The 115,343-nt window shown below is 73.3% G+C and carries 60 protein-coding genes, 1 tRNA gene, 77 pseudogenes and 2 riboswitches (2 of these 140 running past the window's edge); of the genes and pseudogenes, 96 read left to right on the forward strand and 42 right to left on the reverse strand.

What is annotated here, in order from left to right; genetic code table 11:
* Positions 1-63: riboswitch (TPP riboswitch) on the forward strand; it begins 52 nt to the left of the window's first position.
* The 11 genes and pseudogenes from UK94_RS00485 to UK94_RS00520 form a co-directional block, all read left to right on the forward strand.
* Entirely contained in the window at positions 58-987 is a 930-nt protein-coding gene (locus tag UK94_RS00485; RefSeq protein WP_083867037.1) for a thiazole synthase, read from the forward strand. It overlaps the preceding riboswitch by 6 nt.
* Positions 984-1,395: pseudogene (locus tag UK94_RS35470) on the forward strand (2-iminoacetate synthase ThiH); the annotation flags it as partial. The gene UK94_RS00485 and the pseudogene UK94_RS35470, both read left to right, overlap by 4 nt.
* 1 nt (position 1,396) lies before the next feature.
* Positions 1,397-2,180, forward strand: a pseudogene (locus UK94_RS00490) (2-iminoacetate synthase ThiH); the annotation flags it as partial.
* Positions 2,181-2,346: 166 nt separating this feature from the next.
* A pseudogene (locus tag UK94_RS35475) lies at positions 2,347-2,514 on the forward strand (gfo/Idh/MocA family oxidoreductase); the annotation flags it as partial.
* A 1-nt stretch (position 2,515) separates the two neighbouring features.
* Positions 2,516-3,993, forward strand: a pseudogene (locus tag UK94_RS00495) (Gfo/Idh/MocA family oxidoreductase); the annotation flags it as partial.
* A 205-nt stretch (positions 3,994-4,198) separates the two neighbouring features.
* Positions 4,199-4,438, forward strand: coding sequence for an Rv2175c family DNA-binding protein (locus tag UK94_RS00500; protein WP_011606186.1), 240 nt, complete (start codon positions 4,199-4,201; stop codon positions 4,436-4,438).
* 75 nt (positions 4,439-4,513) lie between these two features.
* A complete protein-coding gene (gene thiS / locus UK94_RS00505) occupies positions 4,514-4,777 on the forward strand; it encodes a sulfur carrier protein ThiS (RefSeq protein ID WP_055748254.1) in 264 nt (87 codons plus the stop codon).
* 1 nt (position 4,778) lies between these two features.
* Positions 4,779-5,498, forward strand: coding sequence for a thiamine phosphate synthase (locus UK94_RS00510; RefSeq protein WP_231861197.1), 720 nt, complete (start codon positions 4,779-4,781; stop codon positions 5,496-5,498).
* A gap of 10 nt (positions 5,499-5,508) precedes the next feature.
* Positions 5,509-5,916, forward strand: coding sequence for a lycopene cyclase domain-containing protein (locus UK94_RS00515; protein ID WP_011606183.1), 408 nt, complete (start codon positions 5,509-5,511; stop codon positions 5,914-5,916).
* Positions 5,913-5,957: hypothetical protein (locus UK94_RS72470; RefSeq protein WP_268761173.1), on the forward strand; the 45-nt coding region annotated here is incomplete at its 3' end. The genes UK94_RS00515 and UK94_RS72470, both read left to right, overlap by 4 nt.
* A gap of 1 nt (position 5,958) precedes the next feature.
* Positions 5,959-6,269: pseudogene (locus tag UK94_RS00520) on the forward strand (lycopene cyclase domain-containing protein); the annotation flags it as partial.
* Between the two features lie 1,516 nt (positions 6,270-7,785).
* On the opposite strand, the gene UK94_RS00530 reads toward UK94_RS00520, so the two are convergent.
* The 3 genes from UK94_RS00530 to UK94_RS00540 form a co-directional block, all read right to left on the reverse strand.
* The coding region (locus UK94_RS00530; RefSeq protein ID WP_235485996.1) for a hypothetical protein at positions 7,786-12,111 on the reverse strand (4,326 nt) is incomplete at its 5' end.
* 616 nt (positions 12,112-12,727) lie between these two features.
* Positions 12,728-13,723, reverse strand: coding sequence for a hypothetical protein (locus tag UK94_RS00535; protein WP_055748258.1), 996 nt, complete (start codon positions 13,721-13,723; stop codon positions 12,728-12,730).
* A complete protein-coding gene (locus UK94_RS00540; protein WP_011606177.1) occupies positions 13,720-15,309 on the reverse strand; it encodes a hypothetical protein in 1,590 nt (529 codons plus the stop codon). The genes UK94_RS00535 and UK94_RS00540 overlap by 4 nt, the downstream gene beginning before the upstream one ends.
* Positions 15,310-15,971: 662 nt before the next feature.
* Between UK94_RS00540 and UK94_RS35480 the strand changes: the two are divergent.
* The 8 genes and pseudogenes from UK94_RS35480 to UK94_RS00560 all read left to right on the forward strand — a co-directional run.
* Positions 15,972-16,406 (forward strand): annotated as a pseudogene (locus tag UK94_RS35480) (PaaI family thioesterase); the annotation flags it as partial.
* A gap of 9 nt (positions 16,407-16,415) precedes the next feature.
* The coding region (locus UK94_RS35485) for a hotdog domain-containing protein (protein WP_313949435.1) at positions 16,416-16,558 on the forward strand (143 nt) is incomplete at its 3' end.
* Position 16,559: 1 nt separating this feature from the next.
* Positions 16,560-16,767, forward strand: a pseudogene (locus tag UK94_RS72475) (PaaI family thioesterase); the annotation flags it as partial.
* Positions 16,768-17,038: 271 nt separating this feature from the next.
* On the forward strand, positions 17,039-17,331 hold a 293-nt coding region (locus UK94_RS35490), incomplete at its 3' end, for an MBL fold metallo-hydrolase (RefSeq protein ID WP_268761174.1).
* 13 nt (positions 17,332-17,344) lie between these two features.
* On the forward strand, positions 17,345-17,941 hold the full coding sequence (locus tag UK94_RS35495; protein WP_235486142.1) for an MBL fold metallo-hydrolase: 597 nt from the start codon (positions 17,345-17,347) through the stop codon (positions 17,939-17,941).
* Between the two features lie 182 nt (positions 17,942-18,123).
* The coding region (locus UK94_RS35500) for a TerD family protein (protein WP_235485998.1) at positions 18,124-18,475 on the forward strand (352 nt) is incomplete at its 3' end.
* A gap of 5 nt (positions 18,476-18,480) precedes the next feature.
* Positions 18,481-18,705 (forward strand): annotated as a pseudogene (locus tag UK94_RS35505) (TerD family protein); the annotation flags it as partial.
* Between the two features lie 135 nt (positions 18,706-18,840).
* Positions 18,841-19,344: a DUF1990 domain-containing protein gene (locus UK94_RS00560; protein ID WP_268761175.1), complete on the forward strand. Its 504-nt coding sequence runs from the start codon at positions 18,841-18,843 to the stop codon at positions 19,342-19,344.
* A gap of 113 nt (positions 19,345-19,457) precedes the next feature.
* Here the strand turns inward: UK94_RS00560 and UK94_RS00565 are convergent, their stop codons facing one another.
* Positions 19,458-19,775 carry a cytotoxic translational repressor of toxin-antitoxin stability system gene (locus UK94_RS00565; RefSeq protein ID WP_011606170.1) on the reverse strand — a complete coding sequence of 106 codons (318 nt, stop codon included), beginning with the start codon at positions 19,773-19,775 and terminating at the stop codon, positions 19,458-19,460.
* A gap of 136 nt (positions 19,776-19,911) precedes the next feature.
* Positions 19,912-20,589: pseudogene (locus UK94_RS00570) on the reverse strand (HAD family phosphatase); the annotation flags it as partial.
* 121 nt (positions 20,590-20,710) lie between these two features.
* On the opposite strand from UK94_RS00570, the gene UK94_RS00575 reads away from it, so the two are divergent.
* A complete protein-coding gene (locus tag UK94_RS00575; protein ID WP_041939626.1) occupies positions 20,711-21,133 on the forward strand; it encodes a CoA-binding protein in 423 nt (140 codons plus the stop codon).
* Between the two features lie 1,392 nt (positions 21,134-22,525).
* Here the strand turns inward: UK94_RS00575 and UK94_RS35515 are convergent.
* The 3 pseudogenes from UK94_RS35515 to UK94_RS35535 all read right to left on the reverse strand — a co-directional run.
* Positions 22,526-22,778, reverse strand: a pseudogene (locus UK94_RS35515) (hypothetical protein); the annotation flags it as partial.
* An 838-nt stretch (positions 22,779-23,616) separates the two neighbouring features.
* A pseudogene (locus tag UK94_RS35530) lies at positions 23,617-24,263 on the reverse strand (glycosyltransferase family 2 protein); the annotation flags it as partial.
* A 1-nt stretch (position 24,264) separates the two neighbouring features.
* Positions 24,265-24,804: pseudogene (locus tag UK94_RS35535) on the reverse strand (glycosyltransferase family 2 protein); the annotation flags it as partial.
* A 433-nt stretch (positions 24,805-25,237) separates the two neighbouring features.
* Here UK94_RS35535 and UK94_RS72480 point away from each other — a divergent pair.
* A partial coding sequence (locus UK94_RS72480) for a DUF5999 family protein (RefSeq protein WP_268761158.1) occupies positions 25,238-25,541 on the forward strand: 304 nt, incomplete at its 3' end.
* Between the two features lie 331 nt (positions 25,542-25,872).
* Entirely contained in the window at positions 25,873-27,381 is a 1,509-nt protein-coding gene (locus UK94_RS00595) for a bifunctional phosphatase PAP2/diacylglycerol kinase family protein (protein ID WP_011606164.1), read from the forward strand.
* A 77-nt stretch (positions 27,382-27,458) separates the two neighbouring features.
* Here the strand turns inward: UK94_RS00595 and UK94_RS00600 are convergent, their stop codons facing one another.
* The 9 genes and pseudogenes from UK94_RS00600 to UK94_RS35580 form a co-directional block, all read right to left on the reverse strand.
* The gene (locus tag UK94_RS00600; protein WP_011606163.1) at positions 27,459-28,295 is read right to left on the reverse strand and encodes a hypothetical protein; all 837 of its coding nucleotides are present in this window, start codon (positions 28,293-28,295) and stop codon (positions 27,459-27,461) included.
* A gap of 1,084 nt (positions 28,296-29,379) precedes the next feature.
* Positions 29,380-30,353: pseudogene (locus tag UK94_RS35545) on the reverse strand (pyruvate dehydrogenase (acetyl-transferring), homodimeric type); the annotation flags it as partial.
* Position 30,354: 1 nt separating this feature from the next.
* Positions 30,355-30,434, reverse strand: a pseudogene (locus UK94_RS35550) (hypothetical protein); the annotation flags it as partial.
* Position 30,435: 1 nt separating this feature from the next.
* Positions 30,436-30,973, reverse strand: a pseudogene (locus UK94_RS35555) (pyruvate dehydrogenase (acetyl-transferring), homodimeric type); the annotation flags it as partial.
* A 1-nt stretch (position 30,974) separates the two neighbouring features.
* Positions 30,975-31,139: pseudogene (locus tag UK94_RS35560) on the reverse strand (hypothetical protein); the annotation flags it as partial.
* A gap of 1 nt (position 31,140) precedes the next feature.
* Positions 31,141-31,192, reverse strand: a pseudogene (locus tag UK94_RS35565) (hypothetical protein); the annotation flags it as partial.
* 1 nt (position 31,193) lies between these two features.
* Positions 31,194-31,468 (reverse strand): annotated as a pseudogene (locus UK94_RS35570) (hypothetical protein); the annotation flags it as partial.
* A gap of 1 nt (position 31,469) precedes the next feature.
* Positions 31,470-31,879: pseudogene (locus UK94_RS35575) on the reverse strand (pyruvate dehydrogenase (acetyl-transferring), homodimeric type); the annotation flags it as partial.
* 1 nt (position 31,880) lies between these two features.
* A pseudogene (locus UK94_RS35580) lies at positions 31,881-32,118 on the reverse strand (hypothetical protein); the annotation flags it as partial.
* Positions 32,119-32,547: 429 nt separating this feature from the next.
* Here UK94_RS35580 and UK94_RS00620 point away from each other — a divergent pair.
* The 4 genes and pseudogenes from UK94_RS00620 to UK94_RS35600 form a co-directional block, all read left to right on the forward strand.
* Positions 32,548-32,831: YjbQ family protein (locus tag UK94_RS00620; protein WP_235486000.1), on the forward strand; the 284-nt coding region annotated here is incomplete at its 3' end.
* 1 nt (position 32,832) lies between these two features.
* Positions 32,833-32,952, forward strand: a pseudogene (locus UK94_RS35585) (YjbQ family protein); the annotation flags it as partial.
* A gap of 241 nt (positions 32,953-33,193) precedes the next feature.
* On the forward strand, positions 33,194-33,412 hold a 219-nt coding region (locus tag UK94_RS35590), incomplete at its 3' end, for a DUF3052 family protein (protein ID WP_235486003.1).
* A 26-nt stretch (positions 33,413-33,438) separates the two neighbouring features.
* A pseudogene (locus UK94_RS35600) lies at positions 33,439-33,631 on the forward strand (DUF3052 family protein); the annotation flags it as partial.
* A 161-nt stretch (positions 33,632-33,792) separates the two neighbouring features.
* On the opposite strand, the gene UK94_RS35605 reads toward UK94_RS35600, so the two are convergent.
* On the reverse strand, positions 33,793-34,179 hold the full coding sequence (locus UK94_RS35605; RefSeq protein WP_268761176.1) for a DUF4234 domain-containing protein: 387 nt from the start codon (positions 34,177-34,179) through the stop codon (positions 33,793-33,795).
* 867 nt (positions 34,180-35,046) lie between these two features.
* On the opposite strand from UK94_RS35605, the gene UK94_RS35610 reads away from it, so the two are divergent.
* From UK94_RS35610 to UK94_RS00645, 4 genes and pseudogenes are all read left to right on the forward strand, one after another.
* The coding region (locus UK94_RS35610; RefSeq protein WP_235486004.1) for a redoxin domain-containing protein at positions 35,047-35,241 on the forward strand (195 nt) is incomplete at its 3' end.
* Position 35,242: 1 nt separating this feature from the next.
* Positions 35,243-35,323: pseudogene (locus UK94_RS35615) on the forward strand (peroxiredoxin); the annotation flags it as partial.
* Between the two features lies 1 nt (position 35,324).
* Positions 35,325-35,505 (forward strand): annotated as a pseudogene (locus UK94_RS35620) (redoxin domain-containing protein); the annotation flags it as partial.
* A 183-nt stretch (positions 35,506-35,688) separates the two neighbouring features.
* Positions 35,689-35,760: transfer RNA gene (locus tag UK94_RS00645), tRNA-Val, on the forward strand.
* Between the two features lie 1,546 nt (positions 35,761-37,306).
* Here the strand turns inward: UK94_RS00645 and UK94_RS72485 are convergent.
* Both UK94_RS72485 and UK94_RS75660 read right to left on the reverse strand, forming a co-directional pair.
* Positions 37,307-37,692, reverse strand: a pseudogene (locus UK94_RS72485) (SAM-dependent methyltransferase); the annotation flags it as partial.
* A 1-nt stretch (position 37,693) separates the two neighbouring features.
* Positions 37,694-38,245 (reverse strand): annotated as a pseudogene (locus tag UK94_RS75660) (class I SAM-dependent methyltransferase); the annotation flags it as partial.
* A 1,828-nt stretch (positions 38,246-40,073) separates the two neighbouring features.
* Here UK94_RS75660 and UK94_RS00670 point away from each other — a divergent pair.
* The 8 genes and pseudogenes from UK94_RS00670 to UK94_RS35650 form a co-directional block, all read left to right on the forward strand.
* Positions 40,074-40,640, forward strand: coding sequence for a GNAT family N-acetyltransferase (locus tag UK94_RS00670; protein ID WP_011606151.1), 567 nt, complete (start codon positions 40,074-40,076; stop codon positions 40,638-40,640).
* A 203-nt stretch (positions 40,641-40,843) separates the two neighbouring features.
* Positions 40,844-41,748 (forward strand): annotated as a pseudogene (locus UK94_RS35630) (lamin tail domain-containing protein); the annotation flags it as partial.
* Positions 41,749-43,808: 2,060 nt separating this feature from the next.
* Positions 43,809-44,195: pseudogene (locus UK94_RS35635) on the forward strand (CocE/NonD family hydrolase C-terminal non-catalytic domain-containing protein); the annotation flags it as partial.
* Positions 44,196-44,425: 230 nt separating this feature from the next.
* Positions 44,426-44,523: pseudogene (locus UK94_RS72495) on the forward strand (ABC transporter ATP-binding protein); the annotation flags it as partial.
* Between the two features lies 1 nt (position 44,524).
* A pseudogene (locus UK94_RS35640) lies at positions 44,525-44,576 on the forward strand (hypothetical protein); the annotation flags it as partial.
* Position 44,577: 1 nt separating this feature from the next.
* Positions 44,578-45,100 (forward strand): annotated as a pseudogene (locus UK94_RS00685) (ATP-binding cassette domain-containing protein); the annotation flags it as partial.
* A 1-nt stretch (position 45,101) separates the two neighbouring features.
* Positions 45,102-45,922: pseudogene (locus tag UK94_RS00690) on the forward strand (ATP-binding cassette domain-containing protein); the annotation flags it as partial.
* A gap of 74 nt (positions 45,923-45,996) precedes the next feature.
* A partial coding sequence (locus tag UK94_RS35650) for a branched-chain amino acid ABC transporter permease (RefSeq protein ID WP_235486006.1) occupies positions 45,997-46,893 on the forward strand: 897 nt, incomplete at its 3' end.
* 2,494 nt (positions 46,894-49,387) lie between these two features.
* On the opposite strand, the gene UK94_RS00705 is transcribed toward UK94_RS35650, so the two are convergent.
* From UK94_RS00705 to UK94_RS00715, 3 genes are all read right to left on the reverse strand, one after another.
* Positions 49,388-50,560 (reverse strand): S8 family peptidase, encoded by a 1,173-nt coding sequence (locus tag UK94_RS00705; protein ID WP_041939617.1) that lies wholly within the window; start codon positions 50,558-50,560, stop codon positions 49,388-49,390.
* Positions 50,561-50,628: 68 nt separating this feature from the next.
* Positions 50,629-51,630 carry a hypothetical protein gene (locus UK94_RS00710; RefSeq protein WP_050997430.1) on the reverse strand — a complete coding sequence of 334 codons (1,002 nt, stop codon included), beginning with the start codon at positions 51,628-51,630 and terminating at the stop codon, positions 50,629-50,631.
* Between the two features lie 164 nt (positions 51,631-51,794).
* On the reverse strand, positions 51,795-52,340 hold the full coding sequence (locus tag UK94_RS00715) for a peptidase inhibitor family I36 protein (protein ID WP_041939616.1): 546 nt from the start codon (positions 52,338-52,340) through the stop codon (positions 51,795-51,797).
* 1,654 nt (positions 52,341-53,994) lie between these two features.
* Positions 53,995-54,076: riboswitch (cobalamin riboswitch) on the forward strand.
* 53 nt (positions 54,077-54,129) lie between these two features.
* Between UK94_RS00715 and UK94_RS00725 the strand changes: the two genes are divergently transcribed.
* The 6 genes and pseudogenes from UK94_RS00725 (at position 54,130) to prpB (ending at position 57,782) form a co-directional block, all read left to right on the forward strand.
* A complete protein-coding gene (locus UK94_RS00725; protein ID WP_041939614.1) occupies positions 54,130-54,360 on the forward strand; it encodes a CbtB-domain containing protein in 231 nt (76 codons plus the stop codon).
* Between the two features lie 14 nt (positions 54,361-54,374).
* Positions 54,375-54,499 (forward strand): CbtA family protein (locus tag UK94_RS35655; RefSeq protein WP_235486154.1); only part of this gene is annotated, 125 nt, incomplete at its 3' end.
* A 1-nt stretch (position 54,500) separates the two neighbouring features.
* Positions 54,501-55,280 (forward strand): annotated as a pseudogene (locus UK94_RS00730) (CbtA family protein); the annotation flags it as partial.
* 79 nt (positions 55,281-55,359) lie between these two features.
* Positions 55,360-55,874: MmgE/PrpD family protein (locus UK94_RS35660; RefSeq protein WP_235486009.1), on the forward strand; the 515-nt coding region annotated here is incomplete at its 3' end.
* Position 55,875: 1 nt separating this feature from the next.
* Positions 55,876-56,868, forward strand: a pseudogene (locus tag UK94_RS00735) (MmgE/PrpD family protein); the annotation flags it as partial.
* A complete protein-coding gene (gene prpB, locus UK94_RS00740; RefSeq protein WP_055748274.1) occupies positions 56,868-57,782 on the forward strand; it encodes a methylisocitrate lyase in 915 nt (304 codons plus the stop codon). The pseudogene UK94_RS00735 and the gene prpB, both read left to right, overlap by 1 nt.
* Before the next feature lie 31 nt (positions 57,783-57,813).
* Here prpB and UK94_RS00745 read toward each other — a convergent pair whose 3' ends face one another.
* A complete protein-coding gene (locus tag UK94_RS00745; protein WP_041940863.1) occupies positions 57,814-58,527 on the reverse strand; it encodes a VIT family protein in 714 nt (237 codons plus the stop codon).
* Between the two features lie 1,931 nt (positions 58,528-60,458).
* Between UK94_RS00745 and UK94_RS35665 the strand changes: the two genes are divergently transcribed.
* Positions 60,459-61,529, forward strand: a 1,071-nt coding sequence (locus UK94_RS35665; RefSeq protein ID WP_235486011.1) for a toll/interleukin-1 receptor domain-containing protein, incomplete at its 3' end; no start/stop codon positions are given.
* Positions 61,530-67,314: 5,785 nt separating this feature from the next.
* Here the strand turns inward: UK94_RS35665 and UK94_RS35670 are convergent.
* From UK94_RS35670 to UK94_RS72500, 6 genes and pseudogenes are all read right to left on the reverse strand, one after another.
* Positions 67,315-68,100 (reverse strand): FAD-binding oxidoreductase, encoded by a 786-nt coding sequence (locus UK94_RS35670; RefSeq protein WP_268761177.1) that lies wholly within the window; start codon positions 68,098-68,100, stop codon positions 67,315-67,317.
* 81 nt (positions 68,101-68,181) lie between these two features.
* Positions 68,182-68,379: pseudogene (locus tag UK94_RS35675) on the reverse strand (globin domain-containing protein); the annotation flags it as partial.
* Position 68,380: 1 nt separating this feature from the next.
* Positions 68,381-68,577, reverse strand: a pseudogene (locus UK94_RS35680) (hemin transporter); the annotation flags it as partial.
* A gap of 639 nt (positions 68,578-69,216) precedes the next feature.
* Positions 69,217-69,635 (reverse strand): annotated as a pseudogene (locus UK94_RS35685) (methyltransferase domain-containing protein); the annotation flags it as partial.
* A gap of 1 nt (position 69,636) precedes the next feature.
* Positions 69,637-69,757, reverse strand: a pseudogene (locus UK94_RS35690) (methyltransferase domain-containing protein); the annotation flags it as partial.
* Position 69,758: 1 nt separating this feature from the next.
* Positions 69,759-69,942: pseudogene (locus UK94_RS72500) on the reverse strand (hypothetical protein); the annotation flags it as partial.
* Between the two features lie 315 nt (positions 69,943-70,257).
* Here UK94_RS72500 and UK94_RS00775 point away from each other — a divergent pair.
* Both UK94_RS00775 and UK94_RS00785 read left to right on the forward strand, forming a co-directional pair.
* A complete protein-coding gene (locus UK94_RS00775; protein ID WP_231861189.1) occupies positions 70,258-71,730 on the forward strand; it encodes a hypothetical protein in 1,473 nt (490 codons plus the stop codon).
* A gap of 1,010 nt (positions 71,731-72,740) precedes the next feature.
* Positions 72,741-73,622 (forward strand): glucose 1-dehydrogenase, encoded by an 882-nt coding sequence (locus tag UK94_RS00785; protein WP_055748280.1) that lies wholly within the window; start codon positions 72,741-72,743, stop codon positions 73,620-73,622.
* 25 nt (positions 73,623-73,647) lie between these two features.
* Here UK94_RS00785 and UK94_RS00790 read toward each other — a convergent pair whose 3' ends face one another.
* The 10 genes and pseudogenes from UK94_RS00790 to UK94_RS35730 all read right to left on the reverse strand — a co-directional run.
* Positions 73,648-74,091 carry a carboxymuconolactone decarboxylase family protein gene (locus UK94_RS00790; protein WP_041939607.1) on the reverse strand — a complete coding sequence of 148 codons (444 nt, stop codon included), beginning with the start codon at positions 74,089-74,091 and terminating at the stop codon, positions 73,648-73,650.
* 134 nt (positions 74,092-74,225) lie between these two features.
* A pseudogene (locus tag UK94_RS35695) lies at positions 74,226-74,352 on the reverse strand (O-methyltransferase); the annotation flags it as partial.
* A 1-nt stretch (position 74,353) separates the two neighbouring features.
* Positions 74,354-74,583 (reverse strand): annotated as a pseudogene (locus UK94_RS35700) (class I SAM-dependent methyltransferase); the annotation flags it as partial.
* 1 nt (position 74,584) lies between these two features.
* Positions 74,585-74,903: pseudogene (locus tag UK94_RS35705) on the reverse strand (O-methyltransferase); the annotation flags it as partial.
* Positions 74,904-75,135: 232 nt separating this feature from the next.
* Positions 75,136-76,200: HAMP domain-containing sensor histidine kinase (locus tag UK94_RS35710; protein WP_235486013.1), on the reverse strand; the 1,065-nt coding region annotated here is incomplete at its 5' end.
* Between the two features lies 1 nt (position 76,201).
* Positions 76,202-76,356: pseudogene (locus UK94_RS35715) on the reverse strand (HAMP domain-containing protein); the annotation flags it as partial.
* Positions 76,357-76,868: 512 nt separating this feature from the next.
* On the reverse strand, positions 76,869-77,774 hold the full coding sequence (locus UK94_RS00805; RefSeq protein ID WP_235486015.1) for a response regulator transcription factor: 906 nt from the start codon (positions 77,772-77,774) through the stop codon (positions 76,869-76,871).
* 73 nt (positions 77,775-77,847) lie between these two features.
* Positions 77,848-78,597: pseudogene (locus tag UK94_RS35720) on the reverse strand (putative methyltransferase); the annotation flags it as partial.
* A 1-nt stretch (position 78,598) separates the two neighbouring features.
* Positions 78,599-79,188 (reverse strand): annotated as a pseudogene (locus UK94_RS35725) (bis-aminopropyl spermidine synthase family protein); the annotation flags it as partial.
* Position 79,189: 1 nt separating this feature from the next.
* Positions 79,190-79,362: pseudogene (locus tag UK94_RS35730) on the reverse strand (bis-aminopropyl spermidine synthase family protein); the annotation flags it as partial.
* Positions 79,363-79,832: 470 nt separating this feature from the next.
* Here UK94_RS35730 and UK94_RS35735 point away from each other — a divergent pair.
* The 5 genes and pseudogenes from UK94_RS35735 to hisH all read left to right on the forward strand — a co-directional run.
* Positions 79,833-80,338: histidinol dehydrogenase (locus UK94_RS35735; RefSeq protein ID WP_235486017.1), on the forward strand; the 506-nt coding region annotated here is incomplete at its 3' end.
* A gap of 1 nt (position 80,339) precedes the next feature.
* Positions 80,340-81,128, forward strand: a pseudogene (gene hisD, locus UK94_RS35740) (histidinol dehydrogenase); the annotation flags it as partial.
* Positions 81,125-82,333, forward strand: coding sequence for a histidinol-phosphate transaminase (locus UK94_RS00820; RefSeq protein ID WP_055748285.1), 1,209 nt, complete (start codon positions 81,125-81,127; stop codon positions 82,331-82,333). The pseudogene hisD and the gene UK94_RS00820, both read left to right, overlap by 4 nt.
* A gap of 179 nt (positions 82,334-82,512) precedes the next feature.
* The gene (gene hisB / locus UK94_RS00825) at positions 82,513-83,100 is read left to right on the forward strand and encodes an imidazoleglycerol-phosphate dehydratase HisB (protein WP_011606114.1); all 588 of its coding nucleotides are present in this window, start codon (positions 82,513-82,515) and stop codon (positions 83,098-83,100) included.
* The gene (gene hisH, locus UK94_RS00830) at positions 83,097-83,726 is read left to right on the forward strand and encodes an imidazole glycerol phosphate synthase subunit HisH (protein WP_055748286.1); all 630 of its coding nucleotides are present in this window, start codon (positions 83,097-83,099) and stop codon (positions 83,724-83,726) included. The genes hisB and hisH overlap by 4 nt, the downstream gene beginning before the upstream one ends.
* Before the next feature lie 1,211 nt (positions 83,727-84,937).
* On the opposite strand, the pseudogene UK94_RS00840 reads toward hisH, so the two are convergent.
* Positions 84,938-85,184: pseudogene (locus UK94_RS00840) on the reverse strand (GNAT family N-acetyltransferase); the annotation flags it as partial.
* Between the two features lie 2,408 nt (positions 85,185-87,592).
* Between UK94_RS00840 and priA the strand changes: the two are divergent.
* The 13 genes and pseudogenes from priA (at position 87,593) to UK94_RS00885 (ending at position 95,667) form a co-directional block, all read left to right on the forward strand.
* Entirely contained in the window at positions 87,593-88,321 is a 729-nt protein-coding gene (gene priA / locus UK94_RS00855) for a bifunctional 1-(5-phosphoribosyl)-5-((5-phosphoribosylamino)methylideneamino)imidazole-4-carboxamide isomerase/phosphoribosylanthranilate isomerase PriA (protein WP_055748289.1), read from the forward strand.
* The gene (hisF, locus tag UK94_RS00860; protein WP_011606090.1) at positions 88,318-89,082 is read left to right on the forward strand and encodes an imidazole glycerol phosphate synthase subunit HisF; all 765 of its coding nucleotides are present in this window, start codon (positions 88,318-88,320) and stop codon (positions 89,080-89,082) included. The genes priA and hisF overlap by 4 nt, the downstream gene beginning before the upstream one ends.
* A 52-nt stretch (positions 89,083-89,134) precedes the next feature.
* Positions 89,135-89,669: ABC transporter transmembrane domain-containing protein (locus UK94_RS35745; RefSeq protein ID WP_268761159.1), on the forward strand; the 535-nt coding region annotated here is incomplete at its 3' end.
* Position 89,670: 1 nt separating this feature from the next.
* Positions 89,671-89,728, forward strand: a pseudogene (locus tag UK94_RS35750) (hypothetical protein); the annotation flags it as partial.
* 1 nt (position 89,729) lies between these two features.
* Positions 89,730-91,114 (forward strand): annotated as a pseudogene (locus UK94_RS00865) (ABC transporter ATP-binding protein); the annotation flags it as partial.
* 123 nt (positions 91,115-91,237) lie between these two features.
* A pseudogene (locus tag UK94_RS35755) lies at positions 91,238-91,352 on the forward strand (hypothetical protein); the annotation flags it as partial.
* A 1-nt stretch (position 91,353) separates the two neighbouring features.
* A pseudogene (locus UK94_RS35760) lies at positions 91,354-91,585 on the forward strand (ABC transporter transmembrane domain-containing protein); the annotation flags it as partial.
* Positions 91,586-91,603: 18 nt separating this feature from the next.
* Positions 91,604-91,743: pseudogene (locus UK94_RS35770) on the forward strand (hypothetical protein); the annotation flags it as partial.
* A gap of 20 nt (positions 91,744-91,763) precedes the next feature.
* Positions 91,764-92,784: pseudogene (locus UK94_RS35780) on the forward strand (ABC transporter ATP-binding protein); the annotation flags it as partial.
* Between the two features lies 1 nt (position 92,785).
* Positions 92,786-93,093: pseudogene (locus tag UK94_RS35785) on the forward strand (ABC transporter ATP-binding protein); the annotation flags it as partial.
* The gene (gene hisI, locus UK94_RS00875; protein WP_055748291.1) at positions 93,090-93,488 is read left to right on the forward strand and encodes a phosphoribosyl-AMP cyclohydrolase; all 399 of its coding nucleotides are present in this window, start codon (positions 93,090-93,092) and stop codon (positions 93,486-93,488) included. The pseudogene UK94_RS35785 and the gene hisI, both read left to right, overlap by 4 nt.
* Positions 93,485-95,023 carry an anthranilate synthase component I gene (locus UK94_RS00880; protein WP_011606086.1) on the forward strand — a complete coding sequence of 513 codons (1,539 nt, stop codon included), beginning with the start codon at positions 93,485-93,487 and terminating at the stop codon, positions 95,021-95,023. The genes hisI and UK94_RS00880 overlap by 4 nt, the downstream gene beginning before the upstream one ends.
* A complete protein-coding gene (locus tag UK94_RS00885) occupies positions 95,020-95,667 on the forward strand; it encodes a Trp biosynthesis-associated membrane protein (RefSeq protein ID WP_011606085.1) in 648 nt (215 codons plus the stop codon). The genes UK94_RS00880 and UK94_RS00885 overlap by 4 nt, the downstream gene beginning before the upstream one ends.
* Here UK94_RS00885 and UK94_RS00890 read toward each other — a convergent pair whose 3' ends face one another.
* Complete coding sequence (locus UK94_RS00890; protein WP_055748292.1) at positions 95,668-96,033, reverse strand: hypothetical protein; 366 nt, start codon at positions 96,031-96,033, stop codon at positions 95,668-95,670.
* Between the two features lie 243 nt (positions 96,034-96,276).
* Here UK94_RS00890 and UK94_RS35790 point away from each other — a divergent pair.
* The 31 genes and pseudogenes from UK94_RS35790 to UK94_RS35910 all read left to right on the forward strand — a co-directional run.
* Positions 96,277-96,534 (forward strand): annotated as a pseudogene (locus UK94_RS35790) (indole-3-glycerol-phosphate synthase TrpC); the annotation flags it as partial.
* 1 nt (position 96,535) lies between these two features.
* Positions 96,536-97,080: pseudogene (locus UK94_RS00895) on the forward strand (indole-3-glycerol phosphate synthase TrpC); the annotation flags it as partial.
* Between the two features lie 155 nt (positions 97,081-97,235).
* Complete coding sequence (gene trpB, locus UK94_RS00900) at positions 97,236-98,462, forward strand: tryptophan synthase subunit beta (protein ID WP_157734080.1); 1,227 nt, start codon at positions 97,236-97,238, stop codon at positions 98,460-98,462.
* Positions 98,463-98,510: 48 nt separating this feature from the next.
* The coding region (trpA, locus tag UK94_RS00905; protein WP_235486019.1) for a tryptophan synthase subunit alpha at positions 98,511-99,221 on the forward strand (711 nt) is incomplete at its 3' end.
* A 1-nt stretch (position 99,222) separates the two neighbouring features.
* A pseudogene (locus UK94_RS35795) lies at positions 99,223-99,338 on the forward strand (tryptophan synthase subunit alpha); the annotation flags it as partial.
* 60 nt (positions 99,339-99,398) lie between these two features.
* The coding region (locus UK94_RS35800) for a prolipoprotein diacylglyceryl transferase (protein ID WP_235486021.1) at positions 99,399-99,695 on the forward strand (297 nt) is incomplete at its 3' end.
* 1 nt (position 99,696) lies between these two features.
* A pseudogene (locus UK94_RS00910) lies at positions 99,697-100,532 on the forward strand (prolipoprotein diacylglyceryl transferase); the annotation flags it as partial.
* A 267-nt stretch (positions 100,533-100,799) separates the two neighbouring features.
* Positions 100,800-100,923: hypothetical protein (locus UK94_RS35805; RefSeq protein WP_235486158.1), on the forward strand; the 124-nt coding region annotated here is incomplete at its 3' end.
* A gap of 1 nt (position 100,924) precedes the next feature.
* A pseudogene (locus UK94_RS35810) lies at positions 100,925-101,089 on the forward strand (hypothetical protein); the annotation flags it as partial.
* 1 nt (position 101,090) lies between these two features.
* Positions 101,091-101,766 (forward strand): annotated as a pseudogene (locus tag UK94_RS35815) (glutamate synthase subunit alpha); the annotation flags it as partial.
* Between the two features lies 1 nt (position 101,767).
* Positions 101,768-102,237: pseudogene (locus UK94_RS35820) on the forward strand (glutamate synthase subunit alpha); the annotation flags it as partial.
* A 1-nt stretch (position 102,238) separates the two neighbouring features.
* Positions 102,239-102,523 (forward strand): annotated as a pseudogene (locus UK94_RS35825) (glutamate synthase central domain-containing protein); the annotation flags it as partial.
* Position 102,524: 1 nt separating this feature from the next.
* Positions 102,525-103,840: pseudogene (locus tag UK94_RS35830) on the forward strand (glutamate synthase central domain-containing protein); the annotation flags it as partial.
* A 1-nt stretch (position 103,841) separates the two neighbouring features.
* Positions 103,842-104,448, forward strand: a pseudogene (locus UK94_RS35835) (glutamate synthase-related protein); the annotation flags it as partial.
* A gap of 1 nt (position 104,449) precedes the next feature.
* Positions 104,450-104,611 (forward strand): annotated as a pseudogene (locus UK94_RS35840) (hypothetical protein); the annotation flags it as partial.
* A 44-nt stretch (positions 104,612-104,655) separates the two neighbouring features.
* A pseudogene (locus tag UK94_RS35850) lies at positions 104,656-104,767 on the forward strand (hypothetical protein); the annotation flags it as partial.
* Position 104,768: 1 nt separating this feature from the next.
* Positions 104,769-105,395 (forward strand): annotated as a pseudogene (locus tag UK94_RS35855) (glutamate synthase subunit alpha); the annotation flags it as partial.
* Positions 105,396-105,484: 89 nt separating this feature from the next.
* A partial coding sequence (locus UK94_RS35860) for a hypothetical protein (RefSeq protein ID WP_235486160.1) occupies positions 105,485-105,572 on the forward strand: 88 nt, incomplete at its 3' end.
* Position 105,573: 1 nt separating this feature from the next.
* A pseudogene (locus UK94_RS00920) lies at positions 105,574-106,927 on the forward strand (glutamate synthase subunit beta); the annotation flags it as partial.
* Between the two features lie 203 nt (positions 106,928-107,130).
* Positions 107,131-107,727, forward strand: coding sequence for an adenylate kinase (locus UK94_RS00925; RefSeq protein ID WP_011606077.1), 597 nt, complete (start codon positions 107,131-107,133; stop codon positions 107,725-107,727).
* A gap of 73 nt (positions 107,728-107,800) precedes the next feature.
* Positions 107,801-108,105 (forward strand): annotated as a pseudogene (locus UK94_RS35865) (hypothetical protein); the annotation flags it as partial.
* A 1,070-nt stretch (positions 108,106-109,175) separates the two neighbouring features.
* Positions 109,176-109,771 (forward strand): annotated as a pseudogene (locus tag UK94_RS35875) (hypothetical protein); the annotation flags it as partial.
* A gap of 484 nt (positions 109,772-110,255) precedes the next feature.
* Positions 110,256-110,390 (forward strand): annotated as a pseudogene (locus tag UK94_RS75665) (Tellurite resistance TerB); the annotation flags it as partial.
* Position 110,391: 1 nt separating this feature from the next.
* A pseudogene (locus tag UK94_RS00935) lies at positions 110,392-110,711 on the forward strand (TerB family tellurite resistance protein); the annotation flags it as partial.
* Positions 110,712-110,929: 218 nt separating this feature from the next.
* On the forward strand, positions 110,930-111,614 hold a 685-nt coding region (locus UK94_RS00940; protein ID WP_235486023.1), incomplete at its 3' end, for a sulfite exporter TauE/SafE family protein.
* A 1-nt stretch (position 111,615) separates the two neighbouring features.
* A pseudogene (locus UK94_RS35890) lies at positions 111,616-111,820 on the forward strand (TSUP family transporter); the annotation flags it as partial.
* A gap of 448 nt (positions 111,821-112,268) precedes the next feature.
* Positions 112,269-113,117: a Trp biosynthesis-associated membrane protein gene (locus UK94_RS00945; RefSeq protein WP_055748301.1), complete on the forward strand. Its 849-nt coding sequence runs from the start codon at positions 112,269-112,271 to the stop codon at positions 113,115-113,117.
* A 367-nt stretch (positions 113,118-113,484) separates the two neighbouring features.
* Positions 113,485-113,596, forward strand: a 112-nt coding sequence (locus UK94_RS35895) for a hypothetical protein (protein WP_235486163.1), incomplete at its 3' end; no start/stop codon positions are given.
* 1 nt (position 113,597) lies between these two features.
* Positions 113,598-114,074: pseudogene (locus UK94_RS35900) on the forward strand (glycosyltransferase); the annotation flags it as partial.
* 1 nt (position 114,075) lies between these two features.
* Positions 114,076-114,136 (forward strand): annotated as a pseudogene (locus UK94_RS35905) (hypothetical protein); the annotation flags it as partial.
* Position 114,137: 1 nt separating this feature from the next.
* Positions 114,138-115,343 (forward strand): annotated as a pseudogene (locus tag UK94_RS35910) (glycosyltransferase family 2 protein); its annotated part runs 280 nt beyond the window's last position; the annotation flags it as partial.

Genomic DNA, 115,343 nt, shown 5'->3' on the forward strand with positions numbered 1-115,343 from the left:
CCGTCGGCGACCCGCATACCCGATCGCGGTCATGCGCGCGTGGGGAGGATGGTCATCGTGTCGCAGGCTCTGCCAGGTCCCGCTGTTCCCGCGTCGGAGTGGTCCCGCCCGCCCGGCCTCGCGTCGTCCGGCCTCGCGTCGTCCGGCGCCGTCGAGCCGGTCGAGGGCGACGAGCTCGTGATCGCCGGGCGTCCCTACCGCAGCCGACTGCTGGTCGGGACGGGCAAGTTCGCGGCGCACGAGGTGATGCGCGACAGCCTGCTCGCCTCCGGCGCCGAGATCGTGACAGTCGCGCTGCGCCGGGTCGACCTCGACCGCGCCGGCGAGGGCGACGTGCTCGACTTCGTCCCGCCGGGGATGACGCTGCTGCCCAACACCTCCGGTGCCGTGGATGCGGCGGAGGCCCTGCGGCTGGCCCGCCTGGGCCGCGCCGCCACCGGCACCGGCCTGGTCAAGCTGGAGGTCACTCCGGACCCGCGGACGTTGGCCCCGGATCCGATCGAGACGCTGCGCGCTGCGGAGCTCATGGTCGCCGACGGCTTCACCGTGCTGCCGTACTGCTCGGCGGACCCGGTCCTGGCCCGCCGCCTGGAGGAGGCCGGCTGTGCCACGGTCATGCCGCTCGGCAGCTGGATCGGCTCGAACCGCGGGCTGCGCACCCGGGACGCGATCGAGGCGATCGTGGCGGCCGCGGGCGTGCCGGTGATCGTCGACGCAGGCCTCGGGGTGCCCTCCGACGCGGCGGAGGCCATGGAGATCGGCGCGGCCGCCGTGCTGGTCAACACGGCCATCGCGGTGGCGGCCGACCCGGTGCGGATGGCCCGGGCCTTCGCGTTGGCGACCGTCGCCGGGCGGCTGGGCCACCTGGCCGGGCAGGCCGGGCCCGGGACGGCCACCGCGGCGTCCGCGTCCTCGCCGCTCACCGGCTTCCTCGGCGCCCTCGGCGCCCCCGCGAAGGGTAACGGCAACGGCAGGGGAACCGGGTGAGCGCGCCGCCGGGGGAGTTCGCCCGCGAGCTTGCCGCGCTGGACCTGGCCGGCCTGTCCGCCCGGTCGCGACGCGCGACGCCGGCGGAGGTCGACGAGGTGTTGCGCCGGGTCGCCCCCGGTCCGGGTGGTCCGGGTGGCCGGGGCGAGTCGGCGCCGGGGCGGGTCGGTCTCGACGAGCTGGCCGTCCTGCTCTCGCCGGCCGCGACGGACCGGCTGGAACAGCTCGCGATCGCCGCGCGGGCGACGACGCTGCGCCGCTTCGGGCGGGCCGTGCGACTGTTCGCCCCGCTGTATGTCTCGAATGCCTGCCTGTCGTCCTGCACCTACTGCGGTTTCGCCAAGGGCCTGCCGGTCGCGCGGCGCACGCTCAGCGTCGACGAGGTGGCGGCCGAGGGCCGGCTGCTGGNCGAGCGGGGTTTCCGGCACGTGCTGCTGGTCGCCGGGGAACATCGCGTCGAGGTGTCCGCCGACTACCTCGTCGCGGTGGTCGAGCGGCTGCGGCCGGCGTTCCCGTCGCTGTCGATCGAGACGCAGACCTGGTCGGACGACACCTACGCTCGGCTGGTGCGGGCCGGCCTGGAGGGCGTCGTCCACTACCAGGAGACCTACGACCGGGCCCGGTACGCCGAGGTGCACGTCGCGGGCTGGAAGCGGGACTACGACCGCCGGCTGTCGTCGTTCGAGCGGGCCGCGAGCGCCGGGGCGCGCCGGCTCGGCATCGGCGCGCTGCTCGGCCTCGCCCCGGACTGGCGGGCGGACGTGCTCGCCCTGGCCGCCCATGCCTCGTTCCTGTCGCGGCGGTACTGGCGGACCGAGGTGTCGGTCGCGCTGCCGCGGATCAAGCCCAGTGCCAGCGAGTTTCCACCGGTCGTCGTCGTTTCCGACGCCGAGTTCGTGCAGGCGTACGCCGCCCTGCGGCTGTTCGAGCCCGACCTCGCGCTGACGCTGTCCACCCGGGAGCCGGCGGCGATGCGCGACGGTCTGGTCCGCATCGCCGTGACGACGATGAGCGCGGGTTCCTCCACCGAACCCGGCGGCTACGGCTCGCCGGGCACCGCCCAGGAGCAGTTCTCGATCTCGGATGAGCGCCCGCCGGCCGCAGTCGCCGCGATGCTCGTCGCGGCCGGCTACGAGCCGGTGTGGAAGGACGCCTTCCCCCTCGTCGACCCGCCTCTCGTCGACCCGCGCTGATGCCGGCGCTAACGCGCTGTTCTGCCTGCGGACGGTGCCGACGCAATTCCCCTTTGCGTGGTTTGAGGGTAGATGCTGAGCACTGTTCGTAATGTATGGAGGGTCTNCTCCGTCCTTCTCGACCCGAATGACCGCTCGCGTTGGTAAGACCACTAGAGTGCCGGGCGTGCCTCGCATTCACCTGGTGTCGAACCTGCCCGGGGTGAACGCGCTCGGCGACCATCTGCGCGCAGCGGGTCTCGGCCCGACCTCGGCGCGGTCGGCGGACGCGCTTCTCGTCCTCATCGATCGTCCCCTCGACCACGTCGAGCAGGAGCTGCTCGACCGCGCCCGGNAGTCCGTCCCGGTGCTGCTCGCCGGCCCGACCGTGCGCGCCCTGCCCGCCGACAGCCCGCTGGTGGAGGCGTCCGGGCTCATTCCGGGCCGGGCGACGCCCCCCTACGAGCTGCGGTTGCAGGCTGGGCCGCAGGGCGGCGCGATCATGGCCCGTTCGGGTGACTTCCGGCCCCGGGAGAGCTGGGTCATCCCGGAGAAGGTCGCCGACGATGTCGAGCGGCTCCTGCTGATCCGCCACGAGATGGGCGATCACCCCGTCTGCACCTGGCGGCCGGCGACCGGGCTCGGCATGTTCACCCTGGGCACGGGTGCGGGCGTGCTCGGCGACGCGGCCTACCACCGGCTCGTCGGGAGGTGGCTGCGGCACTGCCTCGGCGTGCACGACGGGCCGCCGGTCGGCGTCGGCCTGCTCGGCACCCCCGACACCACCACGGCCCACCAGGCGGGCCTCGACGCGACCGAGGGGCTGGAGCTGACCGCCCTGTGCGACGGCGGCCCGGGTCGCGCTCCCGCCCACGCCGCGGGCCGCCTGCCCCGCCGGGTCGAGGACCCCGACGACCTGGTGAACGATCCCGAGCTCGGTGTGGTCGTCGTCGCCACCCCGACGCACACCCACCTGGAATGGGCCGGGCGGGCGCTGGAGGCCGGCAAGCACGTGGTCGTGCAGGCGCCGCTGTGCCTGGCGACGCCCGACGCCGACCAGCTCGCCGAGCTCGCGGCCGAGCGGTCCCTGCTGCTCGCCGTCTACCCGGAGGGGCGCGCCGACGCCGGCTATCGCGCGCTGCACGCGGCCGTCGGTCGCGGCGCGATCGGCGAGCCGCTGCGGCTGGACGTCCACCGCGGCGGGCTGCGCCGCCCCGTCGGGACCTGGCGCGACGACGAGCGGATCAGCGGCGGCCAGCTCTACGACCGCGGCGCTGCCGGCGTCGAGCAGGTGCTGGCGCTCGTCGACGAGCCGGTCGAGTGGGTCATCGCCTCGGAGCTCAAGCGGGTCTGGTACCACGTCAGCAACGCCGACCACAGCCGGCTGCTGCTGCGCTTCGCCAACGGCGCGCAGGCGCAGGTCACCGTCTCCGACCTGGCGGTGGCGGCCCGCCCGAGCCTCGAGGTGCTCGGCAGCGAGGGCACGCTGATCCTGGACGACGCCCTCGCCGCCGCGAACCTCGAGCCGCTCGACGACGGGCCCGCGGTCACCGGCCGGCACGCCGGGCGCCGGGCCGCCCCGGCGGGCGATGCTTCCGGGCCGGCCTCGTTGCTGCTGGCCACCCACGACGGCGTCCGCACCCGCTACCCGCTGCCGACGTCCGGGCCGGGACGGGACGGCACGGGAGCGTTCTACCGCGACCTCGCCGACAGCCTGGTTTCCGGCTGGCCCCTCGTGGGCTACGGCGTCGAGGCGGCCCGCCAGGTGGTGGCGGTACTCGAGGCGGCGGCGCGGTCGGTGGCCGCGGGCGGCGCGCAGGTCGTGCCGCTGTGACCATGGCCGTCGGGCTCGTGCGCCGGCCCTGAGCCGCGCCGGGACAGGCGAGGTCAGGGGTGGTGCGGACCCCGCCAGCACCCCACGACGTCGTTGCGGACTTAGGTGTTTACTGTTGACCATGGATTGGCTGACCCTNCCTGACGCCGCGACGCAGCTGCAGGTTCCCGTGACTCGAGTCCGGCAGATGGTGCGCGACCGAACGATGCTGGCCCGGCGGGAGGGCGGTGTCCTTCGGGTACCGGCCGAGTTCATCAGCGACGGAGTGGTGGTCAAGGGCCTGCCCGGCCTGCTCACACTCCTTGCCGACGCGGGGTTCACCGACGACGAGGCCCTCGACTGGCTTTTTCGGGAGGACCCGAGCCTGCCCGGCACCCCCATGCAGGCGCTCGTCGAGAACCGTGGCAAGGAGGTCAAGCGGCGAGCCCAGGCCCTCGCCTTCTGACCGGGGGCCGCGGGGCCCCGTTCCAGGCTGTCGTTCCAGGCTGTCGTGGGCTGCCGGCTCCCGTAGGGTCAGGTCATGGTCGATCGCCCGCCACCCGCCTCGGCGCCGGCGCCCACCCCGCCGACGGGGCCTGCCCGGGCACAGGTTGTCGTCAACGGCGCCGTCCGCGTGGTCGTGGCCGGCCAGCCGCTGCCCGACCTGCTCGCCGAGCTCGGCCTGCGGCCCGGTTCGGTGGTCGTCGAACGCAACGGGGTGGCGCTCATCCCGTCGGAGTTGACCGGCATCCGGCTCGCGGATGGTGACACCCTGGAGATCGTGCGTGCCGTCGCCGGAGGATGAGTTGACCACAACGAAGGACGGATCGGCTGCGGACGGGTCGGCTGCGGACGGGTCGGTGCGGGTGGACCGGCTGCGGCGGCTCGCCGACGCCCGGCTGTATCTCTGCACGCCGCGGCGGGCCGAGTTCGGCCCGTTCCTCGACGCCGTGATCGGCCCCGCCGGTCGGGGCGGCGTCGATCTGGTGCAGCTTCGCGAGAAGAACCTCGAGTGGGCCGACGAGGTGCGTGGCCTGCGCGAGATCCAGGCCGCGGGCGCCGGCGGGGACACCCTCGTCAGCGCCAACGACCGCGCCGACCTCGCCGCGTTCACCGGCGTCGACATCCTGCACGTCGGCCAGGACGACGTGCCGCCCGCCTTCGCCCGCCGGCTGGTCGGCCCGGATGTCCTGATCGGCCAGTCGACGCACAGTCCCGAGCAGTTCCTCGCGGCCCTGGCCGACCCGGACGTCGACTACGTGTGCGTCGGCCCGGTGCACGCGACGCCGACCAAGCAGGGACGTCCGCCGGTCGGGCTGGGGCTGCCCCGGCTCGCCGCCCGCCACGCCCCGCCGTTCGAACCGGGCGCGAAGCCCTGGTTCGTCACCGGCGGGGTCGGTCCGGACACCCTCGACGACATCCTCGCCACGGGGGCCCGGCGGGTGGTGGTGGTGCGGGCGCTGACCGCCGCCGAGGACCCCGCCGCCGGCGCCGCCGCGCTCGCCCGGCGGCTGCGCAGCGCCTGAGCGGCAGCTCGTGCGGCACCTGAGCTACCTCGCGGTCCTGGCCGGTTGCCTGCTGGGCACGGCGCCGCTCGAACTGTTCCTGGGCACCAGGGTCTACGCCCGCCCGCGTCGCCTGTTGCTGACACTGCTGCCCGTCGTCGCGATCTTCGCCGCCTGGGACGTGTATGCCATCGCCGCCGGTCACTGGACCTTTGATCCGCGCAGCGTCACCGGCGTGCGGCTCCCCGGCCACCTGCCGCTGGACGAGCTGCTGTTCTTTCTCGTGGTTCCCGTCTGCGCGGTGCTGACGCTGGAGGCCGTCCGCTCGGTGCGCGGCTGGCCGGCCGGTGACGAGCCGGCCGGCGACGAACCGGCTGGTGACGAGCCGGGCGAGGACGCGGCGGGCGTCCCTGGGAGCGTGGAGGGCCCGGGCGGATGAGTTACACGGTGCTGGCGCTGCTCGGTGTCGCCGCGGCGGTCNCCGAGGACCGGTGGCTCCTGCGCACCCGGCTGCTGACCCGGCGGATCTTCTGGGTCTCGTATGGGATCATCGTCGTCTTCCAGCTGCTTGCCAACGGGATCCTGACCGGGTTCGGCATCGTCGTCTACGATCCGGGCGCGATCGCGGGGCTGCGGATCGCCTACGCCCCGGTCGAGGACCTGCTGTTCGGCTTCGCACTCGTCACCCACACGCTCAGCTGGTGGGTCTGGTGGGGGCGTCGCCTGGGCCGGTCGTCCCGCCGGCGCCCCGCCCCCGTCTCCGGTGCGATGCCCGCCGATCGGCACAATTAGCCACGTTGCGTTACATTTGTGAAACTGAATGAAATCTNTCCGCACTCCGTGACGGAAACGAGCGAATTGGCCCCATGGAGGTCATCCATCGGCCTAACCTCGACCGTGATGACGCATGACGTTGCGGGGGGCCCGGGTTCGGCGGGGCGGCACCGGTCTCCCTGGGGTAAACCGGGCAGGATTCTGCCCATCCGGTGGGGACNNATCATCGCCGTGGTGGCCGCCTTGGCGCTCGCGGTTGTGAGTCTGGTGCTGATCCGTGGTCGATTGGCCGGGGATGGCCGCGCCGCCGGGCCCCTCAACCGGTCGGGGGTCCCGACCGCCCCGTCCGCGCCGAGCGTGCAGCAGCCCTCGGACGTGCTGACCGCGCCCACGGCGTCGCATCGGCCTAGCCCGACCGCGCCGTCGACCCCCACGACTCCCATCACCGCCGCGACGGCGACAGCACCGGCTCCGGCGGTGGTCTCGCCGTCCGGCGCGCCCACCGCGTCCCGTTCGCGCGCCGCCGGGCGCAGCGCCACCGCAGTCGTCCCGGTGGCACCGCGACCGACCGGCTCGGTCCTCGCCCTGAGCGCGACGACGGTCGATCTCGGCCCGGTCGACTCGGTCTGGCGCCTCGACCTGCGCGGCGAGGGCACGGCTCCGGTCGACGTCGCGGTCGGGGCGAGCCCCTCCTGGCTCGCCGTCGTGCCGGACCGCCCCCGCGTCAACCCGGGGGCGGACGTCCCCCTTGTGATCACGCTCGACCGGTCGGTGGCCCCGCCGGGGCCGATCGACGTCACCGTGCCGGTCAGCGCCCGCAACGGCGTGGGCGGCGCCGACGTGCGCATCACGGCCAGCGTCGACGGACCGCCGCGCATCCTCTCGGTGACGGCCGCGCCGGATCGCGTCGTGCGGACGGGCTGCTCGCCGGCGACGGGCGTGGCGCAGTCGACGGCTGCCACGTCGACGGTGACGGTGACGGCGGTCGACGAGACCGGGATCTTCGCCGTGGAGCTGGCCGCGGTCCTGCCCGGCGGGCGGACGACAACCGAGTCGCTGAGCCTCGGCACGGCCACGGGAGACCNCTCGACGTGGACCGGCAGGCTCGCATCCGCGCCGGATCCCGGCACTNTCAGCTACACGGCCACCGTCACGGACCTGGAAGGNCGGCGCTCGCAGTCACCGGGATCGCTCGTCGTGCTGCCGTGCCCATCCTGAGCCGGCGCGCGCAGCGACGGGGCCTGAAAGCAGCGACGGGCCCGACAGCATGGTGCCGCCCGGCTCGGGGGGTGCCGGGCGGCGAATCCATCATCCCAGGAACGCCCCGGCTCGCCAAGACCCTGACCGGTGTCCCACGCTGGCCTCTCGCTGACGCAGGCGAGTAAAGCCAGGTCAGGCCGATATTGATCATCGGCTACTGCCGATTGCGCCCGAGTCGGGCCGATCAGTCCGAGTACAGCCTCGCTCTCGTCTGGTCCCGCGGGTTGATGCCCACCGTTTGGGGAGTGTCACGTCAGCGGCCGATCTTGGCAGTTCAGTGCCCGTCGCCGGCGGGGGGACCCGTGGGCGGGGCGCCGGGCTCGTCGTCCGTGGGCGTGGGTGTCGGCGGGCGCGCGTACAACCGGGTCGCGGTGATGACGCCCGTGCCGTCCGCCTGGGCGGACACCGGGCCGGCCGGCGTCAGCCCGGGCTGCAGCCGCTCCTCCACCCGCAGGTACTTGCGGCCGGCCCGCAGGTCCGCGTCGTTGCGCAGCCGGACGATCAGCGGGAAGGCCGCGAGGGCCGCGGTGTCGAACAGTCCCGTCGTGTAGATGAGCTGGACGCCCAGCCGGTCGGCGACGGCGAGCTGGAGGTCGAGCAGGTAGCCGGCGCTCGCCCGGCCGATGGGGTTGTCGAGGAACAGCACGCCGGCATGCGGCGCCCGGAGCTGGCCGCGGTCGTTGGCCCGCAGCGCCGCCATCGTGCAGTACAGGATGATGGCGGCGGTGAGCTGCTGACCACCGGAGAAGACGTCACCCAGCTCGCTGACCCGCACCCGTTCGGTGCGCAGGACCGCGTCCGGTTTGAGGATCTCGACCCGCACACCGCGGGGGATCGCGGCCCGCACCCCGCGCAGCAGCAACCCCATCCCGTCGTGACGCACCGCGGCCGCGGCGCGGGCGCCGCGTGCGCCGCCGGGGTCGGCGCCGACGCGGGTGGCCGCGCCCGGTCGGGGTCGGGCGGCCACGGCGGCGGCCGCCGTCTCGTCGACGACCCGGCCGAGGGCCTCCGTCAACGCCCGGTCATCCGGTTCGGCGAACGTGATGCGCAGGAAGTCCTGACCCGACCAGTCACCGAGCCGGTCGGGGAGGCGCGACAGGCGGCCGGCGGCGCGCAACGTGCCGAGCGCCGCGCGGACCATGCCCTCCAGGCGGGCGACGATCGCCTCGCGGTTGCGGCCGATGTGCGCGAGGTCGTCGTCGAGGCTGCGCAGCCGCGGCGCGAGGGCCTGCGCCCAGGCCGCCGCCCCGTCGGCCACGGCCTCGCGACCTGCCCGCAGCATCTGCCGGCGGGCGGGGGTGCGGACGGCGTCGAACCGGTCCTGCGCCGCCCAGGCGGTGACGGCCTCGGCCGCCGTCCGCACGGCACCGGCGGCCTGGCCGTAGGCGGCGGCGGCCTCCCGCCAGGCGAGGCGCAGCCGGTGGGAGTTCTCCCGAGCCTGGCGCGCGTCACCCGCGAACGGGACGGCCACCGCGCCCTCGTCGACCGGCGAGGGATCATCCCTCGCGGGCCCGGCGAGCGCGGACGCACCCCGCCCGCTCCCACCGGCGCCGCCCGTTCTGGCTGTGCCGCCTGTGCCGCCTGTGTCGGCGCTCGCGGGGCCCACGGGGGGCGAGGTCGCCGCGGGCAGGTCCGCGAGACTTTCGGCGATGGCGGTGAAGGCGTCCAGTTCGTCGGTGTGCCGAGCCGAGCGCTCGACGAGGTCGTCGCGGACGGCGCGGGCCCGGGCGTGGCCGTCCTCGGCGTGCTCGACCGCCGCGGCCGCGGCGCGCAGCAGCTCCCCGGCGTGACCGAGATCGGTCGGGACCTGTTCCCCGGCGAGCGGCGCCACCCCGCGCCGCTGTACCTCCGCCGTGGCGGTGCGCAGCTCCTCGCGCAGGGCACCGAGCTGCTCACGGGCGTCGTCGAGCTCGGCCCCGACCACCGCGGCCGCCCGGCGTGCCCGCGCCTCACCGGCGGCCCGCGTCGCGCTGTCCCCGCCGCTGACGCCCGCGAGCAGCGCGCGGGCCCGCGCGCGCACGGCCGGTTCGAAGGCCTCGACCGCCGCGCGGGCGGCGGCCTCCTCCCGGCGGGCCCGATCGACCTCGCCGCGCAGGTCCGCACCGACCTCCACCTGGGCGTAGGTGCGGCTTGCGGCCTCGTAGGCCGCGCGCAGCACCGCCACGGGCGGTTCCGGCCCGTCGCCTTCCCGCACCGTCACCGCGGCATCGCCCGCACCGACGACGCTGACGCTCTCCGCGCGGGCGGCGGCGGCGTTGCGGCGCGCCTCGTCCGCGCGGCGGACGGCCTCGGCGGCCGCCCGCCGCTGCGACGCCGCATGCTCCCGGGCTGCCCGGGCCTCGGCCAGCCGGTCCTCGGCGACCCCGGCGACCTGCTCGATCTCCCGCTCGGTCGCGGCCGGGTCGCCGACGGACCGGGCGAGCTGATCCAGCGCAGTCGCCCGGGCGGCAGCCTCGGCGGCGGCCACCCGCAGCGGTTCGACGTCGGCGAGTGCCCGCCGCGCCGCCTGCTCGGCCGCGGCCGCCTCCCGGCCGGCGGCGGCGAGCTCCGACTCGGCGGCCGCCAGCGTGTCCCGGGCGGCTGTGAGCTGCGCCTCGAGCCGGTCGAGGTGTCCGGCGGGGTGACTGCGCCGCCAGCCGGTGAGGGCCGCGGCGAGGTCACGGTCCACCGCGATCCGGTCGGACAGCGCCGCGGCGAGGGTGACGCGCTCGTCCTGGCGCGCCCGGATGGCCTCCCGCTCGGCGGCGGCGGCCGCGGTGTCGTAGAGCGCCGGGTTCGGCCGGACCATCGTGATCCGTTCGCCGTCGATGACCGGGTCGGCGTCGTCGAGCAGGTCGTCGACCCCGCCGACGGCGACCACGCTGTCGGGGAGCAGAGCGGCGGCGTCGAGCACCTCGCGGATCCGCGCGTGACCCACCCGCGCTGTGATGATCACTCCGTCGGCGAGGTGGGGCCGCGCCCGCAGGACCTGTTCGCGCCGCGCGGCCGGGACCGCGTGCGCGAGATGGGACCAGCCGGCGACCGCGGCGATCCCGGCGGCCTGCAGGACGTCGACCGCCGCGGCGACCTCCTCGCGGGGTGGGCGCAGGCCGCCCTCGCCCAGCGCGCCGAGCAGGCGCCGGTCGGCGTCGGCGGCCACCGACAGATCGAGCCGGCGCGCCTCCGCCGCGCCGATCGCCTCCGCCAGCCGCTCCCCGGCGGCCTCGGCGACCGCGTCGAGCACCCGATGCGCGCCCTCGCTCGGGGTGTCGTCCTCGCCCGCGGCCTCGTTCGGACCTCCGGACGGGCCCGCGTCCCCGAGCAGCTCCGCGAGCCGGCCGCCGGCGAGCAGCGCCGCCGCACCGGCGCGGGCCTCGTCGAGCCGGCCGGTGAGCCGATCCAGCGCCGCGCCGGCCGCGACGGCGCGGTGCTGGGCGGCGCGGGTGGTCGCCTGCGCCGGGCCGCGGTCCTGGGCGTCGGTGGCGTGGCTGAGCGCGTCGCGCACGGCGGCCGCGGCCTGCTGGGCCTCGGCGGCGGCCCGTTGCGCCTGGCGGGCGAGATCGGTGCCGCCGGGGGCGATCAGCCCGGCCCGGGCGGCGGCGGCCAGCGCGTCGAGAGCCGCCGCCCGCCGCTGGTGCAGGGCCTGCTCTCGAGCGCGCGCCTGCGCGGCCTCGTCGCTGGCACGGCGGTCCGCGCGCTCGGCCGCGCCGGCGCGTCGGTCGTGCTCGCCGGCCTCGGCCTCGGCGCGCAGGGCCGCGTCGCTGGAGGCCTCGGCCAGCCGGTTCAGACCGCCCAGCAGCGCCCGCGCGGCGCCGTCGCGGTCGGCCAGCGCGGGCGCGGCGACGTCCTCCGCGTCGGCGACGAGGCGGGTCAGCCGTTCCGCCTCGGCCGACGCCGCCGCGAGCCGCAACACGTCCTCGGTCGCCCGCCAGGCGTCGATCTCGGCGGCCGCGTCTCGGGCGCCGGCGACGAGGCGGTCCCGCTCCCGCTCGGCCTCGGCGAGACGCAGCTCGGCGATCCGCCGGCGCAGCGCGAGGACGGCGCCCTGCCGGCGCGACCGAGCCTCGTCGGCGTCGCGTTCCGCGTCTCGGGCGGCCTGTACCTGGGCGGCGAGCCCGGCCAGGGCGGCGGCGTCGCGGCGCACCCTGGCCCGCACGCCGTCGTGCAGGTCCGCGATCCGGGCCCGGGCGGCCGCGTAGGCCGCACCGGCGCCGGCACGCCGTTCGACCGCGTCGGCCAGCGGGGTGAGCCGCGTCAGCGCGCCCGCGACGAAGTCGCGCTCGGCACCGAGCGCGGCCCGTTCGGCGAGCTTGGTCGCGTAGCCGTCGACGACGTCGGCGATGCCCGCGGGGTCCTCGGGCGGGGTGACGGCGCGCAGCAGAAAGTCGACGAACTGCTCGTCGGAGCCGAACGAGAACGCCTCGGCCGCCTCGCCCTCGCCGGCGTTCATCGCCCGCTGGTAACGGAACAGCTCGGGATCGAGGCCGACGGCGTCCAGGTGCTCCCGCCAGGCGCCCTGGTGGGTCTCCCAGGTCAGGTCGAGCGCCGGGTCGGCCTCGTGGGCGTCGTGGAGCCGGCCCCGCAACCCGGCGAGGGTGAGCTGGCGGCCCTCGGCGGTCAANGGCAGGGAGGNGATCTCCAGGCCGCCGCCCGGGCGGAAGGAGTACCAGGCCTCGGTGAGCCGAGCGGCGTCGGCTGCGCCGCGGCCGCGCCACTCGCTCACCTTGCCGGTCACCACCCGCTGCCCGGTCACCGCATGCTGCCACTCGCAGGTGACGTGACCGCAGTCGCCGGGCAGGACGAAGTTGTCCAGCACCCGCCCGTTGGAGGTACCGACGACGTGGCGCCGGCCCGGCAGCACCACCGAGAAGATCAGCTTGATCAGGACGCTCTTGCCGCCGCCGTTCTCCAGGAACAGCACCGAGGCGGGGGAGGGGCGCAGCGGCCGGCTCGGCGCGCTGGGCGCGGCTGCCGTCCCCGCCGTCGCCGTGCCCAGCCCGGTTGCCGTGCCCGGGCCGATGGTCCTGCCCGGGCCGACCGGGGCCGCCGGGGACGGCACGCTGGACAGTGCGGGACCCGCGGGGACGGCCGCGTCGCGGCGCTGACGCGGCGTGGTGGGAAACAGCCCGTCCTGANGCGGGCCGGCGACCGGCGCGCCCACGCCCGAGAAGTCGAGCAGCACGTCGCCGAAACGGGCGCCCGGCGGCCCGATCGAGTGCAGCCGCACCCGCGACAACTCATACATCCGCGGCCTCTCCGGCCGGCGTCGTCTCGAGCAGGGCCGGCTCGTCGACGAGGACCCGCACGCTGCCGGCCCCGTCGGTGACCGTGACCACGCCGAGGGCAAGCAGCTCCTCGAAGGCCGCGTCCGCGGCCAGCTCGCGGACCTGGACCTGGTACCGGGGCGTGGTCCGGTACGTGCCGCCGGCCTCGTCGCCGACCGGAACCAGACAGCCCGATTCGGCGAGGAAGTTCATCGCGCGGGCGATGATGCCCGTCGTCGACCCGGCGAGGCGACGCGCGTCGCGGGTGGTGCCGGTCGAGGTGCGCCGGGCGTACAGGCGCCAGGCGGCCTCCAGCCGCGGCGCGTCGACCGGCGGATCGACGCTCGGGTCGTCGTCGGCGGTGCGTTCGCCCAGCAGCCGGCAGGTTTCGCGGACGAACGCGTCGACGCCGTGCACGCTGACCCGCCCGACGTAGGAGGCGTCGGCGAGATCGGCCGGCCGCGGATAGGCCAGCGCGGCCACGGCGAGCTGCGCGAGGGCGTGCAGCAGCCGGTCGGCCGCGCGGTGCTCGCCGCCGGCGCGGCGCGCGTAGTCACCGATCCGGACGGCGAAGGCCGAGTCCTCGGCGCCGGCCGGGACCAGACCCGCCCGTTCGGAGACGTCGAGCACGACCAGCCCGAGGCCGGCGGCGATCGCCTGGGTCAGCGCGGCGAACTCCGCCTCCCGCAGGTACCGCCGGACCAGGTCGCGGTAGTCGGGGTCGCGAGCCGGCACCAGCCGGGGCCGCAGGCCGAACGACACCAGCCGAGAGGCGTCGCGGGCGTCCGCGCGCTGCCGCCCGGCCTCCCGCGCGCCGTCGACCGGACCCCTGTCGTTCGCGTCGCCGTCGCCGTCGCCGTCGCCGAGGTCGCCGTCGCCGCCGTCGCCCAGGTCGATGTCGCCCAGGTCGATGTCGCTGAGGTCGATGTCGCTGAGGTCGACGTCACCCGGGTCGGGTTCCCGACTCATCGCGACCTCCTTCCCGCCGGCGCGGCCGCGCCGCCCGCATCCTGCAGATCCGTCAGGACTGCAGTGATACCAGCCGGGTCCGACGATTCCGCCGCACTGGGCGCCGCGACGATCCGGGCCCGACCGACGAGCAGGTCGGCCCCGCCGTAGTCCGGATCGTGCAGCGGCGTGCCGTCGTCGACGGCGACCGTGAGGGTGGTCTCGCCCGCCTGCCGGGACGCGTCGACGCGGGGGCCGACCGCATGCAGGGCAAGCAGCGCGACGAGGTCGGCGACCTCCCGGTCGCCCCCACGGCGGGCGTCGGCGAGCAGCGCGGACAGCCGGCGCGGCGCCGCCGGGTCGAGTTCGAGCAGCCCGAGCGCGCGGGCCCAGGTCTCGTCGTCGAACCGCGCCGGCTCCGCCAGCGGCACCAGCTCGGCCTCGACCACCTCCGCGCCGAGCGTGTCGCGTTCCACCGGCGGCCGCAGCAGCAGATCGACCAGATCGAGGACCCGGGGGGCCCGGGGCGTGCGCACGCCGACCGCGCCGGGGAAGAACGCCGCCGCCGGGCGCTGTGCGTCCCCGGCGGCCAGCGCCAGCGTCGGGACCAGCAGCTGCGCGTGCAGGTCGACGCCACCGCGCGCCGGGGTGACGGTGAACTGCTGGCGGTCCTGCTCGGCGCGGAACACCGCACCCGCCTCCAGCAGTCGGGCCTGCAGCTGGGTGTGCCGACGGATGCAGTCCCCGACGATGGCGACCAGGTCGGCGGCCTGGCGTTTGTGGTCGGCGTCGTCGGCGGAGTCGCGGTAGCGGCGGATGTGGGTGAGGATGGCGTTCTCGTACCGGTAGCGCTGCTCGACGTGCTGCAGGGCCTCGTCGACGAGGGCCGGCATCGCGTGCAGCCAGTCGACGGCCAGGACGTTGCGCCGCGTCGCGTCGAGGTGGCGGCGGAGCTGCTCGGCGTACTGCACGGTGCGGTAGCGGGCCGCCTCCGCCGCGCTGCGGGCGTCGGCGAGCCGGCCGCGGCGGATGAGCGTGTCGAGGGCGACCTCGGCGGCGACCTGCGCCGAGGTGATGTCGGTGTCCAACGCACCGACCAGGACGGTCACCGCCTCGTCGGTGGCCCGCAGGTAGATCTCCCCGTGCGGATCGGCGAACTCGACGAGCAGCTTGAAGTCGAAGCGGCGCCGTTCGTAGCGCCCGTCGGCGTGCAGGGTGCCGTAACCCGCCTCGAAGCCCCGGTTGACGTTGCCGACGTTGATGAGGTTGTGCAGCACCCAGGACGCCACCCGGTCGTGCTCGGCGGCCGGGCGGCCGGGCGCCTGGGCGGCGGCGAGCGGGACCAGGCGGCGGCGCACCTGGTCGTGGTCCGCGCCGCGGTCGAAGTCCATCGCCACGGTGACCTGGTCGATCGCGTGCAGGCCGAGCTCCGCCATCGCGTAGACGGAGAAGTCGGCGCCGTCCAGGTGCGCCTTGCGCACGTCGAGGTCGTGCAGCGGCTGGGTCAGCGCCAGCGCCTTGAGCCGGCGGATCATCCCGACGTCGCCGACGAGCCCGACAGCGGTGGGCAGCCGGTCCGGACCGGTTGTCGACGCGGGCTGGATCATCGCTCCGACGATAGTGGGTGGCGGGGATCGGGCAGCCCACCGCCCGGCCGCGGCCCCCGGGTGGTGGCACGACGGGGAACGGGGTGGCAGGCCGAGGTGGCCAACCGTCGGCGGGATTCCGGCGCGGCGTCATTTCAGTGCACTCTGTGGACCGGTGTGACGTCGAGGGCGCACGATCGGCCGGGCACGGAAGATCCAGGGTGATCTCGCTCACGAAGCGCACCCCGGTCGGGACGTGGGCTCGGCCGGCCGGTGTCATGTGGGAGCAACGTGCCGGTAGTGCAGGCCTTTCCTGGGTTCTCGGTGCCCGGGCGGGGGCGGTCGGGAGCCTGTGGACGCGGGCGGGAGCGGCGCACCCCACGTGAGCCGGGCGTGCTGTCGAGCGACCGTCAACAGGCCGGTGGGGTATTCTCAACTCGGTTCCACCGCGTGGCCGAGGTGTCACCACGATGAAGGTTCGGCGCGGGCGGAATCGACCGGGGGAGCGCGTACATCCGACGAGGGGTGGCGCAGGCCGGCCGGGCGCCGGGCGGTGCCCGTTCTCCCTTCTCCCCAACCGCGGCGCGGCGGGTGGGGTGGGCGCGGCCTTGGCGGTGGCGGCGTACGGCCGTCCCGGGCGTGGGGTGACCGACGAGACGCGCCGTCAGGCGCCGAGGAAACGGGTGGACGACGCCGTGGACGCTGCTCTGGAGGAGCTCGGGTTGCCGCGCCAGGCCGCCGCCGCGCAGGCGCGGCCGGCCCGGGAGGAGTCGGCGCCGTCGACGCCCCCGCCCGCGGACGGCCTGGCGGCCCAGCGGGAGGCGGCCGCTCAGCTGGGCGCGGCCCTGCGCGCGTTGACCGACGCCTCCGTGCGCACGCTGGCGTCGACCGCGACCCTGCTCGACGTCGCCGCCCGCATCACCGAGTGTCTGCCCGCGCTGACCGCCGACCAGCGCGACGTCGGTGACCCCGCGCCACTGGACGACCCGGCCGCGAAGCTGTGGCTGTACAACCCGGTCATCGGGCGGGCCAACCCGATCGCGCCCTGGCTCGAGACCACGCTGGTGGACGGCGTCCTCACCGGCCGTGCCACCCTCGGCCTGCCCTATCAGGGGCCGNGCGGCTACGTGCACGGCGGGGTGAGCGCCCTGCTGCTCGACCAGGTCCTGGGCGACGTCGTCAGCGCGAGTGGCCGGTCCGGCCTGACCGTCTCCCTGTCCACCCGCTACCGCGGGCCGATCCCGCTGCTGGCGCCGCTGCTCGTCGTCGGNCGGGTCGTCGAGGTCGCCGACCGGAAGATCACCGCGGCCGGCACGATCGCGCTGGAGTCCGAGCCCGACCGGCCCCTGGTCGAGGGCGTCGGCGTCTTCGTCGTGCCCCGTCCGGACCAGGCCGCCCGACTGTTCGGCGCGTTCGGCGGCCCGGCCCGCGACACCCCCGGTACGCCGGACACCCCCGGTATGCCCGCCGCGGTCCCGGNACTCGCCGTCCCCCCGACCTCGCCGTCGACCACCTGACCCTGCGGAGGAACGACGACCATGACCACAGGCCGACGCATGACCACAGGCCGACGCACGACCATGCCGGCCGCGTGACCACGCCCGACGTCGGACGGCGTCCCTCGGCACCCGTTCAGCGCGACGCCGGCACCCGGCCCGTGCGCTGGCGCCGCCCGCTGCCGCCGGTGGAACAGGTCCGGCCGGGGCTGTGGAGCATCCCGCTCCCGCTGCCCTGGGCGAAGCCGGCCCATGTGACCGTCTACGTGTTCGAGACCGCAGACGGCCCCTACCTGATCGACGCCGGCTGGGACTCCGACGACGCCTTCGCGGCCCTGGCGGCCGGACTGGACACGGTCGGGACCTCGGTCGCCGAGGTCCAGGGCGTCGTCGTCACCCACGCCCATCTCGATCACTTCGGGATGGCGGGGCGGATCCGGGAAGCGTCCGGTGCCTGGGTGTCGCTGCACCCGCTGGACAACGCGATCCTGAGCCAGTTCGAGAACGGCTTCGCCACGCGGATCCCGGGGCTGATGGCCCGCGCCGGNGCCCCGGCCGAGATGACCGAGCACCTGGTCAAGGGCACCCAGGCGGCAGTGCGCCGGATTCCGCGCCCGGACGTCCTGATCGAGGACGGTGGACGACCGGACATCCCCGGGTGGGAGTTGCGCGCGCTGTGGACCCCCGGCCATTCGCCGGGACACCTGTGCTTCTGGGAGCCGGCCAACCGGCTGCTGCTCTCCGGCGACCACGTGCTGCCGTCGACCGTGGTCGGTACCCCCGAGCCCGACGAGTCCCATCCCGACCCGCTCGGTGACCACCTGCGCGCGCTCGCCCGGCTGCGCGGGCTGGACGCCGCGGAGGTACTGCCGGCGCACGAGCACCGGTTCACCGGCCTGGAACACCGCCTCGCCGAGATCGACGCGGTGCACCAGGGCCGGCTCGCCGAGGTACTCGCGGGCCTGCGGGCCGGTGCGAGCACCGTCTGGGAGATCGCCGACCACGTGACCTGGCATCGCCCGTTTCGCAACCTGCGCGGCGTGGGGCTCCAGAACGCCGTCACCGACACCTTCGGCTGCCTCGCCGCCCTGGTGGCGACCGGCGCCGCCCGCGTCGACGACGGCGAACCCGCCCGCTGGCGGCTCGCCGACGCGTAGGCACCGCCGCGGCCGACGGCACCCGACCGCGGACGTCTGCGGACGTCTGCGGACGTCTGCGGACGTCGCCGGAGGTCAGCGGACGTCGGCGGAGGTGGCTGTCGCCCCTCGACTCCGGCGGAGGCGGGGATTTCGGGCCGCACCTGCCTGGGCCGCTCCTCGGTGGTAATAAGGTGTGGGTCATGACGTCCGTGTCGCTGTCCAAGGGCGGAAATGTCTCGCTGAGCAAGGTCGCTCCCAACCTCACGGCCGTGACCATCGGGCTGGGCTGGAAGGTGCGGCAGACCAGCGGCGCCGACTATGACCTCGACGCGAGCGCGATCGTCGTCAACGAGGCCGGCCGGGTGCTCTCCGACAGCTACTTCGTCTTCTTCAACAACCTCGTCAGCCCCGACGGCGGGGTCACCCACCTCGGCGACAACCTGGTCGGCGGCGGTGGCGGTGACGACGAACAGATCAACGTCGACCTGCGGACGTTGACCCCACAGGCGGCGAAGGTCGTGTTCGCGGTGTCGATCTACGATGCGGATGCCCNCCGNCAGACCTTCGGCCAGATCCGTGACGCCTTCATCCGGGTCACCGACGCCACGACCGGTGCCGAGGTCGCCCGCTACGACCTCACCGAGGACGCCTCCACCGAGACCGCGATGATCTTCGGTGAGCTGTACCGCTACGGCGGCGAGTGGAAGTTCCGCGCCGTCGGCCAGGGCTACGCCTCCGGGCTGCGCGGAATCGCCCTGGACTTCGGCGTCAACGTCTCCTGACCTCCCATTGTGTCCTCGCTCTGCTGAGCGACCTCCTCCTTCCCGGATCCGTTGCCGGTCGGCGATCCTGTGAGGACGCGCCTGATCGTCGCGGGACGGTTGGAGCGCGAGTTGGCCCGCTGNGGGGAGGCGGAGCTGACCTACCCTGAGCGTGGGGCGACGGCAGGAAGCCTGCCGGCCGGCTATCGGCATCTGCGGCGTCGCCTGTTGCTGGGCCACGGACGGCCCGTGCTCGACGCCGCCGCCGCGGTGATCATGAGCTGGCGGATGCATCGGCACGCCGGCCTCAGGCTGGTGGCGACTGCTTCCGGGGCGGACGTCGGCGCGACCGTGGTGATGTGCGCGGGCTGGGGACGGGTCGGCGTGCTGGCTGCCTGCCGGGTGGTGTGGGTGCTCGACGAGGACGACCGCCGCGGTTTCGCCTACGGGACCCTGCCTGACCATCCGGAGGTCGGCGAGGAGGCCTTCGTCGTCGAGCGCGACGCCGGCAACGCCGTCTGGCTGGGCATCACAGCCTTCAGCCGCCCCAACGGACTCCTGCCGCTGTTGGCCGGACCTGCGGGCCGACGAGTGCAGGACATGATGACCAGTCGTTACGCCCGTGTGGTACGAGACGCGACGGGCCTTGCGGAGCGCTGAGCCGAGCAGCTCGATCGCTCACACCACCACATCAACGATCTCGCTTCCCCCCGACCCCCCGATCCGCCGGCCTTGTCCCCCGTGCCGGCGGCGGCTGGCGGGAGTGACGCAGATCAGATGCGGCGCCAGCCGGTGGCGGGGCTCGAGGTGCCGATCGTGGGCACGATGCGGGTACGCGAGCCGCGCGGCGCGACGACCATGACCCGCACCGTCTGGGTGTTCGCGTCGATCCGGTAGAGGATCCGCCAGGTCCGGCCACTGGCCTCGTGCATGCCGACCTGCTCGCCCGGGATCGGGGTGCCGGCCTTGCGCGGGTCGTCGCGCAGCTTCCCGTCGAGGAACCGGCGGACCTCGCCGCGGGTGAGCTCGGCGAGCTTGGCCAGGTCCCGCTCGGCCGAGGCGGAGAGGGTGACCTCGTGCTTGTCGCTCACCGCCGGCCACCCATCCCGCCGCCCGAGCGTGGCCGGAGCCGGCCCGGGCGGGAGGGGACGACTTCCGCGTTGTTCACACGGTGATCCTATGCGGCCGCCCGTCCCGCGGCCCCCGCTTCGTGTCGGCGGCGGCCTNCACGACGGTGGGGGTCAGCTCCGCGGTGGTGGCCACCCGGGCCGAGGCCAGGCGCAGGGCGTCGCCGTCGGGTGGGAAGTGCGGGTTCGGCACGGCGACCACCGCCATCCCGGCGGCCGCGGCGGCACGCAGCCCGTTCGTGGAGTCCTCCACCGCGACGCAGTCGGCCGCGGGCACGCCGAGGCGGCGGGCGGCCTCGAGGTACACGTCCGGCGCGGGCTTGCCGCGGGCGACCTCCTCGGACGACACGACGGCGGCGAAATGGCCGGCCAGGCCCGTGTGCGCGAGGACCAGGTCGATGAGCATCCGGGCGGAGGAGCTGGCCAGGCCCAGCGGGTGCAGCGCCGCGAGGGCGCGCACGGCGTCCACCGCGCCGGGCAGCAGCGGCGGAGCCGAGCCGTAGCGGTCGGCGACGCGCCGCAGGACCTCCGCGGCGATGTCCTCCGGCGAGCCGGGCACCCCGAGCTCGGCCAGGTAACCCGACCATTCGGTCGTGCTCATCCCCATCATCCGGCTGGTGCTGTCCGCCGCCCAGCGCCCGCCCCGCTCGGCCACGTAGACGCGCCGGACGTCGTCCCACACCTGCTCGGAATCGATCAGGACGCCGTCGAGGTCGAACACGACCGCCGCGACCTCACCCATCGCAGTCCGTCGGAGCCATCGCAGCCACCTTGACATCCCCCGGTCTGGTCGACGGTGCCGGAGGCCGACGATACCCGGGGGCCATCCCCGATCCCACCCGCCCGCTCGTCCTTACCCGTCCGGATGACACGGACCGTCGCCGCTGTTGACACCGAGCATGCGCTACGGAGACGACGACACGATCCGTCATCTGCTCGCCGACACCGAGGTATGGGCGGTCGTCGGGCTGTCCAACGACACCCGCCGCACCGCCTACGGCATCGCGGACTATCTGCGTCGCAACGGCAAGCGGGTGGTGCCGGTCCATCCGTCGGCGCCGACGGTCGCGGGGGAGCGGGGATACGCGACGCTGAGCGAGATCCCGTTCGCCGTCGACGTCGTCGACCTGTTCGTCCGCTCGGAGCTTGCCGGGCCGGTGGTCGACGAGGCGGTGAAGATCGGCGCGGGGGGCGTCTGGCTGCAGCTCGGCGTCCGCGACGACGCGGCCGCGGTCCGCGCCGCCGAGGCCGGCCTGGACGTCGTGATGGACACCTGCCCGGCGATGGAGGCCCCCCGCCTCGGCCTCGGCTGGACCCGCTGACCGGCCCCGCTGACCGGCCCAGCCGCCCGGACCGTCCGGCTTGGGGTGCCCGGTGTTCCTGCGGTGCCCGGTGTTCCTGCGGTGCGTTCTGCACGGTCTGCGGCTCGCAACCGTGCTGAACGCACCACAGCCGGCCTCACCCGGGTTCAGCGTCGGCGGTGGCGGTGGACCGGTGCGCGGGTCGAGGGGGAGCCGCCGGGGACGCCCGGATCCGCGCCGGGCCGGGCCGGGCCGCCGGCCGTCGCGCCGACCGGGCCGTCACCCAGCCTCTCGACCGGGCCCTCACCCAGGCTCTCGACGGGGCCCTCGCCCAGGCTCTCGACCGGGCCCTCGCCCAGGCTCTCGACGGAGCCCTCGCCCAGGCTCTCGACGGAGCCCTCGCCCAGGGCCTCGACCGGCCCAGTGCCGCCGGGGCCGGGTTCGGGCACCGCGGGGGCCCACAGGGAGGTGCGGGTGATCTCGTCCGGTGCCCGGCGGGAACGGCGGACCAGGGTGAGCCGGNGGGTCGCCAGCGCCGCGGCGGGCGGGATCAGGACGAGCACGGGCAGCAGATAGCGGTAGTCGAAGCAGACCGTGGCCGCCGGCACCAGGAGGATCATGACGCCGGCGGCCGCCAGCAGGGCCGTGTCGGCGCGCAGCCGCCGGTGCTCGACCGTCTGGTCGTGCCAGCGTCGGCGGGCCCGGGCGCCGCGCACGCCCAGGCGCGGGGCGCGGCGCCGGGCCGGCACCGCGATCGCGACGACGGCGAGCAGCAGCATCCCGGCCAGCACCGGCCCGGGCGTGAAGCCGTACCGCTGGTATCCGCGCAGGAAGCCGGCCGTCGACGCGTGGACCTCGCGTTTCGGGGTGTCGCCGTGCAGGCCCAGCAGCGGCTCGCCGTTGTGCAGGAAGCGGGGCTCGTTCCCGGTGGGGAAGCGCCAGGTCGCGTCGGGCCAGTCGCGGTGCCCGATCGGCCGGCCGGGGCGGAAGTAGTGGACGAGCTCCCCGCCGACCATCCGGGCGTAGTCGCCGGGCTGGTAGCGGATGACCTGGTGGGTGAAGTCGCGCAGCAGCGCGTCGCGCTCGTCGGCGGGCACGTGCAGCCGCCGGGACGGGCTGTTGACGCTCCACACGTAGTAGCTGGGGTCCGGCCGCTGGGCGACGGGATGGGGGGAGCACAGCACGAGCTGGGGGCGGCTCAGGTGCAGCCGGTCGCAGTCGGCGATCGGTGCCACCCGGCCGTACATCCACACCGCGTCGCCGCCGGTGAGTGCGTACTTCCCATGGCTGGAGTGGAACCAGGTGGCGTAGCCGGCGAGCGGCACGGCCAGGGCGACGACGAAGGTCGCGAAGCGAAGCCAGCCGACCCGGCGCAGCACCAGGTAGCCGACGACCAGCACGGCGAGGGCCACNCCGATCGTGCGGACCAGGCCCGCGCCGGCAAGCAGCAGCCCGGCCAGCCCGCACGCCCACACCGACGGGCGGGGCGACCAGGTCAGGGCGACGATCGCGGCGACCAGCAGCACCGCGAACAGCGTCTCGGCCATCACGTAGTGCTCGATGACCAGCTCGTAGGCGTCGAGCAGGACCGGCGCCGCGGCGAGCGCCGCGATCGGCGCCGCGACCCGGCGGTGCACCAGCAGGACGTAGAGGGCCACGCCCAGCGNCAGCCCCGCCGCGTGCTGGACGACGGTGACCCACCAGNGGCTGTCGGTGAACGACAGCAGCCGCAGGAACGCCGGGTAGCCCGCCGGCCGCATCGGGTCGGGGGCCTTCAACGTCGACAGGCGCAGATAGGCGTAGGAGTCGCCGTAGAACTCGAACGCCGGCCGGTAGGCGTAGGCGGTGACGGCCCGCAGCGCCACGCCCGCGGCGAGCAGGATCGCGAACGGCAGATGGCGCAGCGGCCGGCGGTCGCGGTGCGGCGGTGGCCGGTCCGCACCGCCCGCGTCGGCGCCCAGCAGGACCGGGGCGTCGGGCGACACCGGGACCCGCGCGGCGCGCTGCGCGTTGCCGGCATCGTGCGGAGCGCCACCGGCGTCATCGCTGCCGCCGCCGTCGCCGTCGCTGCCGTCGCCGTCGTCGCTGCCGTCGTCGCCGCTGCCGCCGTCATCGCCGTTCCCGTCGCCGTCTCGACGCTCGGGTTCGTCCCACCGGCCCGGTTCGCCGAGAGGGTCCGGCTCGTCGGGGTAGGCGGGGTAGGGAGGGCCTTCGGGGTCGGCGGCAGCCGCCGTCGCCGCCATGCTGACCGGGGGCCGGGGCGGGGAGCCACCGTCCCGATCAGGATGCGCTGGAAGAGGCGGCGGGAACTGGTGCCTGCCCAGGACGACCATCGTCGATGTCCGCCGTTCTCAGAACCCGACGGCCTCGGCCGGGTGTTCCTGCGTCTCGTAGTGCATGCCGACCAGCGGCGCTCCGCCGGGCGGATCACCGGGTGCCCGCATCGCCGGGCGGGCGGCGGCGCGCTGGTGGCCGCCGCTGGGCCCCGCGGTCAGCAGGCGCANGAAGAACGAGCCGAACGCGGTCTGGGCGCCGAGCACCATCAGGGTCATCGCGAGCAGGGCCGGGCGCATCTCGTTCAGGGGACCGAGGTCGTTCGCGAGCCAGCGCACGAGCACCACGACGTCGACGACGAACCCGACCGTGAACAGTCCGGCCCCGACCGCCAGGCCGCGTTCGAGGGTGAACACCCGGTGGACCAGCGGCAGCGGCCAGCGGCGGCGCTCCTGCCAGCCGACCGCGTGGTTGTGGACGTCCGCGCAGACGCCGAGCAGCACCAGCTGCCAGCCGAGCAGCGCCAGCAGCGCGAACAGGATCGAGAAGTGCAGGTCCAGGCGGTGGAAGCCGACGTCCAGGGAGCCGGGGAGCAGGACCGCCTGGCCGACGAGCCCGAGCGCCAGCAGCACCAGACCCGGCAGGACGAACAGGTACCGCGGCGCGAGCAGCAGCATGAACCGCAGGTGGCGCCAGCCGTCGCGCAGGGAGTGCAGCTTGGAGTCACCCACCCGCGGGTGGTAGGTGATCGGCACCTCCTCGATGCGCAGCCCGGCCCGCCCGGCGGCGATGACCAGCTCGCTGGCCAGCTCCATCCCCTCGCAGCGCAGCCGCATCCGCAGGTACGCCTCGCGGCTGAACGCGCGCATCCCCGAGTNGGCGTCGGAGGAGCGCACGTCGAACAGGCGGTTGAGGATGCCGGTGAGCACCGGGTTGCCGACGTAGCGGTGCAGCCAGGGCATGGCGCCGGGCAGGATCTTCCCGGCGAAGCGGGAACCGAGCACGTAGTCCGCCCGACCGGCGCGCAGCGGGGCGAGCAGAGCGGTGAGGTCGGAGAAGTCGTAGGAGTCGTCCGCGTCGCCCATCACGATCAGCCGCCCCCTGGCGGCGGCGAAGCCGGCCAGGTAGGCGTTGCCGTAGCCGCGCCGCGTCTCGTGCACGACCCGGGCGCCCGCCTCCTCGGCGAGCTCGGCCGACCTGTCCGTCGAGCCGTTGTCGACAACGACGACCTCGCCGACGGCGCCCGCGGCGGCCAGCCCGGCGAGGGCCTTGCGCACGCACACGCCGACGGAGTCCTCCTCGTTGAGGCACGGCATGACGACCGAGACCTCGAACGCCTGCCCGCGCGAACGGGTTGCCCCGCCGGTGGCGGGAGTCTCCCCGACGGTGTCGGCGCCGGTGCCCGTGGCACCCTCCATCGTCCGTACCCCCTCCATGGCCGGGCGTGCCCGCGACCGTCCACCGGTGGCCGTCCGTGACGGGATTCCCCTGACCGGTCGCCGGTGTGCCGGCGGCCAATCGTGCAGGTGGACGCATCAGCAGACCGACGCGAGTCATTCTGGCGGCCGGTGCCGCGGATCGCTCGCCCNCAGCCCCGTAACCTACCGATCTGCTCGGATGGTCGGATTACCGGTGTCCCTCTGCGGACACATCACGGTCTGTCCGAACGGGTTGCCATGGAGCACCCTGCGCCTGCTGCCCTGGTCAGGACCGATCGGTGCGCGGTCTGTGACCGGCCCGCGCTGTGGCGCGGCAGACACGCCGGGCCCTCCGCACGCGCCTCGGTGTGACGCTTCTTACGGGGAGGCGTAACGTCTGGTGCCCGTGCAAGCTGTTCGCGTTTCAGACGAGGTGCCGACGCCCAACGCGCCGACCGACGACCCGACCGATCCCGCCGCCTCCGCGGCCCCCCGCGCATTTCCTCCACCGCGGCGCGGCTGTCCGCACTCCCCGCCCTGCCCCGCGGCGGACGGTGCCGACCGGGACGCCGCGCGGGTGACCAGCCAGCACTGGGACCAGGGCTGGAGCCTGTTGTGCAACGGGGTGATCCTGTTCGACGACACCGGGGAGATCCTGCCGACCGGTCGCACGGTCGAACCGCGGCGTGCCCTGCCGCGGGCGGCCTGCGCCCCGCGGCCCCCGGCGCCCCGGCGGGNGAGCCAGGCTCCCGTCCGGGTCTGACCGTCCGGGTCTGACCGGCCGGCCTGAGCGGCTGAGCGGCACGTCCCGCCGGGTCTGACCGGCCGGCCGCCGGCGGGGCGTCGTGGCCCGCGGCTGTGAGGTTTCGTCCAGATTGATCCGGCGACCCCCTGGGCGGGTACGGTGCCGGCGTGACGGCGAGATCGGCGGGCGGGTCTGTGCGGGGGATTGTCGGAGTGGCGCGGGGGACCGGCCTGGCCGACCGGTGGCGGGCGGAGGTGTCCCGCGGGTCGGGCGGCGGCCTGCCGTCGGCCGCGAGTCCGGTCGGGCGCCGGGCGCGCCTGCTCATGCGCCGCGACATCGCCCTCGGCCGCAGCTTCGTGCAGGCGTTCACCCGGGCGGACCGCTCCCTGTTCACCGCGCTCGCCGGCGGGCGCCCGCTGCTCGACCCGGTCCTGCCGCGGCTGTCGCATGCCGCCGACCACGGTCTGCTGTGGTGGGGTGTGGCGGGGGCGCTGGGGGCCAGCAAGGGGCGCCGCCGCCCGGCTGCGGCCCGGGGCCTGATCGGGCTCGGCGTCGCCAGCGTCCTGGCCAACGGGCCGGCCAAGCTGGTGTTCCGCCGCGACCGCCCGCCGACGCACGGCATCCCGCCGCTACGCCGGCTCTCCCGCGACCTGACGACCTTTTCGTTCCCGTCCGGGCACGCGGCCTCCGCCGCCGCCTTCGCGACCGGGGTCGCCCTCGACGCCCCCGGGGTGGCGGTGCCGGTGGCCGCCCTCGCCGCCACCGTGGCGTTCTCCCGCGTCTACGTCGGGGTGCACTACCCCGGGGACGTGGCCGCGGGGATCCTGCTGGGCGTCGGCGCGGGCCTGCTGACCACGAAGGTGATGCCGCGGCGGCCCTGGGTGCCGGCGCGGGCGAGCCCGGCGTCGGCCTGGGCGCCGGCGCTGCCCGAGGGTGACGGCCTCACCGTCGTCGTCAACGCGCGTTCCGGCCAGGGCAACCACGCCGATCTGCTCGCCGTGCTGCGCGCCGACCTGCCCCGGGCGGAGGTCGTCGAGGTCGGACCGGCCGACGACATGGCCGCCGCGCTGGCCGGCGCCGCGTCGTCGTCGAGGGTGCTGGGCATCGCCGGCGGCGACGGAAGCATCAACGCGGCCGCGCAGGTGGCGCTGGCCCGCGGCATGCCGCTGGCGGTCTTCCCGGCGGGCACGCTCAACCACTTCGCCGCCGACCTGGGCCTGGTCGGCGCCGGGGACTCGGTGCAGGCGATCCGTGAGGGAGCGGCGGTCGCCGTCGACCTCGGTCGGGCCGACGGCATCTCCGCGGTGTTCGACCGGTTCTCCCGGATCTTCGTGAACACCGCCAGCCTCGGCGGCTATCCCGACATGGTGGCCGTGCGGGAGAAGTTCGAGCGGCGCATCGGCAAGTGGCCCGCGATGATCATTGCGCTCTGCTGGATCCTGCGCCACGAGCCGCCGTTCGAGGTGGAGATCGACTCCGAGCCCCGTCGGGTCTGGCTGATCTTCGTCGGCAACGGGGTGTACCGCCCCGACGGCTTCGCCCCGACCTACCGCAACCGGCTCGACGAGAGCCTGCTTGACCTGCGGATCGTCGACGCGTCGGCGCCGCTGGCCCGGCTGCGGCTGGTGGGGGCGGTCCTCACCGGCCGGCTCGGCCGCAGCCGGGTGTACGAGCAGCGCACGGTGGAGCGGGTGCTGATCTCCTCCCGCCAGCCCGGGCCGCTGCCCTTCGCGTGTGACGGCGAGGTCACCGAGGGGGTCGAGCGGATCGTGATCACTCCGAGCGGTGCCCGGCTGATCGTCTACCGCCCGCGCCGCCCCGGCGACAGCTGAGCCGCGACGCCCGGCGGCCGGCGGCCGGCGCCCCGGGCGTCCGCAGGCCCGGCGCTGGCCGCCGCGGGCGCGGGCGTTCAGCCGCCGCGGTGCTGGAGCGGGATGAGCGTGTGCAGCGGGCGGGTGAGCTGCGTGAACTGGGAGGAGTCGAGGAGGTCCTCGACGAGCAGCGCGCAGGCCAGGTCGGCGCACAGCTCCATGACCCGGTGGTCCTCGCTGGAGTCGGTGGCGGCGCGCTTGCCGCGGCAGTCCGGGCACAGCCGCCAGAACCCCTCGGCGGCACTGCGGCGCACCAGCGTCCACACCCGTCGGCGACCGGTCACCACGGCGCTCGCGAACGCGGCGTCCATGGCCTGCTGGTGGGCGGAGTCGTCCCGGGTCAGGGCGCTGACCAGCAGCCCGTCGAAGACCTCCAGGCTGTCCGGGTCGTGGCAGCGGCCGGCGAGGACCGGCAGCGCGGCGAGGACCCGCTTGACGTCCGCGGCGGCCGGGCCGAGGTCGGGCTCGTGCGAGCGCGCCCGCGGGTACACCGCGCGCCAGGGCCGCATGAGCGCGGCGTACTCGGCGCGGCCGAGGATGGGCCGCGCGTAGGAGGCGGCGACGGCGTCGCGCATCGCGCGCAGCGCGGTGGCCGCGACCGACGGCTCGACGGTGACGTAGTCGGCGCCGGCGAGGTCGTCGGCGTAGATGGCGCTCAGAGCGTCGAACGCGGCCAGCACCTCGACGATCAGCGGCGAGTCGGGCGCCAGCGCCTTGTCCCGGGCGGCGGCCAGGTAGCCGGAGTTGCGCCAGGCCGCGGCGAGCGAGCCGAGCTCGGCGTCGGTGGTGTGCACGAGCTGGGCGAGGATCCCGAGGATCCCTCGCAGGTTGGGATGCTCCTCCAGCCGTTCGATGCGGCGGGCTCGCAGGATCATGCCGCCCGCCCGCCGCTGGTGGGGGCCCCGGCGCACACGGATCGCCGCGGGGTCACCGCGAGCCTNCCCGGCCACGGCGCGGATGGTGCCACCGCGAGTGTGGGGGTCGTCGTGACACCGTTCACCTCGTCCTCCTCGACCGTCGCGGCCTGCGCCGGGCAGCCGTCGTCCGAATCCGTGCGGGTGAACCGGCCGGACGTCCCGTCACCGGCCGGATCATGGGCGGCGCGGCGGATGCGGCGACCGTACCTGATCACTTCATGGTCTCGCGTACCAGGCAGGCCACATCTCGTCGCTCTCCGACACCGTAGCTGCGCGGGGCGGCGTACGCGGGGAGTNCCGCCTGCGTGGGGTCCGCGGCGTGGTACGCCGCGTCGCCGATCTCCCGATGTCACCTCCGTGAGACTAGTGTTTGNGGCCCCGATGTGGAACTCGTTGTGCCTTTAGGCGGGGCATGACGGTGGTGGCACGGCCGTGCCAGTGCGGGCCCAGGACGGATCGGCATGGCTGCCGGAGGCGGTCTGGCACGTCGGTGTCGGCCACCCTGGTCACGCAGGGCGACACCGACGCCGGTGCGCACCGGCGCGCCGCCGCCGCGCCCGGCCGGGGTGAGGCTCGTGACACCACGGCCGGGCCGGTATCGGCCCGGCCGGCGGCCTCCGGCTGGGCCGGGGCCCGCTTGGGCGGCGTTTTCCCCGGGAGTGCCGGCACCGGCGGGTGATGATGGCCGGCGCCGGCAGGGGGTGCCTCCGCGCGGGGGTGGGACCGGGGGTGGCGCGCCGCGTCGCGACCCTCCGATGGTGGCACCCCTGCCGGGGTGGACCGGGGGTGCCGGGCCGGCCGGCGCCGCCGCCGTCGCCTCCCCCCGAGGGGTGGGACCGGGCGTCGCCCCGGCCGCGGAAAGACCGGCGGGCCCGGGGTGGACGGCCTGGTCAGGTCGTCCACCCCGGGCCCGCCATGGGTCGGTCGGCCCGCAGGCCGGCCGGCGTGGTGGCCCAGCCGGGCGTGGTCACTCAGCCCGGCGTGCTGGCCCGGCCCGGCGTGCTGGCCCGGCTCGGCGTGCTGGCCCGGCCGGGCGGGTGGCTCAGCCGGCGTCGGTGCCGCCGACGGCGTCGTCGTCGTCGCGCAGGCCGAAGCGGCGGATCGCGTCCTCGACCAGGCTGGCCTTGACCTCGCCGGCCCGGACCAGGGACTCCAGGGCGGCGACGACGACCGACTCGGCGTCGACCTTGAAGTGCCGGCGCAGCGCCAGCCGGGTGTCGGAGCGCCCGTAGCCGTCGGTGCCGAGCGAGGTGAACGCCTGCGGCACCCAGCGGGAGATCTGGTCGGGCACCGCGCGCATCCAGTCGGAGACCGCCACGACGGGGCCGGGGGCGCCGTCGAGGATGCGGCTCACGTACGGCACGGCGTCGTCGGCCTCGGGGTTGAGCAGGTTGGCCCGCTCGCAGTCGAGGGCCTCCCGGCGCAGCTCGTTCCACGAGGTCACCGACCACACGTCGGCGGCGACGCCGAAGTCGGCGGCGAGGATCTCCTGCGCGGTGAGCGCCCAGTGGATGGACGTGCCGCTGGCCAGCAACTGCGCCCGCGGCCCCGAGCCACCCTCGGCGCCGCCGCTGGGCAGGCCGCCGACGAGCTCCTCGGCCGGCCGGAACCGGTACATGCCCGCGATGATCTGCGCCGGGTCGAGGCCGGCCGGCTCGGCCGGCTGCGGAACGGGCTCGTTGTAGACGGTGAGGTAGTAGAAGACGTTCTCGTCACGCTCGCCGTACATCCGGTCCAGGGCGTCGCGGACGATGTGCGAGACCTCGAACGCGAAGGCCGGGTCGTAGGCGACGCAGGCCGGGTTGGTCGAGGCGAGCAGCAGCGAGTGGCCGTCCTGGTGCTGCAGGCCCTCGCCGTTGAGCGTGGTCCGCCCGGCGGTGGCGCCGAGCAGGAAGCCGCGGCCGAGCTGGTCGCCGAGCGCCCACATCTGGTCACCGGTGCGCTGGAACCCGAACATCGAGTAGAAGACGTAGACCGGGATCATGTACTGCGCGTGGGTGGAGTACGAGGTCGCGGNGGCGATCACCGAGCCCATCGAGCCGGCCTCGCTGATGCCCTCGTGCAGCATCTGGCCGGACTCGGACTCCTGGTAGGACANCAGCAGCTCGCGGTCGACGGCCTCGTAACGCTGCCCGTGCGGCGAGTAGATCTTCGCCGTCGGGAACATGGCGTCCATGCCGAAGGTGCGGGCCTCGTCGGGGATGACCGGCACGAACCGTGCGCCCATCTCCTTGGTCTTCATGAGGTCCTTGAGCAGCCGGACGAACGCCATGGTCGTGGCGACGGGCTGCTTGCCCGAGCCCTTGCGCAGCTCGTCGAAGATCTTCGCGGGCGGCTGGGGGAGCGGCTTGGCCCGCACGACGCGCCGCGGCATCGACCCGCCGAGCGAGGCCCGGCGCTCCCGCATGTACTGGATCTCCTCGGAGTCCGGCCCCGGGTGGTAGTAGGGGGGCAGGTCCCCGGCCAGCGCCGAGTCCGGGATCTCCAGGTAGAGCCGGTCGCGGAACTCCTTGAGCTCCGCCTTGGTCAGCTTCTTCATCTGGTGGGTGGCGTTGCGGGCCTCGAAGTCCTTGCCCAGCGTCCAGCCCTTGATGGTGTGGGCGAGGATGACCGTGGGCTGACCGGTGTGCTCGGTGNCCGCCTTGTAGGCCGCGTAGAGCTTGCGGTAGTCGTGGCCGCCACGGGAGAGCTTGCGCAGGTCGTCGTCGGCGAGGTCGGCGACCATGCGGCGCAGCCGGGCGTCCGCGCCGAAGAAGTGCTCGCGGATGTACTCGCCCGAGGACGTCGTGTAGGTCTGGAACTNCCCGTCCGGGGTGGTGTTCATCCGGTGGACGAGGGTGCCGTCGGTGTCCTTGNCCAGCAGCGGGTCCCAGTCGCGACCCCAGACAACCTTGATCACATTCCAGCCGGCGCCGCGGAACAGCGACTCCAGCTCCTGCATGATCTTGCCGTTGCCGCGGACCGGGCCGTCGAGGCGCTGCAGGTTGCAGTTCACCACGAAGATCAGATTGTCGAGCTCCTCGCGGGCGGCGACGCCGAGCGCCCCGATCGACTCCGGCTCGTCCATCTCGCCGTCGCCGAGGAACGCCCACACCCTGCTGTTCGAGGTGTCCTTGATCTGGCGGTTGAGCNGGTAACGGTTGAAGCGTGCCTGATAGATGGCGTCGATCGGGCCGAGGCCCATCGACACGGTGGGGAACTCCCAGAAGTCGGGCATGAGCCGCGGGTGCGGGTAGGACGACAGCCCGCCCGACTCGCTTTCCCGACGGAAGGCGTCGAGCTGGGACTCCGTCAACCGGCCTTCCAGGAACGCGCGGGCGTAGATGCCCGGCGAGGCGTGCCCCTGGATGAAGATCTGGTCACCCGAGTCGCTTCCCGGGGAGGAGCTCAGGTGGTCCTTGCCGCGGAAGAAATGGTTGAATCCGACCTCGTACAGGCTCGCGCTCGACGCGTAGGTGGCGATGTGGCCGCCGACGTTGAACTCGGGCCGGTTCGCGCGGCTGACCATGATGGCCGCGTTCCACCGGATATACGCCCGGATGNGGCGCTCGACATGTTCGTCGCCGGGGAACCAGGGCTCGCGCTCCGGCGGGATCGTGTTGATGTAGTCCGTGCTGGTCAGGCCGGGAACGCCGACCGCCTTCTCACGGGCTCGTTCGAGGAGCTTCAGCATGAGGAAGCGGGCCCGGCCGCGGCCGGACTCCTCAATGACCGCGTCGAGTGACTCCAGCCACTCGTTGGTCTCCGAGGGGTCGATGTCCGGCAGCTGACTCGGCAGCCCNTCGGTGATGACCGAGAACTTCCGGGTTGTGTCCTGCGCCACNCCTTCTCCTGCTCCTCAAGCTTCCGGGGCCGCCGGTGNCGCTCGAGAAGATCCTCCTCGTGCGTCCGCCGGCCCATGTGTCACTTCACGTGCACGGGGATGCGGGAACCCGCATGATCGATGCATCGCCGCGTCCTGGCCGCTCGTCACCTTCTCCTCCGGCGTGCCGCTGCGGGTGATCGACCGACTCCCATCGGCCGAGGCGGGACCCGGCGGGCGAACACGCCTTGGTCCCATCGTGCTCCGTTCGCGCGACCTCGTCACGCACGCCTTGGTTACTTTCGAGTAGAGAATCGGGCGATACGCGTGGCGTTGTCGACATGTCGTCCGCGCCGCAGCCGGTGAACGGCCCCCGCCTGGTAGACAATCACCCTGATGGACACCCGGATGAAGACCACGACGCTGTCCGTGCACACCGGCCGCCAGGAGCGTGTGGTCGACCTCACCCCCGACGCAGTGGAGTTCGTCACTGATTCCGGTGATGGCCTGCTGTCGGTGTTCGTGCCGCATGCCACCGCCGGGCTGGCCATCCTCGAGCTGGGCTCCGGCAGCGACCCCGACCTGCTCGCGGCGCTCGCCGAGCTGCTGCCCGCCGACGGCCGGTGGCGCCACGCGCACGGCTCGCCCGGCCACGGCCGATCCCACGTCATGCCGGCGTTCATCCCGCCGACNCTGACGGTCCCGGTGCTCGATGGTCGGCTCGCGCTCGGCACCTGGCAGTCGATCGCGCTGGTCGATCTCAACGTGGACAACCCCGACCGAACGGTCCGGCTGTCCCTGCTGACGGGATGATCGAGCGTCCGGCGAGGGAATGATCGAGGCCCGTTGCGGGTACCGGCGGGGAGTCGCCGCACGTCGACCACGCCGTCATCGGTCCACAACCGACGGCGTGGCACTTGCGCAGTCACCGGGCGGTCCGGTGGACTAGGTCGAGACGCACCGGGTGATGGACCCCATCGCGCCGGTGCGCTCACGCACGGGGCGTCTCCGCGGCTCTCGCGGAGCGTCACACACGAACGGGAGGTAGCGCAGGGTGAGTCCGACCGCGGCGAACGCCGAGGGTCAGCGCCGGGCGGAGCGACTGGGAGTCTCCGCCGGGACCCAGGTGCAGTCGCTCAACGAGGACGATGACATCGCCCAGGACCTGCTGGACGCGGTGACCAGCGCCAGCGGGACGGAGCTGGTCCCCGAGGACTCCGACGACGTCGTCGACATCGTCCTGCTGTGGTGGCGGGAGGACGACGGGGATCTGNCCAACGCGCTGATCGACGCGCGCCNCCAGCTGTCCGACGAGGGGGTGATCTGGTTGCTCACCCCCAAGGCCGGACGGGACGGCCACGTCGCGCCGAGCGACGTGCTGGACGCGGTGCCCACCGCGGGTCTGGTGCAGACCAGCACGCTGAGCGTCGCGCAGGAGTGGTCGGGCCAGCGGCTGGCGGCGCCGAAGTCGCAGCGCGTGCGGCACCGCTGAGGCCGGCGCGCGGGCGTCCGGCGGCCCGTGGGGCCGGGCGCCGTCGAGTCATGCCCGCGTCCGGGCCGGGTCGGGACCTGCGCCGCCCGCGCGCGGCCCCAGGGGAACCTGAGGGAACCGAACCGGGCCAGCCGGGCCCCGCCCCTCTCCCCCTCGCGGNCTCACCGGTACAGCGGCACCTGCTGGCCCTCGACGGCCCCCGGGTAGCGGTCCCAGAGCCGATTGAGTTCGAGCTGGAGGAACAGCGGCCCGAAGCCGATCAGGAACAGCACGAACGCGAGCACCGGGTTCGTCTCCGGCACCCCGGCGGCATGCTGGGCCGTGCGCGTGCGGGTGCCCAGCCGCCAGGCGGCGACGAACGGCGGCACCAGGACCAGCCATCCGACGAGGAACGCCAGCAGGGACAGGGCCGGGTTGACCTGGATACGCCGGTCGTACTCACCCAGCTCCCGGTTCGTCCTGTAAACCCACACGAAGTAGTAGACCCCAAGGGTGATCAGGGGCAGACCCAGCCAGACGGCGAAGGGGTTGCGGTGTTTGCCGAGCACCCCCGCCCCGCCGAAGGAGTCCGGGATGCCGGGCCNCCCGTCCGGGCCGGGCAGGCCGTAGTCCGGGGTCGCGGGGTAGCCTTGCTCGGGCTCGGGGCCGGGCAGNGACTCGCGGAAGGCGTAGATCGGGAAGCCGCCGGTCGAGGTGCCCGGACCGTCGATCGGGTGGGGTTCCTGCGCGGGGTAGCCGTGCGGTTCGGGGTAACCGTGCGGGGTCNCACTCTGATTGGTCAAGGTGGTCCTGCCCTCATCGGTGTCCATACCTGTGGCGCACGCGGAGCACGCACCGTGTTACGCGCATGTCCGGCCGATGGCTCCCGTGTCGATCGGCCAGNCTAGGCCAGTCTGACGTAGGAAACGCGAACACTCGCCGCATCAGTGCCCCGGGAGCGCGAAAGATACCTTCCGCCGGGATCGAATGCGGGTGAACCTTCGTCTAGGCGGTGGCCGAGCGGCGGCCCGAAGCAGATGGATCGACGTCGGTCGGCCGGGGGGACCTTCCTCCTCGGCGTGGGCCGGCCGTCGACCGTGTCCTCGCAGGTCGCGGTCGACGCCCGGGCGGCCGGTGCGGCGAGCGGGGCGGCTCGGCGGGCCTCGGTGTGGGCCATCCGCGGCTGGCCGGCCGGTTTCCTCGCGGTCGGAACTGGCATGCTGGCTTCTGGGACGGCGGACCGATCCGCGGGGGCGCCTGAACCGGTGGGAGCCCTCGCCGGTCCGCTTCGGTTCCCACCCGCCGTTGCGATCATTCGATCTGTGGTGATCCTCCGGATCGGCCCGCGCATCGTCCTCGATGCTCGGTCATCGTGATCGTGTCGTCTGCGATCAGCGTCATTCGTGCAGCCCCATCGTCGTGGAGAGGAAGCGCCCGTGACCGTCGAGGTTGGCTCCGTCGCCCCGGACTTCTCGCTGAAGGACCAGAACAACGAGGTCATCACCCTGTCGGAGTTCCGCGGCAAGCGGAACGTCGTCCTGCTGTTCTACCCGCTGACCTTCACCGGCGTCTGCCAGGGCGAGCTGTGCTCGGTCCGCGACGACCTCGGCTCGTTCCAGAACGACAACGTGNAGGTGCTCGCGGTCTCCGTCGACTCGCCGTTCGCCCACAAGGTCTGGGCCGAGCAGCAGGGCTACGAGTTCCCGCTGCTCGNCGACTTCTGGCCGCACGGCGAGGTCGCGAAGGCGTACGGCATCTTCAACGAGGAGCGCGGCATCTCCGTGCGTGGCACCTTCGTGATCGACAAGGAGGGCGTCGTGCGCTGGAAGGTTGTCAACAACATCCCCGACGCCCGCGATCAGGCCGAGTACCTCAAGGCCCTCGCCGCCCTCTAGGATCTCCCTACGGGAGCCGGCCCGCGTACCTGGGTGGTCGTGGGGCCGGNTCCCGTTGCCGACGGTCCCCCGGGCGCGTCGGCGCTCGACCGGCCGGTCACCCTCCGCCGAACTGGCGCCCGATCGTTCCACGGGGCGTCGCCGCATGCGTAGTCTTAGTCAGCTTCGTCCTTCAGGTCTCCCGGGCGCGTAGCTCAGCGGGAGAGCGCTCGCCTTACAAGCGAGTGGTCGCAGGTTCGATCCCTGCCGCGCCCACGCGTCGGCTCCGCATGCTCGCTGATCCTTGATCAGGCTCGCCGGGGGCCGCGATGTCTGCTGGGGGGCCGAGCCCCCCAAACCCCCCACGGCGGCAGCCGGGGTGCTCGGGCGGGGTGTCGCGCGTCGGCATGCGGCGCGGGGTTCGTCGCATCCATGGCGATTCGAGGCGCGGCGGCTCACTCAGGGGTGCCCGTATCCGTCGNCACGGGGGCCGCGCGGACTACATTGCCGGGCTGTGAAGACCTGCGTGCACGGTGCGGCGGACAGTGGGACTCGCGATCACCGCCGCACGGTGACCAGGCTGGCTGGTCGGCGAGGTCGGAGCCGGAATGCTCGCCGGTGAGCGAGGCGATCTCCGGTCGCCGCAGACTGACCCGGACGGTCGTCAGCATCGCGCTCATGGCCGCCGCCGGCGCGCTGGTCGTCGGCGGCCAGCCCCGGGTGCAGGCCGCGCGTATCGAACGGCCAGCACCGGTCGACATCGGCTCGGTCGAGAACTTCGCGGTGCTCGCCGCGGCAACGGTCACCAACTCCGGTGCCAGCCACATCATCGGCGACCTGGGCGTGAGTCCAGGCACCGCGGTGACCGGGTTCCCCCCAGGCACCCTGGACGGGATGATGCACGGCGGCGATCCGGTCGCCACCCAGGCGCAGGCCGATCTGAACACCGCGTACAACGACGCCGCGGCGCGCACCCCTACCGCCGTCGTCTCCGGCGACCTCGGTGGCCTGACCCTCGCCCCGGGCGTCTACCGCTCGGCCTCTTCGCTCGGCATCGCCGGCACGCTCACCCTCGACGGCCAGGGCCATCCCCACGCGGTCTTCATCTTCCAGATGGGTAGCACGCTCATCACCAGCGCGGACGCCCGCGTGGAGCTCGTCGGCGGAGCCCAGGCGTGCAACGTCTTCTGGCAGGTCGGTAGCTCCGCCACGCTGGCGGCCAACTCGGTGATCGCGGGCGATGTCGCGGCCGACCAGTCGATCACCGTGGCGGCGGGCACCAGCATCAACGGCCGGGCGCTGGCCCGCGGCGCCGCGGTGACCCTCGACGACAACGCGATCACCAGGGCCGACTGCGGCCCCCCGGGCACGCTGGGGATCTCCGCCCCGCCCGGAGCGGTCAGCCTGGGTACCGTGCCCCTGACCAGCGCCCAGGTCTCGGGTCTGCTCGGGACCGTCACGGTCACCGACACCCGGGACATCGACCCCGCCGGGTGGATCACCACCGTCAGCAGTACCGCCTTCGTGTCCGGCCCNAGCAGCATCAGCCCCTCGAACGCCTCCTACAGCCCCGGCGAGGTGACGTTAANGGGTGACGACGTGGCCCCGACGGTGACCAACGACCCGGCACTGTCGGTCGCCCCTGGCGAGATCGTGCGCGCGACCGGCGGAACCGGGCTCAACTCCGCAGCCTGGAACCCCAGGATCACGGTCACCATCCCCGCCGGCGGGATCGTCGCGGGAACCTACAGCGCGACCCTCACCCATGCGGTCGCCTAGCCGGCCGCCCTCGGTCGCCCGAGCCGGCCGGGCCTGGGGGCGGTCAGGCCGGCCCGGGCCCGGCCGGTGGCTTACGCCAGACGGAGACGTGACTCTCGCTGTCCGCCGTGAAAGGGCTGCCGTCCCAGTCGGCGAACCGGTTCTCCAGGTCCAGACCGGCGAGTTGCGCCATGAGGTCGCATTCGGCCGGCCAGATGTACCGGAACTCGCCGGAGCCGTGGCGCACCGTCCCGTCGGCCTCGTGCCAGTAGTGATGGGAGGTGCACTGCTGCGTGGCGGGGTCGTAGGTGTCGAAGACGAGGTGTCGGTCACCGGTGCTGATCGGGACCGCGCACTGGCCGGGAGGCAGGCGCCGTATCGGCGGCACCCACAGCTCAAGGACAAAGCGCCCACCCGGACCGAGATGCCGGGCGGCGTTACGGAAACATGNGACCTGCTCCGCCTGGGTGCGCAGGTTGGAGATGCTGTTCCACACCAGGAAGACGAGGGAGAACTCGCCGGGCACAGTGGCGGTGGCCATGTCGCCGACGACCACGGGCAGGGTCGCCTCATCGGCCTTGCGGCGCAGTCGGGCGACCATCGACGCCGACAGTTCGATGCCGGTCACGGGAACGCCCCGGGCGACGAGCGGGAGGCCGACGCGACCGGTGCCGATCGCGAACTCCAACGCCGCACCCGCACCGGCCAGACGGGCCAGCAGATCGACGGTCGGACCGAGCACCTTCGGCGCGAACTTCTCGGCGGAGATGCTGTCGTAGCGCTCCGCCGTCTCGTCGTCCCACACCGCGCTGCTCGTCACGGCGTCGCAGGCTAACGGACAGAAATCGGCCCCGTCGACACCTTTTCCGTCCTGGCACCTGGCGCAGGATGCCGTGGGCGATCCCGCTTCGCACGAATACGGCGTCCAGGCTCCGACGGCGCTGGGCGGGCCAGGCCCCGGGCCGGGTCGGACCGCTTCAGTCGGTGAGGTGGTTGATCGCACCGCTGTGGACGGCGGTGCAGATCTGGNGCCACACGGCGGCGGGGATCTCGAGGCGATGGCTGCCGAGATAGCCGTAGCGGAGGTGGACGTGCCCGTCCCGCTCGGCGGCGAGGCCGCCGCTGGCGGCCGTCCAGGGAGTCCAGGCGGCGTTCAGCCGATGGAACGCCCCCCGGTCGCCGGCGCGGATCTCCGCCCGCAGGGCGAACCAGATCGCCCTGGGCATCCGAAGATCCGGCTCGGTGCCGGTGGTGTAGCTGATGGCGACGGTCTCGCCGTCGCGGGCGAACGCGACGTCGGGACTGACCGCGGGCCGGCGCCAGGCGAGCTGGTCCGGGGGGCTGGCCATGGTCGCTCCTGCGTAGTGGTCTTCGGTGACCCGTCGGCGCGGGAGGTTCCAGGTTTCTCGCCGACATAGGCAGTCTGTGCACGTGACCGGGTGACCGCCAGATGTGCGCACGACGCGTGCCGTGCCGTGCCGTGCTGTGCGCCGTCGCGGCTGTGGCTGTGGCTGTGGCTGTGCTGTGGCAGTGGCAGCCGACTGCGGCTGTGGCAGCGGGCGGAGGTGGACCCGGGGGCAGGCGAACGGGGAGGAACAGCAACGGGTGAACGAGGACAGGACCGGCGCGGTGGCGCTGGGGCGGCGGATTCGGATCCTGCGCGGCCGCATGAGTCAGGACACGTTGAGCCGGCGGATCGGGTTCCACCGGACCCGGATCTCCAAGGCCNAGAACGGGGAGCTGCCCTCCGCCGATCTGTGCGCCGCGCTCGACGACTACTGGCGGACCGGGGGGGAGATCGCCGCCTGGCAGGCCCGACTCGAGGCGGCCCGCGACGGCGACGGCGCGGCCGGGACCGACCGCAGGCAGGTCTTCGAGTTCTCGGCGGCCGGACTGATCGCCGCGGACACCTATCGGCGGCGAGCGCGCCGCAACCCGGACGCGCTCACCCTGAGTGAACTCGCCGACGAGGTCGACGGTCATGCGGCGGTGTTCACCACCACGCCTCACGCGATTCTCGCGCCGCGGGTGTATCGCACCTGGCAGTCCGCCGAGCGGCTCCTCGACGCGGGCGCCAAGACCAGGGCGCAGGCGAGGCTCACCCAGATCGCCGGCTACTCGGCGTACATGCTGTCGCGGCTGGCGTTCAACCTCGGCGATCAGGCGGCCTCACGGCGCTTCGTCACCCAGGCCGGCGATCATGCCGACCAGATCGACGACCCGGTGCTGGCCGCCGCCATGGCGGCGATGTCCTCCACCCTGGCGTTCTACGGCCACCAGTACACCGAGGCCGTCGAGTTCGCGCGCCGGGCGCCGGACCATCCCTACACCCGGGCCAGGCTCGCCGCCTACGAGGCGCGGGCGCTGGCCGCCCTCGGGGATCCGGGGGGCACCCGGGAGGCGCTGGCCCGGATGCGCCGAGCCGTGATCGACGTCCCGGCCCGGCCCGGAAGCTCGCCGTTCGGGCCGGCGACGGCCGAGTCGTTCACCGCCGGCGTCCTCGCCCGGCTCGGCGCGGGCGACGAGGCGGAGCCGATCGCCCGCGCCGCCGTCGACGCCTTCGAACGCGGCCGGGCCGTCGGCTTCGAGGACCACGGCCACGCCGTCATGGTCCTCGCGACCGCCCTCGTGCGCCGCCCGCGTCCCGATGCCGCCGAGGCGGCCCGGCTCGGGTTGCGGGCCCTGGCGATCCTGGCCGCGAGCCCGACCCAGACGCTCATCAGCCGCGCGGGACGGCTCGCTGCCGATCTCGCCGGGCATGCTCCCCTCCCGGAGGTCGTGGACTTCCGTGAACGGCTCATCGCCGTTACCCGGCCGGCTTTGATGGAGGAATGACCCTTGACATAGCCGAGTCGCTCCCTGCGGTCATGGTGCCGACCGTGCGTACCGAGCGGCTCATCCTGCGCGGGTGGACCGCCGGCGACATCCCCGCCTACACCCGGATGGCGTTGGACCCGCGGATGAGCCGCTACACCGGATCGCCGTCGAGCGAAGGCGCGGTCTGGAACATGTTCGCGTTACAGATCGGGCACTGGGCCCTCAACGGCTTCGGCATGTGGCTCGCGCACGAGCGGGCCACCGGAGAGTTCATCGGGCGCGCCGGCCTCTACCGGGAGTACGGCTGGCCCGGCCTGGAAGCCGCCTGGACCATCCGCCCGCAGCGGTGGGGGGAGGGATTCGCGACCGAGGGCGGTGCCGCGGCGGTCGAGTACGCCTTCACCGGTCTCCGCGCCGACCGGGTCATCTCGATCATTCACCCGGAGAATGCGGCGTCCATCCGGGTCGCGGTCAAGCTCGGCATGACGTTCGCGGAAGCCACCGAGCGCAACGGCCAGCCGCGGCACATCTACGCGATCAGCCGTCCCGACTGGAGGCCGTCCACCGCGGGATCTCGGTGAAGGGATCTCGGTGAAGGGGATCCCGGGGAGCGGGAACTCGGCCGAGCTGTCCGTGTGTACGTGTCTGCGCTATGTGGTCATCCGTGCTGCCCGCGCTGTTGGTTGCGTGTTCAACCTCTGGTCGTCGGTGTGNAGGAGGCTCCGCGAGGAGCGTGAGATCGTCTCCGCCTGCCCGTGACCCGCCCGAGGAGCAACTGCATTGNGTAGACATTCGCGTGGGAAGGTGCGACTCGCCGTCGCCACAGCTCTGGCCGTCGTCGCCGTCGCCACAGTCGGCCTGTTCGGCATGCCGGCAATGGCAGCGGGGCCGGCGGACGTGCGGATCAACGAGGTCGAGTCGAGCGGTGGGTCGCCCGGTGACTGGGTGGAGCTGACGAACATCGGTTCGGCGGCGGTGGACGTCTCCGGCTGGGTCGTCAAGGACAACGACGACTCGCACGTGTTCACCGTGGCGTCGGGAACGTCGCTGGCGCCCGGCGGGCATCTGGTTCTCGACGTCGATCCGGTGTTCGGCCTCGGTAGCGCCGATTCGGTGCGGCTGTACCAGCCGGGTGGCACGACGCTGGTCGATTCCTACACCTGGACCTCGCACGCGTCGACGACCTACGGACGCTGCCCCGACGGCACCGGTGCGTTCACGACGACCACCTCGTCGACGCGCGGCGCGGCAAACGCCTGCCCCGCCACCGCGTGGCCCGGCGGCTCGGCCGTCGCCACCGCCGACGACGCGAACGTGTTCGGCACGAACCTCAGCGGGCTGTCGTTCCAGAGCTCCAGCGTTCTGTGGGCGGTGAAGAACGGTCCCGGCACGCTCTACCGGCTCGTGCCGAACGGCGCGAAGTGGCAGCCCGACACGACCGGCGGCTGGGCCTCGGGCAAGGCGCTGCACTACGCCGGCGGGACCGGCGATCCCGACGCGGAAGGCGTGGTCACCACTCCCGACGGCGTGGTCGTCTCCACCGAACGGGACAACAGCAACAGCGGCACCAGCCTGCTGAAGGTCCTGCGGTACGACGGTTCCTCCACGGCCCCCTCGCTGAACGCGACAGCGGAATGGAACCTCACCGCCGACCTGCCTGCCGTGGCGGCCAACAGCGGGCTCGAGGCCNTCTCGTGGATTCCCGACACGTACCTCACCGCGCACGGGTTCCACGACGAGCACACCAACACCGCCTACGACCCGGGCGCCTATCCCGGTCACGGCAGCGGCCNGTACTTCGTCGGTCTTGAGGCCAACGGCTCCGTCTACGCCTACGCGCTCAACCAGGGCGGCGGTGCCTACACCCGGATCGCCACCGTCGCGAGCGGTTTCCCCGCAGTCATGGACCTCGAGTACGAGCCCGCGACCGGCCACCTGTGGGCCGAGTGNGACGACACCTGCCAGGGCCGCACCGCGACGCTCGACATCAACGCCCAGGGCCGGCTCACCGGTACCGCCGTGTACGCCCGCCCCTCCGGGATGTCCAACTACAACAACGAGGGATTCGCCCTCGCCCCGCAGGACAGCTGCTCGTCCGGGCACAAGCCGGTCGTCTGGTCCGACGACGACAACGACTCCAGCCACGCCCTGCGCACCGGCACCCTGAACTGCACCCCCTGACCTGCATGCTCTGACGTCCCGCCCGGGGTGGGCGGCACCGCTGGTCCGCCCACCCCACCACACCAGGGCGGGCCGGTTGTGGGGCGGTGCGTCTTGTACGGTCCCATNCCGCGGACCGTTCACACCGCACCGCAACCGGCTCCCGGGCACGAGGGGATCTGCGGTCGTCGCCGCAAGAATTCGGCGTCAGTCTCCTTTTTCGGGCTGCGGACATCCGTAAGTCCGGGCTTTCTGCCCAGTCCTGTCGATGGTGCTCTCTGACGCTCGGCCGGGGCCGCGTCCTGAGCCGCGGCTGACCTGCGGCGGGACGGCGGACGCCACCTGGCGGGAAAAACGCCCCGATTTGCCGCCAGGTCGCGGTGGACATGAAACCGTGCGGTAATCGACGATGACCCGACCGCAATGAGACCCGGGCGACGGCTCATCAGCGAGAGGATCTCCGGTGCCGCACNCCGTCGACCCGGAACTCGTAGTCCAGCCGCCCGGCCGAGTCCGCCGGTCCGTGGACCACGACATATGGGGTCGCCATGGAAGTCGACAAGGATCAGTTCGTCCCGATGCGAGACGGCGTTCACCTGGCCGTCGACATCTACCGGCCCGACCAGCTTTCCCGGCACGCGGCCGTACTGATCATCACGCCGTACAAGAAGGATGCCCAGTTCGACATGCCGATCGGCTCCGACGGACGCCGAATGACGGCACTGCCCATCGTGATTCCGCCAGGGGTCAACCCGATGCTCCTNAGCGTCAGNCCAATGGTCGACGCGGGGTTCGTGGTGGCGGTGGCCGACGCCCGTGGAACTGGTTTCTCGGAAGGCAACTACGACTACTACAATCTGGTGGAAGGGCCGTTCGACGGATATGACCTCGTCGAGTGGCTCGCCGAGCAGCCCTGGTGCGACGGAAACGTCGGCATCACCGGGGGATCGGCCGCCGCCATCTCCTGTTACACCACGGCGCTGACCCACCCCCCGCACCTGCGCGCCATGGCCCCGAACATGCACCCGGCCGACTTCTACACCGACCAGTGGCGGATCGGCGGCGTCTTCCGCTACGAGAACCGCATCGGCTGGGCGACGAGCCAGTACGGGAACATCTCCCCGATCGACCCGGGGGACCCGGAGAGTCCGGGCTACGAACGCAGGCGGGCCGTGTACGAAGCACGCTTCGACCAGTGGTACCAGCGCATCGCGGCCGGCCAGAATCCCGCCAACCTCGACTGGCTGACGGAGATGTACCAGCACGACGCCTATGACGACTTCTGGCGGTCCCGTAGTTTCCTGCGCCGGGCGCAGGAGACGGCACTTCCCACGCTGCACAGCGGCGTGTGGTACGACCATTTCGTCCGCGGCACCCTGTCGAGCCATGAGGCATCGGAGGGCCCGAAGCGGCTGTTCGTCGGCCCCGGAAGCCTGGCGATCCGGCCCGAGCTCGGCGACGGCGGCCTGACCGCACTGCAGATCGCGTGGTTCGACCACTTTCTGCGCGGCGCGAAGAACGACGTCCTGGCCGGCCCCCAGGCCCGGCTGTACCTGCTGGGCGACGAGCGCTACGTCGACGTGCCGAGNTGGCCGGTGCCGGCCGTTGCAACCAGGTTCCACCTCGCCTCCTCGGCCGACGGCCCGGTCGGGTCGGGGATCGACGGCGTGCTGCTGGCCGTCCCACGGGCGAGCGACACCTCCAGTCTCCTGAAGCACGACCCGGCCAATCCGAACCGAACGCCACCGGACCCCGCCGACCAGAGGTCCTTCGAGGAAGGCTGCCTGACGTTTTCCTCGGCGGTCCTCGAGGCCGACCTGACGGTCGTCGGCACCCCGCGCCTCGTCCTGCACGCCACGACGGACGCGCCCGACGTCGACTTCTGCGTCCGGCTCTGCGACGTGTTTCCCGACGGCCGGTCGCGGCTGCTCAACACCGGCGCCCTGAAGGGATCGCACGTCGACGGTGACGAGCATNCGACCGCCCTGGTGGCCGGCCAGGTCTACGAGTTCGACATCGAGATCTGNCCCACCGCGAACGTGTTCCGGGCCGGCCATCGGATCCGCGTCGACGTCTCGACCTCCGATTTCCCGTTCTTCGAGGTCAACCAACACCCGTCGAACACGGAGGTCTTCCACGACAGCGGTCGACCGTCCCATCTCCTGCTGCCCGTCGTCGAGTCCCCGTTACCCGCGGCCGGTGCGTGATGACCCGTTTCGGTGTCCACGACCTCACCGTCCAGTTCGGCGGACTGCGGGCGCTCGACCAGGTCTCCTTCGCGGTCGAACCGGCCACGTTCGTCGGNCTCATCGGCCCCAACGGTGCGGGCAAGACGACCTTCATGGATGCCGTCACCGNCTTCACCCCCGCCACCGGAACCGTGACGTTCGAGGGCCACGACCTCAGCAGGGTGCCCGCCCACCGGCGGATCCGGACCGGCATCGGACGCACGTTCCAGACGCTTGAACTGTTCGAGGACCTCACCGTCCGCGAGAACCTGACCGCGGCGGCGGAGAAATCCACCTGGTGGTCGCCGTTGGTGGATCTCGTCCGGCCCCGCCCGTCGAGGGCGGCCGCCGAGGCGGTCGAGGACGCGCTGTCGCGGCTGCGGATCGAGGACCTGGCCGACGTGCTGCCGCCCGACCTGTCCCTCGGGCAGCGCAAGTTCGTCACCGTCGCCCGAGCGCTGGCGCTGCGCCCCCGACTGCTGCTGCTGGACGAGCCGGCCGCGGGACTCGGGACGAGCGAGGCGCTGGCCTTCGCCGCACGGCTGCGGGAACTCGTCGAGGAGGGCCTGACCATCATCATGATCGACCATGACATGGGGATGGTCCTCAAGGTCTGCGACGAGATCCATGTCCTGGACTTCGGCCGGCTCATCNCCAGCGGCGACCCGGAGGCGATTCGGCAGGACCCACGGGTGATCCAGGCGTATCTCGGCGTCGACGACGATCCGGCGGCGGCCGAGGCGGCCGAGGCGGCCGTCGGTCCCGAGAACCGGGCCGGTGCGATGACGGCGGCGATCATCGACTGCGCGGGCCTGACCTCGGGCTACGCCGGCGTCCCGGTCATCCGCGACCTGGACCTCACCGTCGGCGAGGGCGAACTGGTCGCCGTCCTCGGTCCCAACGGCGCCGGCAAGACCACCACCCTGCTGACCATCGCCGGCGTGCTCAGGCCGATCGGCGGGGCGGTTCGCTTCCTCGGCGCCCCCGTCGACGGCGGCCGGCCGGACCGGGTGGCGCGCCGCGGCCTGTGCCTCGTCCCCGACGACCGTTCGGTGTTCTTCGACCTCACCGTGCGCGAGAACATCCGGATGGGCCGGGGCCGGCGCCACGGCGATCCCGTCAGGGTGGTCCTCGACTACTTTCCCGCCCTGGAGAGCCGGCTGCGGATGCGCGCCGGCCTGCTGTCCGGCGGTGAGCAGCAGATGCTGGCGATCGGCCGGGCCATCACGATGCGTCCCAGGGCGCTCATGGTCGACGAGATGAGCCTGGGCCTCGCTCCCGTCATCGTGAAGAAGCTGCTGCCGGTCATGCGGCGGATCGCCGACGACCTCGGCTGCGCCATCCTCATCGTCGAACAGCACGTCGACCTCGCGCTCCAGGTGGTCGACCGGGCCTACGTGTTCAACCACGGGGCCATGGTCCAGGAGGGGCCCGCCGTGGAGCTGAGAGGGCAGCGCGACCTCATCGAGGCGAGCNACCTCGGCGCCCAGGATGCCCCTGATGCCCAGACCGACCAGGCCGACCAGGCCGACCAGGGCGGGGCGGTCCGGTGAGCACCGTCGTTCTCTTCGCCATTCTCGGGCTGGGCTCCGGCGCGGCGTATGCGATCCTCGCCTGCGGCGTCGTCCTGGTGCACCGCGGCTCGGGGACCCTGAGCTTCGCCCAGGGCGCCGTCTGCATGTTCGCCGCCTTCTTCTTCGCCCGCCTCGTCGAGCAGGGAGTGCCCAAGCCGGTGGCGCTCGTCGTGACCCTCCTCGCCGCGGGAGCCTTCGGCGCGGTCTGGCACGCGGCGGTTATGCGGCCCCTTCGCTCCGCCCCGATCCTGGCCAAGGTGATCGTCACGCTGGGCCTGCTCACCGCGCTGGAGGGAGCGGCCAGCCTCTGGTTCGGTGACCAGATCCGCAACGCCCCGAAGGTCCTGCCCACCGGGGACGTGGGGGTCTTCGGCATCCAGTTCGGCCAGGACCGATTATGGCTGCTCGGGATCACCATCGTGATCGCGATCGCCCTCGCCGCCTGGTACAGCGCCACCCTGATCGGTGTCTCGACCCGGGCCGCCGCCGAGAATCCGCGCGGCGCCGCCCTGCTGGGCTTCTCGCCCGATCTCATCGCCGCCACGAACTGGGCCATCGGATGTGCCCTGGCCGGCCTGGCCGGAATACTCATCGCGCCCATCGTCGGCCTGAGCATCGGCGGCCTCACCCTGCTCATTCTTCCGGCTCTGGCCGCGGCTCTTCTGGGTGGATTCCGCTCCTTCGGGCTCACCGCGCTCGCCGGGATTCTGATCGGGTCCGCGCAGTCCGAGATCGGCCGCTACTGGAAGCAGACCGGGGTCACCGACGCGCTGCCGTTCGCGGTCGTCATCGCCGCGGTCGTGCTGACCGGACGGCTGATCCCCGAGCGCGGCACGATTTCCACGGTCCGGCTGCCGCTCGCGCCCCGGNACNGAATCCGCCCACGCTCCGCGGTGGCCCTCGTCGTCGTAGCGGTCGCGGGCCTGGCCCTGCTGAACGGCACCTACCAGTCGGGGCTCACCACCTCCCTCGTCACGATCAGTGCCGCGCTGTCCGTCGTGATCGTCACGGGATTCGTCGGTCAGACCTCGCTGATGCCCATGACGTTCGCCGGCATCGGCGGCCTGCTGACGTCGAAGTTCGCCGAGGACCTGAACGTGCCGTTCNCCTTTCCGCTGGTCCTCGCGGCCGNCTGCATGGTGCCGATCGGGATGGTTCTCGGGCTGCCGGCGCTGCGCGTGCGGGGACTCAACCTGGCGGTCGTCACCATCGGTGCCGCAGTCGCGGTGAACGCGGTGCTCTTCCTCAACCGGAGCTGGACCGGCGGGCAGACCGGCAGCCTCGCACCCTCCCCGTCGATCTTCGGATTCTCGCTCGATCCCTCCCTGCACCGCTTTCGGTTCGGCCTGTTCTGCGTCCTGCTCACCGCCCTGCTCGTCTGGGGTACGGGGAACCTTCGGCGCGGCCCGTCCGGGCTGCGGATGCTGGCCGTGCGCAGCAATGAGCGAGCGGCCACCGCGTCGGGTATCAGCGTGTCGAGCGCGAAACTCCAGGCCTTCGCGGTGTCGGCCGCAGTGGCCGGCGTGTCGGGTTCGCTGCTGTCCTACCAGATCGGCGCCGTCTCCTTCGACCGCTTCGACGTCTTCGGGTCGATCGGGCTGATCGTGCTCGTCTACATCGGCGGCGTGTCGGTCGTCAGCGGTGCCATCTTCGCGGGCCTCGCCGCCGAGGGCGGAGTGTTCTACCTGCTCGTGCAGGACGCGATCGGCTCGGTCGCCCGCTACTACGGCCTGGCCTCCGGCCTGCTTCTGCTGCTGACCATCGTGGCCAATCCGGACGGCGCCGTGATCGCGGCGCGCCGGCAGTGGGCGTGGTGGAGTGCCCGCGGTTCCCGGCCGCACGCCGTCCCCGCCTCCGTCCCCACCCCCGCCCACCGGCCGGCCGAAACGCAGCCCGTCCGCCGGCCCGAGGAGACGACGGCGCCCAGTTCCACACCGCTCTAGCTCCTCACCACGCGATCGTTCATCCTCACGCGTTCTTTGATCCTCACGCGTTCTTTCACCACCATGCGTTCTTTCATCACCATGCGCTCCTCCGGCGAAGGGAAACCTCGTGCAGCCGATCNGGACTCCCATCAGACGAGCGATCGCGGCGGGATTCTCCGCCGTGTGCGTGGCCGCGGCGATGACCAGCTGTGGATCCAGCGGGGGCGGCGGTACCGGTTCGACTNCCGCCGACCACGCGGACACCCTGAAGGGCAAACCGGTTACCGTCGGTCTGATCGTCATGCAGTCGGGCGTGGCGGCGTCCGCGCAGGAGAACCAGTGGGTGGTGGGTACCAGAGCGGCCGCGGCCTATATCAACAATAAGCTCGGCGGTTTTGGTGGACGGCCGTTGAAGATCGATTTATGTGACTCGAAGTCGACCTCGGCCGGTGNCCTGACCTGCGCGAACAAGCTGGCCGCGGACAAGGTCGACTTCGTCTCCGGCTTCGCCCTCGGGATCGGCGCGAACGCGCTGCCGATCTTCGCGAAGGCGGGTATCCCCGTGCACAGCGTGCCGATCTCCCCGCAGGAGTACTCCAGCCCGGACAGTTTCCCCTACGGCGGCGGCTCGTTCACCGAGTACCCGGCCAACGCGGCGTACGCGACCGCGAAGCTGGGCGCGAAGAAGGGCGTGCTCGTCGTGTCGGACCTCGGCGACANCAGCGCGGTGGTGACCTCGATGAACGTGTTCTTCCGCCGGGCCGGGGGCAGCGTGACCGCGATCACCGTCCCCGCCACCACCGCCGACCTCTCGCCGCAGGTGGCCGAGGCGATCAAGGCCAAGCCCGACGCCATCTTCACCGCGCTCAGNGGGGTGCAGGACGCGACGCTCTACGAACAGCTCCAGAAGCAGGGGTTCAGTCCGCGTAACATCATCGCCCAGGCCTCGGCCGTGGACGTTCCCAACTTCTTCGCCAAGGTCTCGCCGAAGACCGNGGTCGAGGGCTCGCTGTACGGCGACATCTTCGTCAGCTTCGACGACACCNCGCAGCCGGACGTCNCCACCTACCGCACGGCGATGAAGACGTACGAAAAGGACGATGGTCGCACCGTGCTCGGCCAGTGGTCGTTCTCCACGATCATGACGAACTACGCCATCGGGAAGAAGCAGGGATTCGCCACCTTCTCCGGCGCGTCGCTCATCAAGGCGCTGAACACCGAGACCGTCCCGGTGTTCATGTCGTACCAGTACAACCGAGCGGCCGCGCCGAAGGGCNCACCGGCCGTGGGCAACCCGTACGTGGTGTTCGTGCGCTACCAGGGCGGCAAGGTGGTCAACCAGCCCGGCGGCTGGGTCAACGGCGTCACCGGCGCGGCCGCTGNCTTCGACCCGTCGATCACGACGGGCTGACCTCGGGCGGGCGATGAGTGCGCCGGCTGGTCAGCGGGCCGTTCCCCGAGAGTAGAGCAGGGCGTTCGGAGAACCGTTGCCGACGTTGGTCAGGACGCCGGGGACGGCGGCGGTCACGAGGGCGGTGCGGACCCGGTCGGGGCCGGCGTCGGGGTGCGTCTCCAGGTACAGGGCGGCGGCTCCGGTGACGTGCGGGGCCGCCATGGACGTGCCACTGATGGTGTTGGTGGCGGTGTCGGAGGCGCTCCAGTCGGACGTGACGTCGGTGCCGGGGGCGAACAGGTCCACGCACGTGCCGAAGTTGGAGTACGAGGTGTCGCGGCTGTCCTCGGTGGTCGTCGCGCCGACGGTGATGGCGCGGGGGAGCCGGGCGGGGGAGAAGTCGCAGGCGTCGCTGCCGCCGTTGCCGGCCGAGACGGAGTAGGTCAGGCCCGCGTTGATGGACTGGCGGACCGCCGAGTCCAGCGCCCGGGACGCGTCGCCCTCCAGGCTCACGTTCACCACGGCGGGGCTGGCGTGGTGCGCGGTGATCCAGTCGATGCCGGCGATGACGCCGCTCACCGTGCCGAAGCCGTCGCAGTCCAGCACCCGGACCGCGACCAGGCGGACCGACTTGGCGATGCCGTAGGTCGATCCGCCGACGGTCCCGGCGACGTGGGTGCCGTGGCCGTTGCAGTCGTCGGTGCCGTGTCCGTCGTCGATGGACGAGAAGCCGCTTGAGGCGCGGCCGCCGAAGTCCTTGTGGCTGGTCCGGATGCCGGTGTCGACGATGTACGCGGTGACGCGGGCGCCGGTCGAGTCGTAGACGTACTTGTGATCCAGCGGGCGTTCACGCTGGTCGACCCGGTCCAGCCCCCAGTCGGGCCGCCGCTGCGTGATGTCGGCATGGACCACCTTGTCGGCCTCGACGTAGTCGACGTCGGGGTCGGCGCGCACGGTGTTGAGCTGCTGAGTGTTGAGGCGTGCGACGTAGCCGTTCACACTCTGCCGGAATTCCCGGTCGACCCGCACGCCGATACCCCGGGCTCGGCCCACGGCGGGCGCCGGGGCGTTGGGCTGCGCGGTGGGTTTCAGTACGACGATGTACTGGCCGGCGGGGTCGGGTGGGGCCGCGAAGGCGGCGTTCATCGCGGCCGTCTGCGCTCCGACGACAGCGGTGATGAGCCCGCCGATCGCCGCGAATCGAAAAAGGCTGTTTCTCATTGCTTTCACTCCTCCGGGCCGCGCCGGATCGGCGCGCCGGTCGCGGGGCGGGCGTGTCGGGAGGCGGGTCAGCCGAGCCCGAGGCCGCGCGCGACCGTCAACTGGATCTGGTTGGTCTGCCGGATCCGCTCCAGCGCCCTGCGATGGGTGGCGAGATCGGGGCGTTGAAGCTCCGACTCGACGCTGAACCAGACGCCGACCAGATTGGTCTGTTTCTTGCAGGCGATGTCGGTCGCCGCCACGGCGGTTTCCGTCGCCGACACCGGGCCCGTGCGGAACCGTGGATCGGCGGCGGCGTCCAGGGGCGACGAGTAGTACAGGGCGTGCGTCCGCATGCAGGCGGACCAGGCGCGCAGGACCGCCCGCACGCGCTCGTCGCGGCCGGAGGCGAAATAGCTGCTCTGGGAGAGCCGCTGCGCCAGGTCCGGGTCCGTCCCGGCGGGTGCGGTGGCGTGCAACCGGCGCTTCGCCTCACCGACACAGCCGCCGGCCGGGACGGGTCGCCCGTCGACGGCGCCTGGATGCCGGCCGGTGAGGATGTCGAGCGTCCTGGGATCCGGTGCCGTCGCCGCTCCCGCGGACGCCGGGGTTGCGTCGCCCGGTCGAGGCTTCGACACGCGATATCCGGCCGTCGCGGCCAGTGCGGCGTCGGTGATGCCGTAGCGCCGTTCGTTCAGGGTGGCCGGCACGTCCGCAGTGGCGGCCCGCGGTCGCGGATCGGGCACCCCGAAGCGGCGGGTGCACTGGGCGAGCAGCACCCGGTACGCCTGGGCGACCGACACCGACTCGCGCGGGCTGAGCAGGTAGGGGTCGAGGGGAAGGCGCAGCGATGCGCCGTCGAGAAGCGACGGCGGCCGGGCCGCCGCGACGGCGGCCGGGGCGGTGGAGGCGGTGCTCCCGCAGCCGGCGACGAGGGCCGCGAGGAGGGCCGCGGCGAGGGCCGGGGCGAGAGGCGCGGCGAGGGCCGGGGTCGTCGCCGACGCGCGCCGGGAGGCAGGATCGCCCCGTCCGGGGGCGGACCGCCGGCGGGGGGCGTGGAGCCGGCCGAAACGGCCCGCCTGGTGGGGCATCGGTCTCCTGTCGGTCACCGCGGCCGCAACGACCGACACGGCCGATCACGGCCGATCAGGGCCGATCCTGATCGTCCGGGTGGGGACGGGACCGGCCCTGAAAACGGCGCGTCGTCGGTGGGAGCGGTTAAGCGGTCAGCGGTTGGATCGGTTTTCGAGCGGGATCAGACCCAGATGAAGGACTCGACGTTGTTGATGAACGTGGGGGTGAAGTTGCCGCCGCTGCTGGGGGCGATGGTGCCCGCGGTGCCCGTGCTGTTCACACCGGTGTAGACGCGGGCGGTGAGGTGCTGGTCGTAGTTCCAGGCGGATTCCGAGTTGTTTCCGACCCGGGCACCCTGTCCGGCACCGGGCGAGCTGAAGGTGTTGTTGTTGAGGTCGTTGTCCGAGTAGAAGAAGTCCGCGTGGCTGCCCCCGTAGCTCTGGAGGTACCACAGGCACAGATCGCCGTCGCCGTTGCTGTACAGGTTGCAGGCGCCGTCGAGGTGCTGCGCGCTGATGCCGTGGCTGTTGCGGCCGGCCTTGGTCGTCGCGGCGGCGGCGGCGAAACCCGAGCTGCTCGTGGGCGCCGGGGCGCTGGTCCCCGACGTGGTGGCCGATCCACCGCCGCCGGCGGCGGCGAGGGCGGGCTGTCCGACGGAGACGATGCCGGCGACGGCCACTCCGCCAACGGCGACGGCGAGGCTCCGGCGAAGGGAGGTCCTGTTCATGTCCATGCTCCTTGCGTTGATGAGAAAATGCTTGGGCGTCGCTCCCGCAACGACGTCACGGTTTGCCCCGACCGTCCTTCCGGGCACGCCAGCCGAATCGCCCGCGCGGCACGTTCATCGTGGTCTCCTGGTGTCCCGTCGGGTCTGGTCGAGACCGGATGAAAGTTGCCTCAACAATGAGGCCGCATCGCTGGACCTGTTTTCGGCGAGAAAGCGACCGCCTGGTTAGGAACAATTCTGGGTGCGGATTGAAAGTATGGCGCCGGGTCGACGGTGTCCAGGATGCCGCCGTACGCGTGTCGAGCCGCAGCCGCGGGTTGTCGGGTGGCGCATGTCCGGTCTAATCCGGGAAATTCCGGCCCCTTTTCCCGTGGCATCGGGCGTATCCGGGTGGCGGCCGGGGCGGGGACGGTGGCGGTGACGGATACCCGACACCGCCGGCCGTGGGGAGTGCCATCAAACGGACTCCGGCCGTCCGCCTTTCCGGCGCGCCGGAGCGCCTCGTTTCACCGATCGGCGGCCGGCGGGCGTCCTGCACCGTCTCGGGGCCGGCCTTCCGCTGCCCCAAAGCCCTGACCAGACGATCCGTGAAGCCGTCGACGTGTGGCGCGCCGTCCCGCGCGCTCTCGTGAGACGGACCGCCGCCGCGGCACACCCGCCGACGCGGGCACATCCGGCGCGCCCACGGCCGTCGGGGATCGGGCACCGAAGGCCGGGTGACTCGGACCGACGGCGCCCGTCCGCGGCATTCCGCCCGCGCACCGGCCCTGCCGCTGCGTGATGGGCCCTGCCGCGGTGTGGCGGGTCTGCCGTGTGGCGGGTCTGCCGTGTGGCGGGCTCCGGGCAGAGGCGGGCTCCGCGGTGTGGTGCGCCCTGGGAAGTGGCGGGTGAAACCGGCGTCGGTGAAGGAGGGTCGTCCGAACAGGACGGATGCGGGCGTCGTTCGAACGACTATTCGGCGCGGCTCCCGCGCGCCACCGAAGATCGTCGTTCTTTGGCTATCGGAATAGTTGAGAACATCTTGTCTGACTCTTTGCGTGGTTTATAATTTTCCGCGGTCATCCCTGACAACGATGAGAGCGGTGGCGACATGGGCGAGCGTGCTGGCGATCAGTTGGTCGAGATCCGGTTGTGCGGGCGNCCGACCCGGTCCGGAAAACCGTGCCGGATGCGTCTCTATGGGCCCGAGATCGCCTGTCGTACGCACCTCACCGAGCACGAGCGCGACGTCGCCGAGGCGTACCAGCGGGGGATGGGCGACGGTCATCGCCGCGGCTGGGAAAACGGTCAGGAAATTGGAAAGCAGCAGGTCGAGCGGCTTCAGCGGCGAATCCGGGAGCTCGAAGGACTGCTCGGTCGCGGGCCGCTGCGCGTTGAGGCCGGCGCCGAACGGAGCATCGAGGTCGACCGGTAGCGGCGTCACCGGGCGCCTCGACGAGTGGCCGGCCGGAACCGGCACGTGATCGATCCGCCGGGTCCGGCCGGCAACCACCGCTGGGCGCGGCCGCCGGCCTCCGAGAGGTCGCCGGTTCCGACGGCGCCGGCGGTGTGGCGCGCCCGATCGGTCCGTTACCTGGGTAGTTGCGTCCTTCGGGTGATTCGTTGGCGTTGACAGAGGCCGGGCGCGAACCGCATACTCCGATCGCTTGTGTGAGGAAGCCGGTGGGAATCCGGCGCGGTCGCGCCACTGTGACCGGTCTGCCTGTCCGTGTGGGCGGCGGTACCGGGAGTCAGACCCGAGCACAGGTTGTCCGAACAACCGGGACGCACGATCCCTGAGGGGGCTTCCATGACCACACCCGTTGCCCAACCCACACCCGTCGCCCAGCCACGACAGCGATCCATCTCCCTGCCGTTGTCCGCGCGCCGGGCGGCGCTCGGGCTCACCGCGCTGCTGTCGCTGCTGCTGCTGTACTTCATCGGTGTCGACCAGGGCGCCACGTCGTTGTTCGGCTCGGATACCCACATTCACGAGTTCGTCCACGACGCGCGCCACTTCCTCGGGTTCCCCTGCCACTGAGCGGGGGCGGGGAGATGGAGTTCCGCTACATCTACCGCGGTCTGGGGGTCGGCCTGCTCGGCGGGCTGCTGGCGTTCGTCTTCGCCCGCATCTTCGCCGAGCCCCTCATCCAGGACGCGATCGACTACGAGGACGGGCGNCACGAGGCCCAGGAGGCGCTGGACGCCGCGGCCGGCCTCGCCGCCGGCGCCCACGACCACGAGGTCTTCAGCCGCTCGGTGCAGCGCAACCTGGGCATCGGCGTCGGGATGGCGCTGTTCGGGCTGGCGGTGGGCGGCCTGTTCGTCGTCGTCTACCTGGTCGTCTCGCGCCGCTACCCGAACATCCGGCCGAGGGTGCTGGCCGCGCTGCTCGCCGGCGCCGGCTTCGTCGGTCTCTACCTCATCCCGTTCGCGAAGTACCCGGCGAATCCGCCGGCGATCGGGCACGAGGAGACGATCGGTGCCCGCAGCGCCCTGTACGTGACGATGGTCGCGGTCTCGGTGGTCGCGCTGGGGCTCGCGGTCGTGGTCGGCCGGTGGCTGGCGGGTCGGGTCGGCACCTGGAACGCGAGCCTGCTCGCGGGGGTCGTGTTCCTGGTGCTCGTCGGCGTCGCGATGGCCCTGCTGCCCGCCTACGGCCATCTCGGTGCCAACCGGGCGGAGTTCGGTGATTTCGCCACCGAGACCCCGCAGCCACTCACGGCCCCGAACGGCACGATCGTCTACCCGGGCTTCCCGGCCGATGTGCTGTTCCGGTTCCGGTTCTACTCGGTGGTCAGCCAGCTCGTGCTCTGGGCGACGATCGCACTCGCGTTCGGTCAGCTCGCCGAACGCCTCGCCGTCGCGCCGGCCCGCCGCCAGCCGCGGACCGCCGCGTCCGTGGTCGACCGACCGGCGGCCGCACCGAGCACCGCCGCCGCACCGACCACCGCCGGCTGAGCCCTGGCCCGTTCCCGGACGCCGGCTGTTTCCCCGGCGGCCGGGAGCGGGGAACACGACGGGGAGGACGGGGGCGCGGATGATCGACCACGAGGTGCGGGTCCACCGCAGCACGCAGCGGTTGGCGCCGCCGGACCAGCTTGCCTGGAAGATCGCCGCGGTGGCGGCAGACCCGGTGGAGGTGGTGCCCGAGGTCGCGGCGATGGTCGTCAACCGGGTGATCGACAATGCCGGGGTCGCGGCGGCGTCGCTGCGCCGTCCGCCGGTGGCCGCCGCCCGCGATCAGGCGATGCGCCATCCGCCCGCGCCGGGACGGACCGGCTCGACGGTGTTCGGCCTGCCGCCGCGGGTGCGGGTGTCGCCGGAGTGGGCGGCGTGGGCGAACGGCGTCGCGGTGCGGGAGCTGGACTTCCACGACACGTTCCTCGCCGCCGACTACTCCCATCCCGGTGACAACATCCCGCCGATCCTCGCCGTCGCGCAGCACCTCGGTCTCGGCGGCCGGGACCTCGTCCGGGGGATCGTCACCGGCTACGAGATCCAGGTCGCCCTGGTCCGTGGGATCTGCCTGCACCGGCACCGGATCGACCACATNGCGCACCTCGGCCCGTCGGCCGCGGCCGGTCTCGGGTCGCTGCTCGGCCTGTCCACCGAGGTCGTCTACCAGAGCGTGCAGCAGGCGCTGCACACGACGACGACGACCCGACAGTCCCGCAAGGGGCAGATCTCGAGCTGGAAGGCGTACGCGCCGGCCTTCGCCGGCAAGCTCGCCGTCGAGGCGGTCGACCGGGCGATGCGCGGGCAGGGCGCGCCGTCACCGGCGTACGAGGGCGCGGACGGGTTCGTGGCCTGGCTGCTCGACGGACCGGCCGCCCGTTACGTCGTGTCGCTGCCCGGGCCGGGCGAGGCCAGGCGCGCCATCCTCGACACCTACACCAAGGAGCACTCCGCCGAATACCAGAGCCAGGCGCTCATCGATCTGGCCCGCCGGCTCGGCCCCCGCCTCGGTGACCTGTCCCGGATCAGGAAGATCACGATTCACACCAGTCACCACACCCACCAGGTGATCGGCTCGGGCGCGGGTGACCCGGAGAAGTACTCGCCGTCGGCCAGCCGGGAGACGCTCGACCACTCGATTCCGTACATCGTCGCGGTGGCGTTGCAGGACGGCGACTGGCACCACGAGCGGTCCTACACCCCCGAGCGGGCGGCGCGGCCCGACACCGTCGCGCTGTGGCAGAAGATCGTCACCGTCGAGGACGAGGAGTGGACACGCCGCTATCATGCGGCCGATCCGGCGGAGCGGGCGTTCGGCGGTCGGGTCGTGGTCGAGCGGGACGACGGCGTCACCGTGACCGACGAGATCGCCGTCGCCGACGCCCACCCGCTCGGCGCGCGGCCGTTCGGGCGGGCGGAGTACCTCGCGAAGTTCCGTCGGCTGACCGAGGGCGTGGTGTCCACCGAGGAGCAGGACCGCTTCCTCGACGTCGCCGTCCGCCTCCCCGATCTCGCCCCGGCCGAGCTCGGCGGGCTCACCCTGGTGCCCGAGCGGGCGGCGGCGGTCGGCGAGACGGCGGGGATCTTCTGATGCTGCACGCCCGCACCCCACCCCACGCCCGCCGGGCCGCGCTGCGCGCCGCGCTGGCGTCGGGCCGGCTGCTGCGTTTCCCCGGGGCGTTCAACCCGCTGACCGCCGTCCTCATCACCGAGCTGGGTTTCGACGGGGTCTACGTCTCGGGCGCGGTGCTGGCCGCGGACCTGGCCCTGCCCGACATCGGCCTGACCACGCTCACCGAGGTCGCCGGCCGGGCCGGGCAGATCGCCCGGGTCACCGACCTGCCGACGCTCGTCGACGCCGACACCGGCTTCGGCGAGCCGATGAACGTCGCCCGCAGCGTCCAGATCCTCGAGGACGCCGGGCTCGCGGGCTGCCACCTCGAGGACCAGGTCAACCCGAAACGCTGCGGCCACCTCGACGGCAAGACGGTCGTGCCGGTCGAGGAGATGGTCCGCCGCATCCACGCCGCCGTCGCCGCCCGCCGCGACCCGAACTTCGTCCTGTGCGCCCGCACCGACGCCCGCGGCGTCGAGGGCCTCGACGCCGCGATCGAGCGGGCCCGCGCCTACCGCGACGCCGGCGCCGACATGATCTTCCCCGAGGGGTTGGCGGACGCCGCCGAGTTCGCCGCCGTCCGCGCGGCCGTGGACGTGCCGATCCTCGCGAACATGACCGAGTTCGGCAAGAGCGAGCTGCTCACCGCCGCCACGTTGGCATCGGTCGGGGTCAACGTCGTCATCTACCCGGTCACCCTGCTACGCCTCGCCATGCGCGCCACCGAGGACGGCCTGCGTCGTCTCGCCGCCGACGGCACCCAGACCGAGCTCCTCGACCGGATGCAACATCGATCCCGGCTCTACGAACTGCTCGACTACGCCGCGTACAACACCTTCGACGACAGCATCTTCACCTACCGTGTTCCGGGACCGCCCGAAAGCGGATGACGCCGGCCGGCCGGTGACTCCGGCCCGCGCGTCAGGCGCCGGCGGCATTGGCGAGGACGCCGACCAGCGCGGTGACCGCCATCGCCGCGCAGCCGCCCAGCAGGACGCGCAGCGTGGGGCGCAGCAGCGCGGTGCCCGCGGCCCGCGCCGCCAGCGCCCCCGCGACCGCCAGGCCCAGTACGGTCACCGCGACGATCAGCAGGAGGCGGGCGGTGCCCGCGGGCGCCGCCATCCCGACGAACGGCACCAGCGCGCCGAGGGTGAAGCTGGCCGCCGAGGCCGATGCCGCTTGGAGGGGCCGGGCCTGGTTGGTCTCGTTGTGGCCGAGCTCGTCGCGCATGTGGGCGCCGAGGGCGTCGCGCTCGGTCAGCGCGGCGGCGACCTTCTCGGCCAGCTCACGCGGCAGGCCGCGATGCTCGTAGATGCCGACCAGCTCCGCGAACTCCGCGACCGGGCTCGCCGCGAGCTCCGCCCGCTCCGTGGCGAGGTCGGCGCGTTCGACGTCGGCCTGGGCGCTGACCGACACGAACTCGCCGGCCGCCATGGACAGCGCCCCCGCCGTCAGCCCGGCGAGGCCCGCGGTGAGAATCGCACCGCTCGACGCGCCGCTCGCGGCCACGCCGACGACGAGGCTGGAGGTGGACACCAGCCCGTCGTTCGCGCCGAGGACGGCCGCCCGCAGCCAGCCGGCCCGCTGCGCGCCGTGACGCTCCCGGTGTCGAACCATCGTGTTCGCTGCCGCCATGCCGAGCATTTCAGCACGGGCAATCCGGACCGGACGCCCGCGAATGCCCTTCCTCACTGTGACAATCGCCCCCACTGTGACGGCCCCTCCGGTCCCTGCCCGCATCGGCGATCAGGTGCGATCAGGTGTGGTCGGGTCGGACCACCGATCTGCTCGCCGGCCGACGGTCGAGCCAGGTCACGTACTGCCGCAACCCCATGACCTCCNACAGGGTGTGCCTGCTCCAGCCGCCGCCGTCATGCAACCGGGCGTGGTGGGCGACCAGGCGCAGGCCCTGCCCACCGGCCGACTCGGGTCGCAGGGTGGCGCCGAGGGTCACCACCGGCGAGTTCCAGCCGGCTGCGGACCGCTCGATCCGCAGTTGGCGTCCGAGGAGGAATGCCAGCCGGGTCAGTGCCGGCGGATGCCGCCGCGGGTGCACGGTCACGGATCCGACGTGCGGCCAGGAGGCGGCGTCCACCGCGGCCCGCAGCAGCACGTCCGGTGCCACCGNCAGAAAGTCGACCTCGACGCACGCCTCGCCGGTCGGGGCGGCGGGCGGACCGGCGAGGACCAGGCCGTCGGTGTCCGGCAGTACCAGGGCGGGCAGATCGGCGCCGTCAATCTCCCATTCCGTGCCGATGGTCATGCCGGCCGGNCGCGACCGGGGTGGCGGTCGTGTCGGCGGGTCACCTCCAGCATTCTGCCGACCGGCAGCCGTCCCATCCGTCACCTTTCCCACAGCGTCCATCGAGCATGGCAAACATCGGTCGGCCGTCCCAAGGGGGAAAACCCGGGGGCGTTGATCGTCCCGGCCGGGACGATCCGGGTGCGGCCCGCGCGGCCGCCGCGGCGGGTCGGCGCTCGGGTGGCGGAATCGACTGCCCGCTCGGCTGTTTCCGGTCACCCAGCCGCGTGGACGGCGCTCCACCGACATCATCCGCGGCCACCGCCGGACCGATTCCGGTCCGACCGGGCCGTGCTCGAAGTCGCCGCTCGAATCCGCCGCTCGAATCCGCCGATCGAAGCCACCGCTCGAAGCCACCGCTCGAATCCGCCGCGCCGCCACCGGACTCGGCGCGTTGGAACCCCGGCCGGAATCAGCGTGGTCCGCACAGATTCGAACAGATCCGCACCGATCCGCACCGATGCCGCCATCGCGGGTCCCCCAGGGTGAACAATAGATTCGCCACCGTTTCGCACTGAGGATGCCGGGGTGACATCGCCGTGTCTCTTCACGATCCGAAGGGGTCCGACCCGTATCGGTCGGGCGCGGCGCCGGTCCCGGCCGGCCCCAGCAACCCGTACGAGCAGAGCTGGGTGGCCGGTGCCGACCTGGGCAACGCGCTCGCCGCCGGGTGGCGGCCCCGNCCGCAACCCGCGCCCATCGCGCTGGCACCCGGCGAGGTCGTGCTGGCGCAGGGAGCCGTCCGTCTCTGGCAGTACACCGGCCAGGACGTCACGTACAACCAGGGCTTCTTCGTCGCGTTCGGCAGCCCGCTGCNGCTGGGGGCGTCGCTGCTCGGCAGCGCCCTCTACAACGGCAGCCAGCGCCGCCGAGCCGAGGCGGCCGCGGCGGTCCAGTGGCGTCCCACCGCCACCGGGCAGCTCTTCCTGACCAACCACCGGATCGCGCTGGGCCTGTCCTCCGGCTGGATCGACATCGCCTACCCGTACCTGCGCGCCTCCTCGGTGGACGGGACCGGCCTGATCGTCATGGTGGCCGGCCAGCCCCCGGTCCGCCTGGAGGTGTGGCCACCGCACTGGTTCTTCGTCCTGATGCGGTTCCTGGCCTATGGCGAGACGATCCGGGTCGACGTCCCGCCGCATCTGCGCCTCCCGGCCGCCCTCGAGGCCGGCCCGGGCGGGGCAGCCGACGGCCGGCCGCCCGGCGGCTGAGGCGCGGTGTGCGCGGGGCGACNGGTCTGATGCCACCTGTCACACTTTGGGGAATGGTTACCGGGGGACTGGACCGGCCCTACACCGACGGCCGGTGGGACTTCTTCATTTCCTACACGGCGCGGGACCGGGCCTGGGCAGAGTGGATCGCCTGGCAGCTCGAGGCCGCGGGCTTCCGGGTGCTCGTGCAGGCCTGGGACATGGTGGCGGGTTCCAACTGGTCCGCCGCCATGCAGGACGGCATCCGGTACAGCACCCGCACCCTGGCGGTCCTCTCCGGTGCCTATCTGGATTCGGTGTACGGCGAGCAGGAGTGGCAGGCCGCGTTCGTCGCCGACCCGGACGGCGCGGCCCGCCGGCTGCTCCCGGTGCGGATCGAGAACTGCGCGCGTCCCGGGGTGCTCGGCTCGAGGGTCTCCGTCGACCTGTTCGGCCTGGCCGCGCACGGCGCCCGCGACGTCCTCCTGAACGCCGTCCAGGCTGCCATCTCCGGCCGGGCGAAGCCCCCCGCCGAGCCGCATTTCCCCGGCGGCGGACCCATCCCACCGAAAGCCCCGACCGCTCGACGCGCGCCGTTCTTCCCCGGTTTCCCGGACGGCCCGTCCACCGCTGTGACCGGCCCGTCGATCGTGCCGTCGTCTCCCGCGCCGCCCCCTGCCACAGCGGCGCGCCCGCGCAGCGATGCGACCTGGCCGCCGGCCGGCGCGCGGGCCGAGGCGTCCGGCGGCCCCCAGACGGTGCCGCCGATGCGCGCGGAGCCCGAGACGCCAGGGGAATGCCGGGCACTGCTCATCGGCGTGCCCGGTTACGACGACGAGGGGCTGCCCTCGCTGCCGTGGCTCGCGCCGCTCATGGACGCCACGGCCGAGTCCCTGGAACGGGTCGGCTACCGAGCCGACGTCCACGACCGGTCGCGGCTCGGATACAGCGCGATCAAGTCGGCGATCCACGCGTTCCTGCGCGACGCGGCGGCCGAGGACACGCTGCTGCTGGTCCTGGCCGGTCACGGGGTCCACCATGACGGTCGCGACTTCCTCGTCCCCGCCGACGCCGACCTCGGCTACCAGCCGTTCTGGGACCTGTGCGTGCCCCTGGACTGGGCACGCACGATCTCCCGCAGCGCCNCCGGCCGCGTGCTGGTGATCGTCGACGCCGCGGCCGACCTCGCCGACGACGAGGCGCGCGCCGCCATGACCGAGGACGGCTGGGCGCAGGGGCGCCTGCCCGTGGCCGAGGGCACCGAGGTCGCGTACCTGATCCGGCAGACGCCGTCGCCGAGCGTGCGATCGCCGCTGCTTCGGGCCCTGGTGGACGTCCTGGCCAGCCCCGTCGTCCCCGGTGATCTGCGGATTCTCCAGGAGGCGCTGCGCCGTCGCCTGGCCCTCCCCGGGTCGACCGACGCGGCAACCGACGGCTCGGTCAGTGCGGCCGGCTCGGTCGGTGCGGCTGGTTCGGTCGGTGCGCAGGGAACGATCGACCCGGCGACCGTCGCCGACTGCGTCGCCGGCTCGGCGAGTCCGGACGGTGGCGGCGGCGGATCGGCTCCCTGCGCGCTGCGGCTGGTCCTGCACTGCGACCCGCACGAGTTCCGACCGTTCCCGGCCGCTCGGTCGGCCGGTTCACCGGCATCCCCGGAGCATCCCTGGCGGCGCGCCGCCGATCGGCACGCCGCCTGGACCCTCATGGGGGACGGCGCGGCCGCCGAGGAGCTGCGCGCGCAGACCCTCGACCTCGTCGCCCGCCTGGGTAACCAGCGCGACCGCGCCGCGGCCGGTCTGGGCGCCGATCCCTGGCTGGACCAGACGCTCGCGCTGCGCCTGATGAAACGGCTGGAGTTCCTGGTCAGGCGGCTGCCGGCCGATCCCCCTCCGCTCTCGCCCGCCGAGGCCGGCCTGCTGGTCGCGGTGCCTTTTCTGCACGAAGCCCTCTGGACGACCCTGGTGGCACGCGCGTCCGTCGCTCACCCGGCCGGATCCGACCGGGACGGCTGGACGGCCGGACGGGACGCCGAGCGGACGGAGTTCGAGACCTTCACCCGGCTGCACCCTCGGCTGCTGCGCCGCATCGACNGGGCCCGGCGGGCCGCAGACACGGACGCGGCCGAGGCCATCGGCTGGTGGCTCGCACACCGCTGGGTGGCCCGGCGCCCGGAGTCCTACACCGGCCCGGTGCTCGCCGGCCTGCTCGCCGGGGTCGATCCCGAGACGCCGGCCGGGGATGTGTTCACCGCCGCGCGGGCGAGTGCCCTGCTCACCGCGGTGCGCGCCGACCCGGCGTACCTGAACCGGCCCGGCCAGGCCGCGGCGCTGCTCGACCTGGTCACGGTGGCACCCGCGACCGGGGACGAGATGACCCTGCGGGAACGGTTCGTCGGCTACCTGCTGACCATCGGCCAGCGGATGGCCCTCGAACCCGCGGCCCTGCCGGACGTCATCGTCGAGCACCTCGGCGTGGGCGACCCGGTCGACCTCGGCGTGCTGGGCGAGACCATCCGCCAGGCCCAGTGGCAGCATCGGGGTCGGTCCGGCCGGGCGCTGGCCGCCCGCTGCCAGCACCAGGCCGTCCAGGTCGCTCTGGAGCGGCACACCACCGAGCTCGACAGCCTGCTCGCCGAGGCTCACCGGGTCACCGGCGAGATACCGGCACTGGCCCACCTGCCCACCCATGNCACCGCCGACGCCGTGCGCGCCGTCGAGATCGACGGGCAGCCCGCCTACAGCTCGGCCGGTGCCCAGTTCCGGCTGGCCGAGGACAAGGTGCAGGAGCTGCTCATGGGCGAGCAGCTCTACACCAACCGGGGGCTGGCGATCCGCGAGCTCTACCAGAACGTCCTCGACGCCTGCCGCTACCGCCGGGCCCGCGAGGAGTACCTGGCCCGCACCACCGGGCGGCTGAGCGCGTGGACCGGGCGGATCAGCTTCACCCAGGGTTTCGAGCCGGACGGCGGTGCCTACCTCGAATGCCACGACAACGGCATCGGGATGGGCCTGCGCGAGCTCACCGACGTCTTCGCCGAGGCCGGCACCCGGTCGGTGGACCTGCCCGAGGTCATCGAGGAGATGGTCGCCTGGAAGTCCTGCAATCCGCCGATCGAGTTCCATCCGAACAGCCGCTTCGGCGTCGGCGTGCTGTCCTACTTCATGATCGCCGACGAGATCACGATCGACACGTGTCGGCTCGGCCTGGACGGCCGGCCCGGCGACCGGTTCCGGGTCACCATCGCCGNCCCGGGCAACCTCTTCCGGGTCCAGAACCTCGGGCCGGGCGCCGCCGCGGGGACCAGCCTGCGGCTGCACCTGAGCCGCGGGGCGGGCCAGGCCACGGTGTCCTGCGTCGACCTGCTGCGTCGCATTCTCTGGGTCGCCGAGTTCGAGACGCAGGCCACCGAAGGCGTCTCCCGCGCTCACTGGGCCCCCGGCGAGCTGGCCGACTCCGCTCCCGTCGGCGACGGTAGCCCGCTCCAGGGGTCTGCTCGCCGTTGGACGTCGCCGATCGTGCCCGCGGGCGACGGCGTCTGGTGGGCGAATGGTCTTGGTGCGCTGCTGTCCGACGGCCTCTGGGTGGGCCACACCGTGTTCGGCGTCGTTGTCAACCTCACCGGCCCGCTCGCACCCGAGCTGTCGGTCGACCGCAACGAGATCCGCGAGCTGGTCGACGAGNCGGCGGTGGACGGGCGGCTCTCGGCCGCGATACCCCGGCTGCTCGCCGCCGGCGCCTTCGAGCTGACGTACGAGTGGCTGTCGTCCCTCGCTCGCTATTTTCCCCTGGTCGCGGATGCGATCCTTGCCGCGCTGCTGGCCAGCGGCGCCCGGACCTGGCCGTCTGCCGAGGGCGCGGCGGTGCCGATGGAGCGGGTCGGTTGTTTCCCGCTCGATGGCGAGCTCCTGCCGGCGGCGCCGCGCCAGCATTTGGACAGCAACGCCGGCTACTCGTTCCTCCCCGATGCCCTCGTCTTTCGTCGGCTCGAGGTGTGGGCGACCGCCACCAGGCCCGGGCCACCGGCCGAGTCCCGATCCGTGCCGAGCGACCTGGTGCTTGCGGGTATCGGCCGGCCCACGTTCATCCTCACGAAGCCGCTGCGTGAACTGGGCATCGTGCTGTTCCTGGCTGGCCAGCTGCGCCGCCCTCCCGGCGAGATCCATCGGCGGATCGACGCGCTCGGCCTCGGCACGTGGAGCGGCAAGGCCACGACCGTCGCCGCCGTCACCCGGGACGACCTGCTGCTGCTCAGCGCCGATCTGGACGGCCGCGCGCCGTTGCTGGTGTCGGAGATGCCCCTGGGCCATGCCGTACTCGCCGCGCAGAGCCTCGGTCTCGGGCTCGCCGAGGTCGTCGGTCGGTTGCGGGAGCTGGGACTGGAGATCTTCCCCGCCGGAACTGGCGAACTGGAGGTGCGTCCTCTCGACCTCGTCCTGCTCAGCGCTGATCTCACCGGTCGGGCCCCCTGGCTGTCGCGGNATCGGGTCCCGCTGGCCCACGTGCTGCGCGCCGCGCTGCACACCGGCCTGACGATCGACGCGCTGTCCGCCCGCCTGCGGACTCTCGGGCACCGCGCCCACGTGCCGTCCGGCGTGCCGGCCACCCCGTTCGAGCAGGACGACGTTCTGCTGTTCAACGCGGACGAGCGCAACGCACTCGCCCGGTGGCCGGTGCCCGTCGGCTTCGTTCTGCTGGCGGCCGTGCGGACCGCGCGCTCTCCCCGTGAAGTCGCGCGCCGGCTCGCCGCACTGGGTCTTTCGGCGGCGCGGTCCAGCCAGCTGCCGGCGGCCGTGGACAGCTTCGAGCCCGAATTGGTCCACGCCGACTACTCCTGGGACTTCCGCCAGGCGGGGGCGCCGGTCACCCGGATCTCGGTGCTGCGCACCGCGCAGCAGACGGCCGCGCCCCCGGACCAAGTGATCACGCAGCTGCGCGGCCTTGGCTTCACGGTCGCGGACTTCGCCGATGCCGACCCGGCGGACACGCGGACGTTGACTGGTGGTGATGGTTCCGGGCTGCGGCGCCTCGCCCATGGCGACCGGGTCGGTCTGATCGACGTACTCGGGCTCGCCGGGACGCTGGGCCTGCCGGCGGAGTCGTTGGCGGGGCTGTTCGACCGCATCGGTATCGCCGCGCCCGACCTCACCGGTTTCGAGCCGAAGCCCGAGGACGCCGTCCTGTTCAGCACCCGTCTCGATGGCGCGGTGCTGTCGGTGGCGCGGGACCGCGGCGCCGCCTTCCCGGTCGCCCACCTGCTGGCCGCCGCCACGCGGCTCGGCCGCAGTCCCGCCGAGCTTGCGGAGCGGGTCCGCTACCTGGGCGTGGCGGTTCCCGATCCGGACGGCTGGGATGCGTCGCCGCTGGCCACCGAGGACGTTCGTCTGCTGTCGCGCGACGCCGGTCTCGATGGCCCGTGGCTGCCGGCGAAGACGATGTCAGCCGCTCAGGTGCTGCATGTCGCGGCGGCGACCGGCCGGTCGCCGAGTGAGATTGCGCGCCGCCTCGGCGACCTCGGGTTTCGCACCGGCGCGGTGCCCGAGATCGCCCTCACCACAGCGGAGGACCGGATTCTCACCGCGTTGCTGAGCCCGGCGAACCCCCGGGGGGCCCAGCGGATCTGGGCGGAGCCCACCCGAGCCGGGCTCCTTGCCGCCGCGCGGCTGTCGGGCCGCTCGCCGTGGGACCTCGCGCGCTGGCTGCGCGGCCTTGGGCTGCGGCCGGAGGCCATGACCGCCGGGCCGGACGGCGTCGCGCCCTGGGACCGCAACCTCGACGTGGAGGTGACCGACGACGATCTCGACCTGTTGAGTCGGGACGTCGACGGGCAGGCGCCGTGGCTCGCCGACGGAGCCGTCCCGCCGGGACATGTGCTTGCCGTCGCCGGGCTGACCGGGCGGCGCCCGGCGGACCTCGTCGACGCGCTGTACCGGCTGGGTTTCGCGACGGCGGATCTCGGCGGCGAGGCCGTCACCGGGTACGCCGCACCGGCCGCCGTCGACGCGGTGGATCTCGTGCTGCTCAGCCGTGATCTGAACGGAGAGTCGCCGTGGCTGGCCGGCGGGCGCCTGCCGCGGGCGCATCTGTTGCACGCGGCCTGCGTGCTCGGCTGTGACGTCGCGGAGGTGCGGGAGCGCTACGCCCGGCTCGGGTTCGGTGTGCCGGACGGGATGCGGGAGATGGACCGCGTCGAGCGGACCGCGGTGACCGTCGCGTTCTACCGCGCCGACACCGCCGACCCGCAGCTGACACCGGTGTCGGCCGCCGCGACGCTCGGGGTCGCCGAGTTCANCGGCCGGGCGCCCGGCGAGGTCGCGCGGACCTTCACCGACCTCGATCTGCACGTCGACCACGGCCGCCTCGACCCTGCTGTGCGCCGCCTCGGCCTGGCCGTACGCCTCCCTGAGCTGGATGGGACGGCGTCGGCGGCGGGGCTGACCACACGGGATGTACTGCTGCTCAGCGCCCGGCTGGACGGTCGAGGGCCGTGGCTCGGGCGCGGGCCGGTGCCACTCGCCCACGTCATCGGCGCAGCCGGCTACCTGCGGTGGACGCCGGGCCGGGTCGCCGACCGACTGGCCGCGCTCGGCTGCGACGTCCCGCGGCTGTTCGACGCGGCCCGGGAGGCGTTCATCGACGGTGTCGACGGCGCGCTCGTCGACCTGCTGCGCGATCACCAGGGCCGGCATGTCGACCGGGCGTTCTCCCGCGCCGAGGTCCTCGTCGCGTCGTGGCGCTACCGCTGGACGCCGCGGCGCATCGTCGACCGGCTGGCCGAGCTGGGCTTCGCGGTACCCGCCCGGGCGACCTTCGACCGCTGACGGCGGCCAGCCCGCTGACGGCGGCCCGTCCGTCGACGGCCGGCCGACGGGCCCGCCCGGCCGGCGTCCCGCGCGCCCACCCGCGGGCGGTCCGTGGACCCGGGACGTCCCGTCAGGTCGGGGAGCCGGCCCACAGGTCGGGGCCGAAGACCTCGTAGCGGATCCGCTGCGCCGGTACGCCGCGGCGCAGCAGGCCGGCGCGGGCGTCGCGCAGGAACGGCAGCGGTCCACACAGGTAGGCGCGGGCACCGTCGGGCAGGGGGACCGCGTCGAGGTCGACCGTGCCGCTGTGGCGGGACTCGCCCCGCGACCCGCCGGCGCCCGCCGTCGCGCCCGTGCCCGTCGCGGTGCCGATGCCCGCCGGCCTGCCGACACCGGACTCGTACCAGGTGTGCAGCCGGAAGTCCCGCAGCAGGGCACCCATCTCGAGCATCTCGGAGCGCAGCGCGTGGTGGTCGGGGGAGCGGTCGGCATGCACGGCCACGACCGGGCGTTCCGGCTGCAGGCGGGCCGTGTGGCCGAGCATCGCGATCATCGGGGTGACGCCGATGCCCGCGCTGATCAGCACGAGCGGGTCGGCGCCGGTGGCGAGCGTGACGTCGCCGGTCGGCGGGCTCACGTCCAGGATGTCGCCGACCTTGACCTGGTCATGCAGGTGGGAGGAGACGGCGCCCGCGGGCGCGCCGGCGGGGCCCGGCACCCGGCGCACGGTGATCCGCAGGCTGCCGGCACCGGGCGCCCGGGACAGGCTGTACTGCCGGGCCTGCCGGCCGCCGCCGGGCAGGTCCACCGCGACGGAGACGTACTGTCCGGCGAGGAACGTCGGCAGTGGTTCGGGGCCGGCCGGCACGAGGTCGAAGGAGATCACCTCGGCCGTCGCCACCGTGCGCGCGGTCACCCGCCAGGGCCGCCAGACGCGATCCGGGTCCGCGCCGACGCGCTGGGAGATCCGACCCTCCTCGGCGATGAGTGCGGTGGNGAACAGCCAGTAGACCTCGTCCCACGCGTCGTGCACCTCGCGGGTCACCGCGTCGCCGAGCACCTCGCCGACCGCGGCGAGCAGATGCTGTCCGACGATCGTGTACTGCTCGGGCCGAACCCCCAGTGACACGTGCTTGTGCGCGATGCGGCGCAGCACCGGGGCGAACGACGACGAGCCCGGGCCGGCGAGAAGATGNCCGGCGTAGGCGACGATGGCCGCGGCCAGCGCCTGCCGCTGCTCACCGGTGGCCTGGTTGCCCTGGTTGAACAGGTTCAGCAGCTCGGGATGGGCGTCGAACACGCGCGGGTAGAACGCGGCGGTGATCTCGACGGCATGTTCGGCGACCACGCCCGCGGTCGCTCCGACGACGGCGGCGGAACGTTCGGACAGCATGGGATGACCTCCGGACTTGGATGCCGGCGCGCGGCGCCGGGCAGGGGCCCGCGGCGCGGCCCGGCCCGCCCCGGAACACGCCGGCACGGCACCTGCGCGCCTGCGCGTCCGGGCCGGGGTGTTGCCGGCCGGGAGACCGGGCGCGGCTGGCCCGGCGGTGGGACTGGCCCGGCGGTGCGGCTGGCCCGGGGGTGGGGCTGGTGCGGCGGTGCGGCTGGTGCGGCGGGCCGGCGGTGGCGGGCGATGTGGCCTGATGCGGGTGGCCCGCACGGGCCGTCGGCCAGGCGGTGTGGTGTGTGCGTGGCGTCGTCAGCCGTCCGGCGGAGCCCCCGGCCGTTCCTCGCGCGCGCCAGCCGCCGTGGGCGTGCCCGACGCGCCATCGGTGCAGGTCGGACGCCTCGCCTGGTGGGGACNGGTGGTGCGGGTCAGGCGCATGGTGACGCCCAGGCCGGGACGGTGCTCATCCGGGACCAGCTCCGCTTCTACGTGTTGTAGTAGCAGGACGGCCTCAGCATAGGTAACGGGGGCGCCCACGTCCCCGGATGGCGCCATGGCGTCCTTCACACGACGGTGCGCGCCCGGCGTCGCTCCGTGTCAGGACAGACGGTGGTGTCACGATGCAGCCGACTGGAANTGCCNGATGACCAGCGCCGGCACACCGGCCCTGGCGGCTCGCGCTGCTTCGGGCACCATGTCGTCCAGGCACCACGGCCACCGCTCCCACGGTCCCACCTCCGCGAACGTGCCCTGTTGGTCGGCCGGCCCCGACGGTTCGTCGGCCGGCGCGGAAGGCTCCTCGCAGCGACGCACGCGCAGTCCCACCGCCAGCGCGGCTCGCAGATAGTCCCCGATCAGGTGGCGGTGGGCACTCAGATGTCCAGGTCGGCCATCCGCACCGCGGACGGAGGGAATCGAGCCCAGCGCCACCGTCTCGGGGTGCATGTCGGAGATCACCAGGTGACCGCCTGGACGCAGGACCCGGGCGAACTCCGCCAGGACCGGCCCGAGCGTGCCGATGTGGGTCAGCGCCAGGGCGCACACGACCAGGTCGAACTCGGNGTCGGCCACGGGGAGCCGGTTCAGATCACCGAGCAGGAACTGGCCCTGCGGCACCCGAGTACGTGCGCGGGCGAGCATGTCGGGCGAGCGGTCCACGCCGATGACCCGATGGCCATGCCCGNCGAGAAACTCGGCGTAGCGACCGGTCCCGCACGCGGCGTCCAGAGCAACACCGACGGGCAGCGGGTCCACGATCTCCCTGACCACGGGTTCGTCGACGTCGAACGCCCCGTTGGGCCCGTCATACGTCGCTGACCACAGCCGATAGCCCGGAGCAGTTCCCGCACCTGCGTCATGGCCGGCCATGGCGGCAGAAGGACGTCGCCGACATCGAGACACTCCGCCTGCTGGTCGCCCAGGAGAGGGCGGCCCAGCGGATACAGGCCGCGACGCGGGAGACGCCGTAGCGGGCCGGCGCGGGCACGATCCGGTCGTTGTCGCCGCCGAGGTGTCGCGGTCGGCGAAGCGGCATGCGGGTTTCGAGGCGACAGTTCGTCGGCGGTCGTTCGTCGCGGCGAACGGCGGGGACGGCCGCGGCGGGTAGGTTCCGCGGTGATGACGGGACCGAGTAGGAGCGGGGGCCTAAACAGCCAGGGCGCCCTCTGGGAAGCAGTCGAGCGGATGGTCTCGTTCGGCCCGCGGCTGCCCGGCTCACCGGCGCACCACCGCCACATCGACGACCTTGACGCGCAGTTGCGGAGGCTGGGCCTGGCGGTGACCCGCCATCCCGTCCCCCTGGCCCGCTGGCTCGCCGACGACTGGGCGCTACGCGTCGTCGACGCGCGAGGGGTGAGCGTCACGGTGCCCGTCGCCTCCTACCGTCCGTACTCCGGGGAGACGTCGACCCGCGGGGTGACGGCGACGGTGGTGGACGTCGGCGCGGGCGGCGCGGCGGACTACCGGGGCCGGTCGGTGGCGGGTGCGATCGTGCTCGCCGACGCGCCGGTCGCCCGGCTGCCCGCGGCGGTGCTCACCGACCTCGCCGACGCCGTCGAGCCGCCCGACGCGCGGGCGCTGCTCGCCGCCGAGGACTACTCGCGGGTGTGGCTCGGCGTCCCGGCACCACCCGATCTCGCCCTCGCCCGCCGGCACGGTGCCCTCGCGATGATCGAGATCCTCGATCTGCCACCGGCGCTGGCCGCCGGCCAGTACACCCCGCACCAGCAGCCGTACGCCGGCCTGCCGACCCTGCACGTCGACCGCGAGCAGGGCGCCCGACTGCGAGCCCTGCTCGCGGCCGGCCCGCTGCGGGCCACCGTCGTCCTGACCGCCCGCCACGACGACAGCTCCGTCGACTACCTGTTGGCCCGGCTGCCCGACTCCGACCGCGACCGCGACTGCAGCCCCGACCCCGACTGCAGCCCCGACCCCGACCCCGAGTGCGGCGCCGACCGAAACCGCGACCCCGACCCCCGCGGCTCGGCGCGGGCGGGCGGCGACGTGCTTGTCGCCACGCACACCGACGGGCAGAACGCGATCGAGGAGAACGGCGGGCCGGCCCTGCTCGCGCTCGCCGAGCGGCTCGCCCGCCGGGGCCCGGCCGCGCGGCGCAGGCGCGACGCGGTGTTCCTGTTCTCCCCGGCGCACATGACCGCCGACGCGGCGACGGTGAAGCCCGACGCCTGGCTGCGCCGCCACCCGCGGCTGCGGGACCGCCTCGCGATGGCGCTCGTCGCCGAACATCTCGGCGCGACGGGCTGGGACGAAGGCGGCGGCACCGTGCCCTACGGGCCGACCGGCCGCAGCGAACCCGTCGTCGTCGCCGTCGGACACAGCGAACGGCTGCGCCGGCTCGCGCTCGACGAGGTGCGGGCCGGCGGGCTCACCCGGGCCGCCGTGCTCCCACCGGCTGCCGACGGGCTCTACGGCGAGGGCACGTTCCCCTACCGGCTCGGCCTGCCGACGGCGGCGTTCATCAGCGGGCCGGCGTACCTGCTCCAGGTCGGCCCGGGCGACCAGCTCGACAAGCTCGACCCGGCGTTGCTGCACCGGCACACCGTCTTCCTCGCCCGCCTGCTCGACCGGATGCTCGCCCAGCCCCACATCGACCGGGCCGGGAATTCCTCAGCTCAGCGAGCCCAGAAAGGCGCGTAGCACCTGACGCATCTCCGCCGGCCGCTCGAGCCACGGAGAGTGCCCGGCGTTGTCCAGCGGCACCCACCGGCCACGCGGCGCCAGGTCCGCAACCTCGCGCGCCCCCGTGGGATCGGGGTCGCGCCTGCCGTGAACGACGAGCACCGGCACCGTGAGTCGCCGCAGGTCGTCGTCGATGCCAGCATCGAGTCGAGCCTTCCAGTCGCTCTGCACCGCGCGCGCCACCGCCTCGGCACGCGGATAGCCGTACAGCGGCTCGCTGTCCAGGACGGTCGCCGCCGCACGGCTGGCGAAGTCCGTGGACCACATCAGACGCAGGAACCGTGCCCGGTCGCGTTCGTCCCCGTTGCTTTCCAGGCGTGCGCCGAGCGCCGTCAACTCCTGGCGTTCAGCCGCGGTGAGGCGACTCAGCCGCTCGCGTTGCACGCCGTCCTTCCATCCCCAGCGGATGGCCGTCCCCGCCAGGTAGATGACGCCGAGCGTGCGGTCAGGGTGCGCGAGAGCGTAGAACAGCGCGAGCGCCGNACCCCAGGAATGGCCGCCGACCACCCAACGCTCATGCCGCCAGTGCGTGCGCAGAGCCTCCAGATCGGCCACGAGGGTGGCGATGTCAAACGGCCCGCTCGCCCGAGAGCGTCCACAGCCTCGCTGGTCGTAGAGGTGTACGCGCGCGACATCGTCGACCATCCCCGCGACGGGTTCGAGGTTGTTGGACAGCCCTGGCCCGCCATGCGCGAGAACCATCGGCGGCCCCGACCCCCGCGACAGGGTCCACAGCGACCCGCCCGGCACTGCGACGGCCTCACCTGGTGGCTCCTGCGCGACAGAGGTCACGCGCGTACGGTAGCCGCCGGCCTCAGAAGGCTCCAGCGCCGGCACGGCACGCATATCGGTCCGGCGCTGGCGTCCGGTTGCCGCTGGTCGGTGCGTGATGGTTTGGTGTCTCACCAGGTGCTGCTGCTGTCCCGCAGTGCCCGAACCCGTCCAGCCGTGCCAGAGGAGCAGCGACGATGACGCAGGCGATCCCGGAGCAGTCGTTCGAGCTGGGCCTGGCCGGGAAGGCCGCGGTGGTCACCGGCGCCGGGGCCGGCATCGGGCAGGCCATCGCGGTGGCGCTGGCCCGCGTCGGGGTGTCGGTGGGGCTGGTCGAAATCGATCCGGAGCGTGCCGCGAGCACGCTCGAGATCATCGAGAAGGCGGGCGGCACGGCGCTGACGCTGCCCACCGACGTGATGAACACCGAGGCACTGGCCGGCTCGATCACCGCCGCACACGGGGAGTTCGGTCGGCTCGACATCCTCGTCAACAACGCCGGCGGGGTGAAGGCGAACCGCTTCCTGAAGCAGAGCGAGCGCAGCTGGCGCCGGCACATCGACATCAATCTGGTCAGCATGATCGCGGCGACGTCGACCGCCGCGCCGCTGATCGCCGCGGGCGGTGCCGGCGGGTCGATCCTCAACATCACCAGCATCGAGGGGCAGCGCGCGGCGCCGCTCTACGCCGTCTACGCCGCCTGCAAGGCCGGCATGATCTCCTTCACCCGGACGATGGCCCTCGAACTCGGCGAGGACCAGATCCGGGTCAACGCGCTGGCGCCCGACCACACCGCCACCGCCGGCATGCGCGGCATCTTCGCCGGCCCGGTCGACCCCGACAACCTGCCGCCGCTGTCGCCGGAGCGCCGGACCGAGGTGGAGCGCTACGTCCCGCTCGGCCGCGAGGGCCACGCCGACGAGGTCGGCGACGCGGCGGTGTTCCTCAGCTCCGACCGGGCGAAGTACATCACGGGCGTCACCCTCAACATCGACGGCGGCGCCTGGGCGTCCAGCGGCTGGGGTCGCGCGGGCGACGGCTGGACCCTCTACCCCGGAGACACCTCCGTCACCCTGTGACACCGCTCCCTCGGGAGAGTTCGGCTCAGGCGTCGATGGGTGGGCTCAGACGGCTCGGGATCGCGATCCGGTTCCACGCGTTGATCGTCACGATGGCGAGGATCAGGTCCGCGGCCTCCTTCTCCGACCAGCTCTTCGTGACCAGTGCCCAGGTCTCGTCGGTCACGCCGTCCGGGCCGAGCCGGGTGGCCTCGTCGGTGAGCGCGAGCGCCGCGCGTTCGCGTTCGTCGAAGAACGGCGCCTCCCGCCAGGCCCCGACTGCGAACAGCCGGCGCGAGGACTCTCCGGCCGCGAGGGCGTCCCGGCTGTGCATGTCCACGCAGAACGAGCAGCCGTTGATGATCGAAGCCCTTAGCTTGACCAGCTCAAGGACCGTGCCGTCGACGTTCTGCCGGACGTAGCGCTCCAGGCCGAGCATCGCCCGATACCCCTCCGGCGCGACCTCCGCCACGTTCACCCGCTGGGTCATCTCCTGATCCCCTTCCCGACTGGCCGGGGCCGTGCCGCCCCGGGGCGGGGCCACCCGAACGGCGACCCCTGTGGGGAGGGACGGGGCCGCCGGCCGCGGTGTGACATGCCGCCCGCCCGCCCGCCGCGCCCGCGTCAGTCGCCGCCGCGAGGGGAGGGCAGCTTGCGGGCGATGGTCAGCCCGTCGGCGATCGGCAGCATCACGACCTGTACCCGGGAATCGGCGGCGAGCAGCCGGTTGAACTCCCGGACGGCGACCACCNCCGGATTCTCCGAGCGCGGGCGCACGACTTCACCGTATTGGAGAACATTATCCACGATAATGACCCCGTCGGGGTTCATGCGGGGAACAAGCAGGTCGTAGTAGCGCTGGTAGGAAACCTTGTCCGCGTCGATGAAGGCCAGGTCGAAGGTGGGTTCCTCGGCGAGGTCCGCGAGGCTGTCGGCGGCCGGCCCGAGGACGAGGTCTATCCGGTCGGTGACGCCGGCCCGCNCCCAGTGCTTGCGAGCGATCGTGGTCCATTCCTCGCTGACGTCGAGGCAGAGCAGGCGGCCGTCGGTCGGCAGGCCGCGGGCGATGCACAGGGCCGAGTAGCCGGTGAAGGTGCCGACCTCGACGGCCCGCCGCGGGGCGATCGCGGCGGTCAGGATGGTCAGCAGCGTGCCCTGTTCGGCGGGCACCTGCATCTCCGCCTCGGGCAGTGCGGCGGTGACCGCCGACAGGTCGTCGAGGACCTCGTCGGGCGGTGAGCTGTGCTCGGTCAGATATGCCGCGATTCTGCCGCTGAGAAAGGTGGATTTGGAACCTCGGCCNCCACCCCCGACGACCTGGCGGCGAACCGTCTCGGCACCGAGCGCCGTGACTTCCCGAATGCGTTGCGCCGGGCTTCTTGGCATGATCTGTGGGTACTCCCTCCCTGGTCGCTCGGTGCGAAAGTAACCGTCCGGCATCGGATTGCCGGTGCGTTACCGCGATTCGGCCGGGAAAGAAACGGTAAAGATCACAGATGGGACCCCGGGCGGCGGCGGGCCCAGCGCGGGCCCGTCAGGCTTCTCGCCCGGCCTCGCGGTCCCGGTAGGCATCGTCGACGATGTCGAGGAGCCCGAACTCCGGTTCCGGGAGCCCGAGCTCCGAGGGATGCCGGAGGTGGCCGGCTCCGGCCCGCTGCGGCGGAACCGCCGCGGCGCTCTCGCCGGGCTGCGGGCTCGCCGACGGCAGGTCGAGCACGACGCACAGGCCACCGGTCGCGGCGGGGGCCAGCGTGATCGTCCCACCGTCGGCGGTCACCAGGGCATGCACGATCGCGAGTCCGAGCCCGTGGCCCCGCCGATCGGCGCGCCGCGGCGTCCGGTCCGGGTCGGCGACCCGCCCGTCCGGGCCACCTCGCCCGCCGCCGGATCCCCGATCGGCCCAGGACCCCTGCTCGGTGTCGGGGTCCCGCTCGCCGGCTGAGTCCCGTTCGCTGTCGGGATCCCGTTCGCTGTCGGGATCCCGTTCGCTGTCGGGATCCCGTTCGCTTTCGGATTGTTGCGCCTGTCCCAGCTCGCGCCCGCCGGCCGCGCCGCCGAAGCGGCGGAAGGCCGCCCTGCGCTGCTCGGCGCTCATGCCGCCGCCGTTGTCGGTGACGGTGAGGCGGATCGCCGGTCCGGTCAGGGTCGGCGGGGCCGGCTGCGACTCGATCCGGATCCGGCCGCCGGGCGGGGTGGCCTCGAGCGCGTTGCTGAGCAGGTTGTCGAGGATCTGCTCGAGATGGCCGGGGCCGCTGGTCACGATGTGCGTGTCGTCGACGTCCCAGGTCAGCGCAATGTCCGCGGCGGCGGCCACCGGTCGCCAGATCAGGCAGCGCTGCGCGGTCACCGGCGCGAGGGGAACCCGCCGGGCGGCGGTCGGGGCGTGTTCGGCCCGGGAGACGGCAAGCAGCCCGTCGACCATGCGGGACAGCCGGTGGACCTCGACCAGGGTGCCGGCCACCTCGGCGGCCACGGTGGCGTCGACGTCCTGTTCGAGCAGCTCCAGGCGCAGCCGCATCGCGGTCAGCGGGGTGCGGATCTGGTGGGACACGTCGGCGAGGAAGTGCCGCTGGCTGTCGACGAGGGACTGGATCCGGTCNGCCATCGCGTCGAAGGTCGCCGCGACCTCCCGGACCTCGGGCGGGCCGCCGACGGCCCGGGCCCGGATCGTCAGGTCGCCCGCGCCGAGCTCGCCGGCGGCGTGTCCGAGCCGGCGCAGCGGGCGGCCCACCCAGCGGGCCAGCAGGATGGAGATCGCCNGGGCCGCCAGCGCGACCAGCAGGCCACCGACGGCGATCTTCGTCCACCGTTGATTGATCGAGGCCCGCAGGCCGTAGTCGCTGCGCGCGACCGCGAGGACCCCGACCAGACCGTTCGCGTTGGACACCGGTGCCACGAGGATCATGCGGTGCCCGTTGGCGTCGCTCGGTTCGAGCGTGATGCTGTGGTGGTGCGCACGGTCGAGGTCCTGCGGCGTGACCGGGATGTCCTCGCCGGTGTCGGCCACGGGGGTGTCGTCGGGCCGGTAGAGGCGCAGTTCGTCGGGGGGCACGTCCGCGCTGTCGCGGCGGGGCACCGGCAGCGGCGCGGCGTCCGGTGACAGCCGCCGCCACTTCACCTCGGCGACGTAGGCGTCGGTCGACGCGGACAACCGCAGCCCGAACAGGGCCCGGTCGTGCCGGGTGGCGTCCAGACCCATCGGGACGCACAGCCCGACGAGCAGCGCCGCGGTCAGCAGGAGCTGGGCGGCGAGGATCCGCCGGCTCATCAGCCCGGCAGCTCCTGCCGCCAACCACCCTGCACCGGCAGGCGGGCCGGATCGGCCGGCCCGACCACGCCCCGCGTGCCGGTGCCCCGCGTGCCGGTGCTCTGCGTTCCGGTGCTCTGCGTGCCGGTGGCCTGCGTCGCGGTGGCGTGGGACCTGGCGGCCTGGGCGCCGGCCAGCCGGAAGCCGACCCCGTACACCGTCTCGATCAGTTCCGGTTTGCCCAGTTTGCGGCGGATAGCGCCGATGTGCACGTCGAGGACCTTCGGCGAGCCGAACCAGTCTCCCCAGACCCCGGTGAAGATCTCCTGCCGGGTCCGTACCCGGCCCGGGTCGGCGGCGAGGAAGGCCAGCAGGTCGTACTCGCGGGCGGTGACGGCGACGGGGCGGCCGTCGACGGTGATCCGGCGGCTGCGCCGGTCGAGCGTGAGCGGGCCGTGCCGGAGCAGGTCGGCGTCCCCACCGCCGGTCCGCCCGGCGGTGCGCCGGCGCACGGCCCGCATCCGGGCCAGCAGCTCGGCAAATCCGAACGGCTTGACCAGGTAGTCGTCCGAGCCCAGGTCGAGCGCCTCGACCCGGTCGGCCTCGTCCCCCCGGGCCGTCACGACGATCACCGGGATGTCGGTGCGCTCGCGGATGCGTCCGCACACCTGCGCGCCGTCCATGTCCGGCAGGCCCAGGTCGAGCAGCACCAGGTCGGGCGGGGTGGGACCGGCGATCTGGGTGAGGGCGGCGCCGCCGGTGCGCACCCGGCTCGCCGTGTAGCCGGCCCGGTCCAGCCCGCGGACGAGCTGCGTCCCGAGCCCGTCGTCGTCCTCGACCACCAGGACCCGGGCGCCGCCGGGATCGGGCTGGCGTGGCGGGTCCGGCATCCGTCCCGTGCGGTGGTGGCCTGCGGGCGTCGCCATCTTCCCAGCGTAGGACGTCCAGTGGGGCGAAGTGCGGCGTCCCCGCGGGTGTGAGCGCCGCGTCGCCGACCCCTCACCCACCCGCGGCGGCCTCGCCCTCGCGAAGCGGCTCGACGCTGGTCACCGCGGCGGCGAGCGTCGAGGCAAGTGCGTGCCGCGGCAGGTCGATCAGCCGGGCGGCGAGCAGATCGGGATCGGCGACGGCCCGGCGCGCGGCCGCCAGGGCCTCCCGCTGGGACGGCGCCCGGCCCTCGGCCGTCCGGACGACGCGGATCAGGCCGTCGCGCCAGACGTTGCCGATCTTGCCGTGCGGCCGGTCCAGCAGCCAGCGGGCGAGGCGCATGCCGGGATCCAGGTCGGCGGGGTCGACCGCGGCGAACGTCACCAGGCGGGCACCACCCCAGGCCCCGTCCCCGCCGTCGCCGTGGTGATCGCCGCCGCCTTGGTGATCGGTGGCGGCGTGGTGATCGGCGGTGGCGTGGTGATCGGCGGTGGCGTCGTGCTCGGGCGTGGGAACCCACTTCGCCCGCAGCGGGTCGAGGGCATCCGACCGGCTGCCCCCGGCGCCCAGGACGGGATGATCGGCGGTCACGATCACGGCGAGCCGGTCGGCGTTGACGGCCAGCAGCAGCCGCGTCAGCCACGGGCCCGGATCGTCGGACAGGTCGGCGACGGCGGACAGCGGCCCGCCCGCTCCGGCGGCGGCCGTCGGCAACCCGCGTTCGAGGACCGTCGCAAGGTGTGCGTGGGCCGCCGCGGCCAGCTCCGGGCGCTCGCCGACGAAGACCGACCGGCCCGGCGCCGCCGCGAGGAATGCGGTGGCNGCGGCGAGGACGGGCTGCGCCGGCGGTACCGGCCGGCTCTCGGTGGACTGCCGGCCGCGGGTGTAGATCGCCGTCGGCACCGGCCCGCGCGCCGGCGCCGGGCGGTCGAGGTGCTTCCAGGTGGCCGGGGTCGGCTGGCAGACGTACATGTCGGCGCGGGCGCCGACCGCCTCCGCGCCCTCGTAGGTGTGGAAGGCCGGCCAGATCGCCTCGAAGACGAGCCCCTGGTCGAGCAGGGCCCGCTGCACCTTCCAGCCGAGGGTGGGCACCCGGTCGCTGAACCCGTAGGCGACGAGGACCCGGCCGCGCTCCCGGTCGGCGAGGCCCTGGGCGCCGCGGGCGGCGAACAACGACACGCCCTGCGGGGTGTAGGGCGGGTCGGTGAAGGCGAGATCGGCGCTGCCCGCCACCGACGGCGGCAGCCCGAAGCGCAGGTCCGCGTACAGGCATCGCAGCCGCACGCCCCGCGACCGGGCCGACCGGTCGAGGAACTCCAGCAGGTCCTCGTCGATGTCCACCACCGTGACCGCGGGCCCGCGCCGCGCCGAGCCCGGGGCAGCGCCCGGGGCCGAGGCCGCGGCGGCGGCCAGNAGGACGACGGCCAGCGACGTCAGGTCGTGGTCGCCCACGCACAGCAGATGGGCGTCGCGCAGGTCGTAGTGGGTCGCCAGCCAGACGGCCCGGCGGACCACCGTCGCCGCCGTGGCCGGCACGTGGTCCAGCTCGGCTCGAGGGCGCGGGGCCGAGGCGATGAGCTCGTGCATCGTCGTGACCAGCGCATCGTTGCGGCCGATCGCCGCGGCGAGGGAGTCGAGCGGGGTGNCCGCGCGCAGCTCGTCGTAGTCGATCAGGGCGCGGTAGCGGTCGACGGCGGCGGGCCGCAGCACGAACGTCCCACCGGCCCCGGTCCGCAGATCGTCGCCGAGGCAGCCAAGGATCTCCTCGACCGAGCGGCGCGGCAGCCCCGAGTCCTGGATCAGGGCGCGCAGGGTCCGCGGCCGCTCGGTCAGCGCCGCCACCACGCCGCGGGGCGCCCGTGCGTGCACCCGGTAGCCGTGCAGCAGCGTCGCCAACGACTCCCCGGGCACGGTCACGGACCCCGCCGGCGCATCGGGGGTGGGCGGCGGACCGGCCGGGGGCGGCGGGGTACGGGTGTCGGTCACGCAGATGAGCGTGACACCCCGCCGCGAGCTGTGATTTCACCGCCCCCCGGCTCGGCGGCTAGTCTCGTATCGTGCTCAGAAGGCTTGATCTGCGGGGTGCGGTGCCCTCCGCGGCCGATGTCCGGCGTCTGCTGCCCCGGGCCGCGATCGACGTGGACGCCGCCGTCGACGCCGTCCGTCCCGTCTGCGAGGACGTGCGGACCCGCGGCGACGCGGCCGTTCTGGACGCCGCCGCCCGGTTCGACGGCGTGCGTCCGGCCAGCCTGCGGGTGCCGCAGGCGGCGCTCGACGCCGCCGCCGACGCCCTCGATCCGGCCGTGCGCGACGCGCTCGTCGAGGCGATCCGCCGCAGCCGGGTGGTGCACCGCGCGCAGCTGCGCGAGGCGGTCACGATCGAGGTCGGGCCGGGCCTGACGGTCACCGAGCGGTGGGTGCCGGTCGAGCGGGTCGGGCTGTACGTGCCCGGCGGGCGGGTCGCCTACCCGAGCAGCGTCGTGATGAACGTGGTGCCCGCCCAGGAGGCCGGGGTCGGCTCGCTGGCCGTGTTCTCCCCGCCGCAGCGGGACAACGACGGCCTNCCGCACCCGGTCGTGCTCGGCGCCTGCGCCCTGCTCGGGATCGACGAGGTCTACGCCGCCGGCGGCGCCCAGGCCGTCGCGATGGCCGCCTACGGCACCGCGAGCTGCCCGCCCGTCGACGTCGTCACCGGCCCGGGCAACGTCTACGTGACGGCCGCCAAGCGGCTCGTGCGCGGCGTCGTGGGGGTGGACGCGGAGGCCGGCCCCACCGAGGTCGCGATCCTCGCCGACGCCACCGCGGACCCGGCGTTCGTCGCCGCCGATCTCATCGCCCAGGCCGAGCACGACCCGATGGCGGCCTGCCTGCTCGTCACCTCGTCGGTGGAACTCGCCGACGCCGTCGACATCGAGCTCGGCAAGCAGGTGCCCGCCACGCGCCACCGCGAGCGGGTCGAGGAGGCCCTCGCCGGCCAGGGCGCCGTGGCGCTCGTCGCCGACGTCGACGCCGGCCTCGCGGTCGCCGACGCCTGGGCGGCCGAGCACCTGGAGGTCCAGACCGCCGACGCGGCCGCGGTCGCCGCCCGGGTGCGCCACGCCGGGGCGGTGTTCGTCGGCCCCCACGCCCCCGTCCCGCTGGGCGACTACCTCGCCGGTTCCAACCACGTCCTGCCCACCGGCGGGACGGCGCGGCACTCCGGCGGCCTGGCCGTGGCCGCCTTCCAGCGCCAGGTCCACGTCGTCGAGTCCACCCGCGACGCGCTGCACGCCGTCGCCCCGCGCCTCGCCGCGCTCGCCGGGGCCGAGGATCTCACCGCACACGCCGACGCCGTGGAGGCTCGATTCCGATGACGATCCAGGCGTCCCACCCCGCCGAGGCCGGCCCTGCCGGGGACGACCGGCCCTGGCGCCCGCTCGACATCGACGGGCTGCCGCTGCGCGACAGCCTGCGTGGGCTGTCCCCCTACGGGGCGCCGCAGCTTGACGTGCCGGTGCTGCTCAACACCAACGAGAACCCGCACCCGCCGTCGATCGGCCTGGTCGACGCGCTCGGCAAGGCCGCGACCCTCGTCGCCACCGAGGCCAACCGCTACCCCGACCGCGACGCCGAGGCCCTGCGCGCCGACCTCGCCTACTACCTCACGCCCGACGCCGGGTTCGGCGTGCACACCGCCCAGGTCTGGGCCGCCAACGGCTCCAACGAGATCCTCCAGCAGCTCTGCCAGGCGTTCGGCGGCCCCGGGCGGGTCGCGGTCGGTTTCGAGCCGTCCTACTCGATGCACCGGCTCATCGCCCTGGCCACGGCGACCGAGTGGGTCCGCGAGGAGCGCGCGGCGGACTTCACCCTCTCCGCAGAGACCGTGACCGCGGCCGTCGAGCGCCACCGCCCGGCGCTGCTGTTTCTCTGCTCGCCGAACAACCCGACCGGCACGGCCCTGCCCCTGGACGTCGTCGTCGCCGCCTGCGAGGCGATGGCGCGCGTCGGCAGCGGCATGGTCGTCGTCGACGAGGCGTACGCCGAGTTCCGCCGGGCCGGGGTGCCCAGCGCCCTGACGCTGCTGCCCCGCCACCCGCGCCTCATCGTCACCCGCACGATGAGCAAGGCGTTCGCCCTCGCCGGCGCCCGGGTCGGCTACCTCGCCGCGCACCCCGCCGTCGTCGACGCGCTGCAGCTCGTCCGGCTGCCCTACCACCTGTCCAGCTTCACCCAGGCCGTCGCCCGTACCGCGCTCGCGCACGCCGACGAGCTGCTCGCCACGGTGGAGGCGGTCAAGGCGCAGCGGGACCGTATCGTGGTGAAGCTGGGGGCCCTCGGCCTGCGGCTCGCGCCCAGCGACGCGAACTTCGTGTTCTTCGGCCTGTTCGCCGACCAGCGTGCGGTGTGGCGCGGCCTGCTCGACGCGGGGGTGCTCGTCCGCGACGTCGGCCTGCCCGGCTGGCTGCGGGTCACCGCCGGCCTGCCCGCCGAGGTCGACGCGTTCCTCGCCGCGCTCGGCCGCGTCCTCGCCGGCAGCGACGTCGCCGCGGACGGCATCGTCACCCTGGCCGGGGGCTGACCCCGCCGCTCCTGCTGCCGCCCTGCCGCTTCCGCCCTGCTGCTTCCGCCCTGCCGCTTCCACCTCGCCGCGCGGCTTTCGTCCCGCCGCTTTCGTCCCGCCGCTTTCGCCCTGCCGCCCCCTCAGCCGCTCCGCTCCGCCGGTCCCACCCGTGACCGAGAAAGACCGAGGAAGCCCCGATGGCCCGCACCGCGCGGATCGAACGCAAGACGCTGGAGTCCGACGTGCTGGTCGAGCTCGACCTCGACGGGACGGGCGTGGCGAGCTCCGACACCGGCGTGCCGTTCTTCGACCACATGATGTCCCAGCTCGGCAAGCACGGCGGGTTCGACCTGACCGTGCGAACCCGCGGTGACCTGCACATCGACTCCCACCACACGGTCGAGGACACCTCGATCGCGTTCGGCTCGGCGCTGCGCGAGGCCCTGGGCGACAAGGCCGGCATCCGCCGCTTCGGGGACGCGCTGGTCCCCCTCGACGAGGCCCTCGCCCAGGCCGCGGTCGACCTGTCCGGCCGGCCGTACTGCGTCCACGTCGAGCCGGACCTCGTCGGCCTGATCGGGACGTACGACACCACGCTGACCCGGCACATCTTCGAGTCGATCACCGCGTCGGCCCGGATCGCGCTGCACGTGCGGGTACTGTCCGGCCGCAACGCCCACCACGTCGTCGAGGCCCAGTTCAAGGCGGTCGCCCGGGCCATGCGCGACGCGGTGGCGCTCGACGCCCGGGTGGCCGGCGTCCCGTCCACCAAGGGTGTGCTGTGACCGGGCCGACGGGCCGGCGCCCGCGGGTCGTGGTCCTCGACTACGGCTCGGGTAACCTGCGCTCGGCGCAGCGGGCCCTCGCCCGGGTCGGCGCCGACGTGACGGTCGGCGATGATCTTGATGCCGCTCTGGACGCCGACGGGCTGGTCGTGCCCGGCGTCGGCGCCTACGCGGCCTGCATGGCCGGCCTCGACCGGGTGGGCGCCGGGCCGGTCGTGCGGGAACGGGTGGCGGCAGGCCGGCCGGTCCTCGGCATCTGCGTGGGCATGCAGGTGCTCTACGAGCTCGGCGACGAGCACGGCGTGCGCACGGCCGGGCTCGGCGTGCTGGCCGGCGAGGTGCGGCGCCTCGCCGCGCCGATCCTGCCGCACATGGGCTGGAACACGGTGCGCCCGCCCGCGGCGTCCGTGCTGTTCGCCGGGCTGCCCGCGGACACCCGCTTCTACTTCGTCCACTCCTACGCGGCGAAGGCCGATCCCGACGCCGGCGACACGATCGGCGAGCACGGCGAGCCGTTCGCCGCGGCCGTCGAGCGCGGCGCCCTGGCCGCCACCCAGTTCCACCCCGAGAAGTCCGGCGACGCCGGCGCGCACCTGCTGACCAACTGGCTCGCCACCCTGTCCTGACGGCGGCACCATCGCGATCGCCGCCGCCATCGCCGCCGCTGGTGCCGGGTCGGCGGCGGGGTGAGTCAGCCGGCGTGGGCGGGGACCCGGCCGGCGGTGAGCGCCGCGGGCACGGGCAGGCCCAGGTGCTCCAGCAGGGCGNCCAGCTTCAGGTCCAGCTCGATGCCCACGATCGTGATCGCCCGGCTGCCGTAGCTGCGGAAGTGCGTGCTCGGCTGGTCGACGCTGAACCAGGTCGTGCCCGCCCGGTCGGTGTGGATCGTGGTCCGCAGCGGGGCGTGCAGCAGCACCCCCGGGTCATGGCGGAACATCCGCTCGGCGATCACATGGTTGCCCATCAGATATTCGACGCACCGCCCCTCGTCGCCGNCCGCCCGAAACATCCAGGTGAACTCGCCGCGCCAGTTGCGGAGGAAGTCGTGCGGCGCGTTCGGCGCGGTCGCGACCCGGACGTCGTCCCAGGTCGGCTCGCCCGCGGCGAGAGCAGCGAAGCGTGCCTCGTCGAGGGCGGGAACCGCCTGCTCATAGCGGCGGACCGTCTCGTCATAGCTCAGGTCCGTCGCGACGGACAGCCGACGTACCTCGTAGCGCACGGTGCTGACGGCATCGGCGAGTTCGTGATCGGTACTGGTCATGCGACAGCCTCCCGCCTCGTCCGGCGTGGCGTGCATGGCACGCCGCGCGAACCGGCGGGATTCCCGCCGCTGCTCCGGTCGAAACCGGGGCATCGGTCACCGGTAGGGTTCGGGCCCCGCCCGGTCCACGAGCCGGCCCGTCGTGCTCGCCACCCGTTGGTGGCTTCGCGGCGGGCCGCAATTTTTTCGGGGGCGACCCCCGAGCCCCCGGGCGGCCGGCGTGGAGCTGGCCCAAGGTGGTCAGGTGGTCTCGGGCGGGCCTTCGGGATCTCGCGGGCGCGATCCGTCGGCGGGGCGGTGGGATCATGGCGTCGTCTGGTTCATGACGGGACGCCGTGGGGAGATTCTGGAGTCGTGTCCGGTTCGGCCCCCGGGTGCGGCTGTTCGTCCCGCCGGGCTTCGACACCACGCCGATCGACGTCGCCCTGGAGAGGCTGCCGGCCACATCACCAGGTGGCAGTGACCACTGCTACTGGCCCCGACCCAGATTCTGGCCAGCCTCACGGGCGGCGTGGTCCGGGACGACTCGCTTGATCTGCTCACCGTGCGGCGTCGGGTGCTGGCCTGGTATCCCGNCGATGTGGATGCCCCGTAACAGATGGGTGCCAATGCCACGACCTTGCGCCTCGGGGAGCAGCGCGATCTCCTCGACGAAGTCGTACTTACTCTGGTGGATGACACACGCGTAGCCGACGGCTCGCCCGCTCTCCTCGACCACGGCAAATGGCAGGTCGGCGAACTCCCTGTCAGCGGTTATGCGCTGTTCCGCATCGTCCCACCCCGACGTCTGTCCGACGTATGCCCGTAGGGCGGCTCGCCTCACGTCGAAGAGGAACTCTCGATCGCTGCTCAGAGCGGGCCGAACCCGAAGGTCATGGGAGCTCCGCGTCGAGCCGTTCGGTGATCGCGAGAACGGAGGCGTCGACGGCGCCNAGCGGGAAGTCGCTGTACTTTTCGACCAGTTCGATCATCCGGTCGAGGTCCTGGCGAGCCAGTGGGATCAGGCTGATCTGTCCGGTGCTGATGGAGCGCAGGAACGCGGCTTCGGCGCAGGTGCCTTTCTCCCGTTCGAGCATGAAACAGACAGAGCCCCNGTCACTGCAGAGATCAACAGTTGGCCCTGGTGGTGCCGCGTGGTGCCGAACGAACTGTGGATGATCATTTATTGATCTTGTTTGACGATGGCCGAGAGTGATTGCTGACGCGGGCGGGGGTGCAGCGTGGGGGGTGTGCGTCGACCCGAAGATCCCGTGAGGGCGCCTCACTCGCCCATTGTTTGAGTGGAAGGGAACTACGGAGATCGGAAGCGCCTCGACAGACTNGCCTCCCAGGTACTGGGCGACATCCCGGGCAGTTTGATCGTGTGGACGGAGGCTCAAAGGTCAAGCTCAGGTCGGGGGGTGTCGGGTGTTGGTTCGTCGATCCTCGGCTGCTCTCCGCGGCGACTGTCGTGTCGGCTGGGCCAGCCTGCGGTGCAGCATCTGTCGGCCGACGGCGAGGGATGATCTCGGCCGCGGCCCCGCCGATACCGAGCGTCTCGGCCGCTATGACGTCAGCCCCGACGAGTCCCAGGCGGCGCGGCGCTGGAAGCCGCCCGTCAAAAGGCTGATGGCTGAACAAGGTGTCTCCCCGCTGCTCGACACGTGCCTCCTCGTGCCCAGCAGGGCTTGCGACGTGCCGCTCGGTTCGTGCGCGCCGAGGATATGGCGGGCGCTGATCCTGTACCAGACCAGAGCATCCCATCACCTAGACGGACAAAAGTTCTCGAACGCCCATCGCCGAGCCGCTTGATCTCCTACCCTTTGGCCGACGGTCCTGACAGGAGGAGTCACCTTGCTGCTTCCCCATCAACCGGTTGACGGAACGCTCACGCACCGCTCGCACACCGGGGCGACCGACATCGGCAAGGCCGACATCAGCGGAGACGTCTACTGCGAAGTGAGTGGCCTCTATTATGCCATTCACCTGAGCAAGCAGGCGGTCGTCTGGATCGGCGGCATGGACAAGCTCTTCGATCAGTTCCTGAAAGCGGCCATGGAGGGGCTCGAGGAGCTCGCGCCGCTCTTCGANGCGGTTAAGGCGTATATTGATGTTGAGGTGGAGTCGATCAAGGCGGTGTCGGCCCAGGTGTCGGACGGAAGGGTCAAACTGGAGGGGTGGATTCCCGATCCTGCTGTGATGCCGGTGCCGGACGAGGGCTACGTCCCGCCGGGAGGATGGAACCCGCCGGACCCTGTGAACGGNCTGCGGTGGTGGACCGTGAACTCCATCAACCTCTACAAGAACCGTTGGACTTTCACTGCCACCAATTCGAATCCGGACGAGTCCGTGTCGTCGGTCTACTTCTCCACGGGGTATGACGGGAACTCCATGCACACTAACCCGGAGGATTTCAGGGGCACCTATGGATGGCCCTGCCTCAAGGACTACAAGCAGTTTGACAGTGGGCTGGATACATGCACCTTCGTCCCCCGNACTGGGATGTGGTGGCTGTTCAACGACACCTACTGTGTGCGAACGGACGGTAACGGAACCTCGGTCACCTGGTCGCCGTCGAAATTGACGGATACCTGGAGGGGGCTCAGCCGGATCGACAGCGGAGAGTTCGGCGAGGAAGAGAAAGAGCAGTGGGCCAACGGCATCTCCTGTGCCACGNCCTTCGGCGACTCCTACCTGTTCATCGCGGGAAACCGGGTCGTCCTGCTCGATGCAAGCAGCGGAGATATGCTGCCCATGGGGCCTTGGGCCCGTCCTTTGGGTGTGACTGACGTATGGCCGGCTCTCGCGAACCTGCCAGATGCCGNCATCATGGACGGCCAGGGGCCGAAAGCCGTGTACTGGGACGTCAGTGGCGATGTGGAGATGGTGTTTTTGGTCTTCCATAGCACACTCTTCACCAATCGCTCCGACTACCGTGACCCGAGTGGTTTCATGTACAGCTTCATAGCGTGCCAATCCGACACGGCGAGCTCGTACTACAGCTGGAACGCCATGTTTGACTACCTGAACGGCCCGTGGCCGTACCCCAGGTGCGATTGACCGGNGTCGCCCCGGGGTGACGCCACATCCGGCCGGCGCGACGCGCAGGACGCCGGCCGTCGCCCAGCCATAGTCCAAGATCTGCCACTGCCGAGCATCCCGGTCGGGAGCGACGTCGTCGAGACGGGTCGTCACCGGCGGTGCCGGCGGCAGTGATCTCGGGCCGTCGCGCGTGGCCGTAGGGTGGCCGGTGTGACGCTTACTCTGCTTCCCGCCGTCGATGTGGCCGACGGGCGGGCCGTCCGGCTCGTCCAGGGCGAGGCCGGATCCGAGACCTCGTACGGTGATCCGCTCGAGGCGGCGCTGACCTGGCAGCGTGACGGCGCCGAGTGGATCCATCTCGTCGACCTCGACGCCGCGTTCGGCCGCGGCTCGAACCGCGAGCTGATCGCCGAGGTCGTCCGCTCGGTCGACGTGGCCGTGGAGCTCTCCGGCGGCATCCGCGACGACGACTCCCTCGACGCGGCGCTGGCCACCGGCGCGGCGCGGGTCAACATCGGCACGGCCGCCCTGGAGGATCCCGACTGGGTGCGCCGGGCGATCGACCGGGTGGGCGACCGGATCGCCGTCGGGCTCGACGTGCGCGGCACGACGCTGGCCGCCCGCGGCTGGACCCAGGACGGCGGCGAGCTGTTCGAGGTGCTCGCCCGCCTCGACGCCGACGGCTGCGCCCGCTACGTCGTGACCGACGTGCGCCGCGACGGCACGCTGACCGGCCCGAACGTCGACCTGCTGCGCTCGGTGACCGCGGTGACGGACCGGCCGGTCGTCGCCAGCGGGGGTGTGTCCGCGCTCGCCGACCTCGTGGCGATCGCCGCGGTGCCCGGCGTCGAGGGCGCGATCGTCGGCAAGGCCCTCTACGCGGGTGCCTTCACCCTCCCCGAGGCCCTCGCCGTCACCTCGACGGTCGTGGCGGGGTGAGCGTCGCGGTTCGGGTGATTCCCTGCCTCGACGTCGACGGCGGGCGGGTGGTCAAGGGCGTGAACTTCACCGACCTGCGCGACGCCGGGGACCCGGTCGAGATGGCCCGGCTCTACGACGCCGAGGGCGCCGACGAGCTGACGTTCCTCGACATCACGGCGTCGAGTGGCGACCGGGAGACCACGTACGACATCGTCCGGCGCACCGCCGAGCAGGTGTTCATCCCGCTCACCGTCGGAGGCGGGGTCCGTTCCGCTGACGACGTCAACCGGCTGCTGCGCGCCGGGGCCGACAAGGTGGGGATCAACACGGCCGCGGTGGGCCGGCCCGAACTGGTCCGCGAGTGCGCGCACCGGTTCGGCAACCAGTGCATCGTGATCTCGGTGGACGCCCGGCGCTGCCCGGATCCGGCGGGTCCCCGCTTCGAGGTGACTACGCACGGTGGTCGCCGGGGAACCGGAATCGACGCGGTCGGCTGGACTTCGCGCGTGGTCGAGCTCGGTGCCGGCGAGATCCTGCTCAATTCGATGGACGCCGACGGGACCCGGGACGGCTACGATCTGGAGATGATCTCCGCCGTGCGCGCCGAGGTCGACGTGCCGGTGATCGCCAGCGGCGGGGCCGGTGACCTCGCTCATTTCGCGCCGGCGGTCGGCGCGGGCGCGGACGCGGTGCTCGCGGCCAGCGTGTTCCATTTCGGGCAGCTGCGCATCGGCGAGGTGAAGGCGGCGCTGCGGGACACGGGCGTTCCGGTGCGCTGACCGCCGCCACCACGCCGGCGCCGCTGCCGTGACGTGTTGACGGAGGGTGACGATGTCGGAGCGGGTGGCGGAGCCGGGGCGACAACCCGGGGTCATCGGCCAGGGCTTCGCGAACCTCGGGCGGGGCATCCGCGACGAGCCCCGCCTGTTCGCCGTGGCAACGGTCGGTGGCTGCCTGTTCACGCTGACGGGGGTGGCGAGCTCCCTCGTGCTCGGCGAGGCCACGGACCGGGTGGTGATCCCGGCGATCCGGCGGGGGTACGCCGACTGGTCGGGAATCGCCCTGGCCGCGGCGGCGCTGAGCCTCGTCGGCCTCGCGCGGGCGCTCGGCATGTTCCTGCGCCGCCTCGCCGGCGGAACGGTCGTGTTCCGGCTGCAGGCGCGGCACCGGCACGCGGTGACCCGCCAGTACCTGCGGTTGCCGCTGTCCTGGCATCAGCGGCACTCCACCGGCACGCTGCTGTCGAACGCCAACTCGGACGTCGAGGCGGCCTGGGCCCCGGTGATGCCGCTGCCGTTCGCGCTCGGCGCGCTCGTCATGCTCGTGGTGGCGCTGGTGCTGCTCGTGGTCACCGACCCGGTGCTGGNGCTGATCGGTTTCGTGATTTTCCCGACGTTCGGCGTGCTCAACGTCTGGTACGGGCGGNGGGTGTGGCCGCTGTACTCCCGGGCCCAGCAGTTGCGCGGGGAGGTCAGCGCGGTGGCGCACGAGTCGTTCGACGGCGCCCTCGTCGTCAAGACCCTCGGCCGGGAGGAGGACGAGACCGCCCGCTTCGCCGTCCGCGCCGAGCACCTGCGCGACGCGATGATCCACGCGGGCCGGTTGCGGGGCCTGTTCGACCCCGTGATGGAGGCCCTGCCGAACCTGGGGATCCTGCTGGTGCTGCTGGTCGGCGCGATCCGCATCGACGCCGGGGCGATGGACGTCGGCCAGCTCGTTCGGGTCGCCTACCTGTTCACCCTGCTCGCCTTCCCGCTGCGGGCGTTCGGCTGGGTGTTCGGGGACCTGCCGCGGGAGGTCGTCGGCTACGACCGGGTCGAGGCGGTATTGCGGGCCCAAGGGCACGAGGAGTACGGCTCGCGCACGCTGACCACGACTGGCCCCGCGTCACTGCGCCTCGACGCCGTCACCTACAGCTACCCGACCTCCTCCGGTGCTACTCTCGACGCTGGCGCAGACCCGAGCGGCGAGCCGGCGGAGCGCGCGAGCGCCGGCGATCCGCCGCCGCGGCCGGTGGTGGACGCGGTGAGCTTCGACGTGACCGCGGGCAGCGTCGTCGCGATCACCGGCCGCACCGGCGCCGGCAAGTCCTCCCTGGTGAACCTGCTCGCGCGGCTCGTCGACCCGCAGGCCGGCACCGTGCTGCTCGACGGTGTCGACCTGCGCGAACTCGCCGCCGGCGAGGTGAGCCGAGCCGTCGCCGTCGTCGCCCAGCAGGCGTTCCTGTTCGACGACACCGTGCGGGCCAACGTGACCCTGGGCATGGAGGCCGCCGACGACGAGGTCTGGGCGGCGCTGCGCCGCGCGCAGGCCGACGGCTTCGTCGCCGCCCTGCCCGACGGCCTCGACACCATGGTCGGCGAGCGCGGGACCTCCCTGTCCGGCGGCCAGCGCCAACGGATCGGCCTGGCTCGCGCGCTCGTCCGCGCCCCGCGGCTGCTCGTCCTCGACGACGCCACCGCCAGCGTCGATCCCCGGGTGGAGGCGGCGATCCTCGCCGACCTGCGAGCACGTGCCGGCGCCTCGACCGTCGTGGTCGTCGCCCAGCGCCGCTCCACGATCGCGCTGGCCGACGAGGTGATCCACCTCGACGCCGGCCGGGTCATCGGACGCGGTCGACACGAGGACCTGCTCGCCTCCTCCCCGCGTTACACCGCCCTGCTCACCGCCTACGAGGCCGCCGCCCGCGCGGCCGGCGCCCTCCCCGAGCCCGCCGTCCGCGAGCCCGCCGTCCAGGGGCGTGAGCCTGCCCTCCCAGAGCCCGCCGTCTCCGAGCACGTCCGGGAGCTCGAACCGGAGGCGGCCCCGTGAGGACTCCGGCCCCGCCGGTCCAGCCCACGCTCGCGGCAACGTTTCGCCGGCTGCGCGCGCTGTCCCCCGACCTGACCCGGGGCCTGCTCGGCACGCTCGCGCTTGCCCTGGTGGCCACCACGNGGAAGGTCGTCATCCCGGTGGTCGTGCAGCAGACCCTCGACCGTGGGCTCACCGACGACGGCGCCGACGTCGGCCTGGTCGCCGTGGCCGTCGGCGCGGCCGCGGTCGTCATCGTNCTGACCACCGTCGCCACCTACCGGATGAACCTGCGGCTCTACCGCCTGTCCGAGGGCACCCTCGCCACCCTGCGGGTGCACGCCTTCCGACACATCCACGACCTGTCGATGCTCAGCCAGTCCGCCCAACGCCGCGGCTCGCTGACCTCCCGGGTGACCAGCGACGTCGACCAGATGTCGCAGTTCCTCCAGTTCGGCGGCGTGATGCTGCTGGTCTCCTCCGGCCAGATGCNGCTGGCCACCGTGCTGNTGGTCGTCTACTCGTGGCAGCTGACCCTCCTCGTCTACGCGTTCTTCGTCCCCCTGTTCGTCGTGACCCGGCTGGTGCAGCGCCGCCTCGCCGGTCGCTACGCGATCGTGCGCGAACGGGTCGGCGAGCTGTTGGGCGCCNTGTCCGAGGCGGTGGTCGNCGCCCCGGTCGTGCGGGCCTACGGCGTCCAGGAACGGACCGGGCGGCGCATCGACCGGACCATCGGCCGCTATCGGTCCGCCCAGATCGAGGCGCAGCGGGTCGTCGCCGGGGTCTTCTCGCTCAGTGAGCTGGTCGCCGCGCTGGCCACCGCCGCGGTCGTGACGGCGGGAGTGGCGCTCGGCGTCGCCGGCTCCCTCACCACCGGGCGGCTGATCGCGTTCCTGTTCCTGATGACCCTGTTCGTCATGCCGATCCAGTCCATGACCGAGGTGCTCAACGACGCGGCCAACGCGCTGGCCGGGCTGCGCCGGGTGCTCGACGTCCTGGACATCCCGACCGACGTCCGCGACCCCGCCCTCGGCCCGGCCGTCGGCCGACTGCCGGCGCCCCGCAGTCGCGTCGGACCGGCTCCCGGCAGAGAACGCGGCCCGGTCACGGCCCAGGCCGGCCGGGACCTGCCGGCCGGACCGCTGGGGGTGCGGTTCGACGGGGTCGGGTTCGCCTATCCCGACGGGCCGCCGGTGCTGCGCGACGTCGACCTGGAGATCGCCCCGCGCACCCGGGTGGCGGTGGTCGGCGAGACCGGGTCCGGCAAGACGACCATGGCCAAGCTGCTCACCCGGCTGATGGATCCGACCACGGGCACCGTGCGCATCGGCGGCGTGCCGCTGCCCGAGGTGCGGTTCGCCTCGCTGCGCGGCCGGGTGCTGCTCGTGCCGCAGGACGGGTTCCTGTTCGACCTCACGATCGCCGACAACGTCCGCTACGGCCGCCCCGGGGCCGACGACGAGGCCGTCCGCGCCGCCTTCGAGGCACTGGGCCTCGCCGACTGGCTCGCCGGGCTGCCGGCGGGGCTGGCAACCCGGGTGGGGGAGGGCGGGTCGCGACTGTCGGCCGGCGAGCGGCAGCTCGTCGCGCTGGCCCGCGCCCGGCTGGCCGATCCGGACCTGCTGGTCCTGGACGAGGCCACCTCCGCGGTGGACCCCGAGACCGAGGTGCGCCTGTCGGCGGCGCTGGTCNAACTGACCCGGGACCGCACCTCGGTGACGATCGCGCACCGGCTGTCGACCGCGGAGGCGGCGCAGGACATCGTCGTCGTGGACGCCGGGCGCATCGTGCAACGAGGCCATCACCACGCGTTGGTCGCCGTGCCCGGGGTGTACCGCCGGATGCACCAGTCCTGGGCGGCGGGTGTTGGGGCGGTCGCGGTGGGTCCGGCGGCGGCGGTGTCGGGCCCGGAAGCGGGGGCGGTGGCCCCGGCGGCGCCGGTCGGGTCGGTCGACGTGCGCCCTGCCCCGCCGCCGCGGACGAGCAGAATGGAGCCGTGACCGTACGTCCATCCGCTCTGGATCCCGCCATCGCCAGCCGCCTGCGTCGCAACGACGCCGGTCTGTTCCCGGCCATCGCCCAGCAGCACGACACCGGCGAGGTGCTGATGCTCGGGTGGATGGACGACGAGGCGCTGCACCGCACGTTGACCACCGGGCGGGCCACGTACTGGAGCCGCAGCCGCGGGGAGTACTGGGTCAAGGGCGACACCTCCGGCCACCAGCAGTGGGTTCGTTCGGTCGCCCTCGACTGCGACGGCGACGCTGTCCTCGTTCGGGTGGACCAGGTCGGGCCCGCCTGCCACACCGGCACCCGGAACTGCTTCGTCGCCGATCCGCTGCCCGCGCGCGTGGGTGACCCGGGCGTCGCGGCCGACGCCGGGCCGGCCCGATGACCACCGGGCGGATCCGCCCCGACCGGGCCGCCTTCCACGCCGCCGCCGGCAGCCGCCCGGTCGTCGCCGTCACCCGCCGGCTGCTCGCCGACGGCGAGACCCCGGTCGGGATCTACCGCAAGCTCGCCGGTGGGCCGGGCACGTTCCTGCTCGAGTCCGCCGAGCACGGCGGCGTGTGGTCGCGGTACTCGTTCGTCGGGGTGCGGGCCGCGGCGACGCTGACCGAACGCGACGGCCAGGCGGTCTGGGTGGGCACGCCGCCGCCCGGCGTGCCCACCGAGGGCGACCCGCTGGACATCCTGCGCGCGGTGGAACGCTCCCTGCGCGCGGCCAACGATCCGGACGCCCCACCGCTGATGGGCGGCCTCGTCGGCTACCTCGGCTACGACATCGTCCGGCGCATCGAGCGGCTGCCCTCGCACGCCGTCGACGATCTCGGCCTGCCCGAGCTGCGGATGCTGCTCACCACGGACCTCGCCGTCCTCGACCACGCCGACGGCTCGTGCCTGCTGGTCGCCAACGTCTTCACGGGGGCGTCGACCGAGCCCGGCGGCGATCCGGCCGAGGCCGCCCGCCCGGACCTCGACGCCCTGTACGACGATGCGGTGGCCAGGCTGGACGCGATGACCAGCGACCTGGCGAAGTGGACCGAGCCGACGGTGGCGACGACCAGCGGGGCGGCCAGCGGGGTCGGTGACTTCGTCTCCGCCACGCCGCCCGGTGCCTTCCAGGCCGCGGTCGAGCGGGCCATCGAGGAGATCCGCGCCGGCGAGTGCTTCCAGATCGTGGTCTCCCAGCGTTTCGAGCGGACGACCGCCGCCGACTCCCTCGACGTCTACCGGGTGCTGCGCACGACCAACCCGAGCCCGTACATGTACCTGCTGCGGTTCGGCGACCACGATGTCGTCGGTTCCTCGCCGGAGGCGCACGTCAAGGTCACCGGGCGCCGGGCGCTGCTGCATCCCATCGCGGGCAGCCGGCCCCGGGGCGCGACACCGGAACGCGACGCGGAGCTGGCGGCGCAGTTGCTCGCCGATCCGAAGGAGCGCTCGGAGCACGTGATGCTCGTCGATCTGGTCCGCAATGATCTCGGTCGGGTCTGCGTGCCCGGTTCGGTGCGCGTCGTCGAGTTCGCCGCGGTCGAGCGGTTCTCGCACATCATGCATATCGTCTCCACGGTGATCGGTGAGGTGGCGCCGGAGCGCAGCGCCGTCGACGTGCTCACCGCGACCTTCCCGGCGGGCACGCTCTCCGGGGCGCCGAAGGTGCGCGCGATGGAGGTCATCGACGAGCTGGAGCCCACCCGCCGCGGCCTCTACGGCGGCGTGGTCGGCTATCTGGACTTCGGTGGTGACCTGGACACCGCGATCGCGATCCGCACCACCGTGCTGCGCGACGGCGTGGCCTACGTCCAGGCCGGCGCCGGGATCGTCGCCGACTCCGACCCCGACGCCGAGGACCTGGAGAGCCGCACGAAGGCGGCGGCGGTCCTGCGCGCGATCGAGGTCGCCGAGTCGCTGCGGCCGCCGGCATGAGCGCCGGCCTGCCGGCGGACTCCCCGACGGCCCCGACCGACGATGCCGGCGCGGCGCGGGCGGCCCGCCGGGGACGCCGGGAACGGGTGCTCGCCGTGCTCGGCTGCCTGCTCGGCGCGGGTCTGGTCCTGGTGTGCGGCGGGGCGACCTGGGTCTCCGCCCGCGTGGGCACCCCCCGTGGCGAGCGGGACGCCACCGCCGTGGCGGCGCCGCTCGCCGTGCACTGGACCGGCGGCGACATCGCCTCGGCGGCGACGGCGCTGGCCCTCGTCGGCCTCGCCGCCGCGGTCGCGATCGTCGCCACCCGGCGGATCGGCCGGCCGGTGGTCGGCCTGCTGGCTGTCGCCGCCGGGATCGGCATCGCCTACGTGGCGGGGGCCATCGGCGTCGATCCGCTGTCCGCCCTGCGTGACACCGACCAGGTCCGCCAGTTCGCCCCGGGCGGGCAGGCGGAGATCAGCGGCGTGCACCGCACGGCCGCGCCCTGGCTGGCGATGCTCGGCGGCGTGCTGCTCACCGCCGCCGGTGCCCTCGCCGTCCTGCGAGGCCGATCCTGGCCGGGGATGTCCGGCCGCTACCAGGCCCGCGAGGCCCGGCCGGTCGACGCCTGGGACGCGATCGAGCGGGGCCACGACCCCACCTGATCATCGCTGTTCGCCGCGCCCGGCGGCGCCGCCGGGCAGATCGGGATACGGGGGGACGTCGAGATCCGGCGGCATGGCCACGGGCGCGAGCTGCGGAAGTGGGTCGGCCAGCGCGGCGAGAACCCGCGTGTGGCGGTCGAGGTCGGCCTCGACCATCGCCATGAGCGCGTCCATCCGAGCCAGGCAGCGGGCGAGCGCGTCGAGCTGCTCCGCCCAGGCCGGCGCCGCGGCGCCGGCCCGGGCGAGGTCCTCGGCCCGGGCGGGGGCCGCCGCCGGCCCGGCGCCGGCCGCCCGGCGTGGCAGGGCCTGGCCGGGGACCAGGGAGATGCCCGGGAGCAGCGGAAAGGAGGTGCGGCGAGTGTCCATGAGAACTCCCTCGATGTCGAACGCGTGTTCGACTATAGGGGATCGAAGGCCACTGGCGCCACTGCGCCCCGTGCACGGCGTGGCGCGGACCGCCGCGGCCGACCGGCCGGCAGGCGGGCCGTCGTTGNCCGACCGTTGGCTACGTAGCGTTGTGGGTCGTAGCAAGTTGTGGGGGCCTCGGGTCGGGCCACCGGGCCTGGCCTACCATCGCGGCATGACCGCGACAGCCGCGAGCGCGGGTCGATGAGCGTCCTCGCCGAGATCCTCGACGGGGTCAGGGCCGACCTGGCCGCCCGCGAGCAGCAGACCCCCCTCGCCGACCTCAAGCAGCGCGTGGAGCGCGTCCCCGACCCCAGGGACGCGCTCACCGTGTTCCGTAACTCCCCGGTATCGGTGATCGCCGAGGTCAAGCGCAGTTCCCCGTCGAAGGGGAAGCTGGCGGCCATCGCCGATCCCGCGGCCCTCGCCCTCGACTACGAGGCCGGCGGCGCCGCCGCCATCNGCGTCCTCACCGAGGGGCGCCGCTTCGGCGGGTCGCTCGCCGACCTCGACGCGGTGCGCCGCGCGGTGGACGTCCCGCTGCTGCGCAAGGACTTCATCGTCTCGCCCTACCAGGTCTTCGAGGCGCGTGCGCACGGGGCGGACCTCGTGCTGCTCATCGTCGCGGCGCTCGACCAGCCCCGGCTGGTCGGCCTGCGCGAGCGGATCGAGTCGCTGGGCATGACCGCGCTCGTCGAGGTGCACGACGAGGCGGAGCTCGGCCGCGCGCTGGACGCCGATGCCCGGCTGATCGGCATCAACGCCCGTGACCTGCGCACTCTGGAGGTCGACCGGGCCACGTTCGCCCGGCTGGCGCCCATGGTCCCCCCCGGCGTGATCACCGTCGCCGAGTCCGGGGTGCGCGGCCCGCACGACCTGCTCGCCTACGCGGCCGCCGGGGCCGACGCGGTGCTGGTCGGCGAGGCGGCGGTCACCGGCGATCCCCGCCAGACCGTCGCCGACCTCGTGGCCGCCGGGGCGCATCCGGCGGCCAGGGTCGGCCGCTAGCGGGCCCGGCGGTCGGCGGGTCCGTCCGGACTGTCGGTGCGGACCGATACAGTCGCACCGTGGCTACCCGAACTGCTGCCCAGCCAGCTCCCGCCGAGACCGCGACCTCGACGCCGTCCGCCGAGGCCGTCCGGGCGCAGGCGGAGAACTGGCAGGTGTTTCCCGATCCCGCGGGGCACTTCGGCCGGTTCGGCGGGCGGTTCGTGCCCGAGGCGCTCATGGCGGCCCTCGACGAGCTGACCGAGGCCTACGACCAGGCCCGGGCCGACGAGGGCTTCGTCGCCGAGCTCGACGACCTGCTCGCCACCTACGCCGGGCGGCCCACGCCGCTGACCGACGCGCACCGGCTCACCGAGCACGTCGGTGGCGCCCGCATCCTGCTCAAGCGCGAGGATCTCGCCCACACCGGCTCCCACAAGATCAACAATGTGCTCGGGCAGTGCCTGCTGACCAGGCGGATGGGCAAGACCCGGGTCATCGCCGAGACCGGCGCCGGCCAGCACGGGGTGGCCACCGCCACCGCGTGCGCCCTGCTCGGCCTGGAGTGCGTGGTCTACATGGGCGAGGAGGACACCCGCCGGCAGGCGCTCAACGTCGCCCGGATGCGCCTGCTCGGCGCCGAGGTCGTCCCGGTCGCCTCCGGCAGCCGCACCCTCAAGGACGCGATCAACGAGGCGATGCGCGACTGGGTCGCCACCGTCGAGCACACCCATTACTGCATCGGTTCGGTGATGGGCCCGCACCCGTTCCCGATGATGGTGCGGGACTTCCAGCGCATCATCGGCGTGGAGGCCCGGGCCCAGGTGCTCGAGCGCACCGGCCGGCTGCCCGACGCGGTCGTCGCCTGCGTCGGCGGCGGCTCCAACGCGATGGGCATCTTCCACCCGTTCATCCCCGACACCGGCGTGGCACTGATCGGCTGCGAGGCCGGCGGGGACGGGGTGGCCACCGGGCGGCACGCCGCGGCGATCGCCGGCGGCTCCTCGGGCGTGCTGCACGGCATGCGGACCTTCCTGCTGCAGGACGAGTTCGGCCAGACGCAGGTGTCCCACTCGATCTCCGCCGGCCTGGACTACCCGGGCATCGGCCCCGAGCACGCGCTGCTGCACGAGACCGGCCGGGCAAGCTACCGCGTCGTCGACGACGCGGCGGCGATGGCGGCGCTCGCGCTGGTCGCCCGCACCGAGGGCATCCTGGTCGCGATCGAGAGCGCGCATGCCTTCGCCGGCGCGTTCGACGTCGCCCGCGAGCTCGGTCCGGACGCGACCGTCGTGGTGAACTGCTCCGGGCGCGGTGACAAGGACGTCGACACGGCCGCCCGCTGGTTCGGCCTGCTCGACGACGCGGGCGGCGCCGCCGCCGACGCGGATCCGCGCGGCTGACGCCGGCGCACAGGCAGCCCTCGGGCCCGACGGAACGGACGCAGCACGGTGCAGAGTCGGTTGGACGAGCGTTTCACGGCCGCCCGCGAGGAGGGTCGATCCCTGCTGGTCGGCTACCTGCCGGCAGGCTACCCGACGGTCGACGGCGCGGTCGCGGCCATGCGGGCGATGGTCGCGGCGGGCGTCGACGTCGTCGAGGTGGGCCTGCCCTACTCGGACCCGACCATGGACGGGCCGGTGATCCAGGACGCCGCCGACGCGGCGCTGCGTGGCGGGGTGACGACCGTGGACGTGCTGCGCACCGTCGAGGCGGTCGCCGCCACCGGTGCGCCGACCGTGGTCATGACCTACTGGAACCCGATCGACCGTTACGGCCCGGCGCGGTTCGCCGCCGACCTCGCCGCGGCCGGCGGAGCGGGGACGATCACCCCGGACCTGCCGCCCGAGGAGGCGGACCCCTGGCTCGCGGCGAGCGCGGAGCACGGGCTGGACCCGGTGTTCCTCGTCGCGCCGAGCTCCTCGGACGCCAGGATCCGGCGGGTCACCGGGATCTCCCGCGGGTTCGTCTACGCCGCCTCGCTGATGGGCGTCACCGGCACCCGCGCCGCGGTCGGCAGCCAGGCCGCCGATCTGGTTGCCCGGGTGCGGGCCACCACCGAGCTGCCGGTCGCGGTCGGCCTCGGGGTGAGCACCGGCGCGCAGGCCGCCGAGGTCGCCGGGTTCGCCGACGGGGTGATCGTCGGTTCGGCGCTGGTCAAGNTGCTGGTGGACGCGCAGCGCTCGGGCACCGGCGACGCCGCCGCCCTCGCCGGCATCGGCCGGCTGGCCGCCGAGCTCGCCGAAGGGGTGCGTGCCCCCGTCCCGGCCTCGGCCTGACCGGAGTGGCGCCGCGGCCCCCCGCCGGGTCTCCGCGGCCCGCGGGATAGCCTGACGACCGTGGTATTCGCCGCCATCCCCAGCCCCTCCCGCGGTGTGGTGCATCTCGGGCCGGTGCCGTTGCGCGCCTACGCCCTGATGATCATCATCGGCATCGTCGTCGCCGTCGTCGTCACCGGACGCAGGCTGCGTGCCCGGGGCATGGACCCGGCGCTCGCCGGGGAGATCGCCTACTGGGCCGTCCCCTTCGGGATCGTCGGTGCCCGGATCTACCACGTGCTCAGCACCCCGGACGCCTACTTCGGCGAGCACGGGCACGTCGCCGACGTGGTGAAGATCTGGAACGGCGGGCTGGGGNTCTGGGGGGCCATCGCCGGCGGCGCGCTGGGCGCCTGGCTCGCCGCCCGGCGTCTCGGGATCAGCCTCGCCCTGTTCGCCGACGCCGCCGCGCCCGGGATCATCCTCGCCCAGGCCATCGGGCGCTGGGGCAACTGGTTCAACCAGGAGCTCTATGGCAAGCCCACCACGCTGCCCTGGGCGGTGCGCATCGACCCCGCGCACCGGGCCGACCCGGGGGTGGCGACGTACCAGCCGACGTTCCTCTACGAATTCCTGTGGAACCTCGTCGTGGCCGCCATCCTGCTGTTGGTCGACCGGCGCCACCGCCTCGGCCGTGGCCGGCTGTTCGCCCTGTACGTCGCGCTCTACACGTTCGGCCGGCTGTGGATCGAGATGCTGCGCATCGACACCGCGGACGAGATCCTCGGCCTGCGCGTGAACATCTGGACCTCCGCGATCGTGTGCGTCGGCGCGGTGGTGGCGCTGCTGGTCGTGCGCCGGCCGGTGGACCCGGACGTGTCCCCGCAGGAGCAGCGGGCGCTGGGGCTGGTCCAGGATCGGACCCGGCGCCAGCCGACGGACGCCGCCGGCGAAACCGCCGGCGAGACCCGCACGGCCACCCGGCACGACGACGCCACGGACGGGGTCGACGTCAACGGCGCCGACGTCGACGGCGCCGATCCCAGCAACGTCAACGGCGCCAACGTCAACGGCGCCGATCCCGTCAACGTCAACGTCAACGACGCCGACGGCGCAGGGGCAGGGGCAGGGGAGCAGCCGGTCGCGGGGGCCGAGACCGGAGCGGCCGCGGTGTCCTCCGGGCGGACGCGGGTCGAAAGGCCGCCCGCGACCTGAGCGTTCACGGCGCTGCCCCGAGCGACGCGCCCGGGCTCACGGCACGGTGCCGCCGCACTACTCGGGCCACCCGTGGTCATGCCCGGAAATGTGACGTTATACGGCCGTGATCTCCTGGACATATATGATCACGGCGCATCGACGCGGCGCGTGGCACACTCGACAGGAGGCAGCCGGCGCTGGGCCAGCGCTGTCATGTCTCGTTTCACCTCGGACAGCGTCGTCCGCACCTCCTTCAGCCCCTGAAGATGGACAGGACTTCGCCGGATGCCGAGTGCGCAAGGTCTTTACGACCCCACCTTCGAACACGACGCCTGTGGTGTCGGCTTCGTCGTCGACGTGCGCGGCCGACGTAGCCACGAACTGGTCGACCAGGGCCTGACCGTGCTGCNCAACCTCGATCACCGAGGTGCGTCGGGCAGTGACCCGGACACCGGCGACGGAGCCGGCATCCTGGTCCAGGTCCCCGATCTGTTCCTGCGCGACGTGGTCGACTTCGCCCTGCCCGCGCCCGGGCGGTACGCGGTCGGCATCGCCTTCCTGCCGCAGGTCGCGGGNGAGCGCGACGACGCGGTGCGCACGATCAGCCGCATCGTCCGCCAGGAGGGCCTGCGGGTCCTCGGCTGGCGCGAGGTGCCGACGGTCAGCCACATCGTCGGGCACGCGGCCCGCGAGGTGGAGCCGAGGATGCGCCAGCTCTTCCTCGCCCTGCCGGGCAGCCTGCCCGGCGCGGGGGCGAAGGGCGTCGCGAACGCGCAGGGGCCGGCCGAGGGTGCCGCCGCGGACGGCGCCGACGACGGCTTCGACGTGGGTGACCTGGAGCGCCGGGCGTTCTGCGTGCGCAAGCGGATCCGGCGGGAGACCGGCGTCTACCTGTCCTCGCTGTCGTCGCGGACGCTGGTCTACAAGGGCATGCTGACCACGCATCAGCTCTCGGCCTACTTCCCCGACCTCGACGATCCGCGGTTCGCCAGCGCCATCGCGCTCGTGCACAGCCGCTTCTCGACGAACACGTTCCCGAGCTGGCCGCTGGCACACCCCTACCGGTTCGTCGCGCACAACGGCGAGATCAACACGGTCCGTGGCAACCGGAACTGGATGCGGGCCCGCGAGGCGCTGCTGGCCAGCGACCTCATCCCCGGCGACCTGGCCCGGCTGTTCCCGATCTGCGCGGACGGCGCGAGCGACTCGGCGAGCTTCGACGAGGTGCTGGAGCTGCTGCACCTCGGCGGGCNCAGCCTGCCGCACTCGGTGCTGATGATGATCCCCGAGGCGTGGGAGAACCACGCCGAGATGGATCCGGCGCTGCGAGCCTTCTACGAGTTCCACTCCACGCTGATGGAGCCCTGGGACGGCCCGGCGTCGATCGCGTTCACCGACGGCACGGTGATCGGCGCGGTGCTGGACCGCAACGGCCTGCGCCCCTCGCGCTACTGGGTGACCGACGACGGGCTGGTCGTGATGGCCTCCGAGGTCGGCGTGCTCGACATCCCGCCGCACAAGATCGTCCAGAAGGGTCGGCTGCAGCCGGGCCGGATGTTCCTCGTCGACACCGCGCAGAAGCGCATCGTCAGCGACGAGGAGATCAAGTCGGAGCTGGCAGGCGCCGCCCCCTACGCCGAGTGGCTGCACGCCGGGCTGATCTCGCTGGACGACCTGCCCGACCGCGAGCAGGTCATCTACGGCCACTCCTCGGTGCTGCGCCNCCAGCAGGTGTTCGGCTACACCGAGGAGGAGCTGCGCGTCCTGGTCGCGCCGATGGCGCGTGCCGGCGCCGAGCCGATCGGCTCGATGGGCACCGACACTCCCGTCGCCGTGCTCTCCAGCCGTCCCCGGCTGCTGTTCGACTACTTCACTCAGCTGTTCGCGCAGGTCACCAACCCGCCGCTGGACGCGATCCGGGAGGAGCTGGTCACCAGCCTCGGGCGGACCCTGGGCCCGGAGGGCAACCTGCTCGCGCCGTCGCCGGCGTCGTGCCGGATGGTGCACCTNCCCTACCCGGTGATCTCCAGCGGCCAGCTCTCGAAGATCATCGGCATCAACGACGACGGGGACATGCCCGGGTTCGCCTCGGTGACCGTGCGCGGCCTCTACGACGTCGACGGGGGCGGGGCGGCGCTCGCGGCCCGCCTCGACGAGATCTGCGCCGGGGTCAGCGAGGCCATCGCCGACGGGGCGCGCATCGTCGTGCTCTCCGACCGTGACTCCGACGAGCGCAAGGCGCCGATCCCGTCGCTGCTGCTCACCGCGGCCGTGCACCACCACCTGATCCGGGAGCGGACCCGGACGAAGGTCGGCCTCATCGTCGAGTGCGGCGACGCCCGCGAGGTGCACCACATCGCCCTGCTCACCGGCTACGGCGCCGCGGCGGTCAACCCGTACCTGGCGTTCGAGTCGATCGACACCCTGATCGCCGAGGGCGAGATCGCCGACGTGTCCCGGGAGCAGGCCGAGAAGAACCTGATCAAGGCGCTCGGCAAGGGCGTGCTGAAGGTGATGTCGAAGATGGGCATCTCCACCGTCGCCAGCTACACCGGCGCCCAGGTCTTCGAGGCGATCGGACTGTCCCAGGAGCTGGTCGACGCCTACTTCGTCGGCACCCCCTCGCGCCTGGACGGCATCGGGCTGGACGTCATCGCCGACGAGGTCGCCGCCCGGCACCGCCGTGCGCACCCGCGGGTCGCCTCCGAGCTCGCCCACCGGGGCCTGGAGGTCGGCGGCGAGTACCAGTGGCGGCGCGAGGGCGAGATCCACCTGTTCAACCCGGAGACCGTCTTCCTGCTCCAGCACGCCACCCGGACCCGCCAGTACGACGTCTTCCAGGAGTACACCGGCAAGGTCGACGGCCTGTCCCGGGAGAACTCGACCCTGCGCGGGCTGTTCGAGCTGCGCACCGGGGTACGCCCACCGGTGCCGATCGACGAGGTCGAACCGGTTTCGGAGATCGTCAAGCGGTTCGCCACCGGCGCCATGTCCTACGGGTCGATCAGCGCGGAGGCGCACGAGACCCTGGCGATCGCGATGAACCGGCTCGGCGGCAAGTCGAACACCGGCGAGGGCGGCGAGGACGCCCGCCGTTTCGTCCCCGACGCCAACGGGGACCTGCGCCGCTCGGCGGTCAAGCAGGTCGCCAGCGGCCGGTTCGGCGTGACCAGCGAGTACCTGGCCAACGCCGACGACATCCAGATCAAGATGGCGCAGGGGGCGAAGCCCGGCGAGGGCGGCCAGCTCCCGGGCCACAAGGTCTACCCGTGGATCGCGAAGACCCGGCACTCGACGCCCGGCGTGGGGCTGATCTCCCCGCCGCCNCACCACGACATCTACTCGATCGAGGACCTCGCCCAGCTCATCCACGACCTGAAGAACGCCAACCCGAAGGCGCGGGTGCACGTCAAGCTCGTCGCCGAGGTCGGCGTCGGCACGGTCGCCGCCGGCGTCTCCAAGGCGCACGCCGACGTGGTGCTGATCTCCGGGCACGACGGCGGCACCGGCGCGTCCCCGCTGACCTCGCTCAAGCACGCCGGCGCCCCCTGGGAGCTGGGCCTGGCCGAGACCCAGCAGACGCTGCTGCTCAACGGGCTGCGCGACCGGATCGTCGTGCAGGTCGACGGCCAGCTCAAGACCGGCCGCGACGTCGTCGTCGGCGCGCTGCTCGGCGCCGAGGAGTTCGGCTTCGCCACCGCGCCGCTCGTCGTCGCCGGCTGCGTGATGATGCGCGTCTGTCACCTGGACACCTGTCCGGTTGGAGTGGCCACCCAGAACCCGGCGCTGCGGGAGCGGTTCACCGGCAGGCCGGAGTTCGTCGAGGCGTTCTTCACCTTCATCGCCGAGGAGGTTCGCGCCTACCTCGCGGCGCTGGGCTTCCGGACCCTGCAGGAGGCCGTCGGCCGCGTCGACCTGCTCGACGCCCGCGCGGNGATCGAGCACTGGAAGGCTTCCGGGCTCGACATCACGCCGCTGCTGCACACCCCCGAGCGGCCGTTCGGCGGCTCGCTGAACTGCACCTCCAGCCAGGACCACGGGCTGGACAAGGCGCTGGACAACTCGCTGATCCAGCTCTGCGAGGGGGCCCTCGACGANGGCCGGCCGGTCTGGCTCGAGATGCCGATCCGCAACGTCAACNGCACCGTGGGCACGATGCTCGGCTACGAGGTGACGAAGCGGTACGGCGCGGCCGGGCTGCCCGACGACACGATCCAGCTGCGCTTCACCGGGTCCGCCGGGCAGAGCTTCGGNGCCTTCGCCCCCAGGGGCATGACGCTGACCCTCGAGGGCGACGTGAACGACTACACCGGCAAGGGCCTGTCCGGCGGCAAGATCTTCGTGTTCCCGCCCAAGGAGTCGCCGCTGCGCGCCGAGGAGAACATCGTCGCGGGCAACGTCCTGCTCTACGGGGCGACGGCGGGGGAGGCGTTCTTCCGCGGGATCGTCGGCGAGCGGTTCTGCGTGCGCAACTCCGGGGCGACCGCGGTCGTCGAGGGCGTCGGCGACCATGGCTGCGAGTACATGACCGGCGGCACGGTGCTGGTCCTCGGCGCGATCGGGCGGAACTTCGCCGCCGGCATGAGCGGCGGCGTGGCGTACCTGTACGACCCGGTCGAGGCCCGGATCAACACCGAGATGGTCGACGTCGAGGACCTGGAGGCCGCTGACGAGGCGGTCGTGCGCGACCTGCTCGTCCGCCACCGCCGGGAGACCGGTTCGACGGTGGCCGCGCGGCTCTACGCCGACTGGGAGAACGTGCGCGGCGCGTTCCGCAAGGTCATGCCGCGCGACTACAAGCGGGTGCTCACCGCGATCCGCCAGGCCGAGGAGCAGGGCCTCGTCGCCGAGGACGTCATCATGGCGGCGAGTCGTGTCTGACCGGCGCCGCCCGTGCGGCGGCCGGCCGGCCGTGGAGAAGCTGAGCGTCGATGGGGCCGGGTGGCCCGGACGGATCCGACAGGAGTGTCATGGCTGACCCGACAGGCTTCCTCAAGCACCGCCGGGAGCTGCCGAAGCGCCGGCCGGTCGACCTCCGCCTCCAGGACTGGCGGGAGGNCTACCAGCCCTTCCCCGAGGAGCACCTGCGCGAGCAGGCCGGCCGGTGCATGGACTGCGGCATCCCGTTCTGCCACAACGGCTGCCCGCTGGGGAACATCATCCCCGAGTGGAACGACCTGACCCGGCGCGGGGACTGGACCGACGCGATCGAGCGCCTGCACGCGACGAACAACTTCCCCGAGTTCACCGGCCGGCTGTGCCCCGCGCCGTGCGAGGCGGCCTGCGTGCTGGGTATCGGGGACGACCCGGTGACCATCAAGCAGGTCGAGGTCAGCATCATCGACCGGGCCTGGGCGGACGGCACCGTCGTGCCGGTGCCGCCGACGGTCCGCACCGGGAAGCGGGTCGCCGTGGTCGGCTCCGGCCCGGCCGGGCTCGCCGCCGCCCAGCAGCTCACCCGCGCCGGACACGACGTCGTCGTGTACGAGCGGGCGGATCGGATCGGCGGGCTGCTGCGCTACGGCATCCCCGAGTTCAAGATGGAGAAGAAGGTCGTCGACCAGCGGCTCGCCCAGATGGAGGCCGAGGGCACCTCGTTCGTGACCTCCTGCAACGTCGGGGTCGACATCTCCGCCGACGAGCTGCGTTCCTCGTACGACGCGGTCGTGCTCGCCGGTGGCTCGACGGTCGGTCGCGACCTGCCGGTCCCCGGCCGCGAGCTCGGCGGCATCCACCTCGCCATGGAGTTCCTGGTGCCGGCGAACCGGGTCGCCCAGGGCGACCTGGCGACCTCGCCGATCTCGGCGAAGGGTAAGCGGGTCGTCATCATCGGCGGCGGCGACACCGGCGCGGACTGCCTGGGCACCTCGCATCGCCAGGGCGCGGCGTCGGTGCACCAGCTGGAGATCATGCCGCGGCCGCCGGAGCTGCGGGCGCCGGCCAACCCGTGGCCGTCGTACCCGATCGTCTACCGGGTGTCCAGCGCGCACGAGGAGGGCGGCGAGCGGGTCTTCGCCGTCAACACCGAGCGGTTCCTCGGTGACGACGAGGGCAACGTGCGGGCGCTGCGCATGCACGAGGTCCGCTTCGTCGGCGGGAAGTTCGAGAAGGTCGAGGGCACCGACGTCGAGCTGCCCTGCGAGCTGGTGCTGCTGGCCATGGGCTTCACCGGCCCGGAGAAGCCCGGCCTGCTGACCGATCTCGGGGTCGACCTCGACCCCCGGGGCAACGTCGCCCGCGACGCCGGCTGGTCGTCGTCGGTGCCCGGCGTGTTCGTCGCCGGGGACATGGGCCGCGGCCAGTCGCTGATCGTCTGGGCGATCTCGGAGGGGCGCGCGGCGGCCGCCGCGGTCGATCGCCACCTCATGGGCCGCACCGACCTGCCCGAGCCGATCACCCCGACCCGTCGCTGACGATGACGGCCGCCCTCCCGCAGGGGCGGCCGTCACGGCCGGTCCCCGCCGGCGTCACCGGTGTGGCCGCGTGCGGCCGCGACGGTCAGCTGTTCGCGTTCGGTGACACAGCGCTGTGATGTGCCTTGCTCCCTGCCGGATCTGCCCCGATTGACCGAGATCTGCTAGGGGCATCGGCGCTGGTGGCGGTACCGTCCTGTCCTATGAGGCTCGTGCTGCTCGGCCCCCCGGGCTCCGGCAAGGGAACGCAGGGCGCGCGCATCAGCGCCCGCCACGGCATTCCCGCGATCTCCACCGGCCAGCTCTTCGACCGGCAGATCGCCGCGGGGACGGACCTGGGCCGCCGCGCCGAGCGGTATGTCCGCGCCGGCGAGCTCGTGCCCGACGAGATCGTCCTGGACATGGTCGCCGAGCGGCTCGACGGCAGCGTCGACTGCGCCGTCGGCTTCCTGCTCGACGGCTTCCCCCGCACCTACCCGCAGGCGGAGGCGCTGGACCGGATGCTCGCCGCGAGCTGTGGCCCGCTCGACGCGGTCATCGACCTCGACGTCGACATCGACGAGGTGCTCGACCGTATCCGCCGCCGTGCGCACACCGAGGACCGCGTCGACGACGGCGACGACACCGCGCGTCGCCGGCTGAAGGTCTTCGCGGAGGAGACCGCGCCGCTGCGCCGCTACTACCGCCGCAGCGGACTGCTGCGCACCGTCGACGGCGCGGGCACCCCCGACGAGGTGGCCGCCCGCATCGAGCGCGTGCTGGCGGACACCGCCCACCCCGAGCTGCACCTGCCCGGCTGACCGCTGCGGCGGGGGAGCCCGAGGGGTCCCCGGTCGCTGCCGCCCGCGTGGGACCGCGTCGAGTCGCGATATCTTGAACGCGGTGAGCCAGGGCGCGGATGAGCGGGAGCCGTCGGTACGGACCGGTCGGGCCACGGGCGGCGCCCAGCCCGCCGCCGGTCCGCCGCACACGGGCCGCCGGCGCGCCACGCACCTCGGTCTGGTTGCCCTCGTCGTGGTCTGCTGGCTGCCGCTGGTGGTCATCCTCACCGCGTCGCGGACCGTGCTGAACCCGGCCTTCTACTCCCAGTCGCTGGCCCGAGCGCACGCCTACGACCGCATCTACACCGAGGTCCTGCCCGACCCGGCGGTCGACACGCTGCTCGCCGGTCTGCCGATNGACAGCTCACTGGTCACCGCGAACCTGCGTACGGTGCTNCCGCCGGCGACGGTGCAGGAGATGACCGACGAGCAGATCACCCGGATCGTCGACTACCTGCGCGCCCGCACCNGCGACGTGGAGCTCGCCGTCGACCTGCGGCCCATCTTCGGCAACATCTCCGGCCTGGCCAACCGCTACATCGCCGGCGAGCTCGGCGCCGGCACCAGCTACCGGGTCGCGTCCGTGCAGGACTTCACCCACGGCGTGCTGACCGCGCTGGACGACATCGCGGNGGGCCGCCCCCCGGCGTCGCTGCCCAGCATCGAGCTGACCCCGCAGGACACCGACCGGATCCTGCCGCTCGTGCTCGACCGGGTGGATCCGGCGACCCGCGCGCGCGTCGGTCCCGAACTGCGGGCGTTGCTGCGCTCGGGCGACGTCGCCGGGGCGCTGGCTCTCATCGGGCCGCAGGTCTTCCAGGGCGACGAGCGGGCCACCGCGCGGCTGCAGGCGTCGCTGCACGGCTCCACCCTCGACCTCGGCCTACGCCTGTCGGACCTGCGCGACTCCCCGGCGATCACCGCGATCGACCGCCTGCACGACGTCGCCGCCACCCTGACCTGGGTGACCGTGCTGCTGAGCCTGATCATGGCCGGCGCGCTGGCCGGCATCGTCGTGCTGGCCGGGCGGCGGGGGGTCTCGCGGGTCCGCGCGGCGGCCGGGGCGGTGATCGCGGCCGGGCTCGGCGCGGCCCTGCTCGGGGCGGTGCTGCGCCTGACCCTGCCCAATCCGCTGACCTCGCTCGCCGGGCCGCGCTCGCCGTTGCCCCCCGGGGCGAGCGCGGTGCTCGTCGACTTCTCCCGGCACGCCTACGGGACGGTGGAGGGCGACTACCTGCGGGTCGTGGCCTGGACGCTCGTCGTCGGCCTGGCCGCCGCCGGGCTGTCATTGCTGGTCGCGGTGTCGGCGCGGTGGAGCCGGACGGGTCGCCGCCGCCGGGTCGCCACCGCGTTCGCCCTGGCCGTGCCCGTGATGGTCACCGTGACCTGGACCGCGTTCCCCGGCGCCGCAGCCGAGCCGCGCGAGNTGTGCGAGAGCAGCCCCTCGCTGTGCGATCGGCGCTACGACCAGGTGACCTACCTCGCGACCCACAACGCGATGGCGAACAGCGAGGACCGGTTCCTCGGCCCGTCCCAGGACCCGACGATCGTCCACCAGCTCGACTCCGGGGTGCGGACGCTGCTGATCGACGTCCATCACTGGACGCCACCCGCGCAGGTCGAGGCGTACCTGGCCACGCTGCCGCCGGCGACCCGCGCGGCGCTGGCCCCGCTGACCCGGGGTGCCGTGTCGACGCGGCCCGGCGTCTGGCTGTGCCACAACCTGTGCCAGCTCGGCTCGCTGGACTTCGTCACGGAGCTCGGCCGGGTGCGGGACTGGATGGCCCGCAACCCGACCGAGGTGGTGACACTGATCATTCAGGATGACGACGTCCCGGCCAGCGAGATCGCCGGCGGGGTTGCGGCGGCGGGGCTCGCCGGCATGGTCGCGACGCCGCCCGACGATCCCCATGGACGCTGGCCGACGCTGCGCGCCATGATCGATTCGGGTCGGCGGCTGGTGGTCTTCACCGAGCGCCAGGACCTGCCGGGCACGTTCCCGCGCGGCTTCTACCGGTACGCCNCCGACACGCCGTTCGCCGCAAAGCGGCCCGAGGACCTGCGCGGCTGCGTGCGCAACCGGGGCGCGGCCGGTGCGGGCCTGCTGCTGATGAACCACTGGCTGACCGACGCCGCGCCCAGCCGGCGGGCCGCGCTGACCTCCAACGCCGCCGACACCATCGTCGGCAGAGCCGAGCGCTGCCGTGCGGAGCAGGGCCGGACGCCGACGTTCGTCGCGGTCGACTTCTCGACAATCGGTTCGGCGCAGGCCGCGGTCGACCGCCTCAACCGCCTCCCCGCATCGGCGGCCTCCGCCACCGGAGGCTGATGACGCCACTGGAGGCTGCTGACGCCACCGGAGGCTGATGACGGCGCCGGAGGTCGACGGGGTGGCGGAGGTTGACGGGGTGGCGGGGGTAGCCGGTGGGAGCATGGGTCGGCCATCGTGCGTTGCAACCAGCGAGAAGACGCCTCCGTCGACCCCACACCCGCGCAAGGGAGTCCAGGTGCCCATCTGGAACCAGCTTCGGCAGTCCGCCCAGACGATGCAGGGCCAGCTCGCCGCGAAGAAGAACGACCTCAAAAGCGGCGCCTTCCGCGATGCCAGCATGGCGATCTGCGCGTTGGTCGCGGCGGCGGACNGGACGATCGACCCGGCCGAGCGTCAGCGGGTCGCGTCACTGATCATCTCGAATGACGTGCTCAACAACTTCCCGGCCGACGACCTCCAGCGACGCTTCAACGACTACGTCGGCAAGCTCCAGGCGGACTTCGAGTTCGGCAAGGTGTCCGTCCTGCAGGACATCGGCAAGACGAAGAAGAAGCCGGCTGAGGCGCGCGCCGTCATCCAGATCGGCATCGTCATCGGCGGGGCGGACGGCACCTTCGACAAGAGCGAGCAGGCCGTCGTGCGCGAGGCGTGTTTCGCGGTCGGGATCAGCCCCGAGGAGTTCGATCTGTAGCTCCGCTCCGGGGTACGGTGGCCGCCGAGCGCCTACCTCGTCACACTTTCTCCCATGTTCGCCGCCGGAGCTGGATGCTCGGGCAGATCGCCCGAACGGGTTGACCTGCAGGTCAACGCGTTGCCCGGGGGAGCCGGGCGGCAGGCGGGTGCGGACTGCGGCGCCCATGGCCGTCCGGGTGGATCCCCGCGGCGACGGCGTGTGACGAGGGAGGACGCGTGGGTCCAGCCGATGCCCTGCTGACGGCCGGGGCGGGTCTGCTGGCGGGAGCGGTCAACGCCATCGCCGGCGGAGGGACCCTGATCGCCTTCCCCGCTCTGCTCACCACGGGCATGCCCGCGCTGACCGCGAACATCACCTCGTCGGTGGGCCTGCTCACCGGCTACGCCGGCGGTGCGCTGGGCTACCGCCGCGAGCTCGCCGACCAGGTCGACCGGCTGCGGGCGCTCGGACCGCCCGCGATGCTCGGCGGGATCGTCGGCGCGGTCGTGCTGCTGGCCACCCCGTCGGACAGCTTTCGGGCCCTGGTCCCGTACCTCGTCCTGGTCTCCTGCCTGCTGCTGGCGGCGCAGACCCGGCTGGCCGCGGTCGTGGCGCGCCGTCGGGCCGCGGCCGCCGTGGCAACGGCCGCCCCGTCGGTTCCGGCCGCCCCGTCGGTTCCGGTCGCCTCAGCGGTTCCGGTCGCCTCGACGGTTCCGGTCGCCTCGACGGTTCCGGCTGCGTCTGCGGCGGGGATCGGCGGCTCACCGACCGCGGTCACCTGGCCCACCCGAATCGGGATCTTCGTCGCCGGCGTGTACGGCTCGTACTTCGGCGCCGGCCTCGGGGTGCTGTTGCTCGGCGTGCTGGGGATCCTGCTCGTCGACGACCTCCAACGCACGAATGCGCTCAAGACGCTGCTTGNCTTCGGCGTGAACGCGGTGGGCGTCGCCGTGTTCCTCATCACCGCGAAGGTCTCCTGGGGATTCGCGGGCATCCTCGTGGTCGCCTCGCTGCTCGGCGGCCTGCTCGGCGCCCGGATCGCCCGGCGGCTGCGCCCGACCCTCCTGCGTGCGGCGGTCATCACGCTGGGTGTCGTCGTGGCGATCGTGCTCATCATCCGGAACTGATCGGCGCCGCGCGGGCCATCTCACCAGGGGCCGTCGCATCGAGGACGATCTCACCGGAGGCCATCGCGCGGCCGGCCATCTCATCGCGGGACAACCGGCCGGACAACGCTCCGACCTACGTCGGGTAATTTTGNCGGTCCGCGCCTCGAATGACGCTCACGTCAGTGTCACAATGGCAGCCCGACGAGCCGGGCCCGGCGGAGCCGTATTCGGCGCGCCCGCATAATCTGTGTACGCAGTGTTCCCGAGGAACGCTCACGTAACGGTAATCCTGTGCGGATGGCGCAACAATCTCGCCCCGCTGAGCGTCTATCAGCGGGGCTGCTGCCAGCGTGATCCGCGCGGGGTCGGTGGGTCCTGTCGCGCCAGGGGGTGGCGCGGTATCGCGGCATGCCCGTGCGGTCGGTCGGAGTGCCGACGCGCGTGGCCGTCCGCTGGGAGGGGTCTTGTGTTCGACGATGAACCGAGTGCAGACGGGCGGTCCGGCGCGGCGCGGCCGGGGGCGCAGCGGGCGGGCGGGCGGGGCCTGAGCCGCCCGTCGGCGGGGGCCGCGCGCTGGTCGGACCGGGCGCTGGCGCTGTGCGCGTTGGCCGGGCTGATCGCCGCGGCCGCCGTGACGCGCACCTGGGCGCGCGCGACCCTGTCGGACCGCGGCTCGGCGTTGCTGGTGGTCACCCGATCGGGCTGGCAGTTGCGGCCGGCCGGGCCGCTGGTCGTCGCGTTCGGCCTGGTCACGGCCCTGGTCTGCCTGCTGGCGCACCGCCGCGGCCGGGCCGCGTTCGGCGCGCTGCTGGCCCTGCTCGGCGCCGCCGTCACCGGCCTCGCGCTGAGCCGGCTGCACGCCGCCGATCCGCTCGTGCACACGATCGGCCGGCTGCGTATCGGCACCTTCCAGACCGACGAACCGGTCGCGGCGGGCACCGCCGGCGCGGGCCTGTGGACCGCGGTCGTGGCCGGAATCGTGATGGTGCTGACGGCCGTGGGCTGGCTGCGGCTCTCCCGCCGCGCCGCGGCGGAGTCCCACGCGTCGACGGCCGGCGGATGGGCCGGCCCGGCCGGAGCGGCGCAGGCCGGCTTCGCTCCTGTCGCCGGGCCCGCCCCCGCCGAGACGCCGGGAGCCGAGACGCCGGGAGCCGTGGCGTCCGGAGCCGTGGTGTCCGGAGCCGGGGTGTCGGGGCCGGCTGGGTCAGGAACGGTCGGGTCAGGAGCGGCCGGGTCGGGTGCCGGGTCGGCGGGGCGCGGTGGGATCCAGGGCGGCGACGGAGCCGCGGAACGCGGAGTCGACCATGGCCTATGACTATGCGTCGTTCTCGACGCTCNCCGGACCGCTCCAGGAGCCCCCCGCCCGCGGGGAGTACCACGTCGCCTACCGCAAGATCATGGTCGGGCGGGCGCTCTACCAGGTGTTGCCGCAGCTCATCGCCACGGTAGGCCTGTCGTCGTTGTTCTTCGTGTGGCTGCTTCAGCCGCAGCACTACCCGCATGCGAAGTACCTGCCGACCGCCGTGCAGGTCGGCAACGCCGTGATGTTCTGGCTGATCGTGGTCACGGAGGGTATCCGGCTACTGAACTCGATCACCCTGTGCTGGTCGGCCTACATCATGCGCAATCCGGTGCCCGTGNGACCACCGAAGGGGCTGCGCGTCGCCTTCACGACGACGATCGTGCCGGCGAAGGAGCCCCTCGACGTCGTCCGGGACACCCTCATCGCGGCGCGCAACATCCGCCACGACTCGACGATCGACGTCTGGCTGCTCGACGAGGGTGACGACCCTGNGGTGCGTGCGATGTGCGCCGAGATCGGGGTCAACCACTTCTCCCGCAAGGGTGTGGAGCGCTGGAACACCGGCCGCGGCCGGTTCCGGGCGAAGACCAAGCACGGCAACCACAACTCGTGGCTCGACGCGCACGGCGACACCTACGACGTGGTGCTCTCCGTCGACCCGGACCATATCCCGCTGCCGAACTTCGCGGAACGCATGCTCGGCTATTTCCGGGATCCGAACGTCGCTTTCGTCGTCGGCCCGCAGGTCTACGGAAACTTCCGCCATTACCTGACCCGTGGCGCCGAGGCGCAGAACTACATGTTCCATTCGGTCATCCAGCGGGCCGCGAACCGGTTCGCCGCCGGCATGTTCGTGGGCACGAACCACGCCTACCGGGTCGAGACCTGGCGGCAGATCGGCGGCTTCCAGGACTCGATCACCGAGGACCTCGCGACGTCGTTCGCCGTGCACGGCGCCCGCAACCCGCGNACGAACCACCGCTGGACCTCGGTCTACACCCCGGACGTCATCGCCGTCGGTGAGGGCCCGGNCACCTGGACGGACTTCTTCAGCCAGCAGCTGCGCTGGGCGCGGGGCGCCAACGAGGTCCTCGTCACCGAGGCCGCCGGCCGGATGCGCAAGCTCAGCTGGGGCCCGCGGCTGCACTACGCCACGCTCATGCTGCACTACCCGACGGTCGCGCTGACCTGGATCCTCGGCATGATCCTCACCACGACGTACATGGCGCTGGGCTCCACCGGGGTGGTCGTGCACGTCTCGGCGTGGCTGGCGCTCTACATCGACGTGTTCGCCGCCCGGCTGCTGCTCTACTTCTGGCTGCGCCGGTTCAACACCAGCCCGCACGAGGAGGCGGGCAGCGCCGGGATGTCCGGCATCTTCGTGTCGGTGCTGTGCACGCCGTTCTACTCGACGGCGTTCGTCGGGGCGATCTTCCGGCGCAAGCTCGGTTTCGTCGTGACGCCGAAGGGCGACCAGGCGAGCCCGGACCGGCTGCTGACCTTCCGCAAGCACCTGTTCTGGGCGGCCTGGTCGGCGGGGTCGATCGCGGCCGCCGCCGCGCTCGGCCACCTGTACCCGGCGAACATGGTCTGGGTCTCGCTGTCGCTGGTGACCTGTCTGCTGCCGATCGGGCTCTGGGGCCTCGAGCCGATCCTCGCGCCGCGGCGTGCGGCGGCGCCGAACCCGCTGCCCGCCGCGCACGTGCCGGCGCCGCGTAGCGCGCCGCGGACCGTCGGGTCGGGCGGGCACGCACCCGTCCGCGCGGCCGCGGCCGGGTACCCGTCCGCCCTCGACCCGGTCACCGAGGAGGTGCCGGCCGCCGTCGTCGCGACGTTCGCCGAGCCGGCGACGGAGCACGTGCACGTGCCGATTCCCGCGGTGCTGGCCGGCGCCGGCGCGTCCGGTGCCGGCGCGTCCGGTGCCGGTGCCGAGACGATCGTCGGACCGAGGGTTCCCGCCGCCGCGTCGGCGAAGTCCGCGGGCCGGGCGGGCGATTCCACGGGCGTGGACGGGCCCACCATCCTGCTGTCCGCCCCCGCGGCGGCCGCGGCCGCGGCCCGAGCCGCAGCCGGTGGCGCTGGCGGTGGCGGTGCCGGTGGTGGTGGTGGTGGGATCGCCGGCGCGGGCGGTGCCGACCAGGACACCGTCATCACCCGCACACTGCCCTCCAGCGGGGGCCGGCCGCCGCGGGAAGGCGATCGGCCCGCCGCGGACGGGCGCGAGTGGCGCCGCGAGCG

This window comes from Frankia sp. AvcI1 (genome assembly GCF_001420875.1).
In the GTDB taxonomy this organism is placed as follows: Bacteria; Actinomycetota; Actinomycetes; order Frankiales; family Frankiaceae; genus Frankia; species Frankia alni.

Excerpts from the sequence above, each read along its gene's own strand:
- hisB (WP_011606114.1), top strand. The coding sequence starts at position 82,513 with ATGGCCCGCACCGCGCGGATCGAACGCAAGACGCTGGAGTCCGACGTG.
- prpB (WP_055748274.1), top strand. The coding sequence starts at position 56,868 with ATGCTGCACGCCCGCACCCCACCCCACGCCCGCCGGGCCGCGCTGCGC.
- UK94_RS00925 (WP_011606077.1), top strand. The coding sequence starts at position 107,131 with ATGAGGCTCGTGCTGCTCGGCCCCCCGGGCTCCGGCAAGGGAACGCAG.
- UK94_RS00710 (WP_050997430.1), bottom strand. The coding sequence starts at position 51,630 with ATGCCCCACCAGGCGGGCCGTTTCGGCCGGCTCCACGCCCCCCGCCGG.
- UK94_RS00725 (WP_041939614.1), top strand. The coding sequence starts at position 54,130 with ATGACCACACCCGTTGCCCAACCCACACCCGTCGCCCAGCCACGACAG.
- UK94_RS35495 (WP_235486142.1), top strand. The coding sequence starts at position 17,345 with ATGACCGAGCACCTGGTCAAGGGCACCCAGGCGGCAGTGCGCCGGATT.
- UK94_RS00880 (WP_011606086.1), top strand. The coding sequence starts at position 93,485 with ATGACCACCGGGCGGATCCGCCCCGACCGGGCCGCCTTCCACGCCGCC.
- UK94_RS00805 (WP_235486015.1), bottom strand. The coding sequence starts at position 77,774 with ATGGCGACGCCCGCAGGCCACCACCGCACGGGACGGATGCCGGACCCG.
- UK94_RS00595 (WP_011606164.1), top strand. The coding sequence starts at position 25,873 with ATGCGCCGCGACATCGCCCTCGGCCGCAGCTTCGTGCAGGCGTTCACC.
- UK94_RS00540 (WP_011606177.1), bottom strand. The coding sequence starts at position 15,309 with ATGATCCAGCCCGCGTCGACAACCGGTCCGGACCGGCTGCCCACCGCT.
- UK94_RS00500 (WP_011606186.1), top strand. The coding sequence starts at position 4,199 with ATGCTGGCCCGGCGGGAGGGCGGTGTCCTTCGGGTACCGGCCGAGTTC.
- UK94_RS00775 (WP_231861189.1), top strand. The coding sequence starts at position 70,258 with ATGGTCTCGTTCGGCCCGCGGCTGCCCGGCTCACCGGCGCACCACCGC.
- UK94_RS00820 (WP_055748285.1), top strand. The coding sequence starts at position 81,125 with ATGACGATCCAGGCGTCCCACCCCGCCGAGGCCGGCCCTGCCGGGGAC.
- UK94_RS00705 (WP_041939617.1), bottom strand. The coding sequence starts at position 50,560 with ATGAGAAACAGCCTTTTTCGATTCGCGGCGATCGGCGGGCTCATCACC.
- UK94_RS00745 (WP_041940863.1), bottom strand. The coding sequence starts at position 58,527 with ATGGCGGCAGCGAACACGATGGTTCGACACCGGGAGCGTCACGGCGCG.
- UK94_RS00715 (WP_041939616.1), bottom strand. The coding sequence starts at position 52,340 with ATGAACAGGACCTCCCTTCGCCGGAGCCTCGCCGTCGCCGTTGGCGGA.
- UK94_RS00790 (WP_041939607.1), bottom strand. The coding sequence starts at position 74,091 with ATGACCCAGCGGGTGAACGTGGCGGAGGTCGCGCCGGAGGGGTATCGG.
- UK94_RS00535 (WP_055748258.1), bottom strand. The coding sequence starts at position 13,723 with ATGAGTCGGGAACCCGACCCGGGTGACGTCGACCTCAGCGACATCGAC.
- UK94_RS00670 (WP_011606151.1), top strand. The coding sequence starts at position 40,074 with ATGACCCTTGACATAGCCGAGTCGCTCCCTGCGGTCATGGTGCCGACC.
- UK94_RS00890 (WP_055748292.1), bottom strand. The coding sequence starts at position 96,033 with ATGGACACTCGCCGCACCTCCTTTCCGCTGCTCCCGGGCATCTCCCTG.
- UK94_RS00600 (WP_011606163.1), bottom strand. The coding sequence starts at position 28,295 with ATGATCCTGCGAGCCCGCCGCATCGAACGGCTGGAGGAGCATCCCAAC.
- UK94_RS00885 (WP_011606085.1), top strand. The coding sequence starts at position 95,020 with ATGAGCGCCGGCCTGCCGGCGGACTCCCCGACGGCCCCGACCGACGAT.
- UK94_RS00575 (WP_041939626.1), top strand. The coding sequence starts at position 20,711 with ATGCGCTACGGAGACGACGACACGATCCGTCATCTGCTCGCCGACACC.
- UK94_RS00785 (WP_055748280.1), top strand. The coding sequence starts at position 72,741 with ATGACGCAGGCGATCCCGGAGCAGTCGTTCGAGCTGGGCCTGGCCGGG.
- thiS (WP_055748254.1), top strand. The coding sequence starts at position 4,514 with ATGGTCGATCGCCCGCCACCCGCCTCGGCGCCGGCGCCCACCCCGCCG.